Origin of the sequence: Thermosulfurimonas sp. F29 (genome assembly GCF_019688735.1) — a bacterium.
Taxonomy (GTDB): Bacteria; Desulfobacterota; Thermodesulfobacteria; order Thermodesulfobacteriales; family Thermodesulfobacteriaceae; genus Thermosulfurimonas_A.
This window is the reverse complement of the sequence record NZ_JAIFYA010000002.1, coordinates 397,812-506,199: the sequence shown is the minus strand read 5'-3', so window position 1 is coordinate 506,199 and position 108,388 is coordinate 397,812. Positions and strand designations below refer to the sequence as shown.

The window sequence follows — 108,388 nt, the reverse complement described above, 5'->3', positions numbered from 1 at the left end:
GCGTTACAGGATGTTTTTCACCAAGAAGTCGGGGTTTCAGGTAGAGTTTTCGCAGAAGCAGGGCAGGGCTTATGTGACGTTTCTGGATCGGGAGGCGCAGGAGGGTGAGACGGCTCGGATTGTGATATCTCCGGAGGATCATGAGCTGTTGGCGCTGGCGCAGGTGTTACGGATTTACCGTGAACAGGGTGAGGAGGCGCTGAGGGGGTACTTGGCTTGGGTGAACATGGGACGGGGTGGGTATGAGGACCGGTTGCTTCTTCCGCACGTGCAGGAGCTTGAGGACGGGACGCAGGTGGTGCAGACGCTGGGGGTTCAGTTCAAGACTTACGAGGTGGAGGTGCGGGATCAGTCGGGAGCGGTGGTGAAGGAGCCGCGGGAGGCGTTGATTCTGTTCGGGTCTCGGAAGGTGTATGCTCCGGGGGCGAAGGCGCCTTCCGAGGCGAAGACCATTTCCTTCCCGGTGGATCCTTTGTTGCTGGAGGCTCTTGAGCTGCGTTTGCGGGACATAGCGAACCTGGTGCGGGAGGCGGATGCGGTGAGGGAGCTTGAGCGGCAGATGGAGATGCGGCGTCGTCGCGAGCAGGAGGCCGCGGTTTCCGCGAATGCGGAGGTAGATGAAGGTTATGCTCCTGCCGGAGCGGAGCCGGAGGCCGTTGCTTCCGAGCCGGGGGACGTTGTCGAACCGGAGGTCGGACCGGAGGAACCGGAGGCGGCGGTCGGAGGCGAGGAGATGCAGCCGCAGGGTCCGCGGCAGGCGCAGGGAGCAACGCAGCAGACGACAGCACGGAGCACGGTTCAGGCGCAGCAGGCGACGGTGCGGCGCACGGTGTCCTCGGCGAGACGGGGACGCGTGCGCGTTTCCAACGATCACGGTTAAGCTTCAGTCTCGATCCTGTTCGGAGAGGTCAACCCGAAGGGAGAGGGCTTCCAGGCCTTCTCCCTTTTTTCTTTTTAAGGGTTTCCGAAATCCCTCAAGGGAGGGCGTCCGATGACGGAAAATGAACTGCACGAGAGGAGGGATTCAACGTTTGAGGTCCCGGCGGAGACGGCTGCGGTGTTGCGGCTGTTGGATGCATGCGTGCGCAGCCTGGACGTATCGGACGTGCATCTTACGGTTCCGCTTGGTCGTCCCTGGGAGCCGCGGCTTTACGTACGCGGCGGTGGCGAGTTTCGTGCGGTTTCCGGGAAGGAATCTGGAGCGAACGATCCGGAGCATCCTTCGGAGGTGCTGGCGGAGGTTGAACGGTGGCGGACGGACCTAGTGCGGGGGTTGCTCGGTTTGCTTGACGCCAACGGACGCATGGATTTCAAGAGCACGGGTGCCAAGGATTTCGCTTTAGTGACGTCCGGAGGGACCCGGTTCCGGGGGAACCTGTATCTGGCCCGCGGGCGGCAGGAGCTGTGTGCGGCCTTCAGGCGTTTGAGGGAAGCGGTGGAATCCCCGCAGAAGCTGGGGTTGCCGGAGTTTTTTCTGGATTTCGTGCATTTCTCGCACGGTCTGGTGCTGGTGACGGGGCCGACCGGATCGGGCAAGTCCACCACCCTGGCCATGTTGCTGTCGCACGCCCTGCGGGTCCGTCCGGGTCACTATGTCACCATCGAGGATCCCATCGAGTACCTGTTTCACGGGAACGAACAGGCGGAGGTGCATCAGCGGGAGGTGGGGCGGGATACTTCGGGGTTTGCGGAGGCGTTGCGCGCGGTGCTTCGGCAGGACCCGGACGTGATCATGGTGGGGGAGATGCGGGATCTGGAGACCATGCGGTTGGCTTTGCACGCGGCGGAGACCGGTCACCTGGTGTTTTCCACGCTACACACGAACACGGCGGTCGAAACGGTTGAGCGGATCGTGTCGGTGTTTCCCGGAGGGGAGCAGGGGTTGATTCGGGCCATGCTGGCTTCCTGTTTGAGGGTGGTGATTTGTCAGAGGCTGTTGCCGAGAGCGGACGGGCGCGGGGTGGTTCCGGCGTATGAGGTGATGGTGGTCACGGGCGGCATTGCGAACAACATACGGGAGGGACGGTTCGGGCAACTGCGTTCGGCCATGGAGACGGCGCGGGCTGCGGATCCGCGGGTGATTTTCTTCGAGGAATGCGTGCGCAGGCTTCAAGCGGAGGGAATCGTGAAAGTACAAAACGCTGTCGAGGGGGTCAATCATGCGTAAAGCGGGAGGAGTTTTGGTGCTGTTGGTGTTGCTTGCGGCCTGCGGGCCTTCGCCGGATCTGTACCGGAGGCTTGCGGCGGTGGAAGCGCAGCAGACGCTTTTCGCACGGGACATGCGGGACGTCAAGAAGCGCCTGGACACCCTGGAAGGCATGACGGAGGACGTTTCGGGGAGTCTGGATCGCTTGAGGGACGACGAGGAGATTCTGTATCGATTGGGGCGTCGGGTGCTCATGCTTGAAGCGAAGGCAACGGAGGCGGATGAGCAAAACCTTCGGATTGCGCATCTTGAGGAAAACGTGCAGCGCTTAAGGAAGCGTTTGGAGAGCGAGCGAGAGAAGACACGGAAGACGTTGATGGAGCTCAAGCGAAGGTTGGCGGTTCTGGAGAAGACCGCGGGCGGGAAGCGTCTCATTGATGCTGAGGCCTTTGAGAAGCTACAGCGCAAGGTTAAGGATCTGGAGGCGCGGCAGGCTGAGCTTGCGGCTGTGGCCGAAGAGCTGGAGCTGCTGGACAGAAGGCTTGCGGCCCTGGAGGGTCGCTTGAACGGCGGCAGTGCGGCGGAGTCGCGTCGGTCGGTCGGGCGTCAGTCGGTCGGGAATGCGGGAAACGGGACTTTTCCGGAAAACCGAACCGGGGAGAGAACGCGTGAAATTCTGGACCGAGCGGCGCAATCGCTGCGTCTGACCCCGTCGTCGCCTGTTCCAACTTCGGAAAACCGGTAGAAGAAAATGACCAGGCGTCAATTTCTGACGGACACGTTTCGTGCTCTGTTTTCGTGTTCCTTTTTCGGTGGTAAGAGGGAAGCGGAGGAAAAGCTGCGGATGTTGGCGGGAGATGAGCGGTTGGGGGATGTTTTTGCGCGGGCGGTGATGGATCATGTGCGTTTCAGTCGGTGGAAGAGTGTGCGGTTTTGGGGGGCGCTGGCGGCGGCGATTTGCAAGGTGGAGAGCGACTGGAACCCGCGGGCGGTTTCCCCGGCGGGTGCCGTGGGGCTTATGCAGATTCACTTTCCGTACTGGGGACCGCGGTTGGGACTGAAAAGTCCCGAAGAGCTGATGGATCCGTATCTCAATCTGCGTTTGGGGATGTTCATCCTGGAGGAGGCCCTGCGGCGAAGACGCAACATACGGTTGGCCCTTTGTGACTACTTGGGCGCACAGCGGTACTCGTACGCGGCCCGCGTGCTGGAGGAAGCCTTCCGGGCGAACCTCATTTTCGATGGCGAGAAGGATCTCGTTTGACAAGGCGTTGACGGCGGCTGTGGTTGTCGTCTCGGCGATGGTCATCGCGGTGATCGTCGCGGTGCGGTGGTTCGTCCGGGATCGAACGGTGCTCACGGCGCATCGGGCTTTGACCGATGCGGTGCATTTGGTTCTCGGTGAGGCGTGCCGTCCGGATTTGTCCGGAGATCCCGATCGGGTGATCGTGCATTTCAGGCGTGCGGAGGTTTACTGGAAGCGCGGACGGATTCTCTGTGCCGGAGAACCGGTGGTTCTAGTGAAAGGGTTGACGGTAACCATCGGTGCTCAACGCATTCGGGTGGAAGCTAATGTCGTCAGAGGAAACGCCCTTTGGGGCGAAGTTCTTCCCGCTTTGAGGTTCGTTCTTGAGAGGGAAAATCGCGGGTCCGGGCTGATGCGGCTTGCGGCGGTTCTTCAGACCGAGGATCGTCGGGTACGGTTTGCGGGGCGTTTGAGCGACGATGAGGTGCGGCTCGTGGCGGGTCGCGCGGGTTGTTCATCCGGGAACGCCCCTCCCGCAAAGAAACGGGAGTCCGGCGAGGAATGCCTCAAACGGGCGGTGGACGTTTTCTGGCGGGCTCTGCGGGGCGAAAACATTCAAGGGGTTTTTGTTCTTCGGGATTACGAAAGACCGGTGGCCAACGGGACCTTAAGAGACGTTCCGTGCACGTATTCGGTGGAGGTGTGCCGTGAGTGAGGGACCCCGGCGCGTGTTGCCTTTCGTTCTGCGGCCTGAGACGTTCGGGGAGGACCTGTTTCGGGTTTTCGAGGAGACGGATGCCAGCGATTTGCATGTGCAACCGGGGCATCCCCCCATGCTTCGCATTGAGGGTGTCTTGACGCCTTTGGGGGATCGTCCGGTGACGGCGGATCTGTGTCGGCGGTTGCTGGTGGACTATCTTCTCAAGCGCGAATCGGACGTGCTGTTTCGGTTGCAGGAGGGAGTGGAGGCGGATTTTTCGGTGGAGTTGCCGGTGGCGGGGACGCGGAGGCGGTTTCGGGTTAACGCGGCGTTGGCGGGACGCAATCTTTTCATTACCGTGCGGCGCTTGAAGGCCATTGAGTTCAGTCCATCGGATTTGGGGTTGCCTGAAGACTTTCTCAGGCTGGTGGAAAACGTACGCGCCGGGGTGATTTTTGTGGCCGGTCCCACCGGTTCGGGAAAGTCCACGACGCTGGCCGCGGTTTTGCGTCACCTGCTGGCTCGGCGGCCCATTCGGGCGATCACCCTTGAGGACCCCATAGAGTACGAGATCCCTTCAGGGATGGGGTTGATCAGCCAGAGGGAGGTGGGGTGGGACACGCGGAGTTTTCGGGACGGTTTACGGGCGGCCATGCGGCAGGACCCGGACGTGATCATGGTGGGCGAGGTGCGGGATGCGGAAACGGCTCTGGCTTTGCTGGCCGCCGCGGAGACGGGGCATCTGGTTCTGGCCACGGCGCACGCTTCCACGGCGGACGGCGTGATGGAGCGTTTGGAGGGTTTTTTCGACGTGAGAGACCGGCAAGCGGTGCGGGAAAGGTTGATCGAGGTGTGGCGGGGTGCTCTGGCGCAGACTCTGGTGCCCACCCGGTGGGGACGTCGGGTGCTGGCCTGGGAGTTTCTCGAAGTGGACCGGGGAGCGCGCGACGATCTGTGGTCGGAGGATCGCCGCAGGGTGCGGGAGCGGATGAGGTGGAAGCGCAGGCGCATGGCGGATTGCCTGGCCCGCTTCGTGGCCGCCGGGTTTCTAACGGCCGAGATCGCCCGGTCGTGCGTCAACGTGCCCGACGAGTGGGATGATGATCTGAACTCTTATCTGGAGGATCTTCGTCGGGAAGGGTTCCGCATGGAACCTCCCCGCATCCTGAGGGAGAAACCTCCTCAGAAACCCTGCCCAAGGGAAACGGTGGATCCCCTGGACGACCTCTGCTGCGATCTGGACTTCTGAGCGACCGGGCAGCGTGTTTCGGAGATTTTTTCCTCCAGGATTTCTCGGATGATGAGCCGGTGTTCGGGATCGCCGTCGCGCCGATCGGACAGATGCTCCACGTCCGACAGCAGGCAGGCGTCTTCCTCGTCGAGCCCGGAATCTCTGAGGCGAGCGGCACGGAGGTCTGGGGAAACCCGGTTTTCGACATGGCGGGTTTCGATCTCTTGGAAGCGTTTCAGAGCCGTCCAGACGGCTCTGAAGACGTATGTTGCGAACTTGTGGGCTTTGCTGGGGACCACGTGATCGATGGCTTTGAGGAGCGCTTCCGCGGCCACCTGTTGCAGGTCTTCGGTTTCTTCGTGGGGGAAAACCTGTTTCCAGCGACTCAAAACGTGACGTGCAAGAGGCAGATTGAGTTCGAAGATGGCGTTGCGGAGACGACGGCCTTCGTTCCACTCGGCCGGAGTCATGAAGGGTTTGAGGTCTTCCAGCGGGAAACCCAGCTCGATCAGGGTTCCGGCCAGTCGGTTGCGACGGGCAAGTGCTCGACGCCAGGTTGCCGCATTTCGGACTTCCCGCGCTTCCCGTACGAGTTCCCGCCATTGGGTTTCCACGGTTCGAAGGGATTTTTTACGGTTTCCCGGAAGTGTGGTTCCTCGGAACCGGAGCAGGAAAGCTTCGAAGGTCTCCCTGAAGGTCTCAGGATGATTGAGGAGAACCCGGCGCAGTATGGCTCGCTTGAGGCGGAAGTAATCCGTAAGAAGTTGTCGGGTGCGAAGGCGACGCTCTTCGGAGGTCAGGTTTTCGGTCATCATCGGTTCCCGCGGGAGACGTTTTGTTCCGGGAGGGCGGAGGGTAGCCGCAGTACGGAAGCGAGATCCGCCTCCTGCTGATGAATGAAGTGGACAAGTTCGAGGACTTCGAGACGCGAACGCAACGAGGATTCCTCCAGCATGCGCGCGCGTATGATCGCTTCGAGCTGTTTGAGCCTTACCAGGTCTTTGAGGGCTTGACCGTACGAGTAGTTTTCTGGGGGTGCTTTGAGGTCGTTCAGGTGTTTTTCGATTTCGTGCACGAACACCAGATCACGGCGAGCGGTCTCCAGTGCCCAAATCGCCAGTTTTCGTTTGTACTCGATGCGGAGATAAGCGAGAGCCGTTTGAGAGGCTATCGGGAAGGGTTTGCCGGAGAGTGCTTCAAGCGGCGTCAGGGGAATTCCTCCGGCAAGCCGTGCCTGTTTCACGGTCCATTCGGGTGTCGTCATTTGTGTTTCGTTCGCGGTTGCGGTGATCGCCGTGTCGTTCCCTTGAGCGGGAGGAGACGAAAGGATCGTCGCCAGAAGGGTTTCGGGATCAACGCGGTTTTCCGCGGGGAGGGTTCCTCGGAGGGCATTCGTTAGCGCGATGGTGGGGGCCGCTTCCTCCAGATAGCGTCGCCACAGGTTTTCAAAAAAGCGTTTGCGCAACCGCCAGAGGTTTTCCCAGAAGGGTTTTTCCACCGCGCGCCACAGACGGTCGCGGATCTCCTCCTCAATGCGCTGTGCGATGAGCCGGGCGGCGGTTTCCTTGATGTCGTTGAAACCCACGCTTGCACCGCAGGCGACCCGAAACGATCCGATCACACAGAACAAAACGATCCAGATTACCGTCAGCAATTTTGCGCCGTATCTTTTCACGGTGAACCTCCGTCATCCCGGATAACGGCCAGCGTGCTGTTGCTGAATCGAAGGGCCGCTTTCGCCCAGGCACCTCGGTTCGCCAGTCCGCGTTCGATGCGAAGGACGGTTTCCCCGAAGGGACTTCCCCGGTGAAGCATCTCGGGAGGGTTGTATCGTGTCGGGGGGAGGTTGACGACGACCGGGTGCGCTCGTTCGGCGGGTTGCAAACGGGTTTCCACCTCGAAGAGCCGCCACAGTCCGGCGTGAAGGTCCCACCGGGAGACGAAACCGCGGGCGGCCAGAAGGCGCATGGCACGTCCCCAGGAACGCGGATCCGGCGTGACTCCCAAGCGCTGTGCTTCCTCGGCCAGCAATGGTGATCGGTGCTCCAGGGTTTCCCAGAACTTTTTTTCCAAGGCTTCCCATAGACGACGCTGGAGCTCTTCACGGATGTAATGAGCGATGATCCGTGCCGCGGCTTCCTTAACGACAAGCGCGCCTATGGGCCAGAGGGCCCGTGCGCCGGAAACCCGAAACACCAAAATCAGTATCGCCATGATGACGACAATGCGTTCAGTCCGTCGCATATGCGGGGTTCCTTTGCGGCGGTTCTGTTCGCGTTGTTCTGAAGATTGAGCTCAGGTCAGCGGAATCTTTTTGCACGTGTCGCAGTATCGTGAGGGCCAGGTTTATGTTTTCCAGGGCCATGGCGCGGAGGCGGACGGTCAGCAGGGCTATATTCTCCACGGTTTTCTCTCTGGCCGCTTTAAGGTCGTGATTGGCTGCGTGGGAAAGAAAGAGGGGGGAGATCTCCGTTGTCGACCCGCAGAGTCCGACACCGCTGCCGAGAACGAGCAATCCGACCGCTGCTGCAAGAACCGCACGGGTTTTAACGCTTTCTGAAAACGGAAACCAGATCCGTTTCCTCATCGTGAACCTCCTGTAGAACTTTCAGGGCTTGCAGACGCAACGTCAGGGCTTCCTCCTGGAGGAGTCGTCGTTCGAGTTGAATTGAGAGTTTTTCAAGCTCGCGGATTTCCTTGGCGGCTTGGGTGTAAGCGTAGTGTGGGTCATTGCCGGGATGGAGGTTTTCGAGCCACTTGCGGGTTTGACGGCTCCAGAGGGCGTCTTCCGTGGCTCGGTGCCAGGTGTCCCGAACCGTTTCACGCAGCATGCGTATCCGTTGAGCGATGCGGAGGGCGTAGGTTCTTTCCGGAGCGGGAAGATCGGTTGACAGGAGACGCGGGTCGGCCGGTGTGGGACCCAGCAGAAGGGCGATCTCCCGCAGGTGGTGTTCCACGGCTTCGCGGGAAGAGTTTTTCGTTTCAGGGGGGGCGGGCAGCACTTCGACGATCAGGCGGCGGTAGTCGATGCGTCCCGCTTGAGCGTCTTCGACGAAGGCACGGAGGCCGGATGACGAGGAGGACGATGCGTAGCCGGGGAGGGGATCCGCATCGAAGGAATCCGACCAGCCTCCGAGGTTCAGCCGGGAGGCTTCGGTTTCCGCGCGGGTGAGGAGGTTGCGCCACCGCACTTCGGCATCGGGTGCGCGGGCTTCGGTCACGTTCAAGGGGACGCGAAAGGTCGGAGGAAGCATCTGGTAGTGCTCCCACAGGTTGGCAAAAAAGGGCGCTTCTTTTTCCAGCCATTGGCGCAGAAAGAACTCGGCTTTTTCGCGCCACAGTTCGCGGAAGCGAATCAGCACCTGACGAGCGATCTTAGAGGCTGCACCCCCGGAAACACTTTTCACCTTCACCCAGAAGGGACACCTAAAAGCCCACGATTCTCCGGGAAGAAACGGAGCAAGCAACCACACTATGAGCACCAGCAGAAGAATGGCACGCGGAACGAAGCTTGCACCGTGTTGCTGTATGTGCTTCATCTTCCGAGTTCGACGGTGCGGCGGAGGCGCGGTTTTCGAGTTTCGACGAAACGGTGAACGATTTTCTTTATGAGTCGTTCTGTGGCCTGTCTAAGGTGATCGCTTTCCGGGTAGAAAGAGACCAGTCGCACCGTGATCACGGGATTCCTGTTTCCGTTGCGGCTTACGTCTTCCAGGTGCACGAAGACATTGCGCACACCTTCCTGTTGAGAGATGGCACGCACCAGGCGCGCCAGTACGTTCACCTCGTCGGCCTTCACCTTGAAGGGTTTGCTCGTCACGATTTCTCCCATGGTTCAAGCCTCCCCGTCATTCTTCTCGTTTTGGAAAGGGTTGGGAAGAGGCGTTGCACGTCCTGTTTCAGTTCCTCAAAAGAAACGGCCAGGGGGAGTTCGCCGGGCAGGACGTCCAGGAATCTTTGTCCGTAGCGGCGGGTCAGGATGCGCGGGTCGAGCACGCTCACCACGCCGCGGTCCTGCTCGGTACGGATGAGTCGTCCGAACCCCTGTTTGAAGAGGAGCACGGCCCGCGGCAGCTGGAATTCGCTGAAGATTTTGAGGGAGATTTTTTCGTCGTCGAGAAGGGCGCTTGCCACGCCGGACCGAGCCTGCAAGCGGCGGCGTTCGTTTTCGATCAGCTTGCGCACGATCGGGTCGTCGGGCGGCATGAAGGGCAGACGGGTGATGATCACCTGGCGCAGGTTCAGACCCGGCACGTCGAACCCCTGCCAGAAGGTTTCCGTGCCGATGGCCACCACGCGGTCGGAGCGAAGGAACTCCTGTCGGATGGAAGCGCTGGTCCGTTCGCCCTGCACCAGGATGGGCAGGGACTTCCCCAGGGTTTTCTTGAGGTGTTCGGCGAGAATTTCCAAGTCCTTCCAGGAGGAGGCGAGGATCAAAGCGCCTCCCCTGGTGAGCCGAACGAGGCGTTCCGCTTCTTCGAGCATCCATATCTTCCAGGCTTCCTCATCCGCGGAGGGATCGGGGGCGTCCTGCGGCACATAAAGCACGGCGCACTCGGCGTATGGGAAAGGCGAAGCGAGTCGCACCGAAAGCACCCGGTTTTCGTCCAGCCCGAGGGACTTCACGAAGAAGCGGAAGGGCTGATGGCGTCGTCCGTCCGACAGGGTAGCGGAAACAAAGCTTTTGGGGAGCTGTTGCCAGCGTGAGGATTGCTGCAACACGTGAGCCACCCGAATGGGCACAAGGGCCAGTCGGGTGGCCGAAAAATCCACCGCGTAATTTTCCGTTTGTTTGTCCGGGGCGTTGGTGAGGCGTTGAATGGCGGACCAGTATTGGAGAGAACGCTGCAAGCGCCGCCAGGCCGGGGTGTGCTCGAAGAAAAGCTCGATCTGGCGCTCCAGAACGGAAAGCGACGCGGTGGTTTTGGTTCGTATCTGTCGTTGTATCTCATGCCAGGCGACTTTCAGTTCGTTGGATAGACGGACGAGTTCGTCCAAGCGGTCGCCCAGACAGCTGCAAAACGTTTCCCAGACGGGAAGCTTTTCGGGGATTTCGCCTCGGACGATCTTGAGCCAGTTTTGCCAGTCGTCGTGGCGAAGGCCGCGCAGCTCCGCGGTGAAAAGCGTCATTGTTTCGAGAAACCGTTGTCTCGCTTCGGCGATTTCCGGTTGGGCGGCCGCAAGGTGCTTGAGGGAGGAAGCGTAGGAACCGCTCAGGGCGTCAAGACGCTTCTCAAGCGTTTCGGCATCCGCCGCAAGCTGCTTGAGGGAGATTTCGCGCGTGAAGAGCCTCGCTATGGCTTTTTCCAGGTAGTGCGCCTCGTCGAAAATGACAAGGCTTTCCATCATGTCTTCCTGGAAGGCACGCAGGGCTTGAAGCCGGCGCGCGGAGTCTTCGGAGTCGGTTCGGGCCGGCTTTTCGGGATCGCGCATCAAGGGGAAAAGAAACCGATAGGCGAAAACGTAATGGTTGCCCACCACCACGTCGGCGATGGCGCTCTGCTTGATTTCCTGATGGTATCGACATTTCTGGCATTCCGGTTTGCCACCGCAGTCGGAGGAGGAGGAAGGGGGGAAAATGGGGGCCTGGTCGTCGTCCGCGAGGTCCTTCAGGGCTGCGGCTTCCTGTTTGAGGTTGCGTGAACGGAGGTGAGCCTCGGCTTCCTCCAGGGTTTGCGTGTCGGGTTGTGCGAGGATTGTTTCCAGGGTGCGGCGCAGAGTGTCGAGCTCGGCGAAAAGCTGCGGGGTTTTACGGGCTTCCTCGACGAAACGTCGCATGCGGGCGCGACACAGGTAGTTTTTGCGTCCCACGAGCTTTGCATAGGTGAAGTGAACGTTGAAGCGTTCTTGGAAGATGCGCTGCAGGCGGGGCAGTTCGTGGTTCAGGATTTGGTCCTGGAGCATTTTAGTGGCGGTGAAGACGAAGATCTGACGCGGCTGGAAGATTCTCATGCGCACGGCGGATGGGGTTTCGTTTTCCGGGATGCGACCCAGAGCCGTTTCCCTGTCCAGGTCGAACATGCGGGGGATGAGGCGCGGATGGTCGGGATCGAGCCACACGGTTTCATCGAGAAGCCCGAAGCGTGCTCCCAGAGCGGGTATCAGGTAGGCCAGGGTTTTTCCCACACCGGTTCCGGCTTCCACGGCGCTGTCGAAGCGAAGCGGAAAGGCGGCGTTTTTGTCGGGAGGGTTCTCGGAACGGCAGCAGGGAACCGTCAGAAAGTGGGCCGCCTGTATCTGTTCGCGGCGTTCCGCGTATCCTAGGTCGGTCAGGACGATTTTCATGAGTTCTTCCAGGGTCATGGACAACCTCCCGCATCGTTTGTATAGCGGCGGCGAATCGTGCTCTTTTACGGAAGGGTGAGAAAAAGAAGCAGGGAGGTGTCACCATGAAACGAATTTTGGCGATCATCCCGGTGATTATTCCGGTGATTGTCTGGACGGTGTTTTTGGGGTTGGCGGCGGTGGTCCGGGCGGCGGATTCCGGGGGGTATGCCAGAGACAGGTTGCCGTCGGGACGGAGCTGGGCTGATCTTCCGAGGGTCGTGCGTTCGGCGGTTTTCACGGTTTCGGCGGTGCCTTGGAGCGGAACGCTACCCATAGCGCATGCCGATGTGCGGGTGTACCGCGACTGGGATGCTTTCGTCAGTGCCACCGGGCACAGTGACGGTTCGCCGTACTTCGTCGATTCGGGGTTGAACCGACCGGCGCGGATTTACGTGTACTGCGGGGAAAGGGTGAGTCGGGATCGGGTGCGGGTGGAGGCGGCGGTGGCGAAGGTGACTACGGCTTACTCGCTCAAGGGTAGCGAGGCGTGGGCGGAGGCGACGAGTTCGCCTTCTTCGTATTACGAGTGGGCGGTCTGGGGGTACTACTGCGTGTCGGGTGCGGATTACCAGACTTACTGCTACGGGTCGGTTCCCGCGACCGACGAATGGGAAGGATTTTTGAACGGTGCCGCTTCGGCGGACCACCTCAAGATCGCCGTCATGGTGTCCTGTCGCTGATCGGAACGAAGTTCGGGCAGGCGATTTTGTTATGCTAAGGGGTGAGGAAACACCTTTGAGGGGGTGAGCCATGGGCATTGATCTCAAGAGGTTTTTCGGGAGGAGGGACGAACCGGAGCGGAGGGAGGGGCAGGGGCGTTATGAAAAGGGGGTGTTGTTTGCGTCGCCGCCGGTTCGGGTGACGGCGGTGGACGAGCGTGGTGCGCCGATTGATGCGGATTTTCATCCCCTCTATGCGAAGGCGCAGATGGTTTTGAGGGACATGTTGTTTCCTCGGTATTCGCCTTTTGCGTTGTGGGAGGAGTTCGGGAGGCTTGAGGTGTTGGCCATCAAGTGGTTGCGGGGGGTGGTTCCGTATTTGATCATGACGCGTCTCTGGTATGAGCGGTACGAGAGGCCGGATGGACGGGGGGAGATGTTTCACGATGGGGCGGATTTGGTGGCGCTGATTGTGTGGGCGAACACGGGGCCGCCGGGGTTCATTACGGAGTTGCAGGAGTATCTCACGTGGCTGTGCGACGGGGATGTGGAGATGTGGCGGTCCTTTCGGGAGAGGATTTTTTCGGGAAGGGGCGGGATTGAGCCGTGGGAGGTGACGGAGGCGCTGGGTCGGGAGCGGGTGGCGTTGCACTTCGATGTGGTCAGGCGGGCGATAGACATGGTGGAGATAACGCCCAAGGAGCTGAAGAAGGCGTACATACTTGTGGGGACGAAGGAGGAGCGGTATTTGGGGGCGAACCGGGCGGAGGACTGGTTTGAGAGGAGGGCGAATTTGCGGGACCTTCCGGTTCGTCCGTCTCGCGGTGGGGCGAAAAGGGTCAGGGAGGAGACGGTGGAGATTTCTCTTAATTTGGGTTGAGGACGACGGGGAGGAAGGGTCATGATTGAGCTTGAAAGTTCCTTCAAGGACTTCTTTCGCACGAAGCCTTCCCTTCCCGAGGAGAACCTCGCTGTAGCGGTGATTACGCAGTGGTATCGGGACCTCCTGGCGGGTCCGCGGAACCGGAGGCTTTCCGACTGGCTTGAGGACGTGCTCTGGCCGGAGACGGAGACGGCGCGGAGGGGCGGGGGTGGACGTGCGGGTGCTTCGGGAATGGCGGGACAAGGCGGTGCGGGAGCGCTACGCGGGGAAGCCGAGGCGCGTGCGGGCATCTCATTTGAGGGAGCTTGTTCGTGTAGCGGAGCGGATGGGGGTTCCGGTTGCGGCGGTGGAGGGAATCAGGAGGGTCGTGGAGGAGGCGCCGTTTTCGGACGGGAAACGGCGTCAACGGAGGGTCACACACTTTTACAGAAAGGGGGTGCGGCCATGATGAAACGCCTGGGCATTTTGGGGATTGTGCTGGTGTTGCTTCTTTCGGCCTGTGTTTCGACGGTGCAGCAGGCTTCACCTGAAGCGAAGGGAGCCGGTCTCGGAGCGGTGGTGGGAGCGGGTCTCGGAGCCCTCATCGACAAGGACAATCCCTGGCGCGGGGCGGCCATCGGTGCGGCGGCGGGAGCGGTTCTCGGTGGTGGTCTTGCGCACGTTTCGAGGCAGGCCGAGCTTCAGGCTGCACGGACCGGGCGCCCTGTGACCTATCGGACGCAGGCGGGCGAGGTGGTGCGGGCGGAGCCGGTTTCCGGAGCCTACTATGATCCGCGGACCCGGACCGAGTGCCGTAAGGTGCGCAAGCGTGTCTGGAGGAACGGTCAGCTTATTGAGGACCGTGTGGAGGAGGTCTGCGAAGGGCACAAGGTGAGTGCGGAATATTAGGGCCAAGGAGGCGGCGCGGTGACGGAGAAAATTCGCACGTGGATTCGGCGCCGTCGAGCCCAGGCTCTTTATCGCCGGGCCCGGCGGGAGGGAAGGCTTCCTTTGTGCCGCGGTTGCGGAAGGCTCATCGTGTCCGAGGCGGACGCCTTCCCGCGGGTTGAGAACGGCGTGGCTCATCTGGCCTGTCGGGAATGCGCGGGGGAAGCGGGCGTACGATGAAGCGCAGGTACCGCGAGAACAAGCGGAAGATGCCCCGGTGCGGGCTGGCCATTCTCGGCCACCGGACGCACACCCGGTGGGAGAGGATGGTGCGGTTCAAGCGGGTTCAACGGATCCTGGAATGGCATGAGGCTTATCTGAGACGGAAGTACCCGGAGACGGCTTCGACCGTTCCGTCCGCCGATTCCGCACGGCATCAAAGGACGGGAAGGACCGTAAAACGGCAAACACGGGCGGAGACATGTTCGTGATGTTGGATCTTTTTTCCGGCCTGGGCGGCGCCTCGCGTGCCATGCGCGAGCGCGGATGGCAGGTGTACACCGTCGACGTGGATCCGAGGTTCGCGCCGGACTTTCTTTGCGATGTGCGCGACTTTCTGGATCGGTGGCCCGGCGAGGAGAGGGTGGATCTTCTCTGGGCTTCTCCACCCTGCGACGAATTCTCCCGGGCGGAAAAACCCTGGTACGAAGAGGATCGTCCCTCGCCGGAAGCCCTTTCCCTGGTCTGGGAGGTTTTCCGGATCGTTCGGGAACTTTCTCCGAAGCTATGGATTCTCGAAAATGTGCGGGGTGCTCAGAGGTGGCTCGGCAAGGCCCCCTGCCGTTTGGGGCCTTTTTACCTGTGGGGATGGTTCCCCTTTGACGAGCTGAAAAAACTCGTAGGAAATGATCGGAAGTTTTACGGTAAAACGAAACTCTGGCCTCATCCCGATCGTAAGGAGCTCAGAGCCATGATTCCCTACGAAATTTCTCTGGCCGTGGCCATGGTTGCGGAGCGGCGCTTGTCTCAAAAGAGCCGGAAGACCGAAAGCGCCCGCGTACTTCCCCTGTTCGACCGCATCGCCGGAGGAGCGGCATGATTCAAACGATTAAAGAATTTCTGATGTGTCACGCCTTCGTTTTCACCGCGGCCTTCTGGGTCGTCGGTGCCATTCAGGCGTATGAGTTTTACAGGCGAAGGCATCGGTTCGATTCCCTCGGAGCCTTCATCGCAAAGTACCAGGAGTCCCTGCCTTACCGGATCAAACAGGTGTTTCTCTTGAGTATTGCGTGGTCCATTTTTGCGTTCGTCATTTTGAAGCTCTGGTATTTCAATCGGTCGTTGTTTTTTCTGGGTGCTCTTGCGGGACTGTCAACCCTGGTCAGTCTCACGGCAATTTCTGGCATGCTGCTCATCTTTTTGCGTTCTCGCGTTTTCGGTCTCGCTTTGATCGAGAAAGAGGGAACCATGCGCCTGTGGACCAAGGATTTCCACGACCTCCCCGGTGCCCGTCGGGCCGTGTGGGAGGCCCGGTGCATGCTGGGTGAGCCGGGTGTGGAGCGGGTGCTGGCGGCGTGCGTGGCGGACGGTTTTTTTGGGAAGAAGTGGGAATTCGTAAGGAACCCGGAGCCGGGGCAACTGGACATTCGCGCCGCCTGCTTCGTCGATTCTGGGACCGAAGAAACGGAGCCTCTTGCGCCGAGCGGATGCTGTCCGCTGGGCGAGACGCTTAGAAGAACGCATGAAACCGGCGAGGAGGCCACGGATGAAGAAGTTTTGCGAGATGGTGGACCGAATGATTGCCGAGACGGAAGCGCATCTCGAAGAGGTCAATCGGATTGGCGAGGAGCTTCCGTCGGAGCTTCGGATAGAGAAGAGGCTCATCGAGGAAAGGATCAAGGGACGGCTCGAGGCGTTCAGGAGGGTTAAGAGGGAGGTGTGTGATGGACAAAGATAAGCACATCGAGGGTTATCGTATGCCTCTCGTTCCCCGCGGCGGAGTTCACCGCCCGAAGAAGGGAAAAGGAAGTTACCGCCGGGATGAGGAGAAGCGCGTGATTCGGGAGGGGCTCAGGGAGTGGCGTATCGAGCGGATCGAGGAGGATGATGGGTATATGGACTGAGAAAGGACTCAAAAAAAATAAAGGAGGTGCGTCATGTGCGTGAGTGCTGACCCCGGTCTTTTTCCTGAGGAAATTGAAGCTCTAAGGCTCAAAAAAGTTTTTGAGGAAGTGGCCAAAAGTCTTTTCACCAACCGTAACATACTCCTCATATTTGACCGTGAGCGCAGGCTCAAACCGGAGGAGGTTTCCAGGATACTTGAAGCAGGTCGAGGGCCGGTGGAGCCGGTGGTAATCGAGCAATCTCTGGAAGAAATGAAAAAGTTGAGAATAGAGCGGATCGAGGAGGACGATGGATATACTGCCATGTCTTTGTTCGGAAAAACTTTGCGTAGAGCCAGAAAGAACGCCGGACTTACCCTCAAAAATGTGGCCGAGGCCATGGGGTGGTCGATCGTTTACCTTTCGGATGTCGAGCGTGGACGCAGGAATCCTCCAAAACCGGAAATGATGCTGAAACTCGCACAGATAGTCGGAGTTCCTGCAGGGGTTCTTTTAGAAGCCGCGGCAAAAGATTGGGGGTTCGTGTCGCTTCCTCTGGAAGGCTCCGGTTCCAGACGCGAACTTTTCCTCCTCATCGCTCGCGAGTGGGACAATTTCACAGAAGATGTGGCAATCAAGGTTATCGAAGTTTTGAGGAAAATCCTTTCAAAAAGGAAGGGCTCCAAAAGCTGTACTTAAGGAGAGAAAGGAGAGGTCAATGGAATATCTTGCCGTTTTTGCACTCGGATCGCTAACCGTCTTGGTATTTGCGTTGCTGTCGAAAGCCATTCTGTTTTCCCCGTTGCTCAGGGAAAAAGCTTCGAAAAAGAAAGGTTTCCGCCAGGGTTTCGAGCCAGAGTGTTCCAGCTGTCCCTGGCGGGCGAAGGCCATGAGAGACTATTGCTAAGGGGGGAAGGACCATGCAAATCGGTAATCGAATCAGTGGTGAGACCCCATACTGGCAGAAACGAGGCGAACACCTGCTCCGGGCGCTTTCGCCTCTGGTGGAGTACTTCGGGTGGGGATGGAGTTTCCGCGAAAAACCCCAGCGGTATCTGCACCTGGAGTTTTTGATCGCTCTGGGACAGCTCGCCGAGGGAGGAGCCATTCCGCGGGATCGCGCCGGGCGTCTGATCGAGTACCTCGACGACCTGTGCGGAGAGTTCGCCTGGCGCAAGCATGTGCCCGGGTTGAACGAATTCGAGCAGTTCGAGCGGATAAGGCGCATGCATCTGAGGGTGGCGGAGGAGGCGGTCAGGTTGTTATCGGCGCGGAGGAACCCCTAGAGTGGATGGGGAATCAAAGGAGTCAAAAGCACAAAAAGGAATGACAAAAAAGACTGTGAGAAGGAGGTAAGCCATGCTTGATCGCCCAATCGTAATACCTGTAGACAGAGGTCCTCACTTAAGCCCCCGGTGGCTCTATGTCGTTACCGACTGTCGGTACCGGACCGAGGAATACGCCAGCCCGAAAGAGGCACGCGAGGCATGGGAAAGAGGAGAAAGGTTGCCCGTGTTCGATCCCGCAATGTGTGAAAAGAGAGCCAGAGAAATTTTGAAAAGACATTTGCGGTGTGGAACGCAAAGTGCTTGCGGCGCGGCTCAGGACACTTGAAGAGTGCTAGGTGCATCATCCCGACAAAAAAGTAACCGATGTGTACCGCTTGATAGTCGGCGAAGAAAACGAAGAAAACAAGGAGGGCGTCAATGTCTGAGATCGCCTCGATCCTGAAACTGATGTTCGAGCGCCAAGCCGAGCTCAACCGCCAGATCGACCCAGAATGGGAGAAAAGGGGTTTCCCCTGGCCGCGGGCGATCCGGCAGGAGTGTGCGGAGCTGATCGACAGCCTTCCCTGGAAGTGGTGGGCGACGGGCGAACCGAATTGGGACAACGCGAGGCTTGAAGTGGTGGACATCTGGCACTTCTGGATCTCATGGGCGCTTCAGGAGCGGCATGACTCCGAGTACCTGCGGAAAACCTACACCGTGGCCGAGTGGGCGTTCCGGCTCGCTCCAGAAATCGAGCGTCATCTCGACAATCCCTGCGTTTCCGAGGGTGCGGAAAGCGCAGAGCGGGTGCTTGAGGCCGTCGAGATACTCATCGCGAAAACCTTTTTCTGTTCGGCAAACGGTGTCGTTCAGGACCTGGCCCGGCTCACCGGAATCGTCGGATTGTCCTTCGAAGATCTAGCGAAACTCTACTTCGGGAAAAATGTCCTCAACCGGTTCCGGCAGGAGATGGGGCTTAAAAAGGGCGAATACCGCAGGATCTGGGGGCCGGACGGCGAAGAGGACAACCGGTGGATGATGCGGCTTGCGCAGGAGCTCGCGCCGCCGACGGATGAGAAATCTCTGGCCGTCTTCGAAGATGAGCTGTTTCGGCGGCTCATCGAGGTCTATCCAGGCAAACCCCAAAAAGGAGGACCACAATGAAACCGAGGTTTCCCGGCGTCGCCTTTTTCGGTCACAAGCGTTCCGGCAAGTCCACCCTGGCTTCCATGGTGGAGTGGGAGCTGTGGGACCTCGGCAGTCGCAACACCGTCCGGCTCGCCTTCGCCGGTGCACTCAAGGAGCTTTGCCGGGAACTCCTTGCGGATCCGTTTCGCCCCCTCTCGGATGAGGAACTCAAGAAAGCCGAAACAGTAGATTTTTCACCCGCCGCCGTGGAACGACTGAACAATTTCCTCATTGCGGCGGGTCTTCCCGGGCTCGATGAGGGCGAGCGGGCCGAGCTTGAGCGGCGGGTATCCGGCGGGGTCCCCGCCACCTGGCGCTGGCTCATGCAATGGGTGGGGACGGACGTGGTACGGCGGCGCGATCCGAACTTCTGGGTCGAGCACCTGGAAGAACAGGCACTTGCAGCCATGGATGATGGTCATTTCGTCCTCATTGAGGACGGACGCATGGAAAACGAACTGGCTTTGTGCGAGAAACTGGGCTTTCTCACAGTGGGCGTGTCAGCGGCAAGGAAATTTGCCTCAACCGCCTGGTCCTTGCGGGCGAGCGATCCCGGTTTGCAGATAAAACCAGAACCTTTCTCGAAGGCCTCATGTTCAAAACCCAACGTGTCCGGGACCGCGAGTGGCCGGTCGAGGTGCTTTCCACCGTTTTTCCGGACGGAATCTCCCTGCTTATCACCTTCGAGCCGCGGAGTCTTTTCAAGGGAGCTTCGTTGCTATTTAAGGAGCTTTCGGATTTCTTCGTCAGAACGGCCTCAGCGGGGAAGGAGAGGCTTTCCTCCTCAGACCTCGCTTTTCTTCAGCACCTGGACAAGGAGTGGATCACGGCGGTTCATCGGTCGACACGGGAGCGGGGCCGACCGAAGTTCGTGCTGGTGGATGTGGACACACCGGGTGTGGTTGAGCTTCCGTTGCTCAGGAAGTTTGCGGCGGAAGCCGGGGCCCGGTTCGGAGAGATCGGACTTCTCGAAAACCTCCGCTACGCCTGCTCCACACCGTGCGGGGGAGTCCATTTCGTTTTCGAGATAGACAAGCGGGCGGAGGAGAAGATTTTCCGGCGGAACAAGGAATTCCGCAGGGCTCTAGCCGAGATGATGCAACCTTATGCCGGGGAGATGAGCCTTGAGGACATCGAGATCAAGACCGGCCAGGTGCTCACCCATGCGCTGGGGGTGAATCCGTATGTGGAAGATTTAACGGCTACAGTCCAAAAGGGAGGTGAATCATGAAAATACAGCGCTTAAAACTTGATTTTGAGGACAACCTGGTTTTTATCGCTACTGGGCGGGGGCTTTTTGATGGGACCCGGTTCTGTGAAGAGCTGGGCATAGCAGACCGAACGAAGTTTTCCTCTCTTCGGAGTTTTGTCTTCGGCGGAGCGGACGGCTACCTGGCGGTGGTGCTGGTCCCGAAACACCTGTTGCAAAAGCGTTTGGAAAGGCAAAAAAGAGCGGAACCTGTAACGCCTTCCTTGTAAATTTTGGAGGGGGAGACGGTGGAGAAATGACTCCCTTTGGAGTCGCGCTTCGCGAGGCCAGAAAACACGCAGGGCTTCGTCTTTCGGATGTGGCGGGAATGATGGGCTGGTCGGTCGTTTATCTTTCAGATATTGAACGTGGACGACGCAACCCTCCAGCCCCCGAAAAGATTGTCAAGCTCGCCGAAATACTCAAAATACCCGCGGGCGTTCTTCTTGAAGCCGCAGCGCGGACTTGGAGAGAAATAAGACTTCCTTTGGACGACAATGTTTATCGAGTTGAACTGTTACTTGCATTGGTTCGGAATTGGGACAGACTGGCATAAATGAAAATGGAGAAACATTCGGTTTCTACCTTAAAAACTACGGCACACAAGAGGTCCATCATGGCGAAACATACTCCCCGTTTCTACTTCACCGAACCGCCTTTCGACCCGGAAATCCCGGCCACCTGTCTTCGGGCCGAGATCCTGGTGTGGCAGGCGGAGAACGGGCGCGATCCGATCGGTGAACGCCTCGAACGGAAAGAGAACATCCACATTGCGGACGTTGCGGATGTTCTCAAGGAAGCAATCATGCCCAACGGCTGCGGCGGTGGAGCGGCAATCTACTACATGGATCGGGCTCGACTCGCGGCTTTGAAGCCCGAAGCCCGAGCGGAAGCGGAGAAAAGAAATCCAGATGAGAACCTCTTTCTGGTTCTTCCCTTCCGGGTTCTCGGCGAGGTGCAAAACGTGAAGGAGGCCCGGATCGGAAGCGTCCACTTCAAGCCGGAGGACTTCCGGGCCCTGGTGGAGCTTGCGGCGAAGACCCCGAAGTTCAGGGAGGCAGTAATCGAGGGTCTCCAGGGCGTGATCCCGGAAGTCCTTTCGGCCCCGGTCTTCGAGCCACCGGAAAAGGTCAAGAAAGAAATCTTCCGGGCCTACGACCGTGCGGTTGCGGCCCGAGAGAAACTGTTTTCCCTGGTCAAAGAAAAACTCCCGGAACCCCTGCGGGAAAACCTGAAGCTGGTCGGTCCGGACAGGGTGGCCCTCACGGAACCGATCGAGGACGAATCGGTTCTTAGGCGGACGCCCTTTCGCCTGTCGAAGACCGACCCCTGGACTCTCGTGGTGAATTGCCGCACGAAGATGGGCCGGGAGCTCGCGGAAAAGATGAACGTCCTTTGCGAGGAAGGGCTTTTCCATCCGGCCTTCTGGCTCGCCGACTACGCGGGAAGCGACCGGTTCGGGTTCCTGCGGTTTCACCTGGACGAAAAAAGGGGCGTGGTGCTTTACATTGGCGTTTTCGGCGTGGACGAGGAAAAAATGGAGAAAGACGGCTGGCGCAAGTGGCGGATGTGGGTGGCGCCGCCGGAATAAAAAAGAAAGGAGAAACACTTATGAAAGACTTTTTTGAAAACTTTCACGCGATCCGATCCATAATGGCTTTGGACCGCCTGTTCTCAGAGGCGACGTGGCATGTCATTGACATTTTTCACGGTGTTGCGTCCTCCCCTCCTCCTCCCGATGAGATTTTTCCCGACCTTAAGAGCACATTTGAGAGACTTCAGCGGAAGTGGAGTGTCTTGTCCGAATCGGAGAACGATGTTGAGGAGGAACCGGAGTTCGGTCGAACCTGTTCCGAGCTGGTCGTGCATGTTGCGCACCTACTGTCCGCGCTAAATGAGAAGTGGGATCCTCAGCGAATGGAAGAGGAAGCCGCCTTCGCGGAGGCCGTCGCCGCGGCGGTCCGGTGCGGAAGACGGATCTTCGGTTCGGATTGGCCGGGCGCTCCGGGGCTATCCGAATTGTGGACCGTTCCGGCCGAACTGACCATGGCCTGGCGGGACCTGCTTGCCGCCGAAAGAGTCCGTAATCCGGATGTCATCGCGCGTGCTCGAAATGCCCTGCGGGATGGCTTCGAGAAGCTCCATCTGGTTTTCCTTTCCAAAGCTATCTGGGGAACCTACCCGTACGGCATTTCTCAGATCGTCTGGCTGAAAGACACCTTCTATTCCCGTGCTTCCGTTTCCGAGCATCGCACCCCGATAACCGACCTCTGCGGAAACCTCGTTGATGCTATGCGAATGAACGACTTCTTTGCTGCTTGGCCGCTTTTTGCACGGCTCTCCGGACGCTTTCGGTTCGAACTGTATCGTTCTGCGACGACGAAGTCATTCCTAAAGGAGCTCGCCACGGTGTTCGAAAAGGCTACCCGCGACGGACGGTGGCGCAACATCATAGCTATAGTGCACACATCTGTCCACCAAAGAAAAGGGTGAGGGTAGCGTGAAAAGATCTCCGGGTGGGGGGAAATGGTAGTGTGAGTTTAGATGATGAGATGCTTTTCTCCAATGGACATGGTTCTCAAATTCGCCAGGGCCGATGCCCGTTCTCTGGTAGAGCGTTTTCCGGCGCTTGCACCGTATCAGGAAGACCTAGAGCAGGAGTTGGCCCTGTTTCTCTGGCGGTACGTTTCGGAGAAGAATTTGCCCGTGTCGAGGAAGGTGCGCACGTTCGCCGGAGCGCATGTGCTCAGCAAGTACCTTCCCCGGACTTGTAGGACCAGCTACCTGGAGGATCTTTTCCACCCCGCTGACGATGATACGGACGGAGCCGCTCTTGACCGGCTTGATAGCTTAGCCGTTGCCACGCAAGTGGATGAATGCTGTCTGCTTCAACATCAGGCTGAAAAGTTGCTCAATACTTTCGAGCGCACAGTTCTGCGGCTCCGCATGGAGGGTTTCAGTTACAAAGCAATTGCGCAAAAGCTGCAAATATCGCATGAGACCGCACGGCAACTAACCAAACGCTCCATGTCCATTTTGAGGCGTGGTCGTCGTCCGACAGTCAGAGGGAAAAAAGTCTCTCGCACGGGGGTGCTCAAACGCAACCGTTTTCGCTCCAGCCCTTGGTTTCCCATTGTGTCCTCCGTGGTTCCACCGGATCTCATTCGCAGGCAGTACGGTCTCATCAAGGATAAAGTGTACATCCGTATCCCGGTGGATGTTCCCGAACTCAAACGGCGACTTCCTGCTCCCATGCGCAAACGTCTGTGCAAACATAATTACGAACACTACACGGTTGGGCTCATCTTAAGCGCGGCCTGGACGGCGAAAATTCCGGTGGAAATCGAATACGAAGGGAAAAAGCTAATAGTAACCCCGTATAAGGCGAAGCCGAAGCGATGTTTTTAAATTGTTTGGTAAAATTCCTGTTTCTGCTGTTTGTTGCAGGCCTGTTTTCGGTCGGCCTGTTTTCCCCGGCCTTTTCCTGTGCCTCGGACTGTCGCCTTTGCCACAGGATTCCGCGGGACGCCCGCCACGCGGCGGTCGAAACCTGTACGGACTGTCATCGTCGGTTGACTTCCGGGCCTGCGGTTAGGAACGCTCATTCCGTCTGCGGGGCGGACTGCTTCGACTGTCATGATCTGAGGACAGTGCTCATCCGGTGCGGCGGAGCCGAAGAGCTGAGGGGATGCCTTAAGTGCCACTTTCGGAGGACGGATCTGACAGAAAGGCCCGCCCGTTGATTCCTTGCGAAGGAACACCTCAGTGTTGCCCGGCGATTTTGCGGTATGTACAATATCCATACAATGCCTAGCCGCAAAGTTACCGTTAGGCTGCCGGAAGAATTGCTGGTAAGGCTAAGGAGACGAGCTTCTCGGATGGGAATAGGGTATCAAACACTGATACGCATTTTGCTTTCCGAGGCCCTGAGTTCGGAAGCTACTGCGGAAGCGGCAACCCTTCACGAACCCGGAGACCTTCAGCCGGTCCGCTGGCGCGATTACGGCGCGGACCGTTCGCTTTTCTGGTCTTCGCCGGAGGAGTTGCCTCTGTGGATGGTCATCTGCACCGTGCTCAGGGCGGGACAATCCCCTCAGAACCTCCGCCGCGAATGGGACGCGACTGAGAGATTGACGACGTGGATTCCTTAAGAAGAGGAGATAGTTGACCTCCGGCCCCTTTAAAAAAAGAGGGGGGGGTGTGATTACCCCCCCTCTGATTTTCGGAGAGATTACTGCTCGGAGCGGTGCGGGATTCCGCTCTGGAGGCCTCCCACATCCAGGAAGATTCGCCCCTCCGGAGTCTGGTTGATGTTGAGGAGCGCCCGGTAGTTCACCGGCTTTCCATCATCACCGTAAACAATCACACAGGGAATCTTAAGAATCAACCTTTCGTGCGGGAAGGCTCCCTCTATAAGGACCCGGGCGGCGCAGATGTTCCGCAATATATCCTGAACGGACTGCGGTTCCTCACAGACGGAGGGAAGACCACACTCCTGCGGATGCTCCCGGCACCACCGCTTCCCTTCCTCGAAACCGGCCTGATAATCACCACCGTTGCAGGGCTCCGCCTGACAGGTGCCGTTACACCAGAATCCGTTCGCGGCCGCGCACTCCAGAGGCGTGCCGCACCCCTCGGGATGTTCGGGAACACAGGCGTTTTCCGTTTCGTTTCCCGTTTCTCCGGGAGTTTCGTGAGTTTCGTTGCCGTATTCTCCGGGGCCGACCAGAGCCTGCGCCTCCATAGTGCCGTTAATGAAGTCGGCCTGCGCATCGTAAGAACGAAGCACAAGAAGATACCAGCCGGTGGGACAGGGTTCCACCCGGGTGCTCTTGAGCAGATGTCCGTCCACGAAGACCTGAACGGTGTTGTCGGCGGTCATTTTCACCTCAAAGTCGTGAAACTCGCCGGCGGCAAAGCGCACTCCGTCCTCGCTCTGACAGGTCCAGTCGTAGTGGCCGGTCCCCAGGGAGACACAGACCTGATCCTCAGGCTGATTCCAGGCGTTGCCCAGGGTAAGCTCAAAGGGCATGTCGACCTGTCCCGGTATCATCTCACCCTGACAATCCTCCGGCAGGCGAAAGTTGGCGGGATCCACGCAAGCAAGGTAAAAGGCGTTGAAACCCACATCGGTGTCGAAGAACTGGGCCCGGAATTTCAGATCAAAGGGAGCACGAAAGGCCTTTTTCGGGATGGCAAAGTTATACGCCGGTCCCGCCCACCACGCGGGACGACACTTTCTAATGTGATCATCCTCCATTCCTCCGAAGAGGAATCCCGTTTCCCCGGGCTCGCCGAAGACACGTCCGTAGAACTCCCAGGTCTCGGGATCGCTCAGATCAAGAGTCGCCGCCCGAACCGAAGCGATGCCCGCGATGAAAAAGGCCAGAACCAACACAAACCCCAACACCCCTGAAAGCAAACTTTTCTTCATAACACGCCTCCCTGATGAGTTTTGGAACTGTTCCGCAGGAGAAACATATTTTTCCCGCGGATTATTGCCGGCATCCGGTGTTGCCGTCGCAGACATAGAATCACATCCCTCCGGCCAAGAGTCGCTCTGCAGCACCGGCACTACCTACCCAAAGAAAAAAAGAACAAAATAAAAAAACGAGAACACCCCTCACTTTATCTTTCCTCCTTTTTTGAGAATACTCTACTAAAGTAACTTGAATATTTGAGGAGGTAAAGACTTCGCAGAGAGTATTCGAAATGCTTCTTGTCCTCTTACGAAGGTCTTACGAGGGAATAGTGACTTGTCAATCACGTCCTAAAGGGCGGAGCAGGACGCTTCCTGCGAAGGGAACGAACGGATAGTAGCGGTCTCCTCCCCGGCTTTAAGGCCGGAGTCTTCTCCCTCCATCGCCGCCTTTGTCCGCCGTCATAGCCGGAACCGAAGTTCTGGCGAGACTGTTTTTCGGTTGACCACCGCGGGAGACTGCCGCTTGGCCCTGTTTTCTGTTCCCGCGGCTAACCACCGCTGAAACCACGGACGATTTCCCTAAGATCAAAGTATTCCCGTTCCAAGATCGTTCGGTTTTCGCAGGGCTAAGTTCTTTTTAAACCAAGAAACCCGATCTGCCAGAAACTTAATTGCATGATCGACCCGATCATCTTTATCGGTGTCATTACCATCGTCTTGGTTACGGTTAAAGCGTTGGAGAAAGTTTGTTTCGGCTGACCGCCGCGGGAGGAGTGCCGTGAGCGCCGAAAAGAACGGGCTTGATATCGAGGAACTTCTCACCATCCTTGGCTCCGAGGGCCGCAGACGCCTTGTGCAGGCCATGCGAGACCTTGATCGCGACCGGACGCTTCTTGCCGCGGGCGACACCGTCCCGGTGGGAGACGACGGGACCCTCCTTCAGTTCGTCCTCGATCGGAGACGGGCGAGGTTCACCCTGATGCGGATCGAACGAACCGAAACCGGAGAGCGCTGCGTCCCCTTGATGGAAACTTCCGTTTCTCTTAAGAAACTCGGTGCAATTCTTAAAACCGATACTGACAAGGAGGAGACACATGACCGACTGGTTCGCCGTTCTCTTCTTCGGCCTCGGCGCTCTGTTAAGTTTCGTCGTTTTTCTGTGGGCGGTTGACCGATCCGCGGACCGTAGAGAACCGCGGCACTCGTGCGGTTCGACCTGAGTCTCAGCGGGACCGGACCGTGGAGCGGTCCTGATCTTGATCGCCGCCCTCTGGCTGTCCCTTACCGCGTCGCCGGGTCTCGCCTCGGACGAAAACCTCCCCATCCGCCCCTTCCGGGCCCGGATCCTGCGCGTCGTGGACGGCGACACGGTGTGGGTCAAAAACCTCGCATCCGGTCGTCGGGTGAAGGTAAGAATTTGGGGCATTGACACCCCGGAGAAGTTCCCCTCAAGGAAGCTCAGCCGTGACGCCAGGCGATGCCATGTGGATGCCGAAAGCATCCGGCGCCTCGGACGGGAAGCCTCTCTTGCGGCCATGCGCCTGCTCGACCGGCGCGTGGTGGAGGTGATCCCGGAGGGAAGGGGCTACTACGGACGACTCCTCGCCCGAATCGTAATCCCTCCGGACCTCGATTTCGGCAAGTGGATGATCGAAAACGGTTACGCCTGCATTTACCGACGGAACCGGGAAGCCGAAGCCGTTTACGGTCCCGCCCTTCGGCAGGCCGAAACGCACGCCCGCGGACTCTGGCGAGAAACCCGGCTCATGATGTGTCTGTGTCGTTAGTTGGCTTGCGGCGAACCTTTCGTTTCCGCTTTTCTTTTCCGGGAAACAAAAACTCTCGAAAAGGAGGTCGGCGATGCGGCCCGAATCGATCGCTAAACATGTCGTTCTCACCTTCCTCACCTGCGGTCTCTGGGATTTGTACTGGCAGTACCTGCAAATGCGGACGATGAACGTTCTCCTGGGCCGGAAGGAGTTCTCCTTCGGACGCTGGCTTCTTTTCACCGTGCTGACCTGCGGTCTCTACAACCTGTACCACGAATACGTCATGGGCAAACGCATTGTGGAGGTTCGACGCCGTTTCGATCTCGAGCCCTCCGAAAGCCTGCCTGCCCTGTCTCTAATCCTCGCCCTCATCTCCCTGGGAATCCTGACGGACGCCCTCCAACAACACGAAATAAACGAAATCCTTTCAGCCGTCGAAGGGAAAAACCGCGCATGATCCGAAGGGTTTTGTTGAGAACCGCCGCATTCGTCCTGGTTCTCGTTGCCGGGAAGATGTTTCTTTCCCGGTTCGAACTGCCGTGGGCCTGCCCCGTGCGGACTTTAACGGGACATCCCTGTCCGGGCTGCGGCATGACCGACGCCGTGCGCCTTCTCCTTCAGGGCAGGATCGCCGCGGCCTTCAGAACCAACCCCATGATCTTTCCGCTTTCGATCTTCGCCTTCGGACTTTTCGGTTTCGGCCGCGGGGCCGACGAACTGTTCCGCCGAATCCGTGCCTACGAAATCGTTTTTGTTCTGTCGCTTCTCTGGGAAATTTGGCGGCTTAAGGTTGGAACCTGATTATTGCGAGGAGGGAACCTGCGATGAGCGCACTGGAGACGCTCCTTTTGGAGAAGCGGAGGGAGTTGATTCTGTGTTGGCGCGTCTTTCTGGATCTTCTCAAGGGCGGTAAGACGCCCGTTCCGGAAGTCTACTTCCGCGCTTTCGAGGAGATGCGGAAGCGTTCGCAGCCCGAAGCGTCCGCTTCATTCGAACTGCTGGAGTTGATCGAGGAAACGTTGAATGTGCTCAATCGCATGGCGCGCGGAGCCTTGGTGTCTTCCGCCGAAATCGATGCCCTGCGGAGTCGCATGCGGAACCTGCGCGACACGGTGGATGCCTTCCGGGAGGAGCTGCTGCGGGACGACCTCACCGGTCTCTGGAACCGTCGCGCCTTCGAACTGTACTTTAACGAAGACGTGCATCCCCGTGTTTTCCGGCAGGACTTCGCCGTGGTCTTTCTGGACCTGAACGGTTTCAAAAAAATCAACGACACCTGTGGGCACCAGGCGGGAGACTTTCTGCTGCGAAGGTTTGCGGAATTTTTGTTGAGAAACCTCAGAGGCAAGGATCACGCTTTTCGCATATACGGAGACGAATTCGTGCTGGTTCTGGCGGATGTGACTCTGGACCAGGCGGAGCGGTTCGTGCGGTCGCTGCACGATGATCTTGGCGAGGTTCAGGAGAGGTGCGCTTTGCGTGGTGGCGAAAAGGTGAAGTTCAGGTTGTCGTTTGCCGCGGGGGTGACTAACGTGATTGCCGCGGACACACCCTCCGCTGTGCTTGAGCGTGCCGATCAGGCCATGTACGAAGCCAAGCGCAGGGGAGTAGTGGTGGTGCGGAAGCGGATCTAGCCGGAGTCCCGCGGAAGGTGCTGATCGAGCAACCACAGGACCTCGAGCTCCGGCGTGCGAAAATCAGCCCGGGCGGCCCGGCAAAGCCGGTCGAAAATCTCCGGGTATTCCGAGAAGTCCAGTTTCAGAACCGGGTTCTCCAAGGTTGGCTTCCTGTTTTCGTCTTTCTTTCTTTCCGGGCATCGGCCGGGCATCGGTGAACCTCTCCTGGGAAGTTTCGGTTTGCCGGTTACTATATACTCGGCTTCGCAGTCGAAACAGCATCCGGCCTCCAGGAAAACAAAGCGTTTTTCGCCGCAAATCGGACACCGTTTCAGCTCGATCGCCATCGCCGCCTGAAAAAGAAAAGCAGCATTTGTCTTCCGTCTCTACGGGTAGAAAATCAAAAACTCCTGAAAACAAATCCTTTGGCTCTGAGCCGATCGACAACCTGTCCACAATTCGGTATCTCCTCCAAGGCGTAGTTCACCCACAGAACTTCCCTTCGCTTGCCCTTGCTTGATTGAATGGTTCTTTCCGGTGCTTCCACCCTGGGCCAATCGCCGTAGAGGTCCTCCATGAGGGGGGAATTGTAGCCGGAAAGCGCCACCTTTCCCCGCGTTTGACGTAAGAGACGCGCCAGCCTTTCATGATCGGCCGCATCCATTTCGTTTCCGTAAGCGTTGGGATCGCTTCTCGCTTCATGCACATAAGGGGGGTCCAGATAGAACAGGGTGTCCGGGCTGTCGTATCTCTTGATGACTTCGAGGGCGTCGTCATGCTCTATCTGGACCGTTCTGAGCCTTTCGGCCACCAGCCAGAGCGCCTCGATTCTCGAAATCCAGCGGGAAACCGCTCCCGACATGCCTCGCCTGCTCGTAAGTTTGCACCAGGCCCACCGTCCGGGGGTGGCTCGCTGAGCAAGCCCGAGACGAACCTGTTCAGCCCGAACGAAAAAGAGCCTGGCCCTCTCCACATCGTCAAGATCGGTTCTCCCCCGCGCCTCCCAGGCCTTCAGGAACTCTTCCCTGGAAAAGGGCGTCCAATAGAGTTTCCTGATGAGCTCTTCGGGTTTGTCCCGCAGGGTTCTGAAGAAGTTGACCAGATCTCCGTCTATGTCGTTGTAGGTTTCGACCGGAGAGGGCTCCTTGTTCAGCAGAATTGCGGCGGACCCTCCGAACGGCTCGCAGTAGTGGAAGGCAGGGGGTAGCAACGGAACGATCCAGTCCACGTGCGAAAACTTTCCTCCGTACCAGCGGAAAGCCATGATCCTGGTTGCGGAGGACGAAACCGGGGGATTGAACCTTTCGTTTCTCTTTCCGGACATCGGTGTCGTTCTCAGGAGGAGCGGGGAACGGGGGAGAGGATGTCGAACAGGCGTCCCTGGTAGTACTGGGCGCCCAGGTGTTTGGCTTCCCGGAGATCGTCAGGGGTTTCGATTCTTTCGAGGATGAGGGGGATCTGTGTGCGCACGTAGCAACGCCTGGCCGAGTCCAGATCCATCTTCAGGGCCGCCAGGTGAGGCTCCAGGGCGTTCAGCCGGTCCGGAGCCTTCGGACCGGAAAGGAAGTCGTCCAGCAGAAAGCGGCCGCTGAAGTCGGACATTAGGGCCTTCAGTTCGCTTTGAAGGCGTTCGTCATTGTGGTCGGAGTGCTCCGTGATCTCGATCAAAAGGCGGGGGTGGCGCTCAAGGGCTTTGGACACGGCTTTGCGGTGCTCGACGAGCGCCTGAACCGAAAAGTTGAAGGTGTAGCGAGGCGCCCGTCCGTTCAGCTCGGGAAGCACGTGCCTCGCGAAGAGGTCGAACACGTGCTTCTCCAGGGACGGATTGGGGCGGGCGAAGAGGACCGCATTGGGCAACCACGGAAAGTGAAAAAGCACTTCGACTCCCCAGCAACGTCCGTTCCGATCGACAATGGGTTCGAAGCGGAAAAGGTCTTTCGGCTCGAAGGCGATCCTGCGCATGGTTTTTCTTCTCCGGGTTTGGGGCCTTCAGATGGAAAAGAAGGCGTCGGCTCACAAATCTGTCAACCACGCCAGGGTGCCTCTACTCTCTTTTTTCCCATCCCGTGTCCTTCTTTTTCTTCAATATAAGGGCGACCTAAAAGGAAAGAAAAAGCGACCACGGCGAGGTTACGGGGTGATTGACAAGCTTCCACAGGATTTGCTAGAACGGCTGATAGAGCTAGCAGAGGCAGAGAGGCCGTCTCGTAGAGGGAAGACGGTGCGAATCCGTCCCAAGCCGAGCAAATGTCCCAAGTGTCGCAAGGCTTTTAAAGAGACCGCCTACGGCTTTGTGTGTCCGAAATGTAAGGGGAAACCCGCTAAATACTATCTTGACTTTTACCTTAACGGTCACCGGTATCGGATATTTTGCAACAACCGGGGGGATGCATTTTCTGACTACCATTCTACGAAAAAGTATGCGGCTTTGATTCAATACGAGATTGACCAGGGGACGTTTGACCCCAGCAAGTGGGTTCGGTCACAACTGGAAGAGTTCCTTTTCAAGAATCTGGCCGAGCAGTATTTGTCCGAGCGGAAAAAGGTTATGTCCCCGGCAGGGTTCCAGGCGAAGGAAAGCTGGTTTCGGAACCGGCTCATTCCGGCTCTGGGAACTTTAGACGTTCGGGACATTAGGGGTTATCACCTTCACAAGCTGATGGAAGACCTTTTTAATTCCGGGCTTTCAAAAAGCTCGGTCAAGAAATGTTTTGTGGAACTGCGGGCTTTTTTCAACTGGCTCAAGAGGATTGACCGGATAGAGAAGCTTCCCACTTTTCCGGACCACGAGATTAAACCGGAGGAACCGCCTATCCGATGGCTTTCACCCGAACAACAAGCCCTCATCCTGTCCCACATCCCGCCGGAACACCGTCCTATCATCGAGTTCGGGTTCCTCACCGGGCTTCGGATAGGGGAACTGCGAGCGCTTATGTGGGACGCCGTGGACCTGAGAGAGGGCTACGCCATCATTCACCGGTCTTTTTCTCTGGACCGGCTGGTAGAGACGCCGAAAGAGAAAGCCCCGAAGGTGATACCGCTTGTGGGGCGCATCCGAGAGATAATTGAAGAACAAGCCCGGAACAAGCGTTCGATGTTTGTTTTTTCGTATCGAGACCGGAACAGGTGGATAGCCTATCCTTACAAGAGATTGCTGGCTATATGGAAAGAGGCGTGCAAGAAAGCCGGGATTAACATTTCTCTTTACGCTGCTATCCGGCATAGTTTTGCCATGCAGAGATTGAGGGGCGGGTATTCTTACGAAGAGGTTGGCGCTGCCCTGGGACATAAGTCTCCACAGACCACCAGACGCTACGCCCGGCTCAGGGCTGAGATGGTGGAATCCATCTTCTCTTCACCCACCAAGGTGGTCTCTCTCACCGATTATCGCCGCAAGAAAAATTCCGAATAATCGCCCAAAATCGGGAATCGAACTTTCAAAACCCCAAACAAGTCCCTAAAAGTCCCTCTGGAAAGCCTTGATAGTCAAAGGTTTCAAGAGGCAGTCACCAGACAGTCACCAGAAGTCTTGTTGAGAAGTGGTCTCAATTAGTGTGTTCCGTAAATCTTGAAGAAACCGAGAATTTAGTGGGCCGCCCAGGACTCGAACCTGGAACCTATGGATTAAGAGTCCATTGCTCTACCAGTTGAGCTAGCGGCCCACCCGTCCCTTAAAATACCACCCCTGGTCGGCCTGTCAAGAAAAATATTCCAAAATGGCCCGCACCAGGCCGGCTATGGTGTATTCCCGTGCTTCCACCGCCGGTGGATAACCCAGATCCCGGAGGGTCTGACTGGTTATGGGGCCTATGGAAGCCAGGACCACATTCTCGAGCAGCCTCTCTCGCCCCTCGATTAGCCGGAAGAAATTCCGCGCGGTGGAGGAGCTGGTGAAGGTCACCATGTCCACTCCCTCTTCCAGGGCCGAAATCAGGGCCCTGCGGGACTCCTCGGGAAGCACGGTTCGATAGGCCGGCACCACCTCCACCGTGGCCCCCATCTCCCGGAGCCTCTCGGGAAGGATCTCCCGGGCTACCTCCGCCCGCGGAAGAAGTATCCTTCGTCCCTTAAGGTCTACTCTCTCAAAGGCCGCCACCAGCCCCTCGGCCCGAAACTCTTCGGGTATCAGGTCCGCCTTAAGCCCCACATCCTCCAGGGCCCGGGCCGTGGCCGTGCCAATCACCGCGATCCGGGCCCGGGAAAGACTCCGGGCGTCTTTCCCCGCCGCGTAAAGTCTTTCGCGAAAGTACCGGACCGCGTTCTGCGAGGTAAATATCACCCAGTCGAAGGATTCTATTTCCCGCAAGGCCGCATCCAGAGGCTCAAAGCTTTCCGGAGGAACAATCCTGATGGTGGGAATCTCCAGGCACTCCGCCCCCAGGGCTTCCAGACTCTCCACCAGCTTACTGGCCTGTTCGCGAGTCCGGGTCACGACGATCCTCTTTCCGAAAAGAGGTCGGGCCTCGAACCAGCGAAAGCGCTTCCTCAGTCGGGCCACCTCTCCCACCAGAATGATGGCCGGGGCCGAAAGACCCGCCTCCTTCACCCGTTCCACGATGTCCTCAAGGGTACCCTCGGCCACCCGCTGTCGGGGGGTGGTTCCCCACTGAATCACCACCACGGGGGTTTCCGGAGACCGACCGTTTTTCCTGAGATTTTCACAGATCCGAGGAAGGTTTTTCATTCCCATGAGAAAGATGAGGGTTCCTATGCGGGAGAGGGCCGTCCAGTCGATGGCGGAATCCTCCTTGCCCTCGGCCTCGTGCCCGGTAACCAGTGCCAGGGTGGAGGTGTAGTCTCGATGCGTGACCGGAATGCCGGCGTAAGCCGGAACGGCAAAGGCCGAGGTCACCCCGGGGATCACCTCAAAGGGAATGCCGTGCTCAAGGAGGGCCTCGATCTCCTCACCGCCCCGTCCGAAGATAAAGGGATCTCCCCCTTTGAGGCGGACCACCGTGCGCCCGGAAAGGGCCTTTTCCACCAGCAGACGATTTATCCCCTCCTGAGAAAGGGTGTGATGCCCCCCCTTTTTCCCAACATAAATTCGTTCGGCCTCCTCGGGCACATGGGAAAGAAGCCGGGGATTGGCCAGGTAGTCGTAGATCACCACCTCCGCCCGTTCGAGGGCCTTTATACCCTTGAGGGTGATAAGCCCCGGATCACCGGGCCCCGCACCGACCAGATAGACCTTCCCCTTTTTCATGTGAGGAGCTCCTCCAGAATGGCCTGCCCCCCCCGGGCTAAAAGGCGTTCGGCCAGGATGGTCCCCAGCTCCTCGGCCTCCCGCGGGGAGCCACGGACCCCCTCCCGGTAAAACCGTTCCCCCTCCGGGTCGGCGATGAAGCCTTCCACCAGGAGTTCGTTTCCCTTAAGGACCGCGTGGGCGGCAAGGGGCACCTGACACCCCCCCTCGAGCCGCCGGAGAAAGGCCCTTTCCGCCCTGGCACAAAGGGCCGTGCCCTCGTCGTGCAGGAAGGATACGAGAGACCTGGTCTCCGCGTCCCCGGAACGGATTTCCAGGGCCAGCACCCCCTGCCCCACGGCCGGAAGCATGACCTCCGGGGAAAGAGGGGTCCTCTCTACGGCAAGCCCCAGCCGTTTAAGCCCGGCCTCGGCCAGTAGAATGGCCTCGTACTGCCCCTCCCTCAACTTCCGCAGGCGCGTGTCCACATTGCCCCGGAGGGGCAGGACTTCCAGATCGGGACGCAACCGCCTGAGCTGGGCCTTCCGGCGAAGACTGCTCGTGCCCACGCGGGCCCCCCGAGGCAGCTCCTCCAGGGACCGGGCCGTCAGCCCGATAAACACATCCCGGGGATCCTCCCGGGAAGGGATGACCGCTATTTCAAGGCCCTCCGGAAGTTCCGAGGGCACATCCTTCAGGCTGTGCACCGCCAGGTCGATTTCCTCCCTGAGAAGGGCCTCCTCGATCTCTTTTACGAAAAGCCCCTTGCCTCCTATCTTGGCCAGAGGCACATCGAGAATCTTGTCTCCCTTGGTTTTAATGATGACGGTTTCGATCTCTATCCCGGGAAAACGCCTACGAATGTTTTCGGCCACCCAGCCCGTCTGCGCCAGGGCCAGCTTGCTTCCCCTGGTGCCTATCCGAAGTACCCTTTTCACCGATAACTCCCTTTCCGCCGCCCCCGAAGGCGCTTACTTAAAAAGGGGGCTTTCAGCCCCCGTCAGTGACAGGTGCTGCAGGTGCCTCCGGCGCAACCGCTGCAGGCTCCCCCGGCCCCGGAGCTGCTTACGAACTTCCCTCCGCTACGAAAACCGAAGGCGGACATGAGCCGCCGCACCCGGTCGCTTCCGCACTTTTTACACTTCACTCCCTCGGTGGAGCCGAAGACGAGCTCCTCAAAGGTCTCCCCGCAGGCCTCGCATTCAAACTCATAGATCGGCATGGCCGCCCTCCCACATCTCCACAATGGCTCCGTAAAGGAGCGGAATAAGGATCTCGTGGTGTCCGGTAATACTATAACCCTTTCCCCCCGAAAGGGTAGGGCGATGCACCACATTGGTTAAGGGGCGATATTGGCGAATGAAGTCGAAGTTGACGGTGGTGAAGTGTTCCACCCGATAACCCAGATTGCGCACCGCGGAAAGGGCCTTGAGAAAGACCTCCGGAAGGAGCACCGCCGAACCGGCCAGCAAAAAGACACCTCCCTCGAGCTCCGAGACGAGCCGGCAGAAGATCCGAAAGTCCAGGAAGGTGGCCTCCCCGATGTGCTCCCCTCTGGCCGAGGGGTGGATGTGGACTATGTCGGTGCCGAGGGCCACATGGACGGTTATCGGAATTTCCAGCTCGTAGGCCCTGGCGAAAAGACTGAGTTTTCGATAGGGGAAGTCCGATTCGGCGATGAGTTTTCCCAGGGCCCGTCCCAGTCCCCCGGTCTCCCTGGCCAGGCGGGCGGCTTCGTTGAGGAGTTCCCCGGTCTCCCGGGCCGCTCCGAAGCTTCCGTCACGCAGGGCCCGGGCCACATCCTCGGAGGTGTTGCCGCACATGGCCAGCTCCGCGTCGTGCACCATGGAGGCCCCGTTGGTGGCCAGGGCCGTGAGCAACCCCTTTTCCATAAGGGAGATGAGATAGGGAGCGGCTCCCACCTTGACGACATGGGCCCCGAAGGCCACTATGAAGGGACGCCCCCCTCGTCGGGCCTCCACCACCCGCCGGGCCACCTCCAGAAGATCCCGGGCCGCCAGCTCCCGGGGAAGACTCTTCAAGAAGTCCCGGAAGGAAAGACCGGCCTCAAAGGCCCGGCCCAGCTTTTCCACCGAAACCTTGCTGGGACGCTCGCGAAGGGAATAGGTGCGCAGTCCCTCAAAGCTCAGGGGCTCAGGCCTCGCCAAAACACGCCTCCTCAAGGAGCTCGGCAAAGATGTGCAGAAAGAGAAGGTGCCCCTCCTGAATACGCGGGGTTTCCCGGGAGGGAACGGTGAGAACCAGATCCGCTACTTCGGGAAGGTTTCCGCCGTCGCCCCCGGTGAGTCCCACCGTGTAAAGCCCTATCTCCCTGGCCCGGGCCAGGGCCCGAATCACATTTTCCGACCGTCCGCTGGTGCTTATGCCCAGCGCTATGTCCCCGGGCCGTCCCAGGGCCTCGATCTGCTTCACGAAGATCAGGGCAAAGTCGTAGTCGTTTCCCACCGCGGTGAGGATGGAGGTGTCGGTGGTAAGGGCCAGGGCCGGAAGCGGAGCCCTCTCCCGTCTGAATCGGTTAACCAGTTCCGCGGCGAGATGCTGAGCGTCGGCGGCGCTTCCGCCGTTTCCGAAGATAAGGAGCTTTCCACCACGGGAAAAGGTCTCCCGGGTCTTTTCCACCAGGGCCAGGATCTTGGCTCCCTCGGCCTCGATGAACTTCCGGGTGGCCCGGTGCGAGGCCTCAAGAATACTTTTAAGGCGCTCCATGCCCACCTCCGAGGATGAGGTCTCTCAATCGGTAAAAGGAAAGGCCCAGATATTCGTGGACGGCCTCGTTGGTGAGCTCGAGATATACGGGATCCGGCAGGAGATACAGGACATGAAAGGGACGGAAGTCGGCCTGATGGGACAGGAACACCGCGGGATAGGGCACGGGATGGAGACCGGCCCGGTTGAAGAGGTAGATGGCCCGGCGCAGGTGATGGGCACTGGTGACGAGAAGGAACTTCCTGCCCCGGAGCCGTTGGCGCAAAAGCCTTACACTGGTGATGGTGTCCGGAGCCTCGTCCAGCGCCACCACCCTGACCCCCAGTTCCCGTCCCAGTTCGGCCAGATAACGCGACCCCGGTCCCTCCAGAGAACCGCCCACGGCTATGATCTCCGCCCCGGGTATCCGCCGCGCCAGCCTTACCGCAGTCATGAAACGGGCCCAGGTCTCGCGACTGAATCGTTCCTCGAGACTCAGATTTTCTTTACCGTATATCCGGGCCGGGAGCACCACCAGGGCCTGCACTCCGGCCATCTCCTCGGGGGAGGGCCGCTTGAAACCCGCCTCGAGCGGCTTGAGGAGAAAATAGGGAAGGAAGGGCGTGCTCGACAGGTAATAGAGGATAAGGGCTACGAAAAGGAGAGCCCGCCTTCGCCCCCGGCGCTTTCCCCAGAGGGCGTAAAAACTAACCCCCACCAGAAAGACGAAAACCAGCCCCGAGGGGTAAAGGAGGTAAAGCAGGATCTTTTTGAGGAGGAAAGTCGCTGGCCAGGTCATAGACATAAAAAGATGGCGGGGCTGACGGGACTTGAACCCGCGACCTCCGGCGTGACAGGCCGGCGTTCTAACCGTGCTGAACTACAGCCCCGCCGGCACTTCTATATTATAACCCAAATTCTGGTGGGCGGAAGAGGATTCGAACCTCTGACCCCCGGCTTGTAAGGCCGATGCTCTCCCACTGAGCTATCCGCCCTCCGGGGGCCTAAAATAACCGCAAACCCGCCCTCTGTCAATGAGGTCGAATCTCCTCGACCTCTTTTTCTTTCTGTTTCACCAGCGTCCAGATGTCCAGCGGCGGAACATCCCGGAAGAGCTTTTCCGGATCCTCGAGGACCAGAGCCTCTTTAAGGACCTCGTCCATGTGCTCCACCATCACGATCCGCAGGTTTTTGAGCACCTTGCCCGGGATTTCCTTGAGATCCTTTTCGTTTTCTTTGGGAAGGATTACCGTTTCGATGTTTCCGCGCCGGGCCGCCAGCAACTTCTCCTTAAGCCCTCCCACAGGAAGGACCCGTCCCCGGAGCGTGATCTCCCCGGTCATGGCCACCGTGTTCTTTACCGGGATCTTGAGAAGAGCCGACACTATGGCCGTGGCGATGGTGATCCCGGCACTCGGACCATCCTTGGGTATGGCCCCCTCCGGCACATGGACATGGATGTCCACCTTCTGATAGAAGTCCGCGGGAAGACCGAGCTGGTGCGCCCGGGAACGCACATAGCTCATGGCGGCCTGCACGGATTCCTGCATGACCTCCCCGAGTTTCCCGGTGATGTGAAGCTGCCCCTTTCCGGGCATGATTACGGCCTCTATCTGAAGGAGCGAGCCTCCGGTCTCGGTCCAGGCCATGCCCGTGGCCATGCCCACCTCGGGTTTGCCTTCCGCCACACCGTAACGATAGCGCGGCACCCCTAGGAATCGGGGAAGCTTCCGGACCGTGATCCGGAAGGGGCGAAAGGCCGCCGGATCCTTGGCCACCTCCCGGGCGATCTTGCGACAGATGGTAGCGAGCTCCCGTTCCAGGTTCCGCACCCCGGCCTCCCGGGTGTAACGACGGATGATTTCCAGGATGGTCTTGTCCGGGATGGGAACCTGATCGGGCTTGAGTCCGTGGGCCTCAAGCTGCCGGGGCAGGAGATAGTTTCTGGCAATCTCAAGCTTCTCCTCCTCGGTGTAGCCGGGAATCTCGATGATCTCCATCCGATCGAGAAGCGGAGGCGGAATGGTGTGAAGCGCATTGGCCGTGGTAATGAAAAACACCTGCGAAAGATCGTAGCCCAGTTCCAGATAGTGGTCCTGGAAGGCGTGATTCTGTTCGGGATCGAGCACTTCCAGCAGCGCCGCGGCGGGATCCCCCCGGAAGTCTGTGCCGATCTTGTCCACCTCGTCCAGGCAGAAGACCGGATTAATGGTGCCGGCCTTGCGCATACCCTGGATTATCTTTCCGGGAAGCGCCCCTATGTAAGTGCGCCGGTGCCCCCGGATCTCGGCCTCGTCCCGCACCCCGCCCAGGGACATGCGCACGAAGTTCCGCCCGAGGGCTCTCGCCACCGACCGGGCCAGCGAGGTCTTCCCCACCCCCGGAGGCCCCACCAGACACAGGATGGGACCCTTTATCTTCTTGGCCAGCTTCTGCACCGCGAGGTGTTCCAGAATCCTCTGCTTGGGTTTCTCCAGACCGTAGTGATCCTCATTCAGGATGCGTTCGGCCTCCTCGAGATCCAGCTTGTCCCGGGTCTTCTCGTACCAGGGTAGAGCCAGAATCCAGTCTATGTAGTTGCGCACCACGGTGGCCTCGGCGCTCATGGGCGACATCATGGAAAGCTTCTTGAACTCGCGCCGCACCACCGCCGCGGCCTCCCGGGGCAACCTCTTTTTCTTGATCCGGCGCTCCAGCTCCGCAAGATCGCTCCGGCCATCCTCCCGTTCCCCGAGCTCCTTCTGAATGGCCTTCATCTGTTCGTTGAGGTAGTAGTCCCGCTGGCTCTTTTCCATCTGTTTCTTGACCCGCTCCTTGATCCGCTGTTCCACGCGGGCCACCTCGATCTCACCGCGGAGATATCCGTAAACCAGCTCCAGACGCTTGCGCACGCTGGTGAGTTCCAAAAGCCTCTGCTTCTGGGGGAGTTTCAGGTTGAGCACCGTGGCCACCTGATCGGCCAGCTTGGCCGGCTCGTTGATCCGCAGAATGTTGTTCACCAGATCGGAGGAAAGCTTCTTGTTGATCTGACTGTATTCCTGAAAGGCCTCGTGGGTGAGCTTGACCAGGGCCTCAAGCTCGGGCCCCGCCTCGATGACCTCGGTTTTCGGTTCCACCTCCACCACGAAGAAGTCGTAGTCCGGCACGAAACGCACGATCCGGCCCCGCTGCTTGCCCTCCACCAGGGCCTTGATGGTCCCGTCGGGAAGCCGCAAGACCTGGATCACCTGTCCAATGGTGCCCACCCGATAGATGTCGTCCTCTCCGGGATCGTCGATCTGGGCGTCCTTCTGCGCGGCCAGAAAGATCTCCTTCCCCGTGGAAAGGGCGTGCTCTACCGCCAGAATGCTCTTTTCCCGCCCGATAAAGAGGGGAACCAGGGAATTAGGATAAAGGACGATGTCCCTTAAGGGTAAAAGGGGTAACCTCAAAAGTCCGGTTCGTTCCGTACTCATAACCCTCCTTCGGCCATCGGGCCTCTTTCACTTTTATTAGGCTTCCTGGGCCTTTTTTTCATAAATTAAAATCGGCTTTTCCCCGCGCAAGATCACATCCTCGGTGACCACGCATTCCCGCACCCCTTCGAGCGAAGGGAGCTCGTACATGACCTCCAGCATGGCCTCCTCCAGGATGGCCCTGAGACCCCGGGCCCCGGTCTTCCGGCGCAGGGCCTCCCGGGCCACCGCCTTAAGCGCCCCCTCGGTAAAGCGGAGCTCCACCCCGTCGAGCTCAAAGAGCTTCTGGTACTGCTTGACCAGGGCATTTTTGGGTTCCACCAGAATTCTCACCATCTCCTCCTCGGTGAGCTCGTCCAGAGTGGCCACCACCGGGATGCGCCCGACGAATTCCGGAATCATCCCGTACTTGATGAGATCCTCGGGCTGCACCTGAGCCAGGATCTCCCCTATGGACATCTCCCTGACGCTCTTTATCTCCGCACCGAAACCGAGACCGCTTTTTCCGAGCCGCTGCCGGATGATGTCCTCAAGCCCCACGAACGCCCCACCACAGATGAAGAGGATGTTCGTGGTGTCCAGGCGAATGTACTCCTGCTGAGGGTGTTTCCGTCCTCCCTTGGGAGGAATGTTGGCCACCGTGCCCTCGAGGATCTTGAGGAGGGCCTGCTGGACCCCCTCTCCGGAAACATCCCGGGTGATGGAGGGACTTTCCGCCTTGCGAGCGATCTTGTCGATCTCGTCGATGTATACGATGCCCCGCTGGGCCAGCTCGATGTCGAAGTCCGCGGCCTGAAGCAGGTTGAGGAGTATGTTCTCCACATCCTCACCCACATACCCCGCCTCGGTGAGGGTGGTGGCGTCGGCGATGGTGAAGGGAACATTCAGAAACTTGGCCAGGGTCTGCGCGAGAAGGGTCTTTCCGCAACCGGTGGGACCGATGAGGAGGATGTTGCTCTTCTGGAGTTCCACATCCCGAAGGTTGCCCCCGCCCTCTATGCGCTTGTAGTGATTGTGCACCGCCACCGCCAGGATCTTTTTGGCCCGCTCCTGTCCCACCACATACTGATCCAGGAAGGCCTTTATCTCCGAGGGCTTCGGTATCTCCCTGAGCCTTTCCTCGGCCAGCTCCTTCTCGTAATCCTCGGCAATGATCTCGTTGCAGAGCTCCACGCATTCGTCGCAGATGTAAACGGAGGGGCCGGCGATGAGTTTGCGAACCTCCTGCTGACTCTTTCCGCAGAAGGAACAGTGAAGTTCCCCGGTTATCCTGGAGTGATTCATGGGTTCTTCCGATCCTCCGTGGATTTTTTGGCCTCCCGCGGCGTGATGATTTTATCGATAATGCCGTACTGAAGGGCTTCTTCCGCAGACATGTAAAAGTCCCTCTCGGTGTCCTCCTTGATACGCTCGTGCGGCTGACCGGTGTGACGGGAGAGGATCCCGTTCAGCAATTCGCGCAGGCGCAGGATCTCCCGGGCCTGGATGTCCACATCGGTGGCCTGTCCGTGAAAGGCCCCTATGGGCTGATGGAGCATAATGCGGGCGTGAGGGAGGGCGTAGCGTTTGCCCCTGGTGCCCGCGGCCAGCAACACCGCCGCCATGCTGGCCGCCTGCCCCATGCAGATGGTGCAGATGTCCGGCTTCACATACTGCATGGTGTCGTAAATGGCGAGCCCCGCGGTAACCAGCCCCCCGGGAGAATTAATGTAGAGCATGATGTCCCGCTCGGGATCCTCGGCCTCCAGGAAGAGAAGCTGAGCAATGACCAGATTGGCCAGATGGTCGTCGATGTCTCCGCCGATGAAAACGATCCGTTCCTTGAGGAGGCGCGAGTAGATGTCGTAGGCCCTCTCCCCCCGTCCGGTCTGTTCTATAACTATGGGAATGAGCGGCATCCCTTATCCCTCTCCGGCTTCCCCGGTCTCACCGGAAGCCTCGTTTTCTCGGCCGTCCTTTAAGTTAGCTTGGGCAATAAGGAACTGCAAGGTCTTTTCCGCAAGGAGCTTGGGAACCATGTAGGTCATGATCACCCGCATGGCGTCTTCCGGCTTTCCCCCCGAGGCCCTGGCCATCTCCCGGGCCTTCTCCTCCATCTCCTCCTGGGTGACGGTGATGTTCTCCTGCTCGGCGATCTTTTCCAGCACGAACTCTTCCCGGGCCTGTCGTTCCGCCACGGGACGCAGCTTTTTCCTGAGACGCTCCACGGAGATCCCGGCGGACTCGAAGGTATGCCCCCGGCTCTCCAGGTCCTGAGCGATCCCCTCGAGCATCTGGGCGATCTTGAACTCGATGTACCTTTCCGGAACCGGAAACTCCACCTTCTCGAGGATCTTGCCCAGGAGGTTCTCCCGGAGTTTTTCCTCGGCCTTGCGCTTTCGTTCCTCACGAAGCCGTGCCCGCACCCGTTCCCGCATGTGTTCCACGGACTCAAAACCCAGGTTCATCTTCTTGACGAATTCGTCGTCGAGGGGTTTCAGCTCCCGCACATAGATCTCCCGTATGGTCACCTCGTAGCGAATCTTCTTTCCGGCCAGGAGCTCGTTCAGGGCGTCCTCGGGATATTCTACCTCCACCTCCACTCGATCGCCGGCCCTGTGTCCGATGAGGGCTTCCTCCACCCTGGCGTCGAACTCCCCGGTGCCCACATCCACATAGAGGGCCTCGGCCTCGTGCCCGGGAACGGGTTTTTCCCCTTCGTAGGCCTTAAAGGCGATGATGGCCACATCCCTTTCCCGGAGAACATGGTCTTCTTCGGCCTTTCTGACCTCGGCAAAGGTGTAGCGCAGGGCCTCGAGGTATTCATCCACCTCCTCCTCGGAAACCTCCTCCGAGGGTTTCTCCACCTCTATCCCGATGTAGGCCTCCCGGGGGAGCTCGAATTCCGGCCGGATGTCCACCGTGGCGGTATAGGTGAAGGCCTCCTTCTCGTCGACCCGGCCGTAGGTTTCCACCATGGGACGCAGGATGGGCTCAAGGCCGCTTTCCCTGACCGCTCTGGGCAGAGTCTCGTTGATCAGAAGTTCCGCGGCCCGTTCCTCGATGTGTTCCCGGAAGAGTCGCTTGAGCACGCTCTTGGGCACCCGGCCCTTGCGAAAGCCCTTGAGATCCACCTCCCGGGAGAGCTTCTGGCAGGTGCGGTCTACGGCCCGGGCCACCTCTTCCGGAGGAAGCTCCACCTGGAGGCGTTTTTCCACTGCGCTTATGTCCTCAATGTTCACCTTCATGGCAACCCCTCGCAAGCTGAAGTTTCGGCCTTAAGCTAACGGGAAAAAGGAAAAGAGACAAGGCCCTACCGAAAGTAAATCTCCGGAGTCTTGGCCAGGGCGATCTGAGAAATGAAGATCTGGAGATGCTGCCGGTTCTTGAAGTCCATATCGGTGAACTTGATCCCGGCCTCAACGCCCTGCGGGGTCTTGCGACACCAGCGCACCTCCCCGGCGAGCTTTATGGGGGGCTTGGTGAGGATGGAAAGACGAACCTGATCCCCCTTTTTCAAACGGGAGAGATCCCCCCGGATCCTGGCCCCCTCGATGCTCAGATCCAGTAATTCCACCTTACACATCAAGTTGCCGTTCGCCAGGGCCCCGGAAACCGCTACAGGATAACGGCTATACCATCTTTTTTCGGCCATCTTATCTACCGACTAGAATCGTTTTTTTCCTTAAAATTAAATTAATCAATTTTCCGATTTTTTGAAGTCCCTGCCGTAATAGTTTTTCCTGCTGAACCAGGTTTCGCTCGAGCTCATCGAAAAATAGGTCCAACTCTTCACCGTTTTTGCTTCCTTCCGGGGAAAATTTCGGAGCCATGGCGATTACCATCAGGACCACCGGGAGAATCTGGGTATAGGGAACCAGAACGACCCGGTGTTCCAGAGCGGCCCGGGCAAGCTCTTTGCGTACAGCCTCATAGACTCCGTCGGGAACGGCGGCCAGGGCGAACCCCGCACACCGGGGGTCCTCGAGGTATTTTTGAAGTTCCCGCGCCCGGGCGAGGACCCGGGATGAAAGATTTCTGTGGTTGAGGCTTGCGGGTTCCACGAATTTGCTGTCAAGCGGCACGAGATGCCCGTTCCGAAGCCTCAGGGCGAACTCCACCCGTCCCGAGCCCATCTCCACCTCCCGCAGGAGGATCTCCGGTGGAAGTGCTGCCAGGAGTTCATCCAGAATCCTCTCCCCCCCTCTACCGGAAGCCCGACCCGTAAAAAGCCGACTCAGGCTCAAAACCTCCTGATTCAACTCCTTAACACATTCCTCCATCGGGGACAAGGCGGAAAGTCGATCCCGCAGTTCCGCAAGGGAGTTCTCCCAGAGACGCATCCTTTCCGAGAGCCTTCCCAGCTCCCGAAATATGAAGACCAGTGCCGTTCCCAGAATCCCGAATCCACCCAGAACCAGTACGAAAATCAGGGTGTCTTTCAAGCGGACAAAGCCTCAAAACGGGCCAGAATTTCCTGGATCTTTTTCAGGCGCTCGGAAAGTTCCCGGGCCCGTTCTCTTTCCTTTTCCACCACCTCCGCCGGGGCCTTTTCCAGAAATTGCGGATTGTTCAGACGCTGATCCACCCGTTCTTTTTCCTTAAGAATCTTTTCCCTTTCCCGGTGCAACCGGGCCCTTTCCTGCTCGACATCCACCAGCCCCTTGAGGGGCACGAAAACCTCGGCCTCGCTCAGCACCACCGAGGCCGCCGCCTCAGGAGGCCCGCTCTCCCGAATCTCGAAGTCTCCCACCCGGGCGAGAAGTCTTACGAGAGGACTTTCGCGCTCGAGAAGCTCCCTGATTAAGGGATTCTCGCTAACCACCACCGCGGGGATCTCCTGGGTGGGGTGCAGGTGATAATCCGCCCGGATGTTTCTCAGGGCTACGATTACCTCCATGAGGAGGGCCATTTCTCTTTCGGCCTCCTCGTCTCGGGGACTTTCTTCCACCCGCGGGTAGGGGGCCACCATGATGCTTTCCCCCTCGTGGGGCAGGGCCTGCCAGAGCTCCTCGGTAACGAAGGGCATGAAGGGATGGAGAAGCCGCAGGGAGGTCTCCAGCACCCGGTAGAGGACATTTCGCGTGCTTTCCCCGGCCGGGTGGTTCTCGCGCAGGTAGAGTTTGGCCGCTTCAATGTACCAGTCGCAGAATTCGTTCCAGAAGAAGTGATAGATGGCCAGTGCCGCCTGATCGAACTCGTAGGCCTCGAGCCGGTCCCTTACCCTCTCCACGGTTCGGGAGAGCCGCGAGAGGATCCAGCGGGACACCAGCGGAAGTTCCTCCGGGCGAATCTCCCGGGGCTCAAAGTCCTCAAGGTGCATGAGGACGAAGCGGGCGGCGTTCCAGATCTTGTTCACGAAGTGCTTGTAGCCCTCGATGCGGCTTTCGGAAAGCTTGATGTCGCGTCCCTGAGCGGCCAGTGCGGCCAGGGTGAACCGCAGGGCGTCGGCGCCGTACTTCTCTATCATCACCACGGGGTCGATGACATTGCCCCGGCTCTTGCTCATCTTCTGACCCTTTTCGTCGCGCACCAGGGCGTGGATGTAGACCGTGCGGAAGGGAATCTCGCCCATGAAGTGAAGACCCATCATGATCATTCGGGCCACCCAGAAAAAGAGGATGTCGAAACTGGTCACCAGCACCGAGGTGGGGTAAAAATGCCGGAGATCCGGGGTTTTTTCCGGCCAGCCCAGGGTGGAGAAGGGCCACAGGGCCGAGGAAAACCAGGTGTCCAGCACATCCTCCTCCTGGTGCAACCGGCGGGAGCCGCATTCCGGACATACCTCCAGGTCCTCCCGGGAGACGGAGGTCTTTCCGCAGTCCGCGCAGGTCCAGGCGGGTATGCGATGCCCCCACCAGATCTGACGGGATATGCACCAGTCCCGGATGCGATACATCCAGTCGAAGTAAAGGTTGTTCCAGTTTTCCGGAACCAGACGGATGAAGCCGTTTTCCACCGCGGCTATGGCGGGCTGGGCCAGAGGCTTCATGCGCACGAACCACTGCTTGGACACCAGGGGTTCCACCACGCAATCGCAGCGGTAGCAGTGGCCGAGCATGACCTCGTAGTCCTCTTCCTTCACCAGGAATCCCCGGGCCCTGAGGTCCTCCAGGACCTTCCGGCGGGCTTCGAAACGGTCGAGCCCCGCATAGGGGCCGGCCTCCCGGGTGAGGCGACCATTTTCGTCCATGATCTTCACCAGAGGAAGACCGTGCCGGCGGGCCATCTCAAAGTCGGCGAAGTCGTGGGCCGGGGTTACCTTCACCGCCCCGGTACCGAACTCCGGATCCACGCTGCGGTCCGCGATGACGGGGATCTCGCGCCCGAGGAGGGGAAGCCGGAGCCGCTTGCCCACGAGATCCCGATAACGATCGTCCTCGGGATGGACAGCCACCGCCGTGTCTCCCAGCATGGTCTCCGGTCTGGTGGTGGCCACCACCACCTCCCCCGAGCCGTCCACGAGGGGGTAGCGCAGATACCACAGTTTTCCCGGGGTGGGTTTGTGTTCCACCTCGATGTCCGCGAGGGCCGTGTGACATCGGGGACACCAGTTGATGATGTAGTCCCCCCGGTAGATGAGCCCCTCCTCCCAGAGACGCACGAAGACCTCCCGCACCGCCCGGGAGAGCCCCTCGTCCATGGTAAACCGCAGCCTGGACCAGTCGCAGGAGGCCCCCAGGCGCTTGAGCTGCTCGATGATGCGGTTTCCGAACCGTTCCTTCCAGGCCCAGACCCGTTCGAGAAAGGCCTCCCTCCCGAGGTCGTGCCGGGTCTTGCCCTCTTTGGCCAGCTCCCGCTCCACCACATTCTGGGTGGCGATGCCCGCGTGATCGGTGCCCGGCAGCCACAGGGTGTCGTAACCGTCCATGCGCTTGTACCGGACCAGTATGTCCTGGATGGTGTTGTTCAGGGCGTGCCCGATGTGAAGACTTCCGGTCACATTGGGGGGAGGGATGACGATGCAGAAGGCGGGCTTCCCCTTTTCCAGAGAGGGACGGAAAAAGCCCTTTTCCTCCCAGAAGCGATACCACTTCTCCTCCACCTGGCGAAAGTCGTAACTCTTGGGAAGCTCCCTCACCTCTTCTCCTCCGCACGGGTTTTACGGTTCACTGGCCTTTTCTTTAAGCTAAATCCGGGGTAAAAGCAACCTCGAAATGCGGACCCTGATTCTGGGGGGCACGGCCTCCGGGAAGAGTCGTCTGGCGCTGAGGATGGCGCTCTCGGCGCCTTCACCCCGTGTCTTCATCGCCACCGCCGAACCCACGGATCAGGAGATGGAGGAAAAGATCGCCCGCCACCGAAGGGAACGGGGAGGAAAGTTCCTCACCCTGGAGGAACCCCTGGATCTCGCCGGTGCCCTGCGCCGGTCCTCGGGGAGGACCACCGTGGTGGACTGTCTGACGGTGTGGGTGGGGAACCTCCTCCATTACGGAGAGGACCCGGAGGGAAGGTTTCGGGATCTCGTCGAGGAGGTGAAGACCTTTTCCGGGCGCCTGTTCCTGGTCTCAAACGAGGTGGGGCTTTCCCCGGTGGCTCCGGACCCTCTCACCCGGCGGTATGTAAACCTCCTGGGGCGCCTCAATAGGACGCTGGCCAGCCTTTGCGAAGAAGTGCTCCTGGTGGTGGCGGGATGCGTGATCCCGCTAAAACCCTTTCCAGGTAAACCTTGAGGTGTCCCAGAGGAATGTCGCCCTCTCCGGCCAGAGGCAATCCCTTCGGGGACAGGTAAAGCTTCAGGCGTCGCGAACGCCTGATCAGTTCGCTTTCAAAGGGCATGAGGGCCTCGAGCCGCAGGGCCCTTTCCCACCCTCGAAAGGTGCGTATCTCTTCAAAGGCCCGGGCCTCAAGGGTGACCCGGTGAATCCTCCCCCGGGCAAAGACCGGAAGGAGGAGGCGTTCTCCGGGGGCCTTCCAAGGATGGGCCAGAGTGGCCCAGAAGGCCGAGAGCTCGTCGTAGGCCGGAAGGGGGATCCGATAGATCTCTCTTACCCTTTTGTGAGGGGTGAGCTTCTCCCTGACCACCCGTCCCTTTCCCACCTCGAAGGTAAAGATTTTGAGTTTGGGATGTCCCCTTTCCACGACCTCGATGCGGGTCTTGAGAGGAAAACCTCTCGGATCGAGACGGGTGCGCCAGAGGGAGCGGAAGGGAAAGATCAGGGCCCCGAGACCGGTGGTGCGGGAATAGGCCACGAGTTCCCGGCCGGTATTCCAGAGCTCGATCCGGCCCACCGGAATAAATTCCCAGGTGACCCGGAATCGGAGGTAGCAGGGCCCGGCAACGGTTCCGAAGGAAGAAAAAGGTAGCATCAGGAAGAGAAGGACTAGGAGAAGCTTAACCCAGACGGAACTTTTCACGCAGCCTCCTGGCGACCCCGGGGGGAACCAGCCCCTCCAGGTCCCCTCCGAAGCGGGCGGCCTCCTTGATTATGGTGGAGCTTATGAAGATCCAGCGGAAACCGGGCATCAGAAAGACGGTTTCTATGTCCCGGGCCAGTTTTCGATTCATCAGGGCCAGCTGAAATTCGTATTCGAAGTCCGAGACCGCTCTAAGCCCTCGCACGATGACCCGGGCCCCTCTTTTGCGGCAAAACTCCACCAGAAGCCCGGAAAAACTGGTGATCTCAAGGCGCTTTCTTTCCTCCTCCGGCCAGTCGGCCACGGCCTCCTCAAGCATGGCCAGCCTTTCCTCGAGACCGAAGAGGGGTTTTTTGGCGGGATTCTCTCCTATGGCCACGATAAGGCGATCAAAGAGACGAAGGGCCCGTCGGATGAGATCCAGATGCCCGTTGGTTACCGGGTCAAAGGTTCCGGGATAGACCGCGATCCGGGGAGTGGTTTCACCGTCCATAAAAGTAAAGCACCGTCTGTCCGTAGCTTTTTTCCCGGAGCTTCCTGAAAACGGAATACTCCTCGCTCAAAGCCGCATCGACTCTTTCTTCTACCACGATAAGCCCCTCCTCGGCAAGGAGGGCCGGGGGAAGGGCCTTAAGAGTCCTTTCGGCCAGCCCCTTTCCGTAGGGAGGAGTGATGAAGATCAGGTGGTAAGGCCCCTCGGGCACCCGAAGGAGATCACGGGGAAGGACGGCCCTTATCACCCGGGCCCTTTTCTCCAGACGAAGGCGGCGAAGGTTTTCCCTGATCACCGCGCAGACCCGGGGATCGGCCTCCGCGAAGACCACCTCTTCCGCTCCCCGGGAGAGGGCCTCGATTCCCAGGGCCCCGGAACCGGAGAAGAGATCGAGCACTCTCGCCCCCCTCACCCGCTCCCCCAGGATGTCAAACAGGGCCTTGCGCACCCTTTCGGTCATGGGTCGGGTACCTCGCCCGGAGGGCGCCGCAAGACGCAATCCTTTGAGAACACCTCCCGTAATCCTCACTCTATCTCCACGAAGTACTGATAGGGTTCCAGGTCGCGGGCCAGGGGGTGTTCCGTGGCCAGGAATTCCGTGGGCGGGCCGGTAAAGTTCACCCGTCCCTTTGAGAGCACCACGATCTCGTCGGCAAGGAGCACCAGAAGGGGCTGGTTTTCGGCAAGAATCAGGGTCTTTCCCTGTCTGAGGAGATCCTCAAACACGAGGAGGAGTCTTTCGAGATCGGAGAGGTGAAGACCCATGGAGGGGAGATCCAGGAGTAAAAACCGGGCCCCCTCCCGACGCATAAGTTCCCGGGCCAGACGAAGACGCAACTTCTCTCCGCCGGAGAGGGTGCGCAGATCCTGCCCCAGACGGAGATATTCCAGCCCTTTGTTGGCCGCCAGGCGCAGTTTTTCCACCACCGGTGGAATCCGGGCAAAAAAAGAAAGGGCCTCCTTCACGGAGAGATTCAACACCTCGGGCAAAGAGAGACCCCGGTAGGTGACCCTGAGGGCCTCCGGACGCAGCCCGGTGCCCCGACATTCCTCACAGGGCATCTCCGTCTCCAGGAGGCCGGATATCCGGAAGATCCTGCGCCCCTCCCCGCGACAATAAGGACAGCGCCCTTCCCGGGAAAAGGGACTGAAGTGTCCCGGCGTAAGGCCCATGGTCCGGGCCTCGGGGGTGGCGGCAAAGATCCTTCGTATCTCGTCGAAAACGGAAAGGAAGCTCGCCACCCTCCCCCGGGTCTTCCCCGGAAGTTCTCCGTAAAGGAAAAGGGAGGGGAAACCCTTTTCGTTGAGTTCTGCGGCCAGGGTTTCGAGAAGGCGGGTCTTTCCGGCTCCCGAGGCTCCACAGAGCACATTGAGGCCCTCCAGGAGGAGGGAGAGCCCGGAGACACGGAGCCGTTTTCCTTCAGGGCGAAACGATCTTTTCAGGCGTTTTTTCCCGGACAGAAAAGCCCCGGTGGGAAGATCGGATCGGACGGACAGGGCCTCGGGCGGCCCCACGAAGAGCACCCGCCCTCCCTCGGAACCGGCCCCCGGACCGAGCTCCACCACCAGATCCGCCCTCCTCACGAAGAGGGGGTCGTGCTCCACCACCACGACCGTGTTCCCCCGAAAGACCAGATCCCGCAGGAAGGCAAGGAGCGTCTCTTTTTCCGAGGGCGAGAGTCCCAGCCCTGGTTCGTCCAGCACGAAAAGAGTTCCCGAAAGCCTCTGAGAGAGCACCGCGGCCAGTTCCACCCGCTTTCGTTCCCCGGTGGAGAGGCGGTGAAAGGGCGAAATCAGAGAAAGATGGCCCACCCCCAGGCGGGAAAGCACTTCAAGCACGCTCAGCAGATCCTCCCGAAAGGCCCGGAGCACTTCTCCGGTGAGGCCTTCGGCTTCGGCTCCCTTGAGGAATCGGACGAGATCCCGAATCGAAAGCGCGAGGAGTTCCCCGAAGGGGCGCCCAAAGAGTCTCACCCGAAGGGCCTCCGGCTTCAGTCTGAGCCCCCCGCAGTCCGGACAGGGCTTACCCTGGACCTCTCCCAGCCCCTCACAGGAAGGACAGGCCCCCCGGGGATGATTGAAGGAGAAGTCCTCGGGCCCGAAGGAGGGGACCTCCGAGAGACACTCCGGGCAACGCCCACCCAGAGTGAAGGGGAAGGCCCCCCCCTCGACCGTGCGGAGAATTACCGGGCCTCCGGAGAGCCTCTCGGCCAGTCTCAGGGCTTCGATGAGGCGCATACGCAGGCCTTCCTTAACGACGATTCGGTCCACCACCACTTCGGCCCGTCGGATCTCCCGCGGGGGAGATTCCTCGGTGAGATCGTAAATCTCGCCGTCTATCCAGAAACGGCTGAAACCCTCTCCCAGAAGGTAGGAAAGGGCGGCGGGGGATCTTTCCCCTACCGGGGCGGTGACGAAGATCCGGGTTCCCCGGGGAAGACCCTCGAAGCGGTCCAGGATTTCCGAAAGCGTGCTCACGCGTACGGATCTCCCGCAGGAACCGCAGGGGACCTCGCCGATCTCCGCGGCGAGCCGGCGAAACTTCTCCAGTATCCCGGTTATCGTTCCCACGGTGATCCGGGGATTGCGAGGGGGGATTCGCTGGGGAAGGGCTATGGCCGGAGGGAGATCTTCGACTCTTTCCACCCTGGCGGGGGGCGGAAGGCGCACCTCCTCGCTTACCGAAAGGGCCAGGAGATACCGACGACGACCCTCCCGGGCCAGGGTATCGAAGGCCAGACTGGACTTTCCCGATCCCGAGGGGCCGGTTATGACGACGAGGGTCCTTTCCGGAAGCTCAAGCTCGGATATGCGAAGATTATGGGTGGAAATATTTTCGATTCGCATGCGTTAAAGTTCTACATGAGATTTTTTTCGCCATGGCCTCTCTTCTTCCGGAGAGATCCGGCTCCCCAGATGTCGAGAGCTTGGCTCTACATTTACGATACCGGAACCTTCTGTAACAAACTCCCGTCCGGTCACGGTTGTCAAGGGGTAGGGGAGAGGGTAAAAAGGGGCAAACCTCAGGGGAGGCGGAAGGTGATGCATCCGGTACTTGCGCCGCGGGAAGGTGAAAGGGTCCTTTTTCTGGGAAACGAGGCCATAGTGCGCGGAGCGCTTGAGGCCGGAGTCCGGGTGGGTGCGGCCTATCCGGGGACTCCCTCCTCGGAGATAGGGAACAACCTCTTTGCCCTTTCCCGGGAGCTTCCGGGGCTTTACTTCGAGTTTTCGGTGAACGAGAAGGTGGCCATGGAAGTGGCGGCTGCGGCCGCGGCCAGCGGACTTCGTTCGCTGACCTGCATGAAACATGTGGGGCTCAATGTGGCCGCGGATCCCTTCCTTACCCTGGCCTATGTGGGGGTGCGGGCCGGGATGGTGGTGGTCACCGCCGACGACCCCTCTTGCCATTCCAGCCAGAACGAGCAGGACAATCGTTACTACGCCCGGCTTTCCGGGGTGCCCATGCTCGAGCCGGCCACCCCGGAGGAGGCCCGGCGCATGACCGCCTACGCCTTCGAGCTTTCGGAAAGACTGGAGCTCCCGGTGATCCTGCGAACCACCACCCGGGTCTCCCACGCCCGCGGGGTGGTTACCTGCGGAAGGGTCCGGGATTACTCCTCCTTTGAGAAGGGCCGTTTCGAGAAGGACCTCAAACGCTGGATCCCGGTACCGGCGGTGGCCCGCGAACGCCACCGGATTCTACTGGAAAAGGCCCGGGAGGCCGAGGAACTGGCCTCCCGTTCGGAATGGAACCGCATGATCAGGAAGGGACCTCTGGGGGTGGTGGCCTCCGGCGTTTCGGTCCTTTATGTGCTCGACGCCCTGGAGGAACTCGGGCTCTCGGACGAGGTCTCCGTGCTACTTCTGGGTTTCACCCATCCCTTCCCCCGGAATCTCGCGGCGGAGTTTCTCTCCGGGCTTGAGCGATGCCTGGTGGTGGAGGAACTCGAGCCCTATCTCGAGGAAGCTTTAAAGGTGGTGGTGGCTGAAAGGGGCCTTTCCGTGCGGATCCTGGGCAAGGCCGAGGGATATCTTCCCCGCTATCACGAATTTCACCCCGGCCAGGTTCGGGAGGCCCTGGCCCGGGCCTTCGGAGTGGACTATCGACCCCCGGAGATCCCGGATACCTCCTGGGTTCCCGAACTCCCCCCGAGGCCGCCCACGCTCTGTCCCGGCTGCCCCCACCGGGAGACCTACCGGGTGGTCAAGGAGGTACTGCGCGAGCTCGGCGAGGAGGAGAACACCGTCTATCCCACCGACATCGGCTGCTACACCCTGGGGCTGCTTCCTCCGCTCCGGATGGCCGATTACCTCCTCTGCATGGGCTCAAGCGCAGGATCGGCCTGCGGTTTCTCCGTGGCCACGGACCAGCGGATCGTGGCCTTCATCGGGGATTCCACCTTTTTCCACGCAGGCATCCCCCCGCTCATAAACGCCCTCTACCAGGGGCACAACTTCACCCTGGTGGTGCTGGACAACGACACCACGGCCATGACCGGCCATCAGCCCGTTCCCTCGCAGGAATTGCGTCCGGAGTCCCTCCGGGAAAGGCCGGTGATTTCCATAACGGAGTTCTGCCGGAGCCTGGGGATTCCCACGGTGGAGATCAATCCCTACCGGAAGAAGGAAGCGGCGGAGGCCGTCAAACCGATTTTCACCTCCGGGAAACTCGGAGTGATCGTTTCCAAGGCGCCCTGTGTACTCTACCGGGCTAAATTCAAGGGCTAGGAGGAGGCGATGGCTGAGGGTTACCGGATCCTTGCGGTGGGCGTGGGAGGTCAGGGGATACTCCTTTTTTCGCGGGTTCTGGGCGAAGCGGCCCTTCGGGAGGGATATCCCGTGGCCATGAGCGAGGTCCACGGAATGGCCCAGAGGGGAGGAGTGGTGGAGACGAACATCGTGGTCGGGGCGGTCCGGAGCCCCTATATTTCACCGGGAGAGGCCGATGTGCTCGTGGCCCTGGAGCCGGTGGAGGCCCTCCGGGCCCTTTCCCGGTGCAGGAAGGAGGCCACGGCCATAGTAAGTACCGATCCCGTGGTGCCCCAGATCGTAAAGGACGGTCTCGCCACCTATCCGGAGCTTCCGCCACTGCTTCAAAGACTCAGGGGGGTTCTTCCCCGGGTGTATCTCCTTTCCGGGGAGGAGCTGGCCCAGGAGGCCGGATCCACCCGGGCCCTGAATGTGGTTTTGCTCGGGGCTCTGGCCGCCACGGGCGTGCTTCCCTTCGGGCGCGAGGCCTTCCTTGCGGCCCTGAAGAAGGCGGTTAAGCCCGCCTATCTCGATCTGAACCTTCGGGCCTTCGATCTGGGGTGGCGGGCCGTCGAATCCGCTCGATGATACGGGTGGTGGAGACCCGGAACCGGAAGGGGATCCGCGCCACCCGTCCCCCGCGGGCCTTCACATAGTCCGCCCCCACGATCCGGTCCTCGGGCCAGTCCGCCCCCTTCACCAGCACCTCCGGCGAGAGGGCCCGGATGAGCCTTTCGGGGGTGTCCTCCTCGAAGATCACCACATAGTCCACGCAGGAAAGGGCGGCGAGAACCAGGGCCCGATGTTCGGCGGGATTAACGGGGCGCTCCGGCCCCTTGAGGCGCCTAACCGACGCGTCGGAGTTGAGTCCCACCACCAGAAAGTCCCCCAGCCGGCGAGCCTCCTCGAGATAACTAACATGTCCGGCGTGCAGCAGATCGAAACACCCGTTGGTGAAGACCATCCGGTGCCCGAGTTTCCTGCGCCGGGCCACCTCTTCCAGCAGTTCCGGAAGGCTCTTTACCTTCTCCGCGGCGGAGGGGACCGGACGGGAAGCCGAGGTGTTGAAAAGCCCCCGGGCCGCGTGAAGCTCCTCCGGGACGAGATCCGCCGTGAGCACGGTCTCCTCCGCTCCGGCCCGGGCCAGGATCTCCCCCCGGGGGGAGACCACCATACTCCTCCCGCCCAGCTTTTCCCCTTTAAGGGTGCCCACGGCGTTTACCACCACCACGAAGACCTGGTTCTCCACGGCCCTGGCCCGGGCCAGAAGGTGGAGATGTTCGATCCGCGAGGCCGGCCACCGGGCCAGCACGAAGATCACCCCCGCTCCCCGGGCTACGAGCGCCCGGGCCAGCTCGGGAAAACGCAGTTCGTAACAGATGAGCACGCCCCCGTGAAATTCCTCCGTAAGCGGAAAGACCCGCGAGATCTCCCCGGGGCGGAAGCCACACTCCGCATCAAGCCCCGGAAAAAGGACCCTCTTTTCCGCCACCACCTCCTCTTTTCCCTGAAAAAGCAGCAGAGCGCCGTTGTAAGGCCTTCCTTCCCGAAAGACGGGATGTCCAAGAAGGACAGGGATTCCGACCCGCCCCACCCAATCCTTCAGGGATCGCAGGGTCTCTTCGGCCCTTTCCGGTTTCAGGTCCTCGTATCCGGTGAGGGCCAGCTCCGGAGCCACCACCAGATCGACTTCCCTTACCGTGTGAAGCAACCTCCGGAGTTCTTCCTCCGAGCCGGCCTGAAGGAGGGCGATTTTCATATCCGGGGGGAGTTTTTCCTTCGTTTTAGCATGTGTTTTTTCACCGGACGGGCGCTGTACACCTCCTCCCTTTCAAAGTCCGGCACCAGACGCCACTTCTGAAAGGTGGAGGCCCCCACGATCACCTCCTCCGTGGCCCAGTCGTCGGACACCACCAGAAACTCGTCCGAAAGCCGGTCCCCGTCCAGATAGAAGTCCAGCACGACTCTGCGATCCACCACCAGTTCCTCTCCGGCCTTGGCGGTCTCAAAGCGCAGGGGATCGGGAAGGGGCTCTATCATTCCCAGCTCCCGGGCCAGACCCTCCCTGATGAAGGACATGCTGGCCCCGGAGTCGAAGAGGGCCCTCACCTCCCTCTCCCCCTTTGAACCCCTGAGCCTTACGGTCTTAAAAATGACCCCCATGCGCTTTACCTCCTTTCTTCAAGTCTATCAACTTTTTGAGGCCCGGGCGAGCACCGCCACGATTACCTCCGCGGCCCCGGCCTCCTTGAGCACTTGGGCGCATTCCTCCGCCGTGGCCCCGGTGGTGAGCACATCGTCCACGAGGAGGACCCGTGTGCCGAGAAGCGAAATTCCGGGCCTCACCGCAAAGGCCCTCCTAACATTTAGCCGGCGTTCGGAGCCGGAAAGTTCGTTCTGGGGTCTGGTCTCGCGCACGCGCACCAGAAGGTCCGCGAAATCCCCGAAGGCAAAGCGGGCCAGCAGGGCGCTCTGGTTGAAACCCCTCTTAAGGAGGCGTTCCCGGGAAAGGGGCACCGGGACCACCAGGTCCCAGGAGAGGGCTTCCGGAAGGCCCTGGCGTAGAAGTCTTCCCAGAGGGCGGGCGAGAGAAAAATCCTCCCCGAACTTAAGGGCCCGAATCCAGTCGCTCACCGGAGCTTCGTAACGGAAAGGGCTTATCACCCTATCGAAACTTCGTCCCGAAAGACACCTTCCGCAGGGGTGCGGAGGCACCCCTTCCGGATAGGGAACGGCGCAGACCGGACACCCGGTCGTGAGACGGGGAAGATCCTTCCGGCAGTTCGGGCAGAGAAACCGTTCCGGGCCCGGACGGATTCCGCATCGGAGGCAACGGTCCGGGAAGAAGAAGTTAATCAGGCTGGAGAGCGCCCTCCCCGGCGCTGACCACCACTTCATAAAGGAGCTTCGTGCAGAGGACCATGTCCTCCACCACCAGGTATTCCTCCGGGGAGTGCACCCGACGCATCCCCGTGCCCAGGATCACGCAGGTGATACCGTTCCGGTTGAAGATGTTGGCGTCCGAGCCCCCCTCGCTCTTGGCGTACTCCAGATCCATCCCCAGGCGTGAGGCCGCCCGGGAAAGCAACCTCAGCACCGGATGTTCCGGATCCACGCGGAAACGGGGAAACATCTCCTCCCGGTGAGCGGAGAAAGCCGGACGACCGTCGGGCTCCGGGGGCGAACAGACCTCCCGAAAGGTCTCGTTGATCCTCTCCCACAGGGAGTCTATCTTTGCGGTGTCGTGACTCCGTATTTCCCCTTCGATGAGCACCTCCTCGGGAACGATGTTGGTGGCTTTACCCCCCTTGATGGTGCCGAAGTTGAGGGTGGTTTCCTCGTCGATGCGTCCGTTGGGAAGGCGGGCCAGCGCCTCGGCGGCCAGTTTTATGGCGCTGAGGCCCTTTTCCGGCTCGAGTCCGGTGTGCGCGGCCCGGCCCAGCACCTTCAACCTGAATTTTATGGCCTCCGGAGCCTTCACGATAACCTTTCGGGGGTCCTCCGAGTCCAGGATGTAGCCCATCTTCGCCCTGAGCAGCCGGTAATCCAGGTATCGGGCGCCGAAAAGCCCGATCTCCTCACAGGTGGTGAAGACCAGCTCAAGCGGGGGATGGGAAGCCCCGGAATCCCGAAGCGCCCGCACCAGCTCGATGATAACCGCAATGCCGCTCTTGTCGTCGGCCCCGACGAGCCCCCCTTTTTCGTTCCGAATAATCCCGGCCTCCTCCACCGGTTGGACCTCCGGCGTGGGCTCCACCGTGTCGAGATGGGCGGAGAGAAGAAGAGGCTCCAGGTCGGAACGCCCGGGGATCCTCACGATGAGGTTCCCGGTGTTGGAGCGACTGTAAACCGCGGAGTGGTCGAAGAAACACTCCCCTCCCAGGGCCTCGAACACCGAAATCAGGTGCTGGGCGAGATCCCTCTCCCGGGTGGAGGGACTGTCTATACCCGCCAGGGTCAGGAATTCCAGTTTCAGCCTTTCGGGGTCGATCATGGGATCAATACCTTATGGAAAAGTCCCTGAACTCACCGGTGTAGGGTTCCTCCACGGCCTCCACACCGGTGACCTCCGCAAGAGGCGAGCCCACATGACACCAGCGCACCATGGCCTCCACCGCCTCTTCCTCCCCCTCGAAAACGGCCTCCACCCTTCCGTCGGGGAGATTGCGCACCCAGCCCTTTACCCCCAGCCGGTCGGCCTCCTTTTTGGTGTAGGACCGGAACCAGACCCCCTGAACTCTCCCGGAGATCCAGACATGTACGCGTTTCCGACCCATCAGAATTGCCCCCTCACCTTTTTGAGCCAGTCCAGAAATTCCTCGTACGATAATGTATTTAGCACATCCTCTTTCTCACACCAAGCCCTTCGGGCCACGGCCACCCCCAGGGCGAGCTGGGCCATCTGGTCGGCGATGTGGGCGTCGGTCCCGATGAGGAGCTTCACCCCGGCCTCCCGGGCCTGGCGGGCGTGGATGTCGTTCAGATCCAGGCGGTTGTAAAAGGCGTTTATTTCCAGGGCCTTGCCGTGCCCGGCCGCCGCCTCGATCACCCTGGTGAGGTCCAGGGCGTAGGGCTCGCGTTCACCCAGCAGCCGACCCGTGGGATGGGCCAGGGCGTGCACCAGGGGATGGGAGAGGGCCGCCACCGCCCGGGCGGTGAGCTGTTCCTCCGGCTGCTGAAACCCGGTGTGGATGGCGGCGATGACGAGATCGATCTCGGCGAGCACCTCGTCGGGATAGTCCAGCGTTCCGTCCGCCCGAATGTCCACCTCGGCTCCGAAAATCAGTTTCACCCCTTTCGAACGCCGGTTGAATTCCTCGATGGCCCGTTTTTTCTCCATCAGGGCCTCCACTGGCACCCCTCCGGCCACCTTGAGACCCTGGGAATGATCGCAGATCCCCACCCAGGAAAGCCCCAGGGATTCCGCAAAGGCCGCGATCTCCTCGAGACTCGAGTGCCCGTCGCTGTACTTGGAGTGCACATGGGCGTCGCCGTGCAGGTCTTCGTACTTAACGAGATCCGGAAGTCGTCCCTCAAGGGCGGCCTCTATCTCCCCCCGATCCTCCCGCAGTTCCGGCGGAATCCAGGGAAGTCCCACCGCGGCGAAGACTTCCTCTTCCTCCCGGCCTCCGATCCTCCGGTCTCCCCGGAAGACGCCGTACTCGTTGATCTTAAGCCCCCGCTCCACCCCCATCTCCCGGATACGAATGTTGTGAGCCTTGGAGCCGGTGAAGTAGGCCAGCGCCGCCCCCCAGCACTCCGGGTCCACCACCCGGAGGTCCACCTGTATCCCCGGGCTTATGCGCACGCTGGTCTTGGTCTCGCCGTGGGCCAGGACCTCTTCCACCCGGCCGAAGGCCACGAAGGTCTCCATTACGCGGAGAGGATTCCGGGAGGTGACCAGGATGTCGATGTCCTTCACGGTTTCCCGGCGGCGGCGAATGCTTCCCGCCACCGCGATGCGATCCACCGGGGCCTTTTTCCGCAGATAATCGAGGAGTTCCTCCGCCAGCGGCAGCACCTCTCCGAGAGGCCTGCGGCCGATCTTTTCCCGCAGGAGCTTGAGCCCCTTCAGAATCTTCTCCTCGGTCTTGTAGCCCATCCCCGGAAGTCGGGCGATCTTGTGTTCCAGGCAGGCTTTCTCCAGGTCCTCCAGGGTCTTTATGCCCAGGGCGTCGTAAATGAGTTTGGCCTTTTTGGGGCCGAGTCCGGGGATCTCGAGGAATTTCAGGAGCTCCGCGGGGATCTCCCGTTTGAGCTCCTCGTACAGGGAAAGGGTACCGGTCTCCAGGATCTCCTTGATCTTTCCGGCCAGATCCGCCCCTATGCCCGGTATGCGGGTAAGCTGCCCCCGGCGGGCCAGCTCCTCCACATCCCGGGTTAAGGCCTCGAGGTTCTGAGCCGCCCGCTGATAGGCCCGCACCCGGTAGGGATTCTCCCCCTTGATCTCGAGAAGGGCCGCCACCTTTTTGAAGACCTCCGCCACCTCCTGATTGCGCACCCCTCAGCTCCTCTGAAGGATTATCAGCCCCGCCACGGTTAAAAGTATTCCCAGAAGACGCGTAAGGGTCAAATCCTCCCGGAGAATCAGGAGGGCCAGCACCGCGGTTACCAGGGGATAGGCCGCGGTGAGGGGAACGATCTTTGAGGCCGCTCCGGTCTTGAGGAGGGAAAAATAGGTGAGCATCCCCAGAAACCCGGCGAGAATCCCGCTTGCCCCGAGGATCAGGAGATCCCGCGGGCTGACCTCCGGGATCCCGCCGGCCTCGCCGGTGAGAAGGGCCGCCAGCACCAGGGCCACCGCCGCAACGGAGGTTCGAATGGTGAGCGCGAGGAGGGGCGAGACGGCCCGCAGGGCCAGCTTTTCGAGCAAAGGCGAAGACCCCCAGAAGAGGAGGGTCAGAAGCCACAGGGCCAGGGCCTTACCGTTCATGCCTTGCGATCAAAGAAGATGTTCTTGCCCTTGATGCTCAGGGGTATCCCCAGCACCACCTGCGCCGAGAGCCATCCCAGCCTCCGGGCCGCCACACCGATGGTGTACATCACCCGGTTGTCCACGCAGAGGTCCTTGGCCACGCTCACCGCCGAACCAACCGCTATCCCCAGATCAATGAGGCGCATGGCACAGACCGGCCCCTCGTAATCCCCCGCGCTTCTTTCCGCCTTGAGGATACCCTCGCAGTCAAAGCCGCACCCCCGGCAGTTCACCCCCACCGGTCGCTTGAAATCGAGTCCGATGAGGACCACGGCCTCGGCCCTTCGCACATTGTCCGCGTCGCGCTTGAAAAAGGCAAAGGCCTTACCCCTCTCGGCCACCCTCTCCATCTCCCGGGCGAGGGCCTCCTTTTCCTCCCCCTCAACGACCAGAGCGGTTACCAGTTCGTCCTGTCCCCGGGCCTTGGGGGCCGTCCGGGCCGCCGCCAGCATAAGTTTCCCCACCAGGGCCGCTACCTCTTTCTCGGGATTGATCTCCATGACCCTCCCTCCTCGGAGCTTTTCAGGCAAAGATTAGCAGCTTCGGCCTTTCTAGGCAAAGGGGGGCCTCGCGGTTAAGATTAGGGCCATGGCTTTCTGGGTGGAACTGGCGCAGGGACTGGTTCTGCCTCTGCGCAGGAAACACTTTCGTTACTTCATCATGGCTCAGGGCCTTTCCCTTCTCGGCCGCTGGGTGCACACCACGGCCCAGCGCTGGCTCCTTTACGAGCTGACCGGTTCCTCGGCCTACCTGGGGCTTCTCGGAGCCCTGGGTTCCTTCCCGGTGCTCCTTCTGGCCCTTCCTGCCGGGGTCATCGCCGACCACTTCTCCAAGAGGAAGGTGCTGATCGCGGCCCAGTCCGTGGCCGCCCTTTCCGCGTTTCTCCTCTTTCTCCTGGTTTTCACCGGGCTGATCCGCCCCTGGCACATCCTTCTGCTGGCCTTTCTTCTGGGCGTGGGAGTGGCCCTGGAGTTTCCGGTGCGCAACGCCTTCATCTACGACATGGTGGGCAGGGAGGACCTGGTCTCGGCCCTATCCCTTCATTCTCTCGCCTTTAACCTTTCCCGTTTCCTGGGGCCGGCGCTCGCCGGCTGGCTCATGGCCTTCTCCGGGCTGGCCTACTGCTTTCTCTTCAACGCGGCGAGTTACCTCCCGGTGATGACGGCGGTGGCGCTTATGGACCTCCCGGAGGAACGCAAACCCCCCCGAACCGGTCTTTTCCTTTCCCTGCGGGAGGGTCTTTCCTATGCCGCCCGGAGACCCGCCATAAAGGGAGTCCTCCTTCTGGTAATGCTGGTGAGCGTGGGGCTCTTTCCCTACGCGGTGCTCCTTCCCCCCCTCACCCGCGAACTCTACCACGGAGGAGCCCGGGAGTTCAGCTTCTTTATGGCGGCAAACGGGCTGGGGGCGCTTCTCGGAGCGGGCTTTGCCGGCACCCTGGGGCGTCGTCTCCCCCAGGGAAGGCTCATCTTCTTTTCGGCCCTGCTTCTTCCGCCGGCGATCTTTTTCCTTACCCTGGGAGGAGGGATCCTTAAGGGAGGACTCCTTCTGGCCCTCGTCGGGTTTCTCATGGTAAATATCATCATGAACGGAAACGCCCGGGTTCAGACCCTGTGCGAGGACGAGATGCGGGGGCGGGTGCTGGGGCTTTTCAGCTGGTGCTTCTTCGGGCTTTTCCCGGCGGGAAGCCTTTTCTGGGGGGCGGTGGCCGAAAGGGTGGGGGCGGCCCCGGCCCTTAGGATTGCGGCCCTGGTCTCCGGGGGGCTTATCTTTCTCCTGTGGTGGAGGTTTCGGCATGAGGCTTGATCAGGCCACCTGGGAGAGACTACGGGAGCGAGCCCGAAAGCTTTACGAGGCCAACGGGACCTCGCATCGCCTGGATCATGTGGAGCGGGTGCTGCGACTGGCCGAGCGTCTGGCCCGTGAGGAAGGCGCCGACCCGGAGGTGGTGCGGGTGGCGGCCCTCCTTCACGACATAGGTCGCGGCGAGGAAGCCCGCACCCGGGGGCGTATCTGCCACGCTGAATACGGGGCCGAGCTGGCCCGAAGGATTCTCGAGGAGGAAGGCCTTCCCCGGGACTTCATCGAACGGGTGGTACGGGCCATAAGACGCCACCGGTTTCGGCGGGGAGAACCCCCGGAAACCCTCGAGGAGAAGGTCCTCTTTGATGCCGATAAACTGGACAGTCTCGGTGCGGTGGGAATAGGCCGGGCCTTTCTTTTCGCCGGCGAGGTGGGGGCCCGCCTTCACAATCCGGAGGTGGACCTCGAAAAGACCGAACCCTACTCAGCGGAGGACACCGCCTGGCGGGAGTTCAAGCTCAAGCTTTCGAAGATAAAGGATCGTCTGCTCACCCGGAGCGGACGCCGACTGGCCGAGGAACGCCACCGTTTCATGGAGGAATTCTTCGAGCGTCTGAATCGAGAGGTGCGGGGGGAGTGTTGAGGGGTCTCACCCCTGTTGAGGATCGGTATTTATGAACCGATGGGCGTAGGAGCGTACATGGTGCCCTTCGAGCACATGAAAGGTACGGATCCGCCGGAGGAGAAGGGGCGAGAAACTGCCCAGGGGTAGATAGACCACCTTTTTGCCCTGTCGAGCGGCAAAGCTTCGCGCCAGAGCGCTCGGAGGTCTCCGGGCCACATAGACGATGTACCGTTCCAGGGAATAATCTATGCCGGCGAGAAGCAGGCGTTCGGCCTTGGTGCGGGCGAAGTCGAAGTAGGAGTCGCTCCAGACATCGTAGACCCGCATGGGGGGATAGGTGAGCATGAATCCCCCGTAAACGCAGCGGGAGATCCCCGGCCCTATGACCACCTCCCCGGGCGGGGTGGCGTAGAAGGCCATGTCGGACTCCTCTTCGTGTTCCCCGTGCCAGGTGAGTTTCCAGGGGTATTCCTCCCGGCCACCGGGAGGGGGATCGTCCTCCTCGAAGATGACCACCACCGATCCGGCGCGCCCCGGGGCCGCCGGGGCGTCCACCACATAGATGCGCCCCTCGTGCCAGCGGCGTATGGTCTCGCGAAGGTCTGGTCCGTCTTTGAGGGACACCGTGAAGGGTTCCACCCGGCGGAGCTCCTCGGAGATCACCCGCAGGGCCCGACGCATGGCCTCGCGCCCGAAGTTCTCGATCACGATGTCCTCCGGGGGGAAGGAGCAGATGTTTCCCCCCTTCCAGGCCTCCTTCCACTCCCCGGGCCGGCGTTCCGGGGGTCTCTTTTTAACGGGAACGAGTCGGCGCCGGTGAAGGGGTTTCATGCGGCGGAAGAAGCGGATCCGGCGGTGAGGTTTCATCAGATCCTCAAGGCGCAGGTCCAGCGGCACCAGATCGGGGGTTTCCGTCTGATAGGGATAGCGGGTTCCGATCTCCCACAGGTGCCAGGCAAAATCGTCGCCCCCCGTCCCCCGGGCGGCCACCAGAAGCTGATAGAAGTCCGGAATCAGGCGTCCGGAAAGGAGGGCCCAGTTCCTTCTGAACTGTCGCATCACCGCAAGGGCCCGTGGAGGGAGGACCTCCCGGAATTCCCGGGCGTAGGCCTCACCGGCCTTTCGTACCAGCTCTTCGTGAAGCCGGATCCGGTCGAGGGGGAGTTTCCCCAGCCGGCGGGCCTCCTCGTAGGCTCCCTGGAGGAAACCGACCTCCGAGAGCACCTCCCGCGACCCCTCGGCGGAGAGGTGAAAGACCCTCACTCCTTCACGGCGAGCGGAGGCCAGAGGGGTGGGAAGATCGGGCCGGGCAAGCCAGGCCCCCACCCGACGCGCGTGAGCCAGCCCCACCACGAAGGCCACCCGGCGGAAGCGCCCGGCCAGTTTGCGGAGCCCGTAGGCCATGGCCAGCTCGCGGCTTTCGTCCTGAGGAAGCGGAGGAAAGTCCACCCGCAGGGCCTCCTCCACATAGCGCTCGTAGCCCAGACGGAAAACCAGATAGGGATCCGGAAAGGGGTCTCTTCTTCCCGGATAGCCCTCCAGGTCCAGATCCACGAAGAAGACCGGAAGTTCCCTCTCCAGGGCGAACCTTGCGGCCTCGATCAGGGGCTCCACCGGCTCCACCACGAGATACACCTCGGTACCGTCCCGTTCGGTGTAGTGGATCACCGAAAGGTACGGAAGACGCCGGACCGCCCGGAGGATAGGCCCGGCGAGCGTGGGAGGATATTCCACCGCCACGGCCTCGGGTTCGATCTCGCGGAGACGAAGGTGAACCGCCTGAGCGAACTCCAGGCTCCCATGAAGGATCGGGAGAAGGAAGAATTCCGTGCCCCCCTGGACGATCCGGAACATGACTAGACCGGACGGAGGCGCGGCCTACCGCGGGATTCTCCGCCTTCCGGAAGGTAAACCAGGGCCTCGGGCCCCAGGATCTGGATCACCGCCTGCCGCAGTACTTCCGCGAGGGGGCGTTCCCGGTCACAACTCCGGAGCCGCTTGAGGGCGTAACGGCCGATGTTTACCCCGTCGCGCACGCTGTAGGGCTCGCCGCCGCGATGAGCGGCCTGAAGAAAGGAGACCAGGTAATTGAGAAGGTCTTCGTCGGCAAAGGGCAGGTTGGCCCGCAGGATCTCCCTTTCCTCCTCGGCCTCCGGAAAGTCCACGAAGATCTGGGGCTGGAGGCGCGAATGGATGTACTCCGGGAGGTCAAAGGTGGAGGCGTCCTCGTTCATGGTTACGCAGAGACGGAAGTCGGGATGGGCCTGGATCTTTATGCCGGCCACGATGGACTCCACATAGCGCCGGGAGTCCAGAAGCGGAGCCAGGGAGGCCCAGCTCTTTTCGCTCATGCGGTTGGCCTCGTCGATGATGGCCACTCCGCCCCGGATCATGGCGGTGACGATAGGACTGGCCATGTACCTGATCCGGCCCTCCTCGGAGATGACCGGAGTCACGATGAGATCCTCGGGACGCGTGTCCACCGTGGCCTGGAAGATATAGACCTCGCGGGAGAGCCTCTTCGCCGCGGCGTAGGCCAGGGTGGTCTTCCCCACGCCGGGTTTGCCCACCAGACGGGGGTTGAGGGGGAGGTCCCGCTCGTCCACCAGCATCCAGGCCGCAAGGATCTGCTGAATGATCTCCTCCTGGCCCACGCAGACCAGGTGGAGCTCGTCGGGATGCGAGAGGTGCAGGGTGACTCCTTCCACGGTTACGGTGCGCATGGAACTTATTTTACTGCAAATACCCCGGGGGGAAAGGTCTAGCGATTCCCGGAGAGGTATCGGCGGGCCACCCGGTTGCCGGGATCCAGGATGAGGATGTCTCCGAAAAGGGTGCGGGCCTCCCTGTGGCGACCGGAAAGTTCCAGGGTCAGGGCCAGCTCGGTGAGGAAGGCCACATCGGTGGGATAAAGGGCCAGCATCTTCCGGCACACCGCCTCGGCCTGGCGGTACTTTTTCTCCTCCCTGAGGGCACGGGCCAGGCGCAGGTTGCCGTAATAATTGTAGTAGTCGATCTTGAGAACGCGGTACATCAGTTCCTCCACCCTTCGCCAGTCCTTACGGGCCAGATAGGGAAGACTCAGCCCCAGGAGGGGTTCCACCGCCTGCGGCGCCGCGGCCGCGGCGATCTGGTAATGCTCTATGGCGTTTCGATAGCGTCCCTCCAGGTAGTAAAGCCAGCCCAGACGGAGGTTAACCGTGTAGGCCCGGGGAAAGGTCTCGTAGACCGGACGCAGGGCCTCCCGGGCCCGGGCATAGCGCCCCTCCCGCTCCAGACGATAGGACTCGTAATAGGCCTTCTTTATGGCCTCGTAGTCCAGGGCCTTGAGCGGGGCGCCCCACCACACCAGAAGCCCCAGGAGAAAAAGCCCTCCCCGGACCAGAGACCTCACCCGTACCCCTCCGCGGGCCGCGGTTAAAAGTTGAAACCGAAAAAGGCGGTGAGCACGCTCTGGTTCACGGCTTTTTCGGACTCGATCTCCTTATAGGTGTTCCAGCTCGCCGTAAGACCCAGGACATACTTTTTCCGATAGCGATAGGTTACCTCCCCGGTCACTCCGCCCCGATACTTTTCGGTGAGGTTGTAAACCACGAACCCGGCCCGTTTCACCGCAAAGACCTGCTGCCCCGCCCACCCGGAAAGCTTGACGCTTAAAGGTCCCCGGGTGCAGGTGGCCGAAAGCTCCAGGGAGTAGTAGTTTTCCATGGAAAGGCCCAGTTTTTCGTTTTCGTCCAGGTTTATGTAGTAGCCCCGGGCTTCGAGATAGAGAGAGCGCTCGCCCAGCTTCAGGAAGTAGCCCGCGTGCGGGGAGAACTGGAGCACATCCACCCCCCGGTGATAATCCGAGTAGGCCACCTCAAGACCCACATTCCAGCGATAGGGCACGAGATAGGTGAGGTCTCCGAAAACGATCTTTCCGTCGTCGGTGAGGTCGTCGTCGCTGGAGATGTAGTGGCCCCCCACCCGCAAGGAGAGGTTGGGATGGAGGCTTCCGGTGTTGGTGTAGGCCAGGGTTAGGTCGGTCTGATCCAGATCGTTATAGCCGGAGTCGTAGTTCAGGTGAAGCTGAGAGACCGCGGCTTCCACCCCGTGGTGAAGGCCGTCTCCGAAACTCCCGTAAGCGGTGAGGGCGTACCCGTCCTCCTTGAAACGAGAGTTGCCGTAGTTGAGATAGGTCCCGTACAGGGCCATGTACTTTTTGAGGGTTCCCGCAGGGGTTCCTCCGGCCAGGAAAAGTCCCAGGGCCAATACCGTGAGAACCGTTCTAAGCATTCTCCTCATCGTTTTCCCTCCGTCTAAGTCTCAGGGTTCGTCCTTTTCTCCGGATAACCACTTCCTCAAACCCCGCCAGGGGATGGATTTTTACAGCGGTTTCCACCTCATAATCATTAAAGATAATCCTTCCGCGGAAGTCAAATCTTCCCAGGGCCTGATAGCGGGCCTCCAGACGCAAAAAAGAGGGCCAGAAGGAAATCAGGAAGAGATACAGCCCTTTTTTGAGGGGAGGCAGCAGGATTTCCAGCGGAAGGTGGTCAGACCAGGAGATCCCCGGGCGGAGGTTCAGGGGGATCCTAGGGGCGGCCAGGAAGAACCAGCGCAGGGGGGAACGGTTCGTCCCCTCGTAATTCAGGAAACAGAAGGCCGCCCCCCGCTGGGCGAAGTAAAGACGCGCCTTTCCGTCGGTGAGGTAAAAGGTCCCGTCAGGGGCCATCTTTACCTCCAGGTGGAGGATTTCCTCGGAGCCTTCCTCCCCTTGTACCTCGTAGGTGAATTTTTGTCCCAGAAGAAGGTTGAGGCTCTGTTTGAGCCGTTTTTCCGGGAGGGCGGGTTCCACCGTTTCCCCTTCGGCGGGAAGGGAAAGGGCGTGAAACTCTCCGTTCCTGAGATAGCCGCTGAAGAGGAAGGGAATGGTGGGAGACCCCAGCTCCGGCCCGGTTTGAAGGTGGAGGTGGAGATGCGGTTCCGGAGAATAGCCGGAACTTCCGCAAAGCCCTACGAGGGCTCCCTTCACCACCCAGTCCCCCTTCTTTACCTTTACGGTGCCCGGGCTCAGGTGGGCCAGCACCGCGTAAAAACCCCGCTGGTCGTGGATGACTACATAGTTGCCCCAGGGCTGTTCGCGGTTGGCCGAGCCCGGAGGCTCGTCCGGGAGACCGTCCACCACCTCCACCACGCGCCCGCTCACCGGGGAGAGAACGGGCTTGCGGTAGGCGTAGTAGTCCTCAAGGCGCGTTCCGTCTCCGCCGTGGGTGCGTCCCTCCTCGTCGGTAATCACGAAATCGAGGGCGTATCGCCAGGGCCCCTTGTGGGTGAACTGTCCGTCCGGACCCTGCCACACCGTCCAGCGACCGCTCACCGGAAGCTCCACTTCCCAGGCCGTGGAGGGAAACCGTTTCTCCCAGGTCAGGTAGTGATCCAGGGTGCTTTCCGGGGTTCCACGATAATAACCGGTGAGACGACGGTATCCCGAGACCCCCAGCGCGTACAGCACCAGCAGGGTGGTTAGATTGAAGGGCAGGGCAAAGGCCGGAAGACCGAACCTTTCCCAGAAGGCCCGGGAGGCCTCGGTGAGGGGGACGGCCATGGCGGAGGCGATGAGCGCCAGGAGGTAGCTCCTGGGTGAGGGAATCAGGAAGACCCCACCCAGGGCCATGGCGATGAGGATAAAGTTGAAGTGGGCGAGGTTGGAAAAGGCCTCCGCGGAGGAGCCGGTGAAGAGGTAGACCAGGAGGCTTCCGGCCAGATACCCCGCCAGAGCGAGAAAAGCCAGGATGCGAGAGGCCAGAAGAAGCACCAGAAAGAGTCCCAGCCCCACCAGGGGATGGGGCATGAAAAACACCGCTCCCAGGGCCCTAAGGAAGCCGTCAAGCCACAGGGGAAGGGAGGTGAAAAGGAAGAGTTTGCGGGCGTAAAGGGCCTTTACGAACAGGTTGGAATAGTGGTAGGAGGCCAGGGTGGCGATGAGACTTCCGATCACGAAGGGAAGGCTCAGCACGGGAAGTCTGAGGTAGTAAGAGAAGGCCGAGGAAAGGCCGTAGGTCAGAAAGAAGGTGAAGACACCCATGAGCACCAGGAAGAGGAGACTCAGGAGGTCGAGCCGGAAGAAGTAGCCTATGGAGAGCCCCACCAGCAGGGGGTTGTATATGTAGAAGTCCAGTCGCAGAAAGTCTTCCTTAAGGCCCAGGAGGCGGGCGCAGAGGTAGGCGGAGAGCAGGCAGACCAGGGCGGAAAGCCCCAGATTGGGATTGAGTACCAGGGTGAAAAGCAGGATGGCCAGTCCGCCGGCCGGGCGGGAGAAAAAGAGCACCCCGGAGTAACTGTTCAGGATGGAGTTTGCGACGGGCCTTAAGTCTCTCATCGCAGGTGTTCGGGTATCCTTTCCCGGGCTACGATGTCCTCCAGGGTTTCGGCCTCGCGGATCACTTCAACCCTTCCCTCCTCGGTAACGAGGACCACCCGGGGTCGGTAGGTGATGAACTGCATCCACTGGGTCACATTGTAGGCTCCTACCGGGGACAGGATCAGCCTGGTGCCCCGGGAAAGGGGAGGGAGTAGGGCGTTTTCCTCCACCACATCTATGTTCATGCACAGGGGGCCGTAGAGCACGCAGGGCTCCGGGGGACCGGCCACCTCTTTCTCTATTTCCACCCGGAAGTGGTACCAGAAGGAGGTGAAGAGCAGGTTCACTCCCGCGTCGAGCACATAGGCCCGCCGGCCATCCGGAAGACGCTTGCAGGCCCGCACGGTGGTGATGAGAAAGCCGGCCTCGTCCACCAGGGCCCTTCCGGTCTCCAGGATCAAGAGGGGGTAGTCTCCCGGGGGGAGAGAGGCCAGAAGGGCCCGGCCGATCCGCTCCGCGTATTCCGAAAGCGGTGGCACCGCCACCTCCGGAGGAAGGTAGAGTCCCTTTAGACGGTTGCGGGAGGGAAACCCTCCGCCCAGATCCAGATACTCGATGGTCCAGCCGAACTCTTCCTCCAGCCTGCGGGCGAGACGCACCAGCTTTTCCGCGGCCCGACCGTAAGCCTCCGGCTCCAGGATGAAGGTGCCCTGATGACAGTGAAGGCCCACCACCTCGAGCCGGCCTCCGGCGGCGATCCTCCGGGCCACATTGAGCACCTCGCCGGACTCCAGGTTGAAACCGAACCGATCCCATCGGGGGTAAATCCCGGTGTCCATGTTCACCCGGAGACCGATACGGATCTTTTGCCCCGTCTCCCGGGCGATTTCCTCCAGATCCAGGATCTCGTCCAGGGAATCCGCATTTATGCGGGCTCCCTCCTCCACCGCTTTGCGCAGGACTTCTTTGGGCTTGTAAGGTCCGTTGAAAACGATCCGGTCTCCGGACATCCCTAGCCTTCGAGCCTTTTCGTATTCGAAGTCCGAAACCACCTCCGCGCTGGCCCCCTCCTGGTGAAAGATGCGGCAGATGGCGTCCAGATAGTTGGTCTTGTAAGACCAGCTGAATTCCACCCGGGGATAGTATCCCTCGAAGAGTCTTTTCAGGTGCCGAAACTGCTGACGCAGTCTTCTTTCGGAAAAGACGAAGAGCGGAGACCCGAATCGTTCCACCAGATCTCTTACCGGCACTCCGTCGATCTCCCGTCGCAGGAGCCGGGAAAGACCGCTTTTTTTGTCCCGTAGGAGACCGACCTGGAGTTTGACGATGGTGGGTTTCTGATAAGTTCTTTTCATCTTTCCCCCCTGGTGACCATGTGCTGAAATATCTCTAGATCCGTTACCAGATCGTCGGTGAAGCGGATGTAGAGCTTTCCCGCGGGATATTCCCAGTCTCTCTCGGGTTCCTGCCCCAGGGCGGCCCGGAGCAGTCTTTCCGGAAGGTTTATCCCCACTCCCACGGCGAAGTACACCCAGGCCGGAAAGCGGGGATTGATCTCGATGAGGTAAATGTCCTCTCCGGAAACGATGGTCTCGAGCTCGAAGGCTCCTCGCCAGCGAAAGTGTCGCACGAATTCCTCCGCGGCGGCGAGAAGTCCCGGATGGGTCACCGTAACCCCGGTCCAGATTTTCCCGAGGGAGGTGATCCAGAGCTTTTTGATGGCCAAGAGACCGAAGTGTCCACCCTCTCCGTCTCCCACGCCCACCACATTCATTTCCTCGCCCTCCACCACCTCCTGAAGGATCACGGGGTAGCCCCATTCCGCGGCGATGGTCTGGAAGTGCTGCCTGGCCTCGGTCTCGGTGTAGGCCCGCAGGGCTCTGTAAAAAAGGCCCTTGACCATCACCGGAAACCGGAGTCCGGAAAGGGCGCGGCCCAGTTCCTCGTAGGAGGAGACCGACAGGGTGGTGGGGGTCTTTATGCCCACGGCCTCGGCCACCACGGGGAGGTGATCCTTGGCCCGCAGTCGGAACTGTTTGCGGGTGGGAAGAAAGGTCTTGAGGCCGTAAGAGGCCAGTCGCGGAGCCAGATCTATGAAAAGGGGAAGCTCCGCGTCGAGAGCCGGGATGACCACCTCCAGGCCCTCCCGTTCCTTGATGTAAAGGAGGCGATTCAGGAAGGGTTCCTCGCCCTCGGAGGGGTAGGGCATGAGATAGGCCCGATCTATGAGTTCCGTAAGGTAAACGCCCGGTTCCATGGCGTCGTAGGCCAGCCCCACGATGGATACCGGGATCTTTCCCTCCCGCAGTCCCTTGATGATGCCCAGTCCCGGCCCCGGATTGTCCACGGCATTAATGCCTGAGACGGCCACCTTAACCATGTTCACCCTCCCACAGCCCGAGTCCCTTCAGGGTCTCCACAAACTCGTAGAGATCTCTTTCCGCCTCCTCGGGGCTCACCTCGTACTCCTTCACCAGCTCCGCCACGATCTTTTCGGGGGGTAGTCCCTCTTTAAGGTGCCTCAGGATCCGGAGTCCGGTTTCGTTTACCGTATAACTGTTTCCGGTCTCCGGATCGAAGACGAAACCTTCTTCGCTCACCGCCAGACGACGCAGCTTCATTTCCGGCCTCCTGATTGTTTACCGTTAGACCTTTGAATTAAAGGTTATAATGGCTTTCCGAGAATTTAGCAAAACGGAAGGCCACGATTCGTTAAACGGGGCCGGAGGTCGCGGAAGCGATTAACTGTACCGAAGGAGACTGGCGGAGGGAAGGTCGAGGTGTCCGGGATTCCCGTACGGTGTGCGTACTGTGTTTCCTACGAGCCCGCCGGGGTGCGAGGGGCGGTGGCCGGGCTTTTCCGGGAACTCCGCTTCGAGGTCGTCCCGGGACAGCGCGTGCTGGTGAAACCCAACCTGGTGGCCCCGAGGAACGCCGCCCTTTCCTGCACCCATCCGGTGGTGGTGCGGGCGGTGTGCGAGTGGTTGCTGGAGCGGGGAGCGGAGGTCACGGTGGGGGACTCGCCGGCCTTCGGCACGGCCCGGAGCGTGGCCCGGGCCTCGGGACTCACCCGGGCTCTTTCCGGCCTTCCCGTGAGAATCGTCCGTTTCACTCCTTCAGTCCCCGTAAGGCTGGCCTGCGGGGTTACCGTGAGGCTGGCCCGGGAAGCCCTTTGTGCCGATTTGATCGTGAATCTACCCAGGTTTAAGGCTCACGATCAGCTTCTTCTTACACTGGCGGTGAAGAACCTCTTCGGCTGCGTGGTGGGCTGGCAAAAACCCCTGTTTCACGCCCGACTGGGGGAGAAAGGCGACCTCTTTTTCCGCACGATCCTCGAAGTGGGGGAGCTTTTGCCGGTGGGCATAAACCTGATTGACGCTATTGTGGCCATGGAGGAACGCGGCCCCACCGGAGGCCGGCCCAGGGAGCTGGGCCTTCTTTTTGCGTCCAAAGACCCCGTGGCCCTCGACACCGCCCTTTATCTGGCCCTGGGTCTTTCTCCGAAAGAGGTCCCCCTCTGGCGAACGGCCCTCAGGATGCGTCTTTACGGTGCCAGACCCGAAGAGGTGAGCACCTCGCCCGATTTTCCGGATCTCTCGGATTTCGGGCTTCCCGAAAAACTTTCTCCGGTAACCTTCCATCCCCTGCGCCTGATCCGGGGTTTCGTTAAGCGTTTGTTTATAGCGATTAGTAGAGGTTAATTTCTTTTATGTCCTGAAAGTCTTTCGTATTATAGGAATAAATGGTATGAATATGGTGGCTTAAAAAGGTGGCCACCAAAAACAAATCAAAAACCTTTACTCCCCGTCTGGGATAAGTTTTCAGAAGTTCAAAAAATTTTGTAAGTGTATTTTCATCAGGCCAAACTATAACAAAAAGTCTTGAAATAGTTTGTACAATTTCTTCAATAATCTCAGGGGTAACTTCTTTTTTAGTCAAGACCGAAGAGAGTTCTATAAAATTCTGCGGAGTTACCACCGCTCGATTTTCCATAATCAGTTTATCTAGTTTTCTTTTTATATCTTTATGAAAGGGGCTTTTGACATCCAAATAATAAACCAAAATATTAGTATCAATCCCAATCTTCATAGATATCGCGGCGATCCAGTTTCTTTATCCCCAAAGAAAGTTTGGGAAGATTTTCTATAAGTCTTTTTTTATCTTCCAGCTGATGTCGAGCCAGATATTCTGCAATGGCTTCTGATAGGGTTTCACTCAAGGATTTACCGGCACGATTACAGTAATCTTTCAGGGCTTGCCACCAGTATTCTTCTACTCTGAAGCTTTTGACTACCTTACCCATGTTAAACTTGCTTTGGTATTAGGTTTAATGTAATATTACACAAAACCTCTTTATTCGTCAAGGAAAGATGTCCTTCCGCGAGATCCAGTTTGTCAAGAGCGTGGTTAAGCCGGAGGATTTGCCGGTTCCGGGGCTTCCGGAGGTGGCCTTCCTGGGGCGTTCCAATGTGGGAAAGTCGTCCCTCATCAATGCCTTTCTGGGGCGAAGGAAGGTGGCCCGGGTGTCCTCCACTCCGGGGTTCACCAGGGCCCTCAACTTTTTCCGGGTGGATCATCGCTTTCTGGTGGTGGATCTTCCCGGGTACGGTTTTGCCAGAGTTCCGCCCGGGGTGCAGAAGGCCTGGCGGCGGCTGGTGGAGGGCTACCTCTCCGCCCCTCGGCCTCTGCGGCTTCTGGTGCTCATCTTTGACATCCGGCGCGAGCCCGACGAGCTGGACCGGACCCTGGTGTTTTATGTGCACGAACTGAGGAGGCCCTACCTTGCGGTGCTCAACAAGATCGACAAGGTTAAGAAGTCTCAGCGGAAAAGCTTTGAGGAACGCTGGCGCAGGGGGCTCGGAGAGGCCCTGTCCGAGGTCCTTCTCACCTCCTGTCGCACGGGAGAGGGCATCGGAGAGCTCAGACGCCGGATCCTTGCGGCCCTTGAGGGGTAAATAAAAATAAGGAGGGAACCGTCATGAAAAAGTGGGGCAAACTCGCGCTGCTGATGGGGCTTTTCTGGGTTCTTTCCGGTGGAGTCCGGGCCGGGACCCCGGAAAAGGGGGCCCGGCTCTTTCGGCGCCACTGCAACTTCTGTCATCCCGGAGGGCGCAATGTGGTGCGCAAGGGCAAGGAGCTCTATCGGGAGGTGCTCATCCGGAACGGCATCACCTCGCCGGAGGACATCGTGAAAAAGATGCGTCATCCCGGTCCGGGAATGCCCACCTTTTCCGAGAGAAGAATCCCCGACGATGAGGCCCGGGCCATCGCCGAGTATGTGTGGAAGACCTTTCGGAAGGATTAGAAAGCTTTTTCCGAAACAAGCCGGACTATCTCGTCCGGGGAGAGGGTCTCCGTGTCGAACTTGAGGTCCGCAAAACGGGCGTAAAGGGGCTCGCGCGCGGCAAGAAGTTCCCGTACCTCCTCCTCCGGCGCCTTCTCCGTTAAGGCCGGGCGCTGGGTGGCGGTTCTGGGATCGCGGGAAAGGCGCTCAAGGATGGTCTCAACCGAAGCGACAAGCCAGACCACGAGTGCCCCTTCCTTAAGGGCCTCCATTTCGGCCTCGTGCATCACCGCCCCTCCCCCGAGGGAGAGCACCAGATTTCTCTTTCCGGCAAACTCCCGCATGGCCTTCCGCTCTTCCTCCCGGAAGGCCTCCCAGCCGTCCTCCTCCACCACCTCCCGGATGCTCTTCCCGAGCTTTTTCTCGAGGTACCCGTCGAGGTCCACGAAGGACCATCCCAGCCTTTCGGCGAGCAACTCCCCCACGGTGCTCTTTCCGGTGGCCCGGAAACCGATCAATATGACTTTAGAATATGTTCGCGGTTCCTTTCCCATATCCTTTCCACGAGCCTACTCCCCTTTTTACCTTTTCCCTCCGGGAAGAAGCAACCTCTTTACCGGGGGTTTCCTGCTTCCCTTAACCGGCGAGGGGGCGGAACCCTTCCCTCTACAAACGATATGTTTCGCCAGGGCGTTGTTCCGCTCGTTTCTCTCCGCGATCTTTCTGTCCGGATCCACCATGAAGGTGAGATCTTTGTCGAGAGGCATCAGGTTTCGGGGCACCCTCCAGGTGAAGGAGACCTCGCCGTTGGTGGTCTTGAGCCTTTTCGCCGGGTCAACCTGATTCAGGCGGAAATTGGCCAGAGCCTTATAGGGGAATTTGCTCTCCCGCACCCTCAGTATCACGGGATTTGAGCTGTAAATACTGTCCTGAAGAGGAGCACCAAGATTCTTGATAGTGATTTCATATTCACATTCTCTTACCCGGGTAACCTCTCTCACGGTCAGATCCGGGAAGGCTGCCTGAGCCACTCTGGCCGCCCTTTCTCCGCCGGGATGAACAATGGGAACCCTGCCCTCCCTGATCCTCTGTTCCATTTGTTCAACGGCGGTGGGTTCAATTATAACAGGACATTTAAAAGAATTATTAGAACGATCTCTATCTCGAGGCTCTTCTAATATTACTTTTAGAGAATAACTACCGCTAGAAATATCAAGAGGGATTCTACCTTTAAGCTCTACAACCTTAGATTCACCGTAATGAAGATAAATATTCTTTTGGTCCAAGATATCCTTGTAGGTATAATGTCCGAGAGATTCGTTAAAAAGAACCATTTTTACATATACACGATCAGTGTATGCTCCCCGCACCCTTGGATCTGGATCTGCATGGAAATCTGTTACTTTTGCAGAAACAGAGACATCTCCTCTTACAAATATTCTCCCTGGCGGGCATTTTACCTTTTCTATTTTTAAATCTCTACACCCAATAAAAACCTCTTTCTCGTTGTTGTTTTCGGAGTACTCAAACTTAACCCGCTGCCCATTCGAAAAGGCGCCTTCCGGAATTCTATCGAGAGGATCTAATTTTATCTTGATATGGGCATATTCTCCGGCTGTTAATATGGGTTGATAAAATTTGAAATCGAAGGGAGGCTGCTGGCATCTTCCGGAAAGACCTCTATAAGGATCGAATTCCGATAATTTTATTTCAGCGATTTTGGTGCCATTTTTGTAGATCCAGACAAAGGGAATATTTTGTTGATACAGTGTTTCATTGAAAAAATCTTCCAAGTCTGTCCCTGGATCGAAATCGCACATAACAGCATCGATTTTTATCCACAACCCGCACTTATCGACTCCCATGGGGAAAGCCTGGGCATTGAGAGCTTCAAAATCCAGAACGGAGGGAACACCAAATCCTACCTGGGCAAAAGCCCGTGGGGCCACCAGTAATAACCCCAAGCCTAATAAAAAAGTTATAGATCTTCTTCATTTTACACCTCCAAAATTATTTTTTATTGCACAATTTCAAAGACCTCGCTTACAGCAGAAAGGGACCTATAAACGTCCCCCACATGGGTCCGGCACTCAACCTTTACCTGAGCCTGAACATTAGCAACGTTGAGGTCTCCAACGCGCCAGGTGTAGGTCTCCTGCTCCGGTGAAACCTCGTCTATCAGCTGCCACTGCGACCACTCTTCTCGTGGAGCGCGTGTCCGATAGTAGAGCTTCACCTTCCCCGCCACCTTATTCGGAGGGACATGGAGGTCCCAGATGAGGGTATAGCTGGTCCCTGACCTTGATATGCGTTCGCCCCCTGCGGGAGTAATTATGTCTATCCCCCAGGGAAGGATCCTGAATTTCTTGCTCTCCCCGACAACCTCGTAGCCATTACTTATCTTTTTTACCTTGATGGTGGCGCCCCTTGCTCCAAGGGCATAATCCTCTTCCCTCACATGCCACACATAGGAGCCGGTATCTCCTATCCTCGCCCGAAGAAAACAGTCGCCGCTACCCCATTGACAGAAATAAATCTCTACCTGTCCCGCTCGATCCGAGGAGGCCCACCTCACCACATAATCCGTATTCACCAAGACCTCCTCGCCCTGAGTGGGAGCAAGGACCACTATGTTCCTGAAGGGGAACTCTCGAACATAAGAATCTATGAGACCCTCTTCACGACCTTCGCATTTACATCCTTCAGGAGGGTCCCAGAGGGAGCACCAGTCCAGCCTCAGCTTCACACTCCTGCCCACATAGTCTTCTTTAAGATTCTCAAGATTTACCGAAAAATCTCCCCTTCCGAGATTGTAGATCTCGTTATGAAGAAGCTCCCACGAGGCGGTGAGGGGGTTCCACACATAGAGCCTGAAACAGCCCCCTGTGGCGTAACCTTCGGTGTGATATTCCACATAGTTTGTGGTGCTTGCGCTGAGGTAGTCGCCGCGTCTTACCCTGTCAATATAGACCCTCATGGGATGGGCCTCATCCCTGTCGCGATAAACGACTACCTGATGGGGCACCTCAAAGCGGCGTCCGCAGAATTCCAGCTCGAAGCGGAAAATAACCTGTTTCCAATTTCGTTCCATAGTTGCAGCAAATATTATCGGGTGCTGGGGGTAATACCGGGACCCATCAGCCACCCAATCATATGATGGAGGCGAGAGGTCCTCAGTTCGCTCAATAACCACAACATCGGTTGGATAAATTGGATCTTCTTTTTCTACGAAGACTATCATTTTCGTCCGGTCCTTCACCTCCAAATTGCCGCACGTTTCAGCTATGTCAGATCCATCCCTGGTCTTAAATATAGGAACAACCTTAAGCACTAATCCTCCTCCCAGGCCTACCTCACTTATACTGACGACATTGTCGGCCCTCATGAGATTCACTTCCCCACGGGTCACCTGGCTCTCTGTTCCTGCCCGATACTCCTCCAGAACCACAGGAGGAACGATGGTGAACACGGTTGGCTGTTCTGAGGACGGTTCCTCCTCGGAAAATTCTCCCTGTCCCGTATAGTAGAGAAGCCGGAAGATGCCGCTTCTGTAGGTGGCCACAGTCTCGTTGCTGTTCCTGTCCACCACATTTACCACAACCTGAAATCTCTTTCCCGAGGCTGGAGCTGCTGCTCCTTCCACATATACAGGACGGAAAAAGTAATCTCGAGATTCTTCATGATTTTCAAACGCCCAGAAACCAAGAGCATGCTTCATGGTAAAAGTTTTACCGTCGTCCAAGCAAACCAAACTGAAGTTGTACTCGTACCTCTCATCATCAAACTCGCTGTAATCTCCTTCGGTGCTGTAAGCACAGGGCTTTTTCCAGTGGACCCATTCTCCCGTCCATTCCAGGGAGCCCTGTTCTCGCAGGGAAAGAGTGTTCTCCATGACGCCCAACATTCGGTAGTAATATGTGGCTCCGTGTTTGGGAGAGGTGAACTCACCGTTTCCGCAGTAGGGTATCAACCTAACCGGGTTGGGTATCCGGCCTGTTCGGCCCTTCAGCTCTTCTGCGGGCTTAAAGCCCCTTCCTGCAAGTCCTCCGGGGATTCTACTCATAGGCTTCAGTTCTTTTTGCGTCGGGGAAAAAGATCTGGCCTTTTGCAGAGACCTGCTCATGGAGACCGCCGTTTTAGAGGTAATTTTCCGGCCTTTTGCGATCCTTTCTTTTTGTTTAGGCCCGCGAAGTCCAGCTTTTTCCCCTTCTCCCACAGAGGAAGGTTTCTTTGTGACTTTTATCCCGGAAGATAGAGCCCTTGGAGTGCAAATCAGAGGCGGCACCAGGGCACTGTACAAATACTTTCTTCCGGCGCTCCCATCCTTTTTAAACCCTTCAAGGGAAATCTTTATTGAGATTCTCCCGGCACACTTTATCCTCGTATCAAAATCCACCCGGGCACCGGGTTTCCTGAGCATCCTCTTCGGATCCACATTCTTGAGGGTGAAGGTGTGTTTTCCGGTCTTTGGCAGCCTTGCCTTAACGGCCTCCTTCCCGGTCACGGCGGGCTTAAGCTCCACCACGAGCCTTCCGGTCCTGTAGTCCTCGTCGCTTACGGCACCTTTCCCCCGGTTCCTTATCACCACATGGATATTGCAGCCCGCAAGGTAGACCCGTTCTAGGGATAGATCGGAGCGGGTATTTATCACCCTTGCACGCAATTGAACGGGGCCGGTCTTCTCTGAGCCGGTGGAAAGGTTCTTCCGGATAGTGAATGAGGGGCCCCCCTGCTTCGGTGCCGCACCCCTGAGGGGTGTTCCCTTGACGGCTCCGGGCTCAGGTTTCCGAATGGTGGATGAGGGAACTCCCTTTGTTTCCTTCATCATCGTCCCCTTAAGGGCCATGCCCCTGATGGTCCCGGCCTCAAGCCCTCCCCTGATAAGGAGAGCTATGACCAGGGCTATCAGTCCTACCTTTTTCATCTCTACTCCTCCTGGTCTTTTCTCGTAACTCCTAAAATGGAAAGAGCGGGGAGAGCGGGAAACTTCTTCTACTTCATCTCCTTGTTGGTCTACAGCCCCAATCCCATAAGGCTCTCTCTATATCATCCTGGTCAATCTCTTTGGTGTCATTTCTGTAGTTTGAGTCATATCCTCTGGGTCTAAGGTAATCAGGGTCGTGATAAAAGTAGGAATTAGGGTTCTCAAAGTTTACATCGTGAAGTGCCTCAAATATAGGAGAAAACTCTTCTGCACAATATACCTCTACTTCCTTGGTAAGGACTATTCTCTGTCCGCTTCTAAAACTATCAAATGTCTGCTGAGCCAGTACCTCCCTCACCCTGCGAGGAGAACTGGGCTCAAGAGACCGTAGGACCACCTTACAGGGTGGGTCAGGACAGCGCTGTAAGTCACCTCCTATGTTGGTAAAGGTTGCCGTAAGGCGTACTATGGCTCTTCTTGAGTACTGCCCAACATACCTCACAAGATCCCACCTGAGTTCGGTTTTTATATCCGGAAGTAAGGGTGGTCGAAGAGGCTTTAGTCTTTCAACTTCAGGTTTCGGTGGAATCTGCTTCGGATTAATCTTGTGTTGTAATGCGGGAATCTTCCCTGCAAAACATATCCCTGACAGTACTACAAAGATGATAGAAAGAATTACTAACCTCTTCATAATCCACCTCCTGTTTAATTTTGTTCTCTCCCCGCTCTTTCCTTTCTGAAGAGCAGAGAGTGTAAAATCAAGGCAGCCCGAACCCAGCGGTCTGCTGGTTGTTGTTCTCGTCGGTCTCGCAGATCCAGTTCTCGTAATCCAGGGTTACGCGGTACTTTCTGGCCGTGCCCGCGGGAAAGGCGTCGTAAAACACCACCTCCCTTTCCTCGTCCCTATCCATGCCGGGAACGATTATCCTCTTGACGGGTCTATACCGCCCCCTTGGATAGTCCATGCCCTCGAGAAGCACCGGAAAGGCCCCGCCGTGTCCCCGGCCCCGGGTGGTGAGACAGAACCGGGTGGGAACATAACGGTTCTTGATCTTCACCCTTATTCGGACCCGCTGCTTCTCCTTTAAGCCCGGGGGAAGAACGGGGCCCACCGGCTCCACCGTAATTCCCCTCCAGCCTCCCTTGACGGTGAGATCGGGCTTGAGCCGCACCGGGGGACCTACCGGACCTACCGCGCCGGTGCACTTGAGGCTGATCTCTACCCGGCGGGAAACCAGTCTGACCGGAGAGACGATCTCTATGGCCTCCCAGCCCTTGAAGTCCCGGTTCAGGGTCCAGCGGTCCTTTATCTCCCACTCCATGTAATCGGGCCCCTCGGTGAAGGGAAGCGCGGCGGTCTCGTAAATCCGTGAACGGGTCCCGTCGCTTCGCACGAACCGGTAACGAAGCTGCCGGCGGGCCCTTATCCGGGCGGTGAAGACGAAGGTGTGGGGACAGGTCCCCTCCACCCGGGCCTGGTCCACTCCAAAATCGAGCGCCAGGACCACGGGCCTTGCCGGACGGGGATTCTGCGGAAAGGGCCCTCTTCCGTAGGAAAGCCCCGAAAGCAGGAAAAACAAAAGCGTAATCATCAGCATTTCCCTCATGGTCATCCTCCCAGATTTTTTTGTTTTTATTAGTGCCCTTCTCCTTCCTTTTGGTTCAAATTTTTTATGGCTATCCCAATAAGAAATGGACCCCGAAATCTGGACAGCGTGGTAAGGTGAAACATGCTCTCGAAATGGAAAAGGCGGGCCGGGAGTACCTGCCCCCGGCAAGTCTTTGTATACCGGAAGATATGAGGAAGAGATTCGGAGGCTACAGGCCAAAATCGGGGAACTGGTGGTGGAGCGATTTTTAGCCGAAATCTCAGGAGAAGTTGAGCCTGGAGGAAGAAGTGATATGGGCCCCGAAATTTGGACCACCTGGAATGTTAGGGTCTTTACCTACCGCTGTCATTTTCTGAACCACCCTCCCTGTGAGTATACCTTCTGGAATTCCCTGGAGCGAAACTCAGGACCATCGTCCCGCCTTATCTCCTCCGGTGGCCCATAATGCCGGCATAAATGGTCAAAGTACTCCGCACCCATCTTCCCATCTATCCTTCTGTCCCACCACGCTCCCAGAAAAAATCGGGTAGCCTCGTCCATGACCTGAAAGATCCGGAACTTTTCCGTCAGCTAACCGTTCCTCCTTGAAGTCCATGCTCCATCGTTTCAGAGGCTTCCTGGCAACCTCAATGGGAAAAGCTTCTTCCGTTCTCGGGGTCTGCCGCCAGCCTCGCTTCTTGCGAGGACAAAGACTGGTTGGCCAGTTTTTCTTCGTAAAAAGCCTTTTTTCTCCGATAGAAGTAAGAGGACTTGGATAGAGAAAACCCGCGGTATTTTTTGCGCCACCGGTAGATGGTCTCGCGATACACCGTATTTTCTTGCGATAGCGGCTACGGAGTTACCGGGACTGTCGGCCTCGGCCAGGATTCTGATGATCTGGTCGATAGTAAACTTTTTCATGGCTCACCTCCATTATTTTGAGTTGCCATTCCTATAAATCCTAACATCTCGGGTGGTTCGAAAAATGGGGAGCAGGTCATGGATGGCGCGGTGAGCCAGGCCCAGGTGTTTGAAGAGCCAGGAGAAGAATTCCTGAGGGACATGGAGTTCCTCTAGAAATTTTTCGGTAAAGAGGTTATCTTGCTTCATAGGTGTACCTCCTGTTTTAGATTTTTCATTTTGCTCGGGGGGTCCCTCCGGCAGGAGAGGCTACCCATTATCTCTTAATACCCGGACACAAAAATTTGAGTACCACCGGGGAGGATGGATGCCTTTTAAGTTCAGACCGCTTGAGATCCCGGATGTGATTCTGATCGAACCGAAGGTCTTCGGGGACGAGAGGGGTTTTTTCATGGAAACATACAAGGCTTCGGAGTTCAAGGCTAACGGGATACCCTATGATTTCGTCCAGGACAATCATTCTAAATCTCAGAAAGGCGTTTTGAGGGGACTTCATTATCAGCTCGAGCCCATGGAGCAGGGAAAGCTTGTAAGATGTATAAAAGGCAGAATATGGGATGTGGCGGTGGATATAAGAAAGGGTTCCCCGTGGTTCGGAAAATGGGTGGCGGTTGAGCTTTCGGAGGAAAACAGGTTGATGCTATGGATTCCTCCGGGGTTTGCGCACGGTTTCGTGGCCCTTGAAGAGGGGACGGAGATCCTCTACAAGGTTACGAAGGAATACGCCCCCGAGCTTGACAGGGGAATAATATGGAACGATCCGGATCTGGGTATAACCTGGCCGGTGAAGGAGCCCATTCTTTCGGAAAAGGACGGGAATCTTCCTCGATTGAGGGAGGCTGAGGTTAACTTCGTTTACCGGAGGGGCCGATGAGGGTGCTGGTGACCGGTGGGGCGGGGTTTATTGGAAGCGATCTGGTGAGGAGACTTCCGGGAGAGGGTTTTCGCGTCTCGGTGGTGGATAAGCTCACCTATGCCGGGGATCCGAGGCGCATAGAGGAGGTCAGGGACAGGGTCAGTTTTTATCGGCAGGATATCGTCGATTTTGAGGGCCTCGAAGGGGTGTTCGAAAGGGAGCGGCCGGAGGTGGTGGTGCACTATGCGGCCGAGACCCATGTGGATCGAAGCATTCTTGATCCCGACGCCTTCGTGAAGGCCAATGTGATCGGAACCTTCAATCTCCTGAGGCTTTCCCTGAAGTACGGGGTTCGGAAGTTCGTGCACATATCCACGGACGAGGTTTACGGAGAACTTCCGCTGGACGGCGACCTGAAGTTCGTGGAGGATTCCCCTCTCAGACCCAATTCTCCCTATTCGGCAAGCAAGGCTTCGGCGGAGATGTTGGTGAGGGCCTTCGTGGAAACCTACGGCCTGCCGGCGGTGGTAATCAGGGCCTCGAACGCCTACGGTCCCTGGCAATATCCCGAGAAACTGATCCCGCTCTCCGTGGCCAGGCTCCTTTCGAATGAGAAGATCCCCGTTTACGGGACGGGACGGAATGTGCGGACCTGGCTTTTCGTGGAGGATTTTACCGAGGCGGTTTTGAAGGTCATAGAGAAGGGACGGGAGGGTGAAATCTACAATGTGGGAAGCAACGAGGAAAAGAGGAACCTGGAGGTGATAAGGAAACTTCTGGAATTGCTGAATAAATCGGAAGAATTCATAGAATTCGTGCCGGACAGACCGGGACACGACCTCAGATACGCGGTTGATATCACGAAAATCCGGAGGGAACTGGGCTGGAAGCCGAAGGTGGATTTCGAGGAGGGATTGCGACGCACCGTGGAATGGTATCTGGAAAATAGAGACTGGCTCCTGGAGAAAAAGAGGGAGGTCGAGGCCTTTGTGGCCAGACTGAGGGACGAGTTTGCGAGGATGTCGTGAGAATAGCTCTTCTGGGCGCCAGGGGGCAGCTGGGGAGCGAGCTGGTTAAAACGAGGCCGGAGGGGGTGGAGCTTTTCCCTCTTACCAGAAGTGAGGTGGATGTTACGGACGGCAAGCGGGTTGATGCGCTACTTTCGGAGGTGAGGCCGGATCTAATTCTCAACGCCACCGCTTATGTTAAGGTGGATCAGGCCGAGGACGAGCCGGAGAAGGCCTTTGCGGTCAACGCCGTTGGGGTCAAGAATCTGGTGGATGTCTGCCTCAAAACGGGTTCCGTTCTGGTTCACATCAGCACCGACTATGTGTTTGACGGGAAGAAAGGAGAGATCGGGAAACCGTATACCGAGGAGGATCGGCCAAATCCGATAAATATTTACGGCATCTCAAAGTATGCGGGGGAGCTCGTGGTTCGGAATTACCTCGAACGCTATTACATAGTGCGCGTGGCCGGTCTTTACGGCAGGGCCGGGACCAGCGGAAAGGGGGGAAATTTCGTCTATACGATCCTTCGAAAGGCCCGGGCCGGCGAGCCCTTAAGGGTGGTGAACGACACCTTCGTGTCTCCCACCTACGCCCTGGATGCCGCCCGAAAAATATGGGAAATTATTCTCGATGAGAGACCCTACGGCACTTATCATGTGACCAACGGGGGATGGTGCAGCTGGTACGAATTTGCGTGCAGGATTCTGGAGTTCGCCGGGCTTGAGGCGGAGATAAGGCCGGTGAAACACACGGAGTTTCCGACCAGGGCCAGGCGCCCGCTCTGGAGCCCGCTCGAGAGCGTGAGGGGCGTGGCGATGAGGCCCTGGGAGGAGGCCCTCCGGGACTTCATCCGGGAGATCGTATGAAATATCTTCTTCTGGCCTTTCTGGGGAGCACTATCCTCAATGTGCTGGTCATTCGCCTGTTTCGTCTGGAGGCGTTCTGTGATTCCTGCGAAGGGGTACAGAAGTTTCACCGGGGTTCGGTGCCCCGGGTGGGAGGGGTGTGCATCTATCTCGCGCTGTGGGGGGCAGGGGGGCTCTTCGCCCTGGCGGGAAAGCCCTTCGCCCGGGAGTTCCTCCTTTTTCTGGTTGCGGCCCTTCCGGTCTTCCTGAGCGGGCTTGCGGAGGATGTTACCAAGGGGGTGGGACCGGGATGGCGACTGCTTGCGGGCTTTCTCTCCGGGGCCCTGGCCTGCCTCCTGGTTTCGGCCCGGATACCCCGGGTGGAGGTGCCGGGGTTCGACCTCCTCCTCCGGCACCCCTGGTTTTCCCTCCTCTTTACCGCCTTTGCCGTGGCCGGGGTGAGCCACGCCTTCAACATCATCGACGGCTTCAACGGCCTGGCCTCCGGGGTGGCCATGATGGTCTTCGGAGCCTACGCCTATGTGGCTTTCCTGCTTCACGACCAGTTTCTGACCTATCTGGGGCTGGTGATGCTCTTTGCCACCCTGGGCTTTTTCCTCTGGAATTATCCCTTCGGGTTCATCTTCCTGGGAGACGGCGGGGCCTATCTCCTGGGTTACGGCGCCGCGGTCTGCGGGGTGCTGCTGGTGGCCAGACATCCGCAGGTGTCCCCCTGGTTTCCGCTGGTGCTGGTAATCTATCCGGTGTGGGAGACCCTTTTCTCCATTTACCGTAAAAAATTTTTGAGGGGGATTTCCCCAGCCTTTCCAGACGGGCTACACTTTCACATGTTGATTTATAAAAGATTGGTCAAACTTACCTTCGGGAGCGAGCTGGAGGCCCTTAAAAGAAACGCCTTCACCTCCCCCTATCTGTGGATTATGCAGCTCGTGTGCGTGGGGCCGGGGGTGCTTTTCTGGAGGAATACGACGGTGCTCGTGCTCTTCGTCCTCGGCTTTGTGGCCTTTTACACCTGGCTTTACTTTCGGATCGTGCGGTTCAGAACCCCCGGGTTTTTGAGAAAAATTTTCGTACGAGGAGGTTGAGATGGCCTACTTTTATCGAAAAGAGGACATAGTTTTCGGCCCTCATCCCAGGTTCGAGGGGGTGGGGTTCGCCCTGCTGGTGGACAGGGCCAGGGATCCGCGGCTCAGCGTCTCCATGCTGGAGATAGAACCCGGCGTGGAGATACCGGTTCACACCCACGATACCCAGGCGGACTCCATCTATGTGCTTTCCGGAGAGGGGGAGGCGTATCTCGATGGAGTCTGGCGCAGGATCGGCCCCGGGGACTACATTCTCGTTCCCCCTGGGGAGGAACACGGGGTGAGGAATACCGGCACCGAGCCGTTGCGGCTTTTCATCGTGCACGCGCCCCCGCTCTTTTAGGCGCGGTTTTTTCCGGGTTCTATGAACTTCTCGGCCACTTCCACCACAAAGCGGGCCTCTTCTATGGCCTGTAGGGCGTCCTCCCGCGTGTACTCCTCGGTGGGGATAAAGTCCACATCCCCGTAAAAGGCCAGTTCCCTCTCCTTCCGAAGGCGTCTGGAGATGCGGGCCAGTTCCGGGAGGTCCTCCCGGATCTCCTCGGGAAAGAGGTGCCGGTTATCGAGAAGAATCTTTCCCACATCGTGCCATCGGGGAGGATCTATGCCCGCCTCCCTGAGCATGGCCTTTTCGGCCAGTTCCACTAATCTCCTGAGCCTCCCGCACCACATCGGAGTAGTCCTCCTCCTCCTCCTCCAGAAGTACGGGAAGAATCTTCAGTCTCTTTTGGGCCTTAAAAAGATAACTCTGGGCCAGGGATAGGTTGGTCACAGCTCAATGACCTCCCCCGGACGATAATCCGGTTTGAGGATCCAGTAACGGGAACCTCCCCGCTGCACCCGTCGGGCCCCCAGGCGTTTCAACCGGTCCCTCAATTCCGCGAGGTAGTTTCTCAGGAAGTCCTTTTCGTCGTAAAGAATAAGGGCCTCCTCCGTAAGATCCAGAAAGAGAGGGCTACCGAGCCTCACCTCCTCCGGGGTCTTTATTACCGGTGAAATCTCGGGAAGGAAGTGTTCTTTCCTTTCCAGGGGTTCCTCCACCCCTTCTATGAACTCCTCCACCCGGGCCCGTCTTCCCCGGGGAAGATCCCGAACCACCAGAAGGAGATCCACATCGGAGTCCGGGCGAAAGGTCCCTCGCGCCACCGACCCGAAGACCGCAAGGGAAACCAGCCGTTTGCCGTAATAACGCTTTATCTCCTCGGCCAGGCGTTCCAGAAAGCGAAAGTAGAGCTCGCGATAGTTCATGTTTTTTATATAACTCGCGGGAAGGACTTTTCAAAGTTGCTCCGGACCGTCCGGGCCCGGGGAGGCGAAGTGATCGAAGCCCGTAGGGGAGAGAAGACGGTCTCCGAGGAAGATTCCGGGCTCGGGAGAGATTTCCCCCAAGGGAAGGACGCGGGGGGCCAGATCCCTGAGCCGGGATTCCTTCTCGGGGGGCACGGTGAAAAGGAGGGCGTAGTCCTCCCCACCGGATAGGGCTTCCTCCAGGGTGGCCCCATCGGCCACGGGTATGTCTCTCAGACGGGCCCCCACCCCGTTTATCCTGCAGAGACGGGAGAGGTCCAGAAGGAGACCGTCGGAGAGGTCCATCATGGCGGTGGGAAGTCCTTCCCCGGCGAGGGTACGGCCCAGCTCCACCTCGGGTTCCGGGAAAAGGTGGGCTTTTTTTAGATCCTTCGGGGGATCCCGCCCCTCTCTGAAGTACCGCAGGGCCGCGGCCGCGGCCCCGAGAGGCCTCGAAACATAGATGAGATCCCCCGGCCGCGCCCCCCGGCGCAGGATCGGTCTTTCCGCCCGGCCCACCAGAAAGAGCCCGGCCCAGAGCTCCCGGCTTCTCACCGTGTCGCCACCGACGAGCCGCGCCCCGAAGGTCTCAAGGGCCTCATTAAGCCCCCTATAAAATTCCCTGACGAAGTCCTCCTCCGGGGGGGAGGAAAACCCCAGAATGAGGAGAGCCCACTCCGGCGTGCCCCCCATGGCGGCTATGTCGCTGAGATTCACCGCCGCAAGCTTGAACCCTAGGGCATAGGGGGAGAAGTATCCCCTGTGGAAGTGGACACCCTCCACCAGGGCGTCCGCGGTGTAGAGGCGAAAAAAATCCGCCTCCTCTACCACGGCACAGTCCTCGTCCCTGGCCCAGACCTCTCCCTCTTTTTCGTAAAGAAAAGTCTTTACGAAGGAGAGGAAACCCTCTTCGGTCATCTCTTTCCCGCAAGGAGCTCCCGTTCGCTGAAGAAGAAGGCTATTTCCCTGGCGGCGGACTCGGGACTGTCCGAGCCGTGGACGGTGTTTTTCTCCTTGTCGAGCCCGAAGGCCCTGCGAATGGTGCCCTCGGCGGCCTCGGCGGGATTGGTTGCTCCCATGATCTCCCGGCAGCGGGAGATGGCGTTTTCCCCCTCGAGGACCAGGGCCACGATGGGCCCCGAAGACATGTAGTCCGTGAGGCTGTCGAAGAAGGGTTTGTCCCTGTGGACGCTGTAGAACTCGGCGGCCTCCTCCTTGGTAAGGCGTAACATCTTCAGGGCCACCACCCTGAGCCCCGCCTTCTCAAAAAAACGAATAACTTCTCCAACCAGATTCCGGGAAACACCATCGGGCTTGATTAAAGAGAGCGTCCGCTCCATAAACCTCCTCCTTTCCTCCCGAAATTTTTGCTCTTTCCCATACCAGAAATTTGGGGACTTGTCATGATGTCCGTTTTTTGTTATTAGCCCTTAAAGTTTTGGAAAAAGGGGGGCTGAGGTTTGTCAGGGCGAAAAGGTGCGTCCTCTTTGCGTGAACGTTTGGACAGGCGCCTGGCCAGATTGCTCGGGAGGGCATATTCATGGCCTCTTTCAAGGGTTCATCGAGAAATTCTTAAGTCCCTCAAAGAATTTACCGGAAGTGAATTTGCAGCCATAGGTCTCTGGGATGAACACAAGAAATGCTGGTATTTTCCGGATTTTTCCGATCCTCTTTACAAGGATTGCAAGCTGGGTGGAGTGACCAGACTCAGGCGACTTAGAGGAGTGTTTGAAAAGGCTCTGAATGAGGGGAGTACTTACATAAGCAATCATCTGGAAAGAGATCCACACTACAGGGGCATTCCTCCGGGACATGTACCCATCAAGAGGATTGCCATTCGGCCGATTCTCCGGGGAAAAAAGCCCCGTGGAATTCTGGTGGTAGCCAATGCTCCTCAAAAATATGGTCGTTACGAGAAAGAGGCCCTGGAAAAGATTGCCTGTCTGTATGCACTCTTTCTGGAGGCCCGGGGGCGAGAGAACGATCTGTATCCGGGAAATTTTTTCTTCGAAAACGGTATCGTGGAAACCCAGAGAGCCAAAACGCTGAATATTCTGGTGGGCAATCTGGCCCACAAGTTTAACAATCTATTAAATGTGATCTGGGCCTCCCTTGAATTTACGAAAATGAAAAAGGAGAGATCCGGTCTTGAACCCTTTCTAAAGAAGGCCGAACTCGCCACCCAGGAACTCTCGCACTTGGTAAAGCAGCTTCTCCTTTATGCCCGGGGTGAATGTCTGGGGAAGAGACTGGTGAGGCTTCATGAATTTCTGCCGGAGGTCTTTCGTTTTCTGTCCACCATCCTTCCCCTGCACATAAAACTGATTACCCGGGTGCCCCGAAATCTTCCCGCGGTGCGCATTGATCCCATAGCCCTAGAACATGTGCTGGTGAATCTGGTGGTGAATGCGGCGGAGGCCTACGGTAAAGAGCCGGGCACGGTCACCATCAGGCTTGAGGTGACCGAGAACCACCGCCACCTGCGAAAGGCCCGGGGAAGGTACAGGGTGCGTCTTTGCAGCGGGGTCCCGGCGAGCCGGTGGGTGGCCATAAGGGTGAAGGACCGTGGGCCCGGAATTCCTCCCGAGGCCCTGGCCAAAATCACTGAACCCTTTTATTCCACCAAGGGGCTGGGGCGGGGGCTGGGGCTCGCCGCGGTGCGCAACATCGTCTGGGCCCACGACGGATGCCTTTCCATATATTCCCGTCCCGGAGAGGGCACCCTTTTCAAGGTCCTCCTTCCGGTAAACGGCGACGAAGAAGAAAGTGCGGAAAAGGAGTCCGGTCATGAAAATCCTTCTGGTTGATGACGAGACCCTGCTGGGAGAAACCCTGAGGGAGTTGCTCGAACTTGTCGGACACGAGGTCTTTTATACGGACCACGCCCGCAAGGCTCAGGATATCCTCCGGGAGAGGGGGCACGAGATAGAATTGGCTATCGTGGATGTTATTCTACCCGAAATAAGCGGACCGGAGCTGGTGGTCTGGATAAGAAAACACTATCCTCACATAAGGATCCTCTGCATCACCGGCTATACCCCCACGCCGGAGCCGGAACCCTGCGGCTCGGGAGTTCCCGTCCTCTTCAAACCCTTCGGACTGGAGGAATTGAAACCCTACCTGATGCACTGAATAGAGATCATCGGTATGAAGGGGGGGCGGGCCTGCAGGACCCGCCCCCGAGTCCTTTAGATGTCGAAGTAGAGATAGAACTCGTAGGGGTGCGGACGGAGCCGGACCTGATCGGCCTCGTTCTCCCGCTTGTACTTGATCCAGGTCTCGATAAGGTCCTCGGTGAAGACCCCTCCCTTGAGGAGAAAGTCATGGTCCTCCTCCAGGGCCTGGAGGGCCTCCTCCAAGGTGGCCGGAGTGGTGGGGATGTTCTTGAGTTCCTCCGGCGGCAGGCTGTAGAGATCCTTGTCCATGGGGTCACCGGGATCAATCCGGTTCTCGATACCGTCGAGAGCCGCCATCAGCATGGCCGCAAAAGCGAGGTATCCGTTACAGGAGGGATCCGGGGTCCGGAACTCAATACGCTTGGCCTTGGGATTGGGGCTGTACATGGGAATCCGGATGGCCGCGGAACGGTTCCGGCTGGAGTAGCAGAGGTTTACCGGGGCCTCAAAGCCCGGGGTGAGCCGTTTGTAAGAGTTGGTGGTGGGATTGGTGAAGGCGCAGATGGCCCGACAGTGTTTCAGGATTCCACCGATGGCGTAGAGGGCGATCTCGGAAAGCCCCGCATACCGATCACCGGCGAACACATTGGTGTCTCCCTTCCAGATGCTGAAATGGGTATGCATACCGGAACCGTTGTCCCCGAAGATGGGTTTGGGCATGAAGGTCACGGTCTTGCCGTGCTTGTAGGCTACATTCTTGAGGATGTACTTGAACCACATGAGGTTGTCGCCCATTTTGACCAGCGGAGCGAACCGCATGTCGATCTCGGCCTGACCGGCTGTGGCCACCTCGTGGTGATGACACTCCACTTCAATGCCCACCTTCTGAAGGTAGAGGGTCATCTCGGTGCGCATGTCCTGAAACTTGTCCGAGGGCGGCACCGGGAAGTATCCCTCCTTGTGCCGGGGCTTGTAGCCCAGATTGGGGTTTTCCTCTCGACCGGAGTTCCAGATGCCCTCTATGGAGTCCACGAAGTAATAACTGTAGTTGGCCGCGGAGTCGTAGCGAATGTCGTCAAAGATGAAGAATTCCGCCTCGGGGCCAAAGTAGGCGGTGTCGCCGATACCCGTGCTCTTGAGATAGGCCTCGGCCTTCTGGGCCACATACCGGGGATCCCGGGAATAGGGCTCCCGGGTGATGGGATCCACCACATTGCATATAAGGGTTAGGGTGGGAACCTCGAAGAAGGGATCCAGCACCGCCGTGGCGGGATCCGGGACCACGATCATGTCGCTTTCGTGGATCTCCTGCCAGCCCCGGATGGAGGAACCGTCGAAACCGAATCCCTCCTCAAAGGACTCCTCGGTGAGCTGCTCGATGGGCACGCTGAAGTGCTGCCAGATACCGGGAAGATCCAGAAACTTGAGATCCACCATCTTCACACCGTTCTTGCGGGCAAACTCCAGTACCTCCTTGGGCGTCATGACGCAACCTCCTTTAGTTTTTTTTGGATTTTTTGGCACAACTCCTCGGCCTCTCCGGCCGAGAGCTTTTCCCCCTCCCGGGTCTGGAGATAGAGGATCTGGGCCGACATGTCCTCCTTCTCCGAAATCAGGGCCTTACCGATCACGAAACCGCTTTGCGTGATTATAGTAGCGATCTTATAAAGAAGGAAGGGGTCTTCCGGGGTATATATTTCCAGCAGAGTATAAAAATCCGAGGTTTTCTGGTCCAATTTAATTTCCACTCCGTTTTTCCATTTTATTTTGGGTCCTAAATGCAAAAAAGTTCCGGACTTGCGGGCCATAAGGTCGGAAAGATTGACTCTTCCTTGAAAAATTTCGGACAGAAGGGAACGCCAGGTTTTAAGGTCCGCCTCGGGGAGAAGGGGTTCCAGCCGGAATTCGTCCACCGCCACCCCCTGAGGCCAGGTGAAGGCCCGGACCCGGCGAATACGAAAATCCGCTGCCAGGAGCGAGCCGCAGAGATCCGCAAGGAGTCCGGGGCGATCACGGCAGACTACAAAGAGGCTGCGGCCATCCTGAAGCACAAGCTCCTCGGCTACAAAATCAGAATTTTCCTGGAGAAATCGGATTACCAGCTCGCAAAGACGAACCAGAATCGGGAGTTCATAGATCTCGAGCTGGTGAAGGGGCACACTCCAGGCAATATCCCCCGGGGTTTTCCGGAGAAGAGTTTCCTTTTTGACCGCCAGATTTGTGGTTTCCCGACTTTCCAGAAGCTTACGGACCTTCTGGTAAAGCTCTTCCAGGAGCTCGGCCTTCCAGGAGGTAAGGGCTTTCGGACCGGTAGCCCGGGCATCGGCGAGGGTAAGAAGATAAAGGGCGGCCAGCCTTTCGGGAGTCCTGACCTTCAGGGCAATTTCCTCGGAAACCCTTTCCTCGGCAAGATCCCGGCGGAGAGCCGTGTCTATGAGAAGCAGATGGTTCCCGATGAGAAAACTTACTTCCTCGCCGGATTTTTTGTCCAGGCCGAACCGTTCGATTATATTCAGGGATTCCCGGGCCCCCACCGCAGCGTGATCCGGCTTCCCCTTGGCAATGTCGTGAAGTAAGGCGGCCAGGTAAAGCTCCCGCCCCCTCGCCGCCACCTTTTCCCACAGTTCCGGCCTTTCCTCTTTCAGGGAATGCAGCGCATCCACAGTGAGAAACAGATGCTCATCCAGGGCATAGAGGTGATAGAGATCGTACTGTACCTTGCCATGAATCCGGCGAAATTCCGGGATAAGGTAGTAAAGAATTCCGGTGGAGCGTAAATTCCTCAGCATGGTAAGGCTGAAAGGCTCGGCGAGCAGGAGGGGAAAGGCCTTCCGGAGTTCCGAGATTTCCTCCTCCCGAAAACTTCGTCCGCGGAGATACTTCTTTAAATGTCGGTCAAAGGAAAGACCCCTGCGGGCCTGGCTCTCGAAGATGCGCTTTAAAAAAGCGGGGCTCGGGACCGGAGCCTCGAAGCGAATTTTTCTCGAATTTTCCGGGAAAAAGAGGTCTTCCACGGCATCGATAAGATCTTCCACCCCTTCTTTTATCACGGCAAAGGCCCGGAATAGATCCGAAATGAAGTTTTCGGTTCCGGTGCGATCCGGTGTATATCCCAGACAACGGGCCAGTTCCGGCTGATATTCCATAAAAAGACGATCTTCTTTCCTCTGACAGAGATGGTGCAGGTTTTCCCTTACCCTTCTCACGAAAGATATAGCCTCGGAAATACGCCGGGCCTCCTCGGGAGTGAACAATCCTGTACGCACCATGTCGGAAAGATCTTCCACCCCGAACACAATCTTTCCCACCCAGATAAGGAACTGGTAATCCCGAATCCCCCCGGGTCCGTCCTTTAGATGGGGCTCAAGGAAGTAGATTTCCTCCCCCAGGCGCTTCAGCCGGGCCTCCCGGAATTTTCTGAGGCGGAGATAGATTTCCTTGGCCCTTCCGGCGACAAGCCTTCGGAATCCCTCCGTAAGTTCCCGGAAGAGGGGCTCGGCTCCGTAGACCAGCCTTGCGAAAAAAAGGGCGGTTAGAAAGGTGGGATCCTCCAGGGCAAAGTGCAGGGCCTCCTCAGGGGTGAATATCCGGTAGGTGACCTCAAAGCGATAGTCCCACAGGGGATAGATCAGACGCTCCACGAAAAGGGAGAGATCCTTTTCCGGAAGTCCGGTATGGAGGAAGAGCAGGTCCACATCCGAACCCGCACAGAGATATCCCTCGCCGTATCCTCCCAGGGCCACCAGGGCCACCCGCTCACGCAGATCCTCCCGTTCCCGGAAAAGAGGCTCCCATAACCTCCTGACGAAACGATCAAAGTAAAAACAGCGTTCTCTTTCTACCGGAGTTTCCGCGGTGCGAGCTTCCACCGGCACCCTTTTAAATAGCCTCCTCGCCTTTTTCTCCGGTGCGGATGCGGATGGCCTCCTCCACCGAATAAATAAAGATCTTACCGTCACCGATCTTACCGGTGCGGGCACTCCTAATGATGGCCTCCACCACTCGATCCACCATTTCGTCCGGAATCACAATCTCAATCTTTATCTTGGGTAAAAAGTCCACCACATACTCCGCCCCGCGATAAATTTCCTGGTGCCCCCTTTGACGGCCGAAACCCTTTACCTCGGTTACGGTCATGCCCTGAACCCCTACCTCCGTAAGAGCCTCCTTTACCTCCTCCAGCTTAAAAGGCTTGATAATGGCTTCGATCTTCTTCATTGTTCACCTCCTTCTCCGGAGTAAAATTTACATACAAGAGACATGCCAGACCGGAATTAGCAGGCCGGAAGCTCCTCTTCGTCGGAAAACCCCGAATTTTTCTTACAAAAATGTAAAGCGTCTAGATCTTTTTTGACATTTATGAGAGAATTTTTCTCCAGGGATTCGATATTGAGGATGAGTCCCTCCAGATAGAGTCGGGAATAATCCTCATTGCGGAAGGAAAAGAGGTATCCTTCGCGGAGGAGATGGGGTTTTAGGTGTGGCAGGCAGGCCCGTCTGAAGGTTTCGGCGCGCAGGTATTCCTCGGCTATCAGGCCTTCCTCTCCGGGGGTTTTTTCCAAGAGCAACCAGGGTTCAATCCGATCGCGCGGAACACACCCCACGAGCGTGAGCCCGGAGACCTTCCTGGGAGTGTGTTTTCCGGAAAACCTGATGTAAAGCCTCCCCTCCCCATCGAAGAGGAATTCCTTGAAGGGAGCTTTTGGACCGAAGAGGGGGTAGGGTAGTCGATATTTGAGGGAGAGGTCAAACACCTTGATTCGCAGCCTCCGGGGAGGAGGAGAAATCAGGTGTCCCTCCCGGGCACGAACCAGGAGGTTTTCCCAGAAGGCCTCCTCCAGATGATCCCTCTCCCGAAAGGCCCGTCCCAGTCGCAGGGCCATTTCCTCAAGCTGATTTTTCAGGCTCCTGCGGGAGAGGCGTTTGATATAGGCCTTGCGCCATCTGCGGAAGGATTCCGGATTTTTGGAGAGGTTGAGGGCTTCGAAGGCCAGGTTAAGCTCAAGGGCTTTTTCGCCGGAGCCCGAGGAGAGATCAGGATGATGGACCTGCTGGAGAGCACGATAACAGGCCCTCACCAGGCGAAAGAGATTTTCCTCGTCCAGCTCCTTCACTATTTTCGGGGAAAGTCCCAGTATCTCAAACGGATTGCGCCGCATACCGGTACCATTTTACGGTCTTGTAACGAAATTTCCAAGCCTCCGAATTGCCTCATTTAAAAATCTGCTCGAAAACCTTTAACCTCCTCCCCAAAGCATCCTCCAGGGGAGGAGAATTATGCCCGATAAGGAGTTTGACCTCGTGGCCGATCCCAACCGCCATCATCTTCTCAAGTGGTCTCAGGATTGTCGGGTGGGAGAAGCACCGGACGGTAGCCCGAAGATATTTTTGGCTATTTTCGGTATGATTATGATAAGGAGGAAGGCCTGGAGGTTCCGGAGGTCTTTCAGCCTTCAGTGAAGCTGATTGAGAAGAGGCGTATAGGGAGCAAGGTTAAGAAGATTTACGAGGAGCCGAAGACGCCGTACGAGAGGGTACCGGAGCATCCGGCCATCCCGGGAATCCCATTTCAAATAGATTTTCTCGTGAGGCAATTAGGATTTCAATTTTAACACCAGCTGATCTCCGCTCACTTCAATCTCTGCCCTTCCGGAGCAGATCCCGGAAAACAGAACGCCCCATAAAGGGGTGAGACCAAATTCTCCGAGAGCTTAATCGGTACTCAAGCTATGATATTGACAGATACCCAAAGCCTGAGTACATTGAAGTTGCAAAGGGAGGAAGGGAATTTTTTATTTCTATCTTTAGAAGGTAGCGTCCCCGTCGTCTAGCCAGGTCCAGGACACCGGCCTTTCACGCCGGCAACCCGGGTTCAAATCCCGGCGGGGACGCCATTTTTTTATTTAGTAATTCTTAGCATAATAACTCGATAACTTCCCCGAAGGCGATCCTTATCATCACGCCAGGGAGTCTCCACCGCGGCCACAAGGTTTCCGTCCGGGGATACGGCCAGGTGAAAAAAGCAATTTCCTGAAGTAGGGAAGTATCCAGAAAGCCTTTCAAGCCCTCCGCCCGAGCGGTGCAGATCGAAAACCAGCACTCCGAACTGATGAATCCGGACTCCGGCCCGGCGAAAAGCCCCGGTAGCCACGGCCAGAGTTCGGCCATTCCGGGAGATCGCCAGGCCCTGAAGCCTTAACGGGGAAATAAAACGCCATATTATCCTTCCGGTTGCGGGGTCAATGGCCCACAGGGTACGGGCCGCAGGATGCGGTCCGGCTGGCCGATCCACGGAAAGGGGCATTCCATAAGGCAAAGTGCTCTCCCCGGTCACCACATAAAGGTCCCCCTCAGGACCAAAAAGTCCATATCCCACCGTAGCCGCCACCGGTAGCCCACCCAGAATGATGGGAGTGGCCAGAGACACAAGGCGAATTCTCTTTTCGGCGAGATCGAAAATGAAAAGCCTTCCGTCCGAAAGTCCCAGGGCTACGAAACGCCCCCCGGCAGATACCGCCACCGATTCCCAAGCCGCAACCCGGTCAAAATATGGTCTGAGAGGTTTGAGGGAATAGCGCCATAGTTCCCTGCCGTCCCTTCCGGAAAGAATTATCAGACTCTGAGGAGGTGGCCCCTCCAGATCCTTGTCCTCGGGGGCTTCTGAGGGAAGCAGGGAAACCACGGCCACCGTCTCACCCGAAAGACTGCTATCGGCATAGATAAGAGTTACCGGAGCCGGTCCTCTGGGGGGATAGGCCCATAAAAGTTCCCCCTGAGGACTCAGATGATAAAGCCGCGAACGCCTGCGCCAGGCACGAACCTTTCGATCATACCAGGAATGGAGTGCAAGCACCAGAAGACTTCCGTCCGGAAGTACCTTGAGACGATAAATTCCCGGGAGGCGATATATCCCGTAAATATCTCCCGGAGCCGGCGGTTGTCCTCGAAGAAGGTCTCCGGCGGTGGAGCGACACCAGAAGGTCTTTTTCCCGGAAAGCGCCAGGGCACAGATGCGTCCCTCAGGTCCCTGAAGACCGTAGTAAAGCATGCGACCTTCAGAGGAAAAGGCCACACGTTTCACCATGGCCTCCGGAATTTTTCGACGGAGGAGAACCTTTCCGTTCCGCGTGTCAAAGAGAAGGAGCCGGCCGTCGAATGTCCCCAGAGCCAGCAGTCTACCATCCGGAGAAAAGGCCAGATGGGCATCCGGAGAGTGGCCGGCACGAACATAAAAGCCGGCCTCTCCCAGCGGGTAGTCCCAGAGAAGCCTTAGCCCGAAAGCTTCCCTCCCCTCCCCCCGAACCGGGCCGGTAAGGAGGAGCACAAAAAACAGGAACAGAACCCATACTTCCAGAAAACTCGATCGCCGATTAGGGTTTAGGATATGCGCATCAGGGTGCTTGCTGCCGAAAGTCTGGGGGTACGCTCCATGTGCGTGGAGGTGGAGTGCAGGGAGACGCGTCTTCTGATAGATCCCGGAGCAGCTCTGGGACCGCGTAGGTACGGACTTCCTCCAGATCAGATGGAATGGAGACGGCTTCATACGCTTCGGGAGCGCATCCGCAAAAGGCTTTCTCTTGCCGATACGGTAATTATTACCCATTATCACTTTGACCATTATACCCCGGACTGGGCGGAAGATCTGCGGGGAAAAAGGGTACTCATCAAGGACCCGGTAAGGAACATAAATCGCAGCCAGGCCCGTCGGGCGGCGGAATTCGTGAAGCGTCTCAGCATGGCCGGGGTGCAATGGGAGGTGGCTGAGGGCCGAAGACTCAGGCTTCCCGGGGTGGAGGTACACCTTTCCGGTCCTCTCTGGCATGGCCCGGAAACCCGTTTCGGCTGTGTGATGGCCGTAGCCGTAAAGGAAGGGGGAGAAAGTTTTCTCCACACTTCGGATGTTTCCGGGCCCGTACACCCGGAAATTCTTGATTTTATAAAAAAAGTGAGGCCAGAGGTACTTCTCGTGGACGGGCCATCCACCTACCTAGGTCCACGCTACGGCCATGAAGCCCTGAGTGTGTCCCGGCGCAACCTGATCTCCCTGGTGCGAGACATGGGGATTTCCATCCTTATTCTGGAACACCACCTTCTCCGGGATCTCGGATGGAGGAAATGGGCCGAGCCCATATTCGAGGCTGCAACCCAAAAGGGTACACTGGTATTTTCCGGCGCGGAATTCTCCGGAGAAAAAGAAACCCTGCTTGAAGCCGAGCGTAAAAAACGGTATCAAAAATAAAATCTCCATCACATGGGCCGGGCAGGATTCGAACCTGCGACTCCTGGCTTAAAAGGCCAGTACTCTGCCAGCTGAGTTACCGGCCCATGAGCAAATTCAAGACTAACTTTTTCTCCATAAATTGTCAAGATAGCGAATTGCCTCATTTAAAAATTTGCTCGAAAACCTTTAACCTCCTCCCCAAAGCATCCTCCAGGGGAGGAGAATTATGCCCGATAAGGAGTTTGACCTCGTGGCCGATCCCCAACCGCCATAATCTTCTCAAGTGGTCTCAGGATTGTCGGGTGGGAGAAGCACCGGACGGTAGCCCGAAGATATTTTTGGCTATTTTCGGTATGATACAGAGGGAGCCCTGGAGGTTCTGGAGGTCTTTCGGCCTTCGGTGAAGCTGATTGAGAAGAGGCGTATAGGGAGCAAGGTTAAGAAGATTTACGAGGAGCCGAAGACGCCGTACGAGAGGGTACCGGAGCATCCGGCCATCCCGGGAATCCCATTTCAAATAGATTTTCTCGTGAGGCAATTAGGCCTCCCGGACGGAAAAGGGGCAGGGGCCAGGTCTTATGATTTCTTGCGGGTGGTTCTGACTCGACTCGGTCTTTTCTTCCTGAGAAGACTCAGCTCCAGCACCTCGTCCAGGTGTTTTACCGGGATGAATTCGATTTTACGCCGGAGTTCAGGGGGAATGTCTTCGAGATCCTTCAGGTTCTTTTCCGGAAGAAGGACTTTATGGATTCCTTTACGGAGGGCGGCAAGGGATTTTTCCTTGATGCCTCCTACCGGTAGGACTCGTCCCCGGAGCGTGATCTCTCCGGTCATGGCCACATCGCGGCGTACCGGGCGTCTGGAAAGCGCCGAAATCATGGCTACCGCCATGGTTACTCCGGCGCTGGGGCCGTCCTTGGGAATGGCTCCGGAAGGAATGTGAATGTGAAGGTCGTACTTCTCGTAAAACCGGGCGGAAATGCCCAATTCCTTGGCCCGGGCCCGGATGTAGGATAGGGCGGCCTGGGCGCTCTCCTTCATCACCTCACCCAGCTGTCCGGTGAGGATCAGGTTGCCCTTCCCCTCCATTACCGTTACCTCAATGTAGAGGACCTCGCCTCCGTAAGGGGTCCAGGCCAGCCCGGTGGCCACCCCGATCTCGTCCTCCTCCTGAGAGAGTTCTTCCAGGTATTCGGGAGGACCGAGGTATTTGTGAAGGTTTCCGGAGGTGATCCGGAAGGGGCCCTTCTCACCCTCGGCCAGCCTCCGGGCCACCTTTCGGCAGAGGGCCGCCAATTTCCTTTCCAGCTCCCGTACCCCCGCCTCGGAGGTGTACTCCGAAATGACCCGAAAGATGGTCCGGTCGGAAAGGTGAAGATCCTTTTCCCTGAGACCGTGTTCACGGAGCTGCCGGGGGAGGAGATAGCGCCTGGCGATGACCAGTTTTTCCTCAGGGGTGTAACCGGAAAGGTAGATTACCTCCATCCGGTCGAGAAGGGCCGGGGGAATGGGATCGGTCATGTTGGCCGTGGCTATGAACATGACCTTGGAGAGATCGAAGGGAACGCCCAGGTAATGGTCCACGAATTCTTTGTTTTGTTCCGGGTCGAGCACCTCGAGAAGGGCCGCCGAAGGGTCTCCCTGAAAGTCCGCACAGAGTTTGTCCACCTCGTCGATCATGAAGACCGGGTTGTTCACGCCGGCCTGCTTGAGACCCTGGATGATGCGTCCGGGGAGTGCTCCCACATAGGTGCGCCGGTGTCCCCGGATCTCGGCCTCGTCCCGTACTCCGCCCAGAGAGACCCGCACGAACTTGCGTCCCAGGGCCCGGGCTATGGAACGCCCCAGACTGGTCTTCCCCACCCCCGGAGGCCCCACGAAACACAGGATGGGGCCCTTGGCCCTGGGATTGAGCTTCTTCACCGCAAGGTACTCAAGGAGCCTTTCCTTGATCTTTTCCAGGTTGTAGTGATCCTCGTCAAGAATCCTCTTGGCCTCTTTGAGATCCAGTCGATCCCGGGTGCTCTTGCGCCACGGAAGTTCGATGAGCCAGTCGAGGTAGGTGCGAATCACCGTGGCCTCGGCGGTGTCCGGATGCATCATTTCGAGACGGGAAAGCTGTTTTAGGGCCTCCTTTTCCACCTCCTTGGGCATCCGGGCCTTTCTGATCTTCTCCCGCAACTCCTCGATCTCGGCCTCGAGCTCGTCGGTTTCCCCCAGTTCTCGCTTGATGGCGCGGAGCTGTTCCCGAAGGAAGTATTCCCGCTGGGAACGGGCCATCTCTTCCTGGGCCTCGGTCTGGATCTTGGCCTGAAGGCTGGCGATCTCAAATTCGCGCTGGAGATACCTGTAAATCTTCTTGAGACGCTCCAGGCCTTCGTAAGTCTCTAAGAGATCCTGGGCCTCGGAGATTTTGAAACGCACATGGGCCGCGACAAGATCGGAAAGTCGGCCGGGTTCCTCCACCGAGGCGAGAAGGGCCGAAAGATCCGGGTTGAGGAGGCCGCGAAGGGCGAGCACCTTTTCCGCGGTCTCCCGCACCGAACGCATAAGAGCCTCGGCGTCCACGGAAAGGGTCTCGGGTTCCTTTTCCCGGATCGGGGTAATGCGAACCCGGAAAGAGGGCTCGGTCTCCAGGAATTCGTCCACCTCCACCCGGGCCAGCACCTGAACCAGCACCTTGAGCCGATCCTCCGGGAGCTTGAAGGTGCGAATAATGAGGCCCACCACCCCTACCCGAAAAAGTCCCTCCGGAGGGGGGTCTTCCTCCATGGGATCCTTCTGGGTGACCAGGGCCAGAAGTTTTTCGCCGTTGAGGGCCTCGGAGACCGCGTTAAGGCTCTTTTCCCGTCCTACGAAAAGGGGTATTACCATACCCGGGAAGAGTACGATGTCCCTTATGGCCATAAGGGGAAGGATCTCGGGAACCTCGATGCTCTCGCCCTCCATGAGTTCCGGACTGGAGAAGGAAACCTCTTCCATCATGCGTCCTTAACCTCCTCGGCAAAAAGTAGAGCCCTCAGGTGAAGCCGGGCCTCCCGCGAGAGCTCGTAATAGGTGTGGTTCATGTGTTTGGGACGCCGCAAACCCTTTTTCTTGAGAAAGCGTCCCCGTACCCGTTCCAGAAACCCCAGGGCCTCCAGTCTCCTGAGTCTTAGCATGGTCTCTCCCGGATCCATTCGCAATCTTCGGGACAGGAATTTGGCACAATCCGGAGCAAGGGCGTAAAGATCCCTCAGGATGCGCCAGTCTTCCTCCTCAAGTACTCCCCAGGGAAGCACGCCCTCATTTTACCCGCTAACTCCTCTTTTCCCAAACCGAAAAAAATAAGATGCTCTCCGGTTCCGGGAAAGGGTTGAAGGATCGGAGGGGATGGTTTATGTTTCGGTAAAATTCCGCGGGAGGGTGTCATGGCTGAGGAGGTCAGGGAGGAAGTTCAGGAAACTCAGCCCGAAGAGGGAGGTCTTCCGCCGCTTCCCAAAAAGCTGGAGAAAATGACCATCAAGGAGTTGCGGGAGCTGGCCCTTCAGATCCCGGAGATCACCGGGGTTCACGGCATGAACAAGGAGGAGCTGATCTCCGCCCTCAAAAAGGTCTACGGCATTGAGGAGGCTCCCCGCAGGGTGGGTGGCTCCATGCGCGAGCTCAAGGCCAAGATCAAAAAGTTCAGGGAGCTCGCGGAAAAGGCCAAGGCCGAGAAAGACTGGGAGCGTTACGAGCGTTATCGTCGGCTGGCCTCGCGGTTCAAGAAGCGCACCCGGAAACTGGCCCGCGCCGCGGCTTAAATCAGGAGGGAACTTCTTTATGCGAAGAACGTCTGCTTTTCCGATCAACCAAAAGTACAATTACAGCCACGCAAAGAGCGCTTATACCAATCATGAGATAAGCTTCAAGCATTATTTTCTCCTTTCATTAGAACTTTTTTGTCAACCTCTTTTTGAACAAGGGGTTGCACAATACCTGTTAAGGCAACTCCTAAAGCCAAATTCAAAAAATGTCTCGCCCATTCTTTTCGCATAATATCATTATGCTACAAGGAACTTACCATGTCAACGGCGCTGTATAAGACCGATTTTCAGGGTTTAAAGCTTCTTTCCCGGGGCAAGGTCCGGGACATTTACGATCTGGGGGACAAGCTCCTCATCGTGGCCACGGATCGCATTTCCGCCTTCGATGTGGTGCTGCCCACTCCCATTCCGGACAAAGGGCGCATTCTCACCCGCATGTCTCTCTTCTGGTTCGATTTCCTGAGAGATGTGGTGCCCCATCACCTGGTTTCCGCACGGGTAGAGGAGTATCCGGAAGAGCTTCAGCCCTATCGGGAGGTGCTTTCCGGGCGGAGCATGCTGGTTAGAAAGGCCCGGGTGCTTCCGGTGGAGTGCATCGTGCGGGGCTACATCACCGGTTCGGCCATGAAGGAATACCGGCAGACCGGAAAGGTCTGCGGAATTTCGCTTCCGGAGGGATTGCGCGAGGCCGACCGGCTCCCGGAGCCCATTTTCACCCCCTCCACCAAGGCCGCCCAGGGCGAACACGATGTGAACATCACCTTTGAGGAGTGTGCCCGGCTAATCGGGCGTGAGATGGCCGAACGGGTGCGGGAGATCTCGCTGGACCTCTATCGCAGGGCCGCCGAGTACGCCGAAACCCGCGGCATCATCATCGCGGACACCAAGTTCGAGTTCGGTCTGGTGGACGGGAAACTCATCCTGGTGGACGAAGTTCTCACCCCGGATTCCTCCCGCTTCTGGCCCCGGGAGGAATACCAGCCCGGACGCCCCCAGAAAAGCTTCGACAAGCAGTTCATAAGGGACTGGCTCATGGAGATCGGCTGGGACAAAAAGCCTCCGGCTCCGGAGATCCCTCCGGACATAGTGCGAAAGACCAGGGAACGGTACCTCGAGGCCCTGAAAAGACTTACCGGAGAAGACCTTTCCTGAGGGGAGCCGGAAAGATCCGGTGAAGATCGTTACCCTGAGGCTCGCGGATGTAGACCTCCTCTCGCGCACCTTCGTTTTCTCCCTCCCTCCACGGGATACCCTGCTTCTGGAAAGCGTAAAACGCCGCGGAGTCATCGAACCCCCGGTGGTGCTCGAGGGGGAGGACGGATTCGTTCCCGTGGCCGGGGAGGGGCGACTGCTTGCCGCAAGGGCCCTCGGTCTGGAGGAGGTTTCCTGCCGGGTCCTTCCCGGGATGCCTCCGGTGGAGGCCCAGTGGCTGGCCCTGGAGAGCAACCTCTTTCGGGGTCTCAACCTGGCGGAGAAGGCCGAGGTGGTGGCCCGTCTCAGTCGTTATCTCTCTCCGGAGGAGGTGGTGCGAAGGGTCTTTCCCCTTCTCGGATTGCGGTCCGATCCGGAGGGCTATTTCTTTCTTAAGGCCCTTTCCGAGGCCCCGGAGTCCCTGAAACTCCAGGTGGCCTCCGGCCGCCTCTCCCCCCGGGCGGCTCGGGCCCTTCTGCGGTGTCCCCGGAAGGCCCAGCCCGAATTGCTCGATCTCCTAGAACGCCTGCGCTTCACCGCCTCCGAAAGACAGGAGGTCGTGGAGGGGCTTCTCGATCTAGCCCGTCGGGAGGATCTCCCCCTGGAGGAGGTTCTGTCCCGGTTCCGGGGTTTTGAAAGACGGGAGGAGTTCCTGCGGGCCCTGCGAAAAGCACTCAGGCCCTCTCTGAGCAGAATGGAGGAAAAGGCCCTGCGCCTGAGGGAAGTCCTGAGGGGAAAGGGGGTCCTCCTCGAAATCCCTCCGGCCCTGGAACGGGAGGAATGGAGCCTTAAAATCCCCTTCCGCTCCCGGGAAGGGCTCCTGCGAAAGCTGGACGATCTGCGGAACCTTCTTTCAGGGGAGCCCGGCCTCTTAGGTGATATACCCTAAGAAAGAAGGAATAGAAGGCCCGTTCCGGGGCCTGAAAGTCCCGTTTGAGGGCCGCGTCGAGTTCGTAAAGGGCTTCAAAGATTTCGGGGATCCTTTCTTCGGAAAGGTTATCGAGGTGTCTTTTCAGGCGAAAGAGGGCGTAGGGGTGAACCCGGGAAAGCAGCGCCGGGGGTTTGTCCGTCCACACCTCTTTGAGGAGGTTCTCCAGGGTTCGACGGAAGTTTTCGAAGTTCCTCTCGCGCAGAAGCTCGGGTCGGCGGGAGACTAGATGGGCAAGCAACCAGAGACGCTTGAAGTAGGTGAAGAGCGCGGCCTCGATCCGGGGGGGTGCCTCGCCGTGATCGAGAAGACGACGGAGAAGGCCCCGGGCCGCCTCCGGGCCTTTCTCAAGAAGGGTGTCCCCCAGAAGAAAGAGCGCCGCCTCCTCCGCCGGGACCACCACGGCCTCCACATCCTCCCGGCGGATGGTTTCCCTTTCCCCGGCGTGGAGGATCACTTTTTCGAGCTCGTTTCGGAAGTGGGCGTAATCCTCCCCCACGAGGCTCAGGAAGTATTCGGCCACCGTCCTTTCCATGCTCTTTCCCTCGGCCGAAAGCCGCTCGGCAAGTTCGTTTAGAAAACGGGCCCTTCCCTTCTGGAGCGCAAGGGGGACCACCGCCCCCTTCTCCTCGGCGAAGCGATATAGCTCGTGATCCTCGGGGAACTCCCGCGCGAGAAGGAGCAGATGCACCCCTCCGGGGGAGAGGGCCCGGAGGATCTCCGGGGCGAGTTCGGGTCTTTCGGAAAGCACCTCGCCGGAGGCCGCAAGCACCAGCCGGCGGGGACCGAAAAGCCCCCCGGAGGAAAGGAGGGCCGGGAGGGTGTCCGGAGGGGTTTCGGCGAGATCCACCCGTTCGATCAACGCCCCCCTTTCCTCCTGCACCGAGAGGATGCGTCCGGCCTTGTCCCGGGCCTCCGCGGGTTCGCCCACAAATATGTAGAGAGGAGCCAGCCGGTCCTTCCGCGCAAGCTCCACCAGGCGCCGAAAGTGCAGTCCGGCAAAAACGGGCATGTCCTAAGTTTAGCATCGTGCTTGCCGGAAGGACAAATCGTGATTAAATAGCAGAGCGAACCCCGAAGGAGGTGGTGCCCATGGAATACAATCTGGTCCTGCATGTGCCGGAATCGCAGAGGTTTGAGGTGGCCCTGAAGGTGGCCCGGAACTTCGTCAGGGCTCTCGGCGGCGCCCCCCACGCGGTAAGGGTGCTGGTAAACGCCGAGGGGATCACCATATTGAAGCGCTTTGAGGAGGTGGAGGAACTCTATCGCGAGGCCCGGAGGGACGGGGTGGAGGTGTATTTCTGCGAAAACGCCATGCGGGCCTTCGGGATAGATCCCTCCCTCCTTCCCCAGGGAGCCCGCACGGTGCCGGCGGGCATTAAAGCCCTGGTGGAGTGGCAGAACCAGGGTTTTCGCTATGTTCGGGCCTAAATTGATCTCTATTACGGAGGGCTAAGATGATCCAGGCGCAGGAAAAGAGCGTCCTTCTCGATCAGCAGGACAGGCGGGTTCGCGAGCAGCTCTCGCGCATCTCGCACAAGATCATGGTCATGTCCGGAAAGGGCGGTGTGGGGAAAAGCACCGTGGCGGTGAACCTGGCGGTGGGGCTTTCCCTTCAGGACTTCATGGTGGGTCTGCTGGATGTGGACCTTCACGGCCCGAACATTCCCAAGATGCTGGGGGTGCGGCGGGAGCGGCTTCCCCGCCGGCCGGACGGTCGCCTGGGGGCCATCAGCTATTCACCCAACCTCAAATTCCTCTCCATAGAACCCCTGCTTCCCAAGGAGGACGCCGCGGTCATCTGGCGGGGGCCCCTAAAGATCTCGGCCATAAAACAGTTCATCGGCGACATCGACTGGGGGAAGCTGGACTACCTCATCATAGACGCTCCCCCCGGAACCGGAGACGAGCCTCTTACCGTGGCCAAGACCATTCCCGACGCCTACGCCCTGGTGGTGACCACTCCTCAGGAAGTTTCCCTCATCGATGTGCAGAAGTCCATCAACTTCTGCCGCAAGGTCAAGATGCGCATCCTGGGGCTGGTGGAGAACATGAGCGGATTCATCTGTCCCCACTGCGGAAAGGAGCTCGATCTTTTCAAGCGCGGAGGTGGGGAACGCCTGGCTCAGGAGCTGGGCATCCGTTTCCTAGGACGCATCCCGGTGGACCCCCGGGTGGTGGCCGCCGGGGATGCGGGCAAACCGGTGGTGGGTGCCTATCCGGAGTCCATAACGGCCAGGGCCTTTGAGGAACTGGTGCGCAATGTGGTGGCGGCCACGGAGGAGATGTGGCGCGAGGTGGAGGAAGGGCGCTACATGCGGGTGGCCGTGCCGGTGGAGGGCAACAAACTGGCCAGGGATCCGGCCACCGCCGATCTTTTCGCGGTTTACGATGTGGAGGCCGGAAGGGTCCGGGTCAAGGATGTGATCAAGCGCCCCGAGGATCAGGATCTCGAGGCTTTCCTCAAGGAACAGGTGGCCACGCACCTTCTGGCGCCGGAGGTCGCTCCGGAATGGAAGGAGAGGCTAGAGGCCGCCCGTATCCGGGTGGTGACCGGGGGTGCCCCGGACATGGGGCCGGACACCCTGATCCAGGACTTCCTGGCCGGGATCCTCAGGTAGCTTTCTTTAGAAGTTGATCGAATTCCTGCACGAGGTCGCGGCCGGCTACCTCGGAAAAACGGGCCAGCCAGATACGAATCCTCTCAAAATCCACCTTTTGTTTGCTCAAAATACCCTGTACATCTTCAAGATCTCGGGGTCTTCCGGCCAGCATCTTGTGAATAATCACATCTTCGGGAGAAGCAAACTTTACCGGATACCCCTCGATGATTACTTCCCTAACCCTCTTTAAGGCTTCCTGTTCAAATGGACTCCAGGAAAAAATAAAATCCACCCTCAAACCCGTCTCTGAGTGAAGAGTGGGTAAGACCCAGGTCTCAGCTACAAAACGACGAGGATCTTTTACCAGTACCTGAAGGCCGACTCTTTCCACCAATTCCAGAAGTTTTTCCACGGATGTGGCTTCCAGTCCCAGAGTGATATCAATATCCCGGGTAAGGCGGGGAATTCCGTAAAGAAGAACGGCCTGCCCCCCGATAATCATGTAAGGAATCTCGTTCTGATCGAGAATTTTAGCCAGAACGGGAAGAAGATTCATAACGAAAACGATTCAGAAGGCGGGCCACTTTGATATCCACCTCCAGACCCTCCAGAGGATCGGAGGGGGGCCATACCCCCATCTTTCGGGCCATTTCCATCAATTCCATAAAAATCCGATAGTTGGCCCGGTAATCGACGGGCTGTTCCGCCTCCCATCGCCTTTCAAATTCCCTCCACTTTCGAATATTCTTTATCACGATTTTCAGTTTAAACCCCGGAGACCCAGAAGGTAAAGCCCTTGAGGTAGAGCGTTTCGGGATGGGCCGGATTCTCCGGATGGTCCGGGGCCTGAAAGTGGCGGGAGAGGAGTCTCAGGGACCTTCCCCGGGAAAGCCCTCGCACGATCTCGAGAAGCTTTTCTCCGGAAACGAATTGTGAACACGAAGAGGTGAAGAGCAGGCCCCGCCCGAGGGCCCTCAGGGCCAGGCGATTTACCTCCCGGTATTTTTCGAGTCCTGCGGAAAGGGCCCGATGAGTTTTCACGAAGGCCGGGGGATCGAGGATCACCAGATCCGTATCCGGGGCCTCGCGGAGGAACTCCTCCACCCGTCCCGGAATGGGAAAGAACCGATCCCCGAAACCGTTCAGACGGGCCGTTTCCTCGGCCAGGGCCAGGGCCCTTTCCGAACGCTCCACCGCGAAGACGCGCCGGGCCCCTCCGGCCAGGGCATAAATCCCGAAGGCCCCGGTGTAGGCGAAAAGGTCCAGCACCAGGGCCTCCCGGGAGAGCCTTCTTACGAACCGGCGGTTTTCCCGCTGATCCAGGAAAAATCCGGTCTTCTGTCCCTCGAGGGGGTCCACCAGAAAGCGCAGGCCGTCCATGGTGATCTCGATGGGGGGATCGACGCGCCCCGAGACCACCTCCACATAAAGATCGAGGCCCTCCTCCCGGCGCACCGGGAGATCGTTCCGCAGGACCAGGGCCGAGGGCGAAAGGACCCCGGAGAGCGCCGCCAGGATTTCTTCCCGCCGCCTCTCCAGACCGGCGGTGGAGATCTGCACCACAATCACCCCGCCGTAAACATCCACCGTAAGCCCCGGAATCCCGTCCCCCTCTCCGTGGATCAGACGAAAGGCTTCCTCCCCGGGATAAATTTTTCGTCTCAGGTTTAGGGCCCGTTTGAAGAGTTCCGCAAGAAAGGGCACATCCAGGGACTGATCCTCCCGGGAGAAGATGCGCACGGGAATGCGACTGCGGGGGTTCGTGTAGCCCCGGGCCAGGAAGTATCCCTCCGGTGAAAGCAGGCGCACCTCCGTGCCCGGGGGCTCGGAGGGGCGTTCGGCGAGGTCCCTCTCCTCGAGCCACAGGCGGCCGGCAAG

General features: G+C 58.6%; 123 protein-coding genes and 5 tRNA genes (2 of these 128 only partly in view). 55 read left to right on the top strand and 73 right to left on the bottom strand.

The features are described from left to right. The 6 genes from K3767_RS07175 to K3767_RS07150 form a co-directional block, all read left to right on the top strand. A protein-coding gene (locus K3767_RS07175) for a hypothetical protein (protein WP_221172885.1) crosses the window boundary here: on the top strand, positions 1–880 show its 3' portion. Its footprint begins 23 nt before the window's first position; the window shows 880 of its 903 coding nt (coding positions 24–903); its start codon lies beyond the left edge, outside the window; its stop codon occupies positions 878–880. Positions 881–991: 111 nt separating this feature from the next. After that, positions 992–2,167 (top strand): type IV pilus twitching motility protein PilT, encoded by a 1,176-nt coding sequence (locus tag K3767_RS07170; RefSeq protein WP_221172884.1) that lies wholly within the window; start codon positions 992–994, stop codon positions 2,165–2,167. Then, complete coding sequence (locus K3767_RS07165) at positions 2,160–2,891, top strand: hypothetical protein (protein ID WP_221172883.1); 732 nt, start codon at positions 2,160–2,162, stop codon at positions 2,889–2,891. The genes K3767_RS07170 and K3767_RS07165 overlap by 8 nt, the downstream gene beginning before the upstream one ends. Before the next feature lie 99 nt (positions 2,892–2,990). Then, positions 2,991–3,410: a lytic transglycosylase domain-containing protein gene (locus K3767_RS07160; RefSeq protein ID WP_221172882.1), complete on the top strand. Its 420-nt coding sequence runs from the start codon at positions 2,991–2,993 to the stop codon at positions 3,408–3,410. Continuing rightward, the gene (locus K3767_RS07155) at positions 3,388–4,107 is read left to right on the top strand and encodes a hypothetical protein (RefSeq protein WP_221172881.1); all 720 of its coding nucleotides are present in this window, start codon (positions 3,388–3,390) and stop codon (positions 4,105–4,107) included. Before K3767_RS07160 ends, K3767_RS07155 begins: the two co-directional genes overlap by 23 nt. Beyond that, positions 4,100–5,341, top strand: a complete 1,242-nt coding sequence (locus tag K3767_RS07150; RefSeq protein ID WP_221172880.1) for a type IV pilus twitching motility protein PilT — start codon at positions 4,100–4,102, stop codon at positions 5,339–5,341. Before K3767_RS07155 ends, K3767_RS07150 begins: the two co-directional genes overlap by 8 nt. Here K3767_RS07150 and K3767_RS07145 read toward each other — a convergent pair. Genes K3767_RS07145 through K3767_RS07115 form a run of 7 tightly spaced genes read right to left on the bottom strand, consistent with a single transcriptional unit; the run spans position 5,275 to position 11,626 of the window. After that, the gene (locus K3767_RS07145; protein ID WP_221172879.1) at positions 5,275–6,135 is read right to left on the bottom strand and encodes a sigma factor; all 861 of its coding nucleotides are present in this window, start codon (positions 6,133–6,135) and stop codon (positions 5,275–5,277) included. The genes K3767_RS07150 and K3767_RS07145 overlap by 67 nt on opposite strands. After that, positions 6,135–6,998 (bottom strand): hypothetical protein, encoded by an 864-nt coding sequence (locus K3767_RS07140; RefSeq protein WP_221172878.1) that lies wholly within the window; start codon positions 6,996–6,998, stop codon positions 6,135–6,137. The genes K3767_RS07145 and K3767_RS07140 overlap by 1 nt, the downstream gene beginning before the upstream one ends. Continuing rightward, positions 6,995–7,567: a hypothetical protein gene (locus K3767_RS07135; RefSeq protein WP_221172877.1), complete on the bottom strand. Its 573-nt coding sequence runs from the start codon at positions 7,565–7,567 to the stop codon at positions 6,995–6,997. The genes K3767_RS07140 and K3767_RS07135 overlap by 4 nt, the downstream gene beginning before the upstream one ends. Beyond that, entirely contained in the window at positions 7,554–7,910 is a 357-nt protein-coding gene (locus K3767_RS07130; protein WP_221172876.1) for a hypothetical protein, read from the bottom strand. Before K3767_RS07130 ends, K3767_RS07135 begins: the two co-directional genes overlap by 14 nt. Beyond that, positions 7,870–8,862 carry a hypothetical protein gene (locus K3767_RS07125; RefSeq protein ID WP_221172875.1) on the bottom strand — a complete coding sequence of 331 codons (993 nt, stop codon included), beginning with the start codon at positions 8,860–8,862 and terminating at the stop codon, positions 7,870–7,872. Before K3767_RS07125 ends, K3767_RS07130 begins: the two co-directional genes overlap by 41 nt. Next, positions 8,859–9,155, bottom strand: a complete 297-nt coding sequence (locus K3767_RS07120) for a hypothetical protein (protein ID WP_221172874.1) — start codon at positions 9,153–9,155, stop codon at positions 8,859–8,861. Before K3767_RS07120 ends, K3767_RS07125 begins: the two co-directional genes overlap by 4 nt. Continuing rightward, positions 9,140–11,626 carry an ATP-dependent DNA helicase gene (locus tag K3767_RS07115; RefSeq protein WP_221172873.1) on the bottom strand — a complete coding sequence of 829 codons (2,487 nt, stop codon included), beginning with the start codon at positions 11,624–11,626 and terminating at the stop codon, positions 9,140–9,142. The genes K3767_RS07120 and K3767_RS07115 overlap by 16 nt, the downstream gene beginning before the upstream one ends. 86 nt (positions 11,627–11,712) lie before the next feature. Here K3767_RS07115 and K3767_RS07110 point away from each other — a divergent pair, with 86 nt between their 5' ends. The 11 genes from K3767_RS07110 to K3767_RS07060 all read left to right on the top strand — a co-directional run bounded on the left by K3767_RS07110 (position 11,713) and on the right by K3767_RS07060 (position 18,593). Continuing rightward, positions 11,713–12,330, top strand: coding sequence for a hypothetical protein (locus K3767_RS07110; RefSeq protein ID WP_221172872.1), 618 nt, complete (start codon positions 11,713–11,715; stop codon positions 12,328–12,330). 70 nt (positions 12,331–12,400) lie between these two features. Continuing rightward, positions 12,401–13,189 carry a hypothetical protein gene (locus K3767_RS07105; protein WP_221172871.1) on the top strand — a complete coding sequence of 263 codons (789 nt, stop codon included), beginning with the start codon at positions 12,401–12,403 and terminating at the stop codon, positions 13,187–13,189. Between the two features lie 21 nt (positions 13,190–13,210). Beyond that, the gene (locus tag K3767_RS07100; RefSeq protein ID WP_221172870.1) at positions 13,211–14,080 is read left to right on the top strand and encodes a YMGG-like glycine zipper-containing protein; all 870 of its coding nucleotides are present in this window, start codon (positions 13,211–13,213) and stop codon (positions 14,078–14,080) included. A gap of 18 nt (positions 14,081–14,098) precedes the next feature. Beyond that, positions 14,099–14,299: a hypothetical protein gene (locus tag K3767_RS07095; RefSeq protein WP_221172869.1), complete on the top strand. Its 201-nt coding sequence runs from the start codon at positions 14,099–14,101 to the stop codon at positions 14,297–14,299. Beyond that, positions 14,296–14,550: a hypothetical protein gene (locus K3767_RS07090; protein ID WP_221172868.1), complete on the top strand. Its 255-nt coding sequence runs from the start codon at positions 14,296–14,298 to the stop codon at positions 14,548–14,550. Before K3767_RS07095 ends, K3767_RS07090 begins: the two co-directional genes overlap by 4 nt. After that, complete coding sequence (locus tag K3767_RS07085) at positions 14,550–15,158, top strand: DNA cytosine methyltransferase (protein ID WP_255592355.1); 609 nt, start codon at positions 14,550–14,552, stop codon at positions 15,156–15,158. Before K3767_RS07090 ends, K3767_RS07085 begins: the two co-directional genes overlap by 1 nt. After that, the gene (locus tag K3767_RS07080) at positions 15,155–15,988 is read left to right on the top strand and encodes a hypothetical protein (protein ID WP_221172866.1); all 834 of its coding nucleotides are present in this window, start codon (positions 15,155–15,157) and stop codon (positions 15,986–15,988) included. Before K3767_RS07085 ends, K3767_RS07080 begins: the two co-directional genes overlap by 4 nt. Positions 15,989–16,002: 14 nt before the next feature. Beyond that, on the top strand, positions 16,003–16,182 hold the full coding sequence (locus tag K3767_RS07075) for a hypothetical protein (RefSeq protein ID WP_221172865.1): 180 nt from the start codon (positions 16,003–16,005) through the stop codon (positions 16,180–16,182). A 33-nt stretch (positions 16,183–16,215) separates the two neighbouring features. Continuing rightward, positions 16,216–16,860 carry a helix-turn-helix domain-containing protein gene (locus K3767_RS07070; RefSeq protein WP_221172864.1) on the top strand — a complete coding sequence of 215 codons (645 nt, stop codon included), beginning with the start codon at positions 16,216–16,218 and terminating at the stop codon, positions 16,858–16,860. A 221-nt stretch (positions 16,861–17,081) separates the two neighbouring features. Beyond that, positions 17,082–17,447: a hypothetical protein gene (locus K3767_RS07065; RefSeq protein WP_221172863.1), complete on the top strand. Its 366-nt coding sequence runs from the start codon at positions 17,082–17,084 to the stop codon at positions 17,445–17,447. Between the two features lie 420 nt (positions 17,448–17,867). Further along, complete coding sequence (locus tag K3767_RS07060; protein WP_221172862.1) at positions 17,868–18,593, top strand: dUTP diphosphatase; 726 nt, start codon at positions 17,868–17,870, stop codon at positions 18,591–18,593. 218 nt (positions 18,594–18,811) lie between these two features. Here K3767_RS07060 and K3767_RS07055 read toward each other — a convergent pair whose 3' ends face one another. Next, positions 18,812–19,039: a hypothetical protein gene (locus K3767_RS07055; protein WP_221172861.1), complete on the bottom strand. Its 228-nt coding sequence runs from the start codon at positions 19,037–19,039 to the stop codon at positions 18,812–18,814. Here K3767_RS07055 and K3767_RS12275 point away from each other — a divergent pair. The 8 genes from K3767_RS12275 to K3767_RS07020 all read left to right on the top strand — a co-directional run bounded on the left by K3767_RS12275 (position 18,941) and on the right by K3767_RS07020 (position 24,017). Continuing rightward, on the top strand, positions 18,941–19,648 hold the full coding sequence (locus tag K3767_RS12275) for a hypothetical protein (protein WP_370630449.1): 708 nt from the start codon (positions 18,941–18,943) through the stop codon (positions 19,646–19,648). The genes K3767_RS07055 and K3767_RS12275 overlap by 99 nt on opposite strands. A 62-nt stretch (positions 19,649–19,710) precedes the next feature. Further along, a complete protein-coding gene (locus K3767_RS12270; RefSeq protein ID WP_370630444.1) occupies positions 19,711–19,848 on the top strand; it encodes a hypothetical protein in 138 nt (45 codons plus the stop codon). Next, on the top strand, positions 19,845–20,096 hold the full coding sequence (locus K3767_RS07045) for a hypothetical protein (protein ID WP_221172859.1): 252 nt from the start codon (positions 19,845–19,847) through the stop codon (positions 20,094–20,096). Before K3767_RS12270 ends, K3767_RS07045 begins: the two co-directional genes overlap by 4 nt. Before the next feature lie 26 nt (positions 20,097–20,122). Then, entirely contained in the window at positions 20,123–20,422 is a 300-nt protein-coding gene (locus K3767_RS12265; RefSeq protein ID WP_221172858.1) for a helix-turn-helix transcriptional regulator, read from the top strand. Positions 20,423–20,482: 60 nt separating this feature from the next. Then, positions 20,483–21,457, top strand: a complete 975-nt coding sequence (locus K3767_RS07035) for a hypothetical protein (RefSeq protein WP_221172857.1) — start codon at positions 20,483–20,485, stop codon at positions 21,455–21,457. A 206-nt stretch (positions 21,458–21,663) separates the two neighbouring features. Continuing rightward, entirely contained in the window at positions 21,664–22,359 is a 696-nt protein-coding gene (locus tag K3767_RS07030) for a hypothetical protein (protein ID WP_221172856.1), read from the top strand. 72 nt (positions 22,360–22,431) lie between these two features. Then, positions 22,432–23,274, top strand: a complete 843-nt coding sequence (locus K3767_RS07025) for a sigma factor-like helix-turn-helix DNA-binding protein (protein ID WP_221172855.1) — start codon at positions 22,432–22,434, stop codon at positions 23,272–23,274. Positions 23,275–23,654: 380 nt separating this feature from the next. After that, positions 23,655–24,017: a CopG family antitoxin gene (locus tag K3767_RS07020; RefSeq protein WP_370630443.1), complete on the top strand. Its 363-nt coding sequence runs from the start codon at positions 23,655–23,657 to the stop codon at positions 24,015–24,017. An 80-nt stretch (positions 24,018–24,097) separates the two neighbouring features. Here K3767_RS07020 and K3767_RS07015 read toward each other — a convergent pair whose 3' ends face one another. Further along, positions 24,098–25,300: a hypothetical protein gene (locus tag K3767_RS07015; RefSeq protein ID WP_221172853.1), complete on the bottom strand. Its 1,203-nt coding sequence runs from the start codon at positions 25,298–25,300 to the stop codon at positions 24,098–24,100. A gap of 766 nt (positions 25,301–26,066) precedes the next feature. Between K3767_RS07015 and K3767_RS07010 the strand changes: the two genes are divergently transcribed. The 5 genes from K3767_RS07010 to K3767_RS06990 all read left to right on the top strand — a co-directional run bounded on the left by K3767_RS07010 (position 26,067) and on the right by K3767_RS06990 (position 28,691). After that, positions 26,067–26,459: a hypothetical protein gene (locus tag K3767_RS07010; protein ID WP_221172852.1), complete on the top strand. Its 393-nt coding sequence runs from the start codon at positions 26,067–26,069 to the stop codon at positions 26,457–26,459. 85 nt (positions 26,460–26,544) lie between these two features. Continuing rightward, positions 26,545–27,075 (top strand): thermonuclease family protein, encoded by a 531-nt coding sequence (locus K3767_RS07005; protein WP_221172851.1) that lies wholly within the window; start codon positions 26,545–26,547, stop codon positions 27,073–27,075. Positions 27,076–27,148: 73 nt separating this feature from the next. Next, the gene (locus K3767_RS07000; RefSeq protein WP_221172850.1) at positions 27,149–27,514 is read left to right on the top strand and encodes a DUF4234 domain-containing protein; all 366 of its coding nucleotides are present in this window, start codon (positions 27,149–27,151) and stop codon (positions 27,512–27,514) included. A gap of 14 nt (positions 27,515–27,528) precedes the next feature. Next, positions 27,529–27,858: a DUF2752 domain-containing protein gene (locus K3767_RS06995; RefSeq protein WP_221172849.1), complete on the top strand. Its 330-nt coding sequence runs from the start codon at positions 27,529–27,531 to the stop codon at positions 27,856–27,858. Between the two features lie 23 nt (positions 27,859–27,881). Next, on the top strand, positions 27,882–28,691 hold the full coding sequence (locus tag K3767_RS06990) for a GGDEF domain-containing protein (RefSeq protein ID WP_221172848.1): 810 nt from the start codon (positions 27,882–27,884) through the stop codon (positions 28,689–28,691). Here the strand turns inward: K3767_RS06990 and K3767_RS06985 are convergent. The 3 genes from K3767_RS06985 to K3767_RS06975 are packed head-to-tail and all read right to left on the bottom strand — an operon-like array spanning position 28,688 to position 30,635. Then, on the bottom strand, positions 28,688–29,020 hold the full coding sequence (locus K3767_RS06985) for a hypothetical protein (RefSeq protein ID WP_221172847.1): 333 nt from the start codon (positions 29,018–29,020) through the stop codon (positions 28,688–28,690). The genes K3767_RS06990 and K3767_RS06985 overlap by 4 nt on opposite strands. A gap of 53 nt (positions 29,021–29,073) precedes the next feature. Continuing rightward, positions 29,074–29,997, bottom strand: a complete 924-nt coding sequence (locus tag K3767_RS06980) for a DNA adenine methylase (RefSeq protein ID WP_221172846.1) — start codon at positions 29,995–29,997, stop codon at positions 29,074–29,076. 11 nt (positions 29,998–30,008) lie between these two features. Next, positions 30,009–30,635 carry an EAL domain-containing protein gene (locus K3767_RS06975; protein ID WP_221172845.1) on the bottom strand — a complete coding sequence of 209 codons (627 nt, stop codon included), beginning with the start codon at positions 30,633–30,635 and terminating at the stop codon, positions 30,009–30,011. Positions 30,636–30,894: 259 nt separating this feature from the next. Here K3767_RS06975 and K3767_RS06970 point away from each other — a divergent pair, with 259 nt between their 5' ends. Beyond that, positions 30,895–32,085, top strand: coding sequence for a site-specific integrase (locus tag K3767_RS06970; protein ID WP_221172844.1), 1,191 nt, complete (start codon positions 30,895–30,897; stop codon positions 32,083–32,085). Between the two features lie 177 nt (positions 32,086–32,262). Here the strand turns inward: K3767_RS06970 and K3767_RS06965 are convergent. The 16 genes from K3767_RS06965 to K3767_RS06890 form a co-directional block, all read right to left on the bottom strand. Further along, positions 32,263–32,335 (bottom strand) — tRNA-Lys (locus K3767_RS06965). Between the two features lie 35 nt (positions 32,336–32,370). Next, the gene (gene cobA, locus K3767_RS06960; protein WP_221172843.1) at positions 32,371–33,876 is read right to left on the bottom strand and encodes a uroporphyrinogen-III C-methyltransferase; all 1,506 of its coding nucleotides are present in this window, start codon (positions 33,874–33,876) and stop codon (positions 32,371–32,373) included. Beyond that, complete coding sequence (hemC, locus tag K3767_RS06955) at positions 33,873–34,793, bottom strand: hydroxymethylbilane synthase (protein WP_221172842.1); 921 nt, start codon at positions 34,791–34,793, stop codon at positions 33,873–33,875. The genes cobA and hemC overlap by 4 nt, the downstream gene beginning before the upstream one ends. A gap of 62 nt (positions 34,794–34,855) precedes the next feature. After that, the gene (locus K3767_RS06950) at positions 34,856–35,077 is read right to left on the bottom strand and encodes a zinc ribbon domain-containing protein (protein WP_221172841.1); all 222 of its coding nucleotides are present in this window, start codon (positions 35,075–35,077) and stop codon (positions 34,856–34,858) included. Beyond that, positions 35,064–36,023, bottom strand: a complete 960-nt coding sequence (locus K3767_RS06945) for a hypothetical protein (RefSeq protein WP_221172840.1) — start codon at positions 36,021–36,023, stop codon at positions 35,064–35,066. Before K3767_RS06945 ends, K3767_RS06950 begins: the two co-directional genes overlap by 14 nt. Next, positions 36,010–36,582, bottom strand: coding sequence for an SIS domain-containing protein (locus K3767_RS06940; RefSeq protein WP_221172839.1), 573 nt, complete (start codon positions 36,580–36,582; stop codon positions 36,010–36,012). Before K3767_RS06940 ends, K3767_RS06945 begins: the two co-directional genes overlap by 14 nt. Next, positions 36,569–37,366 (bottom strand): YdcF family protein, encoded by a 798-nt coding sequence (locus K3767_RS06935; protein WP_221172838.1) that lies wholly within the window; start codon positions 37,364–37,366, stop codon positions 36,569–36,571. The genes K3767_RS06940 and K3767_RS06935 overlap by 14 nt, the downstream gene beginning before the upstream one ends. Before the next feature lie 7 nt (positions 37,367–37,373). Beyond that, positions 37,374–37,451: transfer RNA gene (locus K3767_RS06930), tRNA-Asp, on the bottom strand. Between the two features lie 30 nt (positions 37,452–37,481). Beyond that, positions 37,482–37,556: transfer RNA gene (locus K3767_RS06925), tRNA-Val, on the bottom strand. A gap of 36 nt (positions 37,557–37,592) precedes the next feature. After that, on the bottom strand, positions 37,593–40,016 hold the full coding sequence (gene lon, locus K3767_RS06920) for an endopeptidase La (RefSeq protein WP_221172837.1): 2,424 nt from the start codon (positions 40,014–40,016) through the stop codon (positions 37,593–37,595). A 36-nt stretch (positions 40,017–40,052) separates the two neighbouring features. Beyond that, a complete protein-coding gene (gene clpX / locus K3767_RS06915) occupies positions 40,053–41,300 on the bottom strand; it encodes an ATP-dependent Clp protease ATP-binding subunit ClpX (RefSeq protein ID WP_221172836.1) in 1,248 nt (415 codons plus the stop codon). After that, entirely contained in the window at positions 41,297–41,914 is a 618-nt protein-coding gene (clpP, locus tag K3767_RS06910; RefSeq protein ID WP_221172835.1) for an ATP-dependent Clp endopeptidase proteolytic subunit ClpP, read from the bottom strand. The genes clpX and clpP overlap by 4 nt, the downstream gene beginning before the upstream one ends. Positions 41,915–41,917: 3 nt before the next feature. Beyond that, complete coding sequence (tig, locus tag K3767_RS06905) at positions 41,918–43,243, bottom strand: trigger factor (RefSeq protein ID WP_221172834.1); 1,326 nt, start codon at positions 43,241–43,243, stop codon at positions 41,918–41,920. A 65-nt stretch (positions 43,244–43,308) separates the two neighbouring features. Continuing rightward, positions 43,309–43,650 carry a PilZ domain-containing protein gene (locus tag K3767_RS06900; RefSeq protein ID WP_221172833.1) on the bottom strand — a complete coding sequence of 114 codons (342 nt, stop codon included), beginning with the start codon at positions 43,648–43,650 and terminating at the stop codon, positions 43,309–43,311. 1 nt (position 43,651) lies between these two features. Beyond that, entirely contained in the window at positions 43,652–44,440 is a 789-nt protein-coding gene (locus K3767_RS06895; RefSeq protein ID WP_221172832.1) for a hypothetical protein, read from the bottom strand. Then, positions 44,437–47,076 (bottom strand): valine--tRNA ligase, encoded by a 2,640-nt coding sequence (locus tag K3767_RS06890; protein ID WP_221172831.1) that lies wholly within the window; start codon positions 47,074–47,076, stop codon positions 44,437–44,439. The genes K3767_RS06895 and K3767_RS06890 overlap by 4 nt, the downstream gene beginning before the upstream one ends. Positions 47,077–47,152: 76 nt before the next feature. On the opposite strand from K3767_RS06890, the gene K3767_RS06885 reads away from it, so the two are divergent. Further along, a complete protein-coding gene (locus K3767_RS06885) occupies positions 47,153–47,668 on the top strand; it encodes a bifunctional adenosylcobinamide kinase/adenosylcobinamide-phosphate guanylyltransferase (RefSeq protein ID WP_221172830.1) in 516 nt (171 codons plus the stop codon). On the opposite strand, the gene K3767_RS06880 is transcribed toward K3767_RS06885, so the two are convergent. Genes K3767_RS06880 through K3767_RS06865 form a run of 4 tightly spaced genes read right to left on the bottom strand, consistent with a single transcriptional unit; the run spans position 47,577 to position 51,693 of the window. Continuing rightward, positions 47,577–48,353, bottom strand: coding sequence for a DUF3108 domain-containing protein (locus tag K3767_RS06880; RefSeq protein WP_221172829.1), 777 nt, complete (start codon positions 48,351–48,353; stop codon positions 47,577–47,579). The two genes, K3767_RS06885 and K3767_RS06880, sit on opposite strands and share 92 nt — an antisense overlap. After that, positions 48,331–48,846, bottom strand: coding sequence for a pantetheine-phosphate adenylyltransferase (gene coaD / locus K3767_RS06875; RefSeq protein ID WP_221172828.1), 516 nt, complete (start codon positions 48,844–48,846; stop codon positions 48,331–48,333). The genes K3767_RS06880 and coaD overlap by 23 nt, the downstream gene beginning before the upstream one ends. Continuing rightward, complete coding sequence (rsmD, locus tag K3767_RS06870; protein ID WP_221172827.1) at positions 48,836–49,375, bottom strand: 16S rRNA (guanine(966)-N(2))-methyltransferase RsmD; 540 nt, start codon at positions 49,373–49,375, stop codon at positions 48,836–48,838. The genes coaD and rsmD overlap by 11 nt, the downstream gene beginning before the upstream one ends. Next, a complete protein-coding gene (locus K3767_RS06865) occupies positions 49,372–51,693 on the bottom strand; it encodes a hypothetical protein (protein WP_221172826.1) in 2,322 nt (773 codons plus the stop codon). Before K3767_RS06865 ends, rsmD begins: the two co-directional genes overlap by 4 nt. Positions 51,694–51,888: 195 nt before the next feature. On the opposite strand from K3767_RS06865, the gene iorA reads away from it, so the two are divergent. Together iorA and K3767_RS06855 are read left to right on the top strand one after the other, a co-directional pair. Next, the gene (iorA, locus tag K3767_RS06860; protein WP_221173122.1) at positions 51,889–53,574 is read left to right on the top strand and encodes an indolepyruvate ferredoxin oxidoreductase subunit alpha; all 1,686 of its coding nucleotides are present in this window, start codon (positions 51,889–51,891) and stop codon (positions 53,572–53,574) included. A 9-nt stretch (positions 53,575–53,583) separates the two neighbouring features. Then, positions 53,584–54,183 (top strand): indolepyruvate oxidoreductase subunit beta, encoded by a 600-nt coding sequence (locus K3767_RS06855; RefSeq protein WP_221172825.1) that lies wholly within the window; start codon positions 53,584–53,586, stop codon positions 54,181–54,183. Here the strand turns inward: K3767_RS06855 and rfaE2 are convergent. The 8 genes from rfaE2 to K3767_RS06815 are packed head-to-tail and all read right to left on the bottom strand — an operon-like array spanning position 54,110 to position 60,570. Further along, positions 54,110–55,354 (bottom strand): D-glycero-beta-D-manno-heptose 1-phosphate adenylyltransferase, encoded by a 1,245-nt coding sequence (rfaE2, locus tag K3767_RS06850; RefSeq protein ID WP_221172824.1) that lies wholly within the window; start codon positions 55,352–55,354, stop codon positions 54,110–54,112. The genes K3767_RS06855 and rfaE2 overlap by 74 nt on opposite strands. Next, positions 55,351–55,758 (bottom strand): retropepsin-like aspartic protease, encoded by a 408-nt coding sequence (locus tag K3767_RS06845; RefSeq protein ID WP_221172823.1) that lies wholly within the window; start codon positions 55,756–55,758, stop codon positions 55,351–55,353. The genes rfaE2 and K3767_RS06845 overlap by 4 nt, the downstream gene beginning before the upstream one ends. A 27-nt stretch (positions 55,759–55,785) precedes the next feature. Continuing rightward, positions 55,786–56,493: a ComF family protein gene (locus K3767_RS06840; protein WP_221172822.1), complete on the bottom strand. Its 708-nt coding sequence runs from the start codon at positions 56,491–56,493 to the stop codon at positions 55,786–55,788. Then, positions 56,447–57,589, bottom strand: a complete 1,143-nt coding sequence (locus tag K3767_RS06835) for a M20/M25/M40 family metallo-hydrolase (protein ID WP_221172821.1) — start codon at positions 57,587–57,589, stop codon at positions 56,447–56,449. Before K3767_RS06835 ends, K3767_RS06840 begins: the two co-directional genes overlap by 47 nt. A 4-nt stretch (positions 57,590–57,593) precedes the next feature. After that, on the bottom strand, positions 57,594–57,872 hold the full coding sequence (locus K3767_RS06830) for an acylphosphatase (RefSeq protein WP_221172820.1): 279 nt from the start codon (positions 57,870–57,872) through the stop codon (positions 57,594–57,596). Next, positions 57,872–59,596: a DNA polymerase/3'-5' exonuclease PolX gene (gene polX / locus K3767_RS06825; RefSeq protein WP_221172819.1), complete on the bottom strand. Its 1,725-nt coding sequence runs from the start codon at positions 59,594–59,596 to the stop codon at positions 57,872–57,874. The genes K3767_RS06830 and polX overlap by 1 nt, the downstream gene beginning before the upstream one ends. Positions 59,597–59,599: 3 nt before the next feature. Further along, entirely contained in the window at positions 59,600–60,028 is a 429-nt protein-coding gene (locus K3767_RS06820) for an EamA family transporter (RefSeq protein ID WP_221172818.1), read from the bottom strand. Then, positions 60,025–60,570: a ferredoxin domain-containing protein gene (locus tag K3767_RS06815; protein WP_221172817.1), complete on the bottom strand. Its 546-nt coding sequence runs from the start codon at positions 60,568–60,570 to the stop codon at positions 60,025–60,027. The genes K3767_RS06820 and K3767_RS06815 overlap by 4 nt, the downstream gene beginning before the upstream one ends. Positions 60,571–60,658: 88 nt before the next feature. Here K3767_RS06815 and K3767_RS06810 point away from each other — a divergent pair, with 88 nt between their 5' ends. Further along, positions 60,659–61,876 carry an MFS transporter gene (locus tag K3767_RS06810; RefSeq protein WP_221172816.1) on the top strand — a complete coding sequence of 406 codons (1,218 nt, stop codon included), beginning with the start codon at positions 60,659–60,661 and terminating at the stop codon, positions 61,874–61,876. Next, the gene (locus K3767_RS06805; RefSeq protein WP_221172815.1) at positions 61,866–62,516 is read left to right on the top strand and encodes an HD domain-containing protein; all 651 of its coding nucleotides are present in this window, start codon (positions 61,866–61,868) and stop codon (positions 62,514–62,516) included. The genes K3767_RS06810 and K3767_RS06805 overlap by 11 nt, the downstream gene beginning before the upstream one ends. Before the next feature lie 6 nt (positions 62,517–62,522). Here K3767_RS06805 and K3767_RS06800 read toward each other — a convergent pair whose 3' ends face one another. The 8 genes from K3767_RS06800 to K3767_RS06765 are packed head-to-tail and all read right to left on the bottom strand — an operon-like array spanning position 62,523 to position 71,462. Continuing rightward, on the bottom strand, positions 62,523–64,352 hold the full coding sequence (locus K3767_RS06800; RefSeq protein ID WP_221172814.1) for a hypothetical protein: 1,830 nt from the start codon (positions 64,350–64,352) through the stop codon (positions 62,523–62,525). Positions 64,353–64,354: 2 nt separating this feature from the next. Beyond that, on the bottom strand, positions 64,355–65,221 hold the full coding sequence (locus K3767_RS06795) for a MoxR family ATPase (RefSeq protein ID WP_221172813.1): 867 nt from the start codon (positions 65,219–65,221) through the stop codon (positions 64,355–64,357). A 38-nt stretch (positions 65,222–65,259) separates the two neighbouring features. Beyond that, positions 65,260–65,892: a lipopolysaccharide assembly protein LapB gene (locus K3767_RS06790; protein WP_255592329.1), complete on the bottom strand. Its 633-nt coding sequence runs from the start codon at positions 65,890–65,892 to the stop codon at positions 65,260–65,262. A gap of 23 nt (positions 65,893–65,915) precedes the next feature. Next, complete coding sequence (locus tag K3767_RS06785; RefSeq protein ID WP_221172812.1) at positions 65,916–66,782, bottom strand: hypothetical protein; 867 nt, start codon at positions 66,780–66,782, stop codon at positions 65,916–65,918. Continuing rightward, positions 66,766–68,859 (bottom strand): urea transporter, encoded by a 2,094-nt coding sequence (locus tag K3767_RS06780; RefSeq protein WP_221172811.1) that lies wholly within the window; start codon positions 68,857–68,859, stop codon positions 66,766–66,768. Before K3767_RS06780 ends, K3767_RS06785 begins: the two co-directional genes overlap by 17 nt. Beyond that, on the bottom strand, positions 68,856–70,196 hold the full coding sequence (locus tag K3767_RS06775) for an alanine racemase (protein WP_221172810.1): 1,341 nt from the start codon (positions 70,194–70,196) through the stop codon (positions 68,856–68,858). The genes K3767_RS06780 and K3767_RS06775 overlap by 4 nt, the downstream gene beginning before the upstream one ends. After that, positions 70,193–71,221, bottom strand: coding sequence for an ATP-grasp domain-containing protein (locus K3767_RS06770; RefSeq protein ID WP_221172809.1), 1,029 nt, complete (start codon positions 71,219–71,221; stop codon positions 70,193–70,195). Before K3767_RS06770 ends, K3767_RS06775 begins: the two co-directional genes overlap by 4 nt. Next, on the bottom strand, positions 71,214–71,462 hold the full coding sequence (locus K3767_RS06765) for an HPr-rel-A system PqqD family peptide chaperone (protein ID WP_221172808.1): 249 nt from the start codon (positions 71,460–71,462) through the stop codon (positions 71,214–71,216). Before K3767_RS06765 ends, K3767_RS06770 begins: the two co-directional genes overlap by 8 nt. Positions 71,463–71,621: 159 nt before the next feature. On the opposite strand from K3767_RS06765, the gene K3767_RS06760 reads away from it, so the two are divergent. Then, complete coding sequence (locus K3767_RS06760) at positions 71,622–72,542, top strand: DUF362 domain-containing protein (protein ID WP_221172807.1); 921 nt, start codon at positions 71,622–71,624, stop codon at positions 72,540–72,542. On the opposite strand, the gene K3767_RS06755 is transcribed toward K3767_RS06760, so the two are convergent. Together K3767_RS06755 and K3767_RS06750 are read right to left on the bottom strand one after the other, a co-directional pair. Then, positions 72,529–72,930 carry a PIN domain-containing protein gene (locus K3767_RS06755; protein WP_221172806.1) on the bottom strand — a complete coding sequence of 134 codons (402 nt, stop codon included), beginning with the start codon at positions 72,928–72,930 and terminating at the stop codon, positions 72,529–72,531. The genes K3767_RS06760 and K3767_RS06755 overlap by 14 nt on opposite strands. After that, a complete protein-coding gene (locus K3767_RS06750) occupies positions 72,914–73,144 on the bottom strand; it encodes a hypothetical protein (RefSeq protein WP_221172805.1) in 231 nt (76 codons plus the stop codon). Before K3767_RS06750 ends, K3767_RS06755 begins: the two co-directional genes overlap by 17 nt. A gap of 67 nt (positions 73,145–73,211) precedes the next feature. Between K3767_RS06750 and yihA the strand changes: the two genes are divergently transcribed. After that, the gene (gene yihA / locus K3767_RS06745) at positions 73,212–73,796 is read left to right on the top strand and encodes a ribosome biogenesis GTP-binding protein YihA/YsxC (RefSeq protein WP_221172804.1); all 585 of its coding nucleotides are present in this window, start codon (positions 73,212–73,214) and stop codon (positions 73,794–73,796) included. A gap of 23 nt (positions 73,797–73,819) precedes the next feature. After that, complete coding sequence (locus tag K3767_RS06740) at positions 73,820–74,146, top strand: c-type cytochrome (protein ID WP_221172803.1); 327 nt, start codon at positions 73,820–73,822, stop codon at positions 74,144–74,146. On the opposite strand, the gene K3767_RS06735 is transcribed toward K3767_RS06740, so the two are convergent. The 7 genes from K3767_RS06735 to K3767_RS06705 form a co-directional block, all read right to left on the bottom strand. Then, positions 74,143–74,679 carry a shikimate kinase gene (locus tag K3767_RS06735; protein WP_221172802.1) on the bottom strand — a complete coding sequence of 179 codons (537 nt, stop codon included), beginning with the start codon at positions 74,677–74,679 and terminating at the stop codon, positions 74,143–74,145. The genes K3767_RS06740 and K3767_RS06735 overlap by 4 nt on opposite strands. A gap of 27 nt (positions 74,680–74,706) precedes the next feature. Continuing rightward, positions 74,707–76,074: a hypothetical protein gene (locus K3767_RS06730; RefSeq protein WP_221172801.1), complete on the bottom strand. Its 1,368-nt coding sequence runs from the start codon at positions 76,072–76,074 to the stop codon at positions 74,707–74,709. Between the two features lie 68 nt (positions 76,075–76,142). Next, on the bottom strand, positions 76,143–79,049 hold the full coding sequence (locus tag K3767_RS06725) for a hypothetical protein (RefSeq protein WP_221172800.1): 2,907 nt from the start codon (positions 79,047–79,049) through the stop codon (positions 76,143–76,145). A gap of 73 nt (positions 79,050–79,122) precedes the next feature. Continuing rightward, the gene (locus K3767_RS06720; protein ID WP_221172799.1) at positions 79,123–79,740 is read right to left on the bottom strand and encodes a hypothetical protein; all 618 of its coding nucleotides are present in this window, start codon (positions 79,738–79,740) and stop codon (positions 79,123–79,125) included. A 67-nt stretch (positions 79,741–79,807) separates the two neighbouring features. Continuing rightward, complete coding sequence (locus K3767_RS06715; RefSeq protein ID WP_221172798.1) at positions 79,808–80,656, bottom strand: CARDB domain-containing protein; 849 nt, start codon at positions 80,654–80,656, stop codon at positions 79,808–79,810. A gap of 609 nt (positions 80,657–81,265) precedes the next feature. Beyond that, the gene (locus K3767_RS06710) at positions 81,266–81,559 is read right to left on the bottom strand and encodes a transposase (protein ID WP_221172797.1); all 294 of its coding nucleotides are present in this window, start codon (positions 81,557–81,559) and stop codon (positions 81,266–81,268) included. Between the two features lie 12 nt (positions 81,560–81,571). After that, positions 81,572–81,748, bottom strand: a complete 177-nt coding sequence (locus K3767_RS06705) for a hypothetical protein (RefSeq protein ID WP_221172796.1) — start codon at positions 81,746–81,748, stop codon at positions 81,572–81,574. A gap of 118 nt (positions 81,749–81,866) precedes the next feature. On the opposite strand from K3767_RS06705, the gene rfbC reads away from it, so the two are divergent. From rfbC to K3767_RS06680, 5 genes are read left to right on the top strand one after another with little or no spacing between them, the layout of a single operon-like run. Continuing rightward, complete coding sequence (gene rfbC, locus K3767_RS06700; protein WP_221172795.1) at positions 81,867–82,433, top strand: dTDP-4-dehydrorhamnose 3,5-epimerase; 567 nt, start codon at positions 81,867–81,869, stop codon at positions 82,431–82,433. Beyond that, positions 82,430–83,443: a dTDP-glucose 4,6-dehydratase gene (gene rfbB / locus K3767_RS06695; RefSeq protein ID WP_221172794.1), complete on the top strand. Its 1,014-nt coding sequence runs from the start codon at positions 82,430–82,432 to the stop codon at positions 83,441–83,443. Before rfbC ends, rfbB begins: the two co-directional genes overlap by 4 nt. Next, positions 83,440–84,291, top strand: a complete 852-nt coding sequence (gene rfbD / locus K3767_RS06690; RefSeq protein ID WP_221172793.1) for a dTDP-4-dehydrorhamnose reductase — start codon at positions 83,440–83,442, stop codon at positions 84,289–84,291. The genes rfbB and rfbD overlap by 4 nt, the downstream gene beginning before the upstream one ends. Then, positions 84,288–85,376 carry a glycosyltransferase gene (locus tag K3767_RS06685; RefSeq protein ID WP_221172792.1) on the top strand — a complete coding sequence of 363 codons (1,089 nt, stop codon included), beginning with the start codon at positions 84,288–84,290 and terminating at the stop codon, positions 85,374–85,376. The genes rfbD and K3767_RS06685 overlap by 4 nt, the downstream gene beginning before the upstream one ends. Before the next feature lies 1 nt (position 85,377). Further along, positions 85,378–85,719 carry a cupin domain-containing protein gene (locus K3767_RS06680; protein WP_221172791.1) on the top strand — a complete coding sequence of 114 codons (342 nt, stop codon included), beginning with the start codon at positions 85,378–85,380 and terminating at the stop codon, positions 85,717–85,719. On the opposite strand, the gene K3767_RS06675 is transcribed toward K3767_RS06680, so the two are convergent. From K3767_RS06675 to ndk, 4 genes are all read right to left on the bottom strand, one after another. Further along, positions 85,716–86,048, bottom strand: a complete 333-nt coding sequence (locus K3767_RS06675) for a HEPN domain-containing protein (protein ID WP_221172790.1) — start codon at positions 86,046–86,048, stop codon at positions 85,716–85,718. The two genes, K3767_RS06680 and K3767_RS06675, sit on opposite strands and share 4 nt — an antisense overlap. Before the next feature lie 96 nt (positions 86,049–86,144). Continuing rightward, positions 86,145–86,624, bottom strand: coding sequence for a nucleotidyltransferase domain-containing protein (locus K3767_RS06670; protein ID WP_221172789.1), 480 nt, complete (start codon positions 86,622–86,624; stop codon positions 86,145–86,147). A gap of 30 nt (positions 86,625–86,654) precedes the next feature. Then, on the bottom strand, positions 86,655–87,581 hold the full coding sequence (thiL, locus tag K3767_RS06665; RefSeq protein WP_221172788.1) for a thiamine-phosphate kinase: 927 nt from the start codon (positions 87,579–87,581) through the stop codon (positions 86,655–86,657). After that, complete coding sequence (ndk, locus tag K3767_RS06660) at positions 87,578–88,003, bottom strand: nucleoside-diphosphate kinase (RefSeq protein ID WP_221172787.1); 426 nt, start codon at positions 88,001–88,003, stop codon at positions 87,578–87,580. Before ndk ends, thiL begins: the two co-directional genes overlap by 4 nt. A 147-nt stretch (positions 88,004–88,150) precedes the next feature. On the opposite strand from ndk, the gene K3767_RS06655 reads away from it, so the two are divergent. Then, positions 88,151–89,470 (top strand): ATP-binding protein, encoded by a 1,320-nt coding sequence (locus K3767_RS06655; protein WP_221172786.1) that lies wholly within the window; start codon positions 88,151–88,153, stop codon positions 89,468–89,470. After that, positions 89,451–89,795: a response regulator gene (locus K3767_RS06650; RefSeq protein ID WP_221172785.1), complete on the top strand. Its 345-nt coding sequence runs from the start codon at positions 89,451–89,453 to the stop codon at positions 89,793–89,795. The genes K3767_RS06655 and K3767_RS06650 overlap by 20 nt, the downstream gene beginning before the upstream one ends. A 56-nt stretch (positions 89,796–89,851) precedes the next feature. Here the strand turns inward: K3767_RS06650 and glnA are convergent, their stop codons facing one another. The 4 genes from glnA to K3767_RS06630 are packed head-to-tail and all read right to left on the bottom strand — an operon-like array spanning position 89,852 to position 94,938. After that, positions 89,852–91,264, bottom strand: a complete 1,413-nt coding sequence (gene glnA, locus K3767_RS06645) for a type I glutamate--ammonia ligase (RefSeq protein WP_221172784.1) — start codon at positions 91,262–91,264, stop codon at positions 89,852–89,854. Further along, positions 91,261–93,654, bottom strand: coding sequence for an HD domain-containing protein (locus K3767_RS06640; RefSeq protein WP_221172783.1), 2,394 nt, complete (start codon positions 93,652–93,654; stop codon positions 91,261–91,263). The genes glnA and K3767_RS06640 overlap by 4 nt, the downstream gene beginning before the upstream one ends. A gap of 4 nt (positions 93,655–93,658) precedes the next feature. Beyond that, positions 93,659–93,997 carry a P-II family nitrogen regulator gene (locus K3767_RS06635; RefSeq protein ID WP_221172782.1) on the bottom strand — a complete coding sequence of 113 codons (339 nt, stop codon included), beginning with the start codon at positions 93,995–93,997 and terminating at the stop codon, positions 93,659–93,661. A gap of 56 nt (positions 93,998–94,053) precedes the next feature. Further along, the gene (locus K3767_RS06630) at positions 94,054–94,938 is read right to left on the bottom strand and encodes a J domain-containing protein (RefSeq protein ID WP_221172781.1); all 885 of its coding nucleotides are present in this window, start codon (positions 94,936–94,938) and stop codon (positions 94,054–94,056) included. Between the two features lie 118 nt (positions 94,939–95,056). Here K3767_RS06630 and K3767_RS06625 point away from each other — a divergent pair, with 118 nt between their 5' ends. The 3 genes from K3767_RS06625 to K3767_RS06615 all read left to right on the top strand — a co-directional run bounded on the left by K3767_RS06625 (position 95,057) and on the right by K3767_RS06615 (position 95,673). Then, entirely contained in the window at positions 95,057–95,239 is a 183-nt protein-coding gene (locus tag K3767_RS06625) for a hypothetical protein (protein WP_221172780.1), read from the top strand. Further along, on the top strand, positions 95,236–95,391 hold the full coding sequence (locus tag K3767_RS06620) for a hypothetical protein (protein WP_221172779.1): 156 nt from the start codon (positions 95,236–95,238) through the stop codon (positions 95,389–95,391). The genes K3767_RS06625 and K3767_RS06620 overlap by 4 nt, the downstream gene beginning before the upstream one ends. 204 nt (positions 95,392–95,595) lie before the next feature. Then, positions 95,596–95,673 (top strand) — tRNA-Glu (locus K3767_RS06615). A gap of 5 nt (positions 95,674–95,678) precedes the next feature. Here the strand turns inward: K3767_RS06615 and K3767_RS06610 are convergent. Next, positions 95,679–97,103 carry a PQQ-binding-like beta-propeller repeat protein gene (locus K3767_RS06610; RefSeq protein WP_221172778.1) on the bottom strand — a complete coding sequence of 475 codons (1,425 nt, stop codon included), beginning with the start codon at positions 97,101–97,103 and terminating at the stop codon, positions 95,679–95,681. Positions 97,104–97,163: 60 nt separating this feature from the next. Here K3767_RS06610 and K3767_RS06605 point away from each other — a divergent pair, with 60 nt between their 5' ends. After that, positions 97,164–98,018, top strand: coding sequence for an MBL fold metallo-hydrolase (locus tag K3767_RS06605; RefSeq protein ID WP_221172777.1), 855 nt, complete (start codon positions 97,164–97,166; stop codon positions 98,016–98,018). A 13-nt stretch (positions 98,019–98,031) separates the two neighbouring features. On the opposite strand, the gene K3767_RS06600 is transcribed toward K3767_RS06605, so the two are convergent. From K3767_RS06600 to K3767_RS06590, 3 genes are all read right to left on the bottom strand, one after another. Continuing rightward, positions 98,032–98,104: transfer RNA gene (locus K3767_RS06600), tRNA-Lys, on the bottom strand. Between the two features lie 472 nt (positions 98,105–98,576). Next, positions 98,577–100,985 (bottom strand): endopeptidase La, encoded by a 2,409-nt coding sequence (gene lon, locus K3767_RS06595; protein ID WP_221172776.1) that lies wholly within the window; start codon positions 100,983–100,985, stop codon positions 98,577–98,579. Then, positions 100,982–101,281 carry a DUF2250 domain-containing protein gene (locus K3767_RS06590; RefSeq protein ID WP_221172775.1) on the bottom strand — a complete coding sequence of 100 codons (300 nt, stop codon included), beginning with the start codon at positions 101,279–101,281 and terminating at the stop codon, positions 100,982–100,984. The genes lon (K3767_RS06595) and K3767_RS06590 overlap by 4 nt, the downstream gene beginning before the upstream one ends. A 129-nt stretch (positions 101,282–101,410) precedes the next feature. Between K3767_RS06590 and K3767_RS06585 the strand changes: the two genes are divergently transcribed. The 3 genes from K3767_RS06585 to K3767_RS06575 all read left to right on the top strand — a co-directional run bounded on the left by K3767_RS06585 (position 101,411) and on the right by K3767_RS06575 (position 103,868). Then, complete coding sequence (locus tag K3767_RS06585; protein WP_221172774.1) at positions 101,411–101,785, top strand: Rho termination factor N-terminal domain-containing protein; 375 nt, start codon at positions 101,411–101,413, stop codon at positions 101,783–101,785. A gap of 261 nt (positions 101,786–102,046) precedes the next feature. Then, the gene (locus tag K3767_RS06580) at positions 102,047–102,940 is read left to right on the top strand and encodes a phosphoribosylaminoimidazolesuccinocarboxamide synthase (RefSeq protein WP_221172773.1); all 894 of its coding nucleotides are present in this window, start codon (positions 102,047–102,049) and stop codon (positions 102,938–102,940) included. Between the two features lie 19 nt (positions 102,941–102,959). After that, positions 102,960–103,868 carry a ParB/RepB/Spo0J family partition protein gene (locus K3767_RS06575; protein ID WP_221172772.1) on the top strand — a complete coding sequence of 303 codons (909 nt, stop codon included), beginning with the start codon at positions 102,960–102,962 and terminating at the stop codon, positions 103,866–103,868. Here the strand turns inward: K3767_RS06575 and holA are convergent. Further along, on the bottom strand, positions 103,768–104,919 hold the full coding sequence (gene holA, locus K3767_RS06570; protein WP_221172771.1) for a DNA polymerase III subunit delta: 1,152 nt from the start codon (positions 104,917–104,919) through the stop codon (positions 103,768–103,770). The two genes, K3767_RS06575 and holA, sit on opposite strands and share 101 nt — an antisense overlap. An 80-nt stretch (positions 104,920–104,999) precedes the next feature. Between holA and K3767_RS06565 the strand changes: the two genes are divergently transcribed. Together K3767_RS06565 and K3767_RS06560 are read left to right on the top strand one after the other, a co-directional pair. Next, the gene (locus K3767_RS06565) at positions 105,000–105,338 is read left to right on the top strand and encodes a DsrE family protein (RefSeq protein ID WP_221172770.1); all 339 of its coding nucleotides are present in this window, start codon (positions 105,000–105,002) and stop codon (positions 105,336–105,338) included. 26 nt (positions 105,339–105,364) lie between these two features. Beyond that, entirely contained in the window at positions 105,365–106,528 is a 1,164-nt protein-coding gene (locus tag K3767_RS06560; protein WP_221172769.1) for a P-loop NTPase, read from the top strand. Here the strand turns inward: K3767_RS06560 and K3767_RS06555 are convergent. The 3 genes in view from K3767_RS06555 to K3767_RS06545 are tightly spaced (at most 10 nt apart) and all read right to left on the bottom strand, a layout consistent with a single transcriptional unit that may run on beyond the window. Next, on the bottom strand, positions 106,521–107,066 hold the full coding sequence (locus tag K3767_RS06555) for a nucleotidyl transferase AbiEii/AbiGii toxin family protein (RefSeq protein ID WP_221172768.1): 546 nt from the start codon (positions 107,064–107,066) through the stop codon (positions 106,521–106,523). The genes K3767_RS06560 and K3767_RS06555 overlap by 8 nt on opposite strands. Further along, the gene (locus K3767_RS06550; protein ID WP_221172767.1) at positions 107,041–107,265 is read right to left on the bottom strand and encodes a hypothetical protein; all 225 of its coding nucleotides are present in this window, start codon (positions 107,263–107,265) and stop codon (positions 107,041–107,043) included. Before K3767_RS06550 ends, K3767_RS06555 begins: the two co-directional genes overlap by 26 nt. 10 nt (positions 107,266–107,275) lie before the next feature. Continuing rightward, positions 107,276–108,388: the 3' portion of a class I SAM-dependent rRNA methyltransferase gene (locus tag K3767_RS06545; RefSeq protein ID WP_221172766.1), read on the bottom strand. 48 nt of this gene lie beyond the right edge of the window; the window shows 1,113 of its 1,161 coding nt (coding positions 49–1,161); its start codon lies off the right edge, out of view; the stop codon is at positions 107,276–107,278.

Excerpts from the sequence above, each read along its gene's own strand:
- holA (WP_221172771.1), bottom strand. The coding sequence starts at position 104,919 with ATGCCCGTTTTTGCCGGACTGCACTTTCGGCGCCTGGTGGAGCTTGCG.
- K3767_RS06765 (WP_221172808.1), bottom strand. The coding sequence starts at position 71,462 with ATGAAGCTGCGTCGTCTGGCGGTGAGCGAAGAAGGTTTCGTCTTCGAT.
- K3767_RS07045 (WP_221172859.1), top strand. The coding sequence starts at position 19,845 with ATGAAAATACAGCGCTTAAAACTTGATTTTGAGGACAACCTGGTTTTT.
- K3767_RS07025 (WP_221172855.1), top strand. The coding sequence starts at position 22,432 with ATGGACATGGTTCTCAAATTCGCCAGGGCCGATGCCCGTTCTCTGGTA.
- K3767_RS06750 (WP_221172805.1), bottom strand. The coding sequence starts at position 73,144 with ATGGGTAAGGTAGTCAAAAGCTTCAGAGTAGAAGAATACTGGTGGCAA.
- K3767_RS06935 (WP_221172838.1), bottom strand. The coding sequence starts at position 37,366 with ATGTCTATGACCTGGCCAGCGACTTTCCTCCTCAAAAAGATCCTGCTT.
- K3767_RS06680 (WP_221172791.1), top strand. The coding sequence starts at position 85,378 with ATGGCCTACTTTTATCGAAAAGAGGACATAGTTTTCGGCCCTCATCCC.
- K3767_RS07065 (WP_221172863.1), top strand. The coding sequence starts at position 17,082 with ATGCAAATCGGTAATCGAATCAGTGGTGAGACCCCATACTGGCAGAAA.
- rfbB (WP_221172794.1), top strand. The coding sequence starts at position 82,430 with ATGAGGGTGCTGGTGACCGGTGGGGCGGGGTTTATTGGAAGCGATCTG.
- cobA (WP_221172843.1), bottom strand. The coding sequence starts at position 33,876 with ATGAAAAAGGGGAAGGTCTATCTGGTCGGTGCGGGGCCCGGTGATCCG.
- K3767_RS06975 (WP_221172845.1), bottom strand. The coding sequence starts at position 30,635 with ATGCGCAGGATCGCCTTCGAGCCGAAAGACCTTTTCCGCTTCGAACCC.
- K3767_RS06830 (WP_221172820.1), bottom strand. The coding sequence starts at position 57,872 with ATGGGTCGGAAACGCGTACATGTCTGGATCTCCGGGAGAGTTCAGGGG.
- K3767_RS06990 (WP_221172848.1), top strand. The coding sequence starts at position 27,882 with ATGAGCGCACTGGAGACGCTCCTTTTGGAGAAGCGGAGGGAGTTGATT.
- K3767_RS07070 (WP_221172864.1), top strand. The coding sequence starts at position 16,216 with ATGTGCGTGAGTGCTGACCCCGGTCTTTTTCCTGAGGAAATTGAAGCT.
- K3767_RS07145 (WP_221172879.1), bottom strand. The coding sequence starts at position 6,135 with ATGACCGAAAACCTGACCTCCGAAGAGCGTCGCCTTCGCACCCGACAA.
- rfbC (WP_221172795.1), top strand. The coding sequence starts at position 81,867 with ATGCCTTTTAAGTTCAGACCGCTTGAGATCCCGGATGTGATTCTGATC.
- K3767_RS06775 (WP_221172810.1), bottom strand. The coding sequence starts at position 70,196 with ATGAAAAGAACTTATCAGAAACCCACCATCGTCAAACTCCAGGTCGGT.
- K3767_RS06805 (WP_221172815.1), top strand. The coding sequence starts at position 61,866 with ATGAGGCTTGATCAGGCCACCTGGGAGAGACTACGGGAGCGAGCCCGA.
- K3767_RS07165 (WP_221172883.1), top strand. The coding sequence starts at position 2,160 with ATGCGTAAAGCGGGAGGAGTTTTGGTGCTGTTGGTGTTGCTTGCGGCC.
- K3767_RS06815 (WP_221172817.1), bottom strand. The coding sequence starts at position 60,570 with ATGGAGATCAATCCCGAGAAAGAGGTAGCGGCCCTGGTGGGGAAACTT.
- K3767_RS06710 (WP_221172797.1), bottom strand. The coding sequence starts at position 81,559 with ATGAAAAAGTTTACTATCGACCAGATCATCAGAATCCTGGCCGAGGCC.
- K3767_RS06835 (WP_221172821.1), bottom strand. The coding sequence starts at position 57,589 with ATGATCGACCCCGAAAGGCTGAAACTGGAATTCCTGACCCTGGCGGGT.
- K3767_RS06940 (WP_221172839.1), bottom strand. The coding sequence starts at position 36,582 with ATGGAGCGCCTTAAAAGTATTCTTGAGGCCTCGCACCGGGCCACCCGG.
- ndk (WP_221172787.1), bottom strand. The coding sequence starts at position 88,003 with ATGGAGCGGACGCTCTCTTTAATCAAGCCCGATGGTGTTTCCCGGAAT.
- K3767_RS07130 (WP_221172876.1), bottom strand. The coding sequence starts at position 7,910 with ATGAGGAAACGGATCTGGTTTCCGTTTTCAGAAAGCGTTAAAACCCGT.
- iorA (WP_221173122.1), top strand. The coding sequence starts at position 51,889 with ATGCATCCGGTACTTGCGCCGCGGGAAGGTGAAAGGGTCCTTTTTCTG.
- K3767_RS06855 (WP_221172825.1), top strand. The coding sequence starts at position 53,584 with ATGGCTGAGGGTTACCGGATCCTTGCGGTGGGCGTGGGAGGTCAGGGG.
- clpP (WP_221172835.1), bottom strand. The coding sequence starts at position 41,914 with ATGCCGCTCATTCCCATAGTTATAGAACAGACCGGACGGGGGGAGAGG.
- yihA (WP_221172804.1), top strand. The coding sequence starts at position 73,212 with ATGTCCTTCCGCGAGATCCAGTTTGTCAAGAGCGTGGTTAAGCCGGAG.
- K3767_RS06900 (WP_221172833.1), bottom strand. The coding sequence starts at position 43,650 with ATGGCCGAAAAAAGATGGTATAGCCGTTATCCTGTAGCGGTTTCCGGG.
- clpX (WP_221172836.1), bottom strand. The coding sequence starts at position 41,300 with ATGAATCACTCCAGGATAACCGGGGAACTTCACTGTTCCTTCTGCGGA.
- K3767_RS07155 (WP_221172881.1), top strand. The coding sequence starts at position 3,388 with ATGGCGAGAAGGATCTCGTTTGACAAGGCGTTGACGGCGGCTGTGGTT.
- K3767_RS07100 (WP_221172870.1), top strand. The coding sequence starts at position 13,211 with ATGATTGAGCTTGAAAGTTCCTTCAAGGACTTCTTTCGCACGAAGCCT.
- K3767_RS06635 (WP_221172782.1), bottom strand. The coding sequence starts at position 93,997 with ATGAAGAAGATCGAAGCCATTATCAAGCCTTTTAAGCTGGAGGAGGTA.
- K3767_RS06770 (WP_221172809.1), bottom strand. The coding sequence starts at position 71,221 with ATGGTTAAGGTGGCCGTCTCAGGCATTAATGCCGTGGACAATCCGGGG.
- K3767_RS06820 (WP_221172818.1), bottom strand. The coding sequence starts at position 60,028 with ATGAACGGTAAGGCCCTGGCCCTGTGGCTTCTGACCCTCCTCTTCTGG.
- K3767_RS06555 (WP_221172768.1), bottom strand. The coding sequence starts at position 107,066 with ATGAATCTTCTTCCCGTTCTGGCTAAAATTCTCGATCAGAACGAGATT.
- K3767_RS06720 (WP_221172799.1), bottom strand. The coding sequence starts at position 79,740 with ATGAAGAGGTTAGTAATTCTTTCTATCATCTTTGTAGTACTGTCAGGG.
- K3767_RS07125 (WP_221172875.1), bottom strand. The coding sequence starts at position 8,862 with ATGAAGCACATACAGCAACACGGTGCAAGCTTCGTTCCGCGTGCCATT.
- K3767_RS06800 (WP_221172814.1), bottom strand. The coding sequence starts at position 64,352 with ATGTTCCGGATCGTCCAGGGGGGCACGGAATTCTTCCTTCTCCCGATC.
- K3767_RS12270 (WP_370630444.1), top strand. The coding sequence starts at position 19,711 with ATGATGCAACCTTATGCCGGGGAGATGAGCCTTGAGGACATCGAGATC.
- K3767_RS06865 (WP_221172826.1), bottom strand. The coding sequence starts at position 51,693 with ATGCGAATCGAAAATATTTCCACCCATAATCTTCGCATATCCGAGCTT.
- thiL (WP_221172788.1), bottom strand. The coding sequence starts at position 87,581 with ATGACCGAAGAGGGTTTCCTCTCCTTCGTAAAGACTTTTCTTTACGAA.
- K3767_RS06685 (WP_221172792.1), top strand. The coding sequence starts at position 84,288 with ATGAAATATCTTCTTCTGGCCTTTCTGGGGAGCACTATCCTCAATGTG.
- K3767_RS06560 (WP_221172769.1), top strand. The coding sequence starts at position 105,365 with ATGATCCAGGCGCAGGAAAAGAGCGTCCTTCTCGATCAGCAGGACAGG.
- K3767_RS06780 (WP_221172811.1), bottom strand. The coding sequence starts at position 68,859 with ATGAGAGACTTAAGGCCCGTCGCAAACTCCATCCTGAACAGTTACTCC.
- K3767_RS07135 (WP_221172877.1), bottom strand. The coding sequence starts at position 7,567 with ATGCGACGGACTGAACGCATTGTCGTCATCATGGCGATACTGATTTTG.
- K3767_RS07020 (WP_370630443.1), top strand. The coding sequence starts at position 23,655 with ATGTACAATATCCATACAATGCCTAGCCGCAAAGTTACCGTTAGGCTG.
- K3767_RS06605 (WP_221172777.1), top strand. The coding sequence starts at position 97,164 with ATGCGCATCAGGGTGCTTGCTGCCGAAAGTCTGGGGGTACGCTCCATG.
- K3767_RS06705 (WP_221172796.1), bottom strand. The coding sequence starts at position 81,748 with ATGAAGCAAGATAACCTCTTTACCGAAAAATTTCTAGAGGAACTCCAT.
- K3767_RS12275 (WP_370630449.1), top strand. The coding sequence starts at position 18,941 with ATGCAATGGGTGGGGACGGACGTGGTACGGCGGCGCGATCCGAACTTC.
- K3767_RS07075 (WP_221172865.1), top strand. The coding sequence starts at position 16,003 with ATGGACAAAGATAAGCACATCGAGGGTTATCGTATGCCTCTCGTTCCC.
- K3767_RS07055 (WP_221172861.1), bottom strand. The coding sequence starts at position 19,039 with ATGACCATCATCCATGGCTGCAAGTGCCTGTTCTTCCAGGTGCTCGAC.
- K3767_RS12265 (WP_221172858.1), top strand. The coding sequence starts at position 20,123 with ATGACTCCCTTTGGAGTCGCGCTTCGCGAGGCCAGAAAACACGCAGGG.
- K3767_RS07105 (WP_221172871.1), top strand. The coding sequence starts at position 12,401 with ATGGGCATTGATCTCAAGAGGTTTTTCGGGAGGAGGGACGAACCGGAG.
- K3767_RS06650 (WP_221172785.1), top strand. The coding sequence starts at position 89,451 with ATGAAAATCCTTCTGGTTGATGACGAGACCCTGCTGGGAGAAACCCTG.
- K3767_RS06715 (WP_221172798.1), bottom strand. The coding sequence starts at position 80,656 with ATGAGGGAAATGCTGATGATTACGCTTTTGTTTTTCCTGCTTTCGGGG.
- K3767_RS06840 (WP_221172822.1), bottom strand. The coding sequence starts at position 56,493 with ATGAAGTGGTGGTCAGCGCCGGGGAGGGCGCTCTCCAGCCTGATTAAC.
- K3767_RS06810 (WP_221172816.1), top strand. The coding sequence starts at position 60,659 with ATGGCTTTCTGGGTGGAACTGGCGCAGGGACTGGTTCTGCCTCTGCGC.
- K3767_RS06795 (WP_221172813.1), bottom strand. The coding sequence starts at position 65,221 with ATGCGCACCGTAACCGTGGAAGGAGTCACCCTGCACCTCTCGCATCCC.
- K3767_RS07160 (WP_221172882.1), top strand. The coding sequence starts at position 2,991 with ATGTTGGCGGGAGATGAGCGGTTGGGGGATGTTTTTGCGCGGGCGGTG.
- K3767_RS07110 (WP_221172872.1), top strand. The coding sequence starts at position 11,713 with ATGAAACGAATTTTGGCGATCATCCCGGTGATTATTCCGGTGATTGTC.
- K3767_RS06785 (WP_221172812.1), bottom strand. The coding sequence starts at position 66,782 with ATGAGGAGAATGCTTAGAACGGTTCTCACGGTATTGGCCCTGGGACTT.
- K3767_RS06740 (WP_221172803.1), top strand. The coding sequence starts at position 73,820 with ATGAAAAAGTGGGGCAAACTCGCGCTGCTGATGGGGCTTTTCTGGGTT.
- K3767_RS06845 (WP_221172823.1), bottom strand. The coding sequence starts at position 55,758 with ATGGGGGTCATTTTTAAGACCGTAAGGCTCAGGGGTTCAAAGGGGGAG.
- K3767_RS06985 (WP_221172847.1), bottom strand. The coding sequence starts at position 29,020 with ATGGCGATCGAGCTGAAACGGTGTCCGATTTGCGGCGAAAAACGCTTT.
- K3767_RS06625 (WP_221172780.1), top strand. The coding sequence starts at position 95,057 with ATGCCCGATAAGGAGTTTGACCTCGTGGCCGATCCCAACCGCCATCAT.
- coaD (WP_221172828.1), bottom strand. The coding sequence starts at position 48,846 with ATGGACGGTGAAACCACTCCCCGGATCGCGGTCTATCCCGGAACCTTT.
- K3767_RS07085 (WP_255592355.1), top strand. The coding sequence starts at position 14,550 with ATGTTGGATCTTTTTTCCGGCCTGGGCGGCGCCTCGCGTGCCATGCGC.
- K3767_RS06670 (WP_221172789.1), bottom strand. The coding sequence starts at position 86,624 with ATGAACTATCGCGAGCTCTACTTTCGCTTTCTGGAACGCCTGGCCGAG.
- K3767_RS06565 (WP_221172770.1), top strand. The coding sequence starts at position 105,000 with ATGGAATACAATCTGGTCCTGCATGTGCCGGAATCGCAGAGGTTTGAG.
- K3767_RS07000 (WP_221172850.1), top strand. The coding sequence starts at position 27,149 with ATGCGGCCCGAATCGATCGCTAAACATGTCGTTCTCACCTTCCTCACC.
- K3767_RS06585 (WP_221172774.1), top strand. The coding sequence starts at position 101,411 with ATGGCTGAGGAGGTCAGGGAGGAAGTTCAGGAAACTCAGCCCGAAGAG.
- glnA (WP_221172784.1), bottom strand. The coding sequence starts at position 91,264 with ATGACGCCCAAGGAGGTACTGGAGTTTGCCCGCAAGAACGGTGTGAAG.
- K3767_RS07115 (WP_221172873.1), bottom strand. The coding sequence starts at position 11,626 with ATGACCCTGGAAGAACTCATGAAAATCGTCCTGACCGACCTAGGATAC.
- K3767_RS06580 (WP_221172773.1), top strand. The coding sequence starts at position 102,047 with ATGTCAACGGCGCTGTATAAGACCGATTTTCAGGGTTTAAAGCTTCTT.
- K3767_RS06980 (WP_221172846.1), bottom strand. The coding sequence starts at position 29,997 with ATGTCCGGAAAGAGAAACGAAAGGTTCAATCCCCCGGTTTCGTCCTCC.
- K3767_RS07080 (WP_221172866.1), top strand. The coding sequence starts at position 15,155 with ATGATTCAAACGATTAAAGAATTTCTGATGTGTCACGCCTTCGTTTTC.
- K3767_RS07120 (WP_221172874.1), bottom strand. The coding sequence starts at position 9,155 with ATGGGAGAAATCGTGACGAGCAAACCCTTCAAGGTGAAGGCCGACGAG.
- K3767_RS06885 (WP_221172830.1), top strand. The coding sequence starts at position 47,153 with ATGCGGACCCTGATTCTGGGGGGCACGGCCTCCGGGAAGAGTCGTCTG.
- K3767_RS06725 (WP_221172800.1), bottom strand. The coding sequence starts at position 79,049 with ATGAAAAAGGTAGGACTGATAGCCCTGGTCATAGCTCTCCTTATCAGG.
- K3767_RS07170 (WP_221172884.1), top strand. The coding sequence starts at position 992 with ATGACGGAAAATGAACTGCACGAGAGGAGGGATTCAACGTTTGAGGTC.
- tig (WP_221172834.1), bottom strand. The coding sequence starts at position 43,243 with ATGAAGGTGAACATTGAGGACATAAGCGCAGTGGAAAAACGCCTCCAG.
- K3767_RS06755 (WP_221172806.1), bottom strand. The coding sequence starts at position 72,930 with ATGAAGATTGGGATTGATACTAATATTTTGGTTTATTATTTGGATGTC.
- lon (WP_221172837.1), bottom strand. The coding sequence starts at position 40,016 with ATGAGTACGGAACGAACCGGACTTTTGAGGTTACCCCTTTTACCCTTA.
- K3767_RS06950 (WP_221172841.1), bottom strand. The coding sequence starts at position 35,077 with ATGCCGATCTATGAGTTTGAATGCGAGGCCTGCGGGGAGACCTTTGAG.
- K3767_RS06735 (WP_221172802.1), bottom strand. The coding sequence starts at position 74,679 with ATGGGAAAGGAACCGCGAACATATTCTAAAGTCATATTGATCGGTTTC.
- lon (WP_221172776.1), bottom strand. The coding sequence starts at position 100,985 with ATGATGGAAGAGGTTTCCTTCTCCAGTCCGGAACTCATGGAGGGCGAG.
- K3767_RS07090 (WP_221172868.1), top strand. The coding sequence starts at position 14,296 with ATGAAGCGCAGGTACCGCGAGAACAAGCGGAAGATGCCCCGGTGCGGG.
- K3767_RS06630 (WP_221172781.1), bottom strand. The coding sequence starts at position 94,938 with ATGCGGCGCAATCCGTTTGAGATACTGGGACTTTCCCCGAAAATAGTG.
- K3767_RS07060 (WP_221172862.1), top strand. The coding sequence starts at position 17,868 with ATGTCTGAGATCGCCTCGATCCTGAAACTGATGTTCGAGCGCCAAGCC.
- K3767_RS07015 (WP_221172853.1), bottom strand. The coding sequence starts at position 25,300 with ATGAAGAAAAGTTTGCTTTCAGGGGTGTTGGGGTTTGTGTTGGTTCTG.
- rfaE2 (WP_221172824.1), bottom strand. The coding sequence starts at position 55,354 with ATGAAAATCGCCCTCCTTCAGGCCGGCTCGGAGGAAGAACTCCGGAGG.
- K3767_RS07035 (WP_221172857.1), top strand. The coding sequence starts at position 20,483 with ATGGCGAAACATACTCCCCGTTTCTACTTCACCGAACCGCCTTTCGAC.
- K3767_RS06675 (WP_221172790.1), bottom strand. The coding sequence starts at position 86,048 with ATGTGGTGCGGGAGGCTCAGGAGATTAGTGGAACTGGCCGAAAAGGCC.